Source organism: Sphingobium sp. TomTYG65 (assembly GCF_055395525.1).
Map to the genome: position 1 here is coordinate 1 of NZ_AP027331.1, position 111,377 is coordinate 111,377.

Here is a 111,377-nt window from a genome sequence, read left to right on the forward strand (position 1 = left end):
ATGAGTGCGCCTGAGCCGTTCGACTATGCTCATGATGGCTTGAAACTCTCAGGCCGCATCGCGCGCCCGGAAGGCTCCGGCCCTCATCCCGCCATCCTCGTCATGCATTCTGCGCTCGGTCCCGACCAGCAGACGGCAGATCGGGCGCAGGACTTGGCGAAACTCGGCTATGTCGCGCTGGCGACGGACCTTTACGGGCTCGGGCCCGCAGGTCCGGACCTCGACTATATGCCGCTATTCCAGCAGTATCAGGAACAACCCGATCTGCTGCGCGGTCGTATCCTCGCGGGATATGAAGCCCTTCGCGCACTCCCCGAAGTGGATGCAGGACGTATCGCCGCGATCGGCTATTGCTTCGGCGGCCAATGCGTATTGGAACTGGCGCGCAGCGGAGCCGATGTGCGATCCGTCGTCAGCTTCCACGGTCTCCTGCGCACCGCCCGGCCAGCCCAACCCGGCACGGTCAAGGCGCACATGCTGGTCCTCACCGGCGCGAAGGACCCCTTCGTCCCCGAAGAAGATGTGCGCCGCTTCCAGGAAGAAATGACAGCGGCGCAAGCGGACTGGCAACTCACCGTCTATGGCGATGGCTACCACTCCTTCACCGCCCCGGAAGCCGCTAAGTTGAATTACGAAGGCATCCGCTACGACCCGCTGCTCGACCGCCTCTCCTGGGCGCAGGCCACCGCGTTTCTCGACACGACGCTCGGCAGCCCCTCTACCTAGTCAAGGCGAACTGGACCGACACCGTTGCGCCCAGCGTCAATTCACCCGGCGCGACGGGGCTAGGCGGCGGGGGTGGAGCAGGTGGCGCACCAGCCATGCGTCCCGTGACGAAGATCGGCTGCGGATAATAGCCGCCGCCCTCGCTGATCGAAATGATACGAGAGATCCGCAGCCCAGCCGCACGCGCATAAAGTTCGGCCCGTGACCGCGCTTCCTTCACCGCTTCGACCCGCGCTTCGTCCAGCGCCGCCTTGGGCTCATCCAGTGTGAAGGACGGCCCATCCACCTGATTGGCCCCCGCGGACACCAGCGTGTCTATGATTCGGCCCATCTCGCCCAGCTTGCGCACCCGGACCTGCACATTGTTCCGCGCCTCATAGCCGATGATCCGCGGCGGCTGCGGCTGAGTAGGTGCGACATAGGGCTCGCGCGTCATGCGGGCGCGCATCTGCGCTTCCTGCTCTGGATTGGAATATTGCGGTTGCAGCGACAGCGCCGATGTCTGGATGTCGCGGTCGGCAATGCCAGCGCGCTTCAAAGCTTTCACCACCTCATCCATCCGCGTCGCATTGGCGGCCAGCGCCTCGCCGCCATTCTTCCCCTGCGTCACGACGCCTGCCGAAAAGACGGCAAGGTCGGGCACCCTGCGGCTCTGGCCCTCTCCGCTGACGACCAGCAATGTCTCCTCGGCTGTCAGCACAGGACTTGCGGCAGGCAGCTGTGCCTCAACCGCCGGAGCCAGGCCTGCTGCAAGGGCCAAAAAGGCTAAGCTTTTCATCCGCATTCCCTCCATCATTGCCGAAGCGGAACGTCTATCTCGGCATCGGGTTGCAAAATGCCCCGCCATGACAGCAACTCCACGGCGCGGCCTGCGTTGAGCAGCGCGGAGGCCTTATGAAGATGAATCGACAATCCCCGGCGGGCTGGTTAACCATCTTTGCCCGGCTGGGCTTCGCGGCACGCGGTCTCGTCTATCTGCTGATCGGCGTCTTCGCCATCGACGCCGCGCTGAATGGCGGACGGCCCAGCGACAATCAGGGCGTGATGGGAACGGTGGCCGATGCGCCCGGTGGTCGCTGGCTGCTGCTGCTGTGTGCGCTCGGCTTTGCAGGTTACGCTTTCTGGCGGCTGACCGAAGCGGCGCTCGACCCCGAACGTCGCGGGCAGAGCATGAAGGGTAAGTTCGAACGCGCGGGCTATGCAGTGAGCGGCATCATCCATATCGGCCTTGCCGCCGCTGCTGTCCGGCTCGCCACGCGGCAGGCCCCGTCGCCCAATGGCGCTCCGGGCGATGAAGCCATGCAGGATTGGTCGGCCTGGCTGATGGAACAGCCTGCAGGTCCCGTCCTTCTGGGACTCGCCGCCCTGCTGCTCTTCGCCACAGCGGCGGCGCAGGCGATCAAGGCCTATAAGGCGCGCTTCGACGAGCTTGCGGGCGATGTTCCTGCCCCCGACAAGGTTCGCCTGCTCGGCCGCGTCGGCTATGCGGCGCGCGCGCTCGTGTTCGCGCTGATGGGCTGGTTCCTGCTGAACGTGGTCCTCCACCATAATCCGGAAGAGGCGGGCGGCCTGGGCGCGGCCTTGCGGCACTTGCGGGCGCAGGATCATGGGCCGTTGCTGCTACTCGTGGTCGCCATCGGACTGGCGCTCTTCGGGCTCTTCAGCCTTGTGGAGGCGCGCTATCGCCATCTTCATGTGATTACGCCAAGGATGGGCCGCTAATTTCCGCTACGAACGCGGGCTACGGACTTGGCGAGCCAAAGCGCGGCCAGCCATCCCGCGACCGCGCAGCCGCCGAACCAGATCAGCCACATCGCCGCATCCCCGGTCAGCGCGATGAGCAATCCCGGCAGCACCACGCCCAGCACATAAAGATAGCGCTTGGCCCGCCCATGGCCGCCAGTCAATCCCGCCGCCCGCCTCCGCTTGGGATCGCCAAGAGCGAGCAGAAGGATGAAGGCGACAGAAGCTGTCATGGCCACAAAGGTTATGGTCATCACTCGGCCGCCTGAAGCACTGCCGACCGACGACGCACGCCCGCCCATTGCGAAGCAAGGCGGGCAATCACCCACGCGCCCGCAAGCAGCAGGATGCAATCGACCGCCGCGATGATCGGCTGCCCCGCACGGATCGCCTCGCCCCAGCCCGCACCGCCCATGAACAGGCGGAGCAGCGGCAGGCCAAGCAGCAGCAAACTGATTGCGCCCTCCAGCACGGGTCCGAACTTCTCGCGATCCCGTATCAGGAATCCGCCCAGGATCACCGCCGCCGATGCGATCAGGAACCCGGCGGGCGTCCAGAACAGGGCGTGCCCCGACGATGTGGTCAGGAAAAATGCCGCCGCGGTGGACAGCAGCGCGAATGGCAAGCCAAGGCCGACGATCGTCACCAGGCGATCAAGCCACCCCAGCGACCGCGCCTCGGACGCTCGTTTCGCCACCCAGAGGCGCAGGCCGGTCAATGTCACATAGCACATGGCAAAGCCCAGCCCGAACCAGACCGCCTTCGACAGCAGGCCCGCGAAATTGCCGAAGTGCAGCGGCGACATGATCGCGGCAAGCGTCCCGCCCGCCGATGGCTCGGCGCCGATTAGCGGCTTTACCTGTTCGAAGCGCCCATCGGCACCCGCGTAAAGCAGGCTGATGGGCATGACGCCGCCTTCTTCTGGCGGGTGGAAGGTCGTGACCTTGGCGTCGGCTCGTCCGAAATTTTCTACCGTGACGAATGTCGGGATCTCGCCCGTCCGCCGAATCGCATCGCTTGTGATCCGATCCAGCCCGCTGGTCGCCACAGGCCGAGGGTCCGGCTTCCCCGGATTGCCGAAGACGCTATCGTTCAGCGCCTCCACATCCCCGCCAAAAGCCGCCATGGCGACGATCGGCACGCCGACCGTTCCGAAAAAGGAAAAGAAGCTGCCGGTGAAGGCGAGGATGAAGGCGAAGGGCAGGCTCCATGTCCCCGCGACGCTGTGCCGGTCGCGATTGAACAGCACCGGATTGGCCTTACGCCTCAGCGTGAAGATGTCCTTGAAAAGATGCCGGTGGATCATCACGCCGGAAATGGCCGCGACCAGCATGGCAAGACCCAATATGCCGGTCAGCAGCAGGCCCCAGGGGTTGGGAATATGCAGCCGCACATGCGTATCGACCAGGAAATGGCTCAGCGCATCGTCATTGCGCGGGCCGAACACTTCTTCGCCAGTTCCCACCTTCCGCTCGACTATGCGGCCGTCGCGATCGACCTGATAATAGATGCCGCGGCTGACGAATGTGCCGTCGGGATCGGTTTCATGGCGGTGGAAAAAAGCGCCCAATTGATGGTCGCCGACTTCGAACAGATCGACGCCTTCATGATATTTGGGCGGCGTTTGCTGACCCAGACTTTCCACCGTCTGTCCGATTGGCCGTTCGAAGGCTGAACTGGTCGATACATGACCGGCCGACCAGATGCCGATTTCTTCCGCGAACACCGCCGCCGTGCCGGTCAGGATCACGGCATAAAGGACCAGCCCGAGCAGGATGCCGGACCAGCCATGGACCGCCACCATCAGCTTCGTTTCATTTTTCGGAAGGTGGATCATCGGCCTGCCACCCCCGCTGCTGCCGAACGACCGAGAAATTTATGGGCAAGCAGCCCGCCATGGCTGACCAGCAGCAGCGCCGCGACGAGCGCAACCCGGCCGATGCTGCGGTCGAGGCAGGCATGGAAGAAGAGTACCGCCCAGATCAGCGGTGCCAGCACCAGCGGCATAACCAGATTGTCGATCCCGGCTCGTCCCCCCGGCAGCCATAGCGCCATGCCAGCCATAATGACCACCGTCACCACGATGGCCCCCGGCCCGGCAAGCAGGATGCGGACCCAGCGGCGGCCGCCCGCGGTGATGGCTTTGCTGATCATCAGCCTTTCATAGCCTGACGATCAGATGATGCAAGTCATTAGCATTAACGAGCCATCTCTATGAGTCTCCGCCCTTTCCCTTCGGCGAACCTTCCTGATATGCGGCTGTAAACCACCCGCGAAAGGAAGACCCGCGCCCATGAAGATGCACCAGCTGCGCGCCTTAGCGGAGGTCGTGAAGGCCGGCAGCATCCAGCGGGCCGCGCGAGCGATGAACCTGTCGCAACCGGCGCTTAGCAAGTCGATCCGCGAACTGGAGCGCCAACTTGGCGTCCCCTTGCTGGTGCGCGGCGCGACCGGGGCGACGCTGACCCCATTCGGCGCGATCCTTTCGAAACGCTATGAAGTCATGCAGAAGGAGCTGGACAAGGCCCGCGAGGAGATCGACTGGCTAAAAGGCACGCTCGGCGGGCGGCTGCTCGTCGGCATTTCGCCGCCCGCCGCCGGTGCAGGCATCGCAACCCTGTTCGGTAGCTTCCGCCAGCGCCAGCCTGCCGTCGAACTGGAGCTGCTGGAATTGCGGCCTGCTCAAATCTTCGACGCGGTGCGCAGTGGCGTCATCGACCTGGGCATCGTCCATCATTATGGCGAAACCGACCTCGCCGGGCTGCAATACGTCACCTTGAAAAGCTATCAGACAGTCCTCGCGGTCGGCGGACAGGACAGGGCGCTTCCCCAGACCATCGAAGAATTGTGGGAGAGGGAATGGATCACCAGCGACCTTGCCGACCATGCCGACGGTTATATCTCGGTCCTGTCCGCGCGCCTTGGCATAGACCCGCCGAGCCGCCTGTTCCGCTGCACCTCGATCGCGATCCTTTTCGAATTGTCGGAGCAGCCGCAGCTGGTCAGCCACTGGGCCGACGACATCAACCCCTATCTCGACATGAAATTCGCGTCCGGCGCCCTGACCAGGCTGGACCTCGGCATCGACCTTCCCGCAATGGACATTGCGCTGGTCTATAAGGATGACGAGCTTCTGTCCCCCGGCGGAACGCTGCTGACGAAGATCGTGCGCTCGGCGTTCAACCTCTAAAAGTCCGCGCCGATCACGCGATAGAGCGCGATCCGGTTCTGCAGCAGTTCAAGGTCGGTCGCGATCGCGCTGCGCCGCGCCGCATAGAGCGATCGCTGGTTCACCAGCGTCGTGAGGAACGGGTCGATCCCCGCGCGATAGCGCTGTTCCGACAGCGCATAGGCTTGCTCATTGGACAGGACCAAGGCCCGCTGCGCCTGCTGCTGGTCGCCGATCGTGCCTGCGCGCGCCAGCGCGTCCGCCACCTCGCGAAACGCGCTCTGGATCGCGCCTTCATAGGCGGCAAGAGCGGCGTCGCGCTGCGCCTTGCTATATTCGATATTGCCGCGCATCCCGCCACCGAAGATCGGCAGGCTGGCAGAGGGCGCAGCCGTCCAGGTGAAAGCGCCACCGCTGAACAGAGACGACAGCGCCGAACTCGCCACTCCGATTGCCGTTGTCAGGCTGATCCTGGGGAACATGGCCGCGCGCGCCGCGCCGATATCGGCGTTCGCCGCCTGCAACTGATGCTCCGCCTGCAGCACATCGGGCCGCTGCAGCAGCACTTCGGACGACAGGCCAGCGGGCACTTGCGCGGTCGATCCCACCAGAGCCTGCAAGGAAACCGGCAGCAGCGCCTCCTCCACAGGAGCCCCCGCAAGCAGGTCGATGGCATTGCGGTCCTGCGCCACCTGCGTGACCGTCGCCGCCACATCGGACCGGGCCTGTTCGACGATGGTCTCCGCCTGATGCACGTCCAGCTTGCCCGACAGACCAACGCCGTTCAGCGACCGGGTCAGCTTCAACGTCCGCTCCGCACTGGCCAGCGTGTCGCGCGACACGGCAAGCAATTGCTGATCGGCCGCCAGCGTCGCATAGGCGCTCGTCGTTTCCGCTACCAAGGCGATGCGGGCCGCACGCGCCCCTTCCTGCGTCGCCAGATAGGATTGCAGCGCCGCTTCGGACAGATTGCGCAATCGCCCGAACAGGTCGATCTCAAATGCGCTGAATCCCACATCCGCGCTGTAGCTGTCCTGCCGCTGGTCATTGCGGCGGCTGAATGTCGCCCCCGCATCCGCAGTCACGGTGGGCAACTGCGCGGCCCGCTGAACACGATATTGCGCCCGCGCGGCGAGCACATTGGCGAGCGTAACGCGCAGATCGCGATTATTCGCCAGTGCCTGCTCGATCACAGTGCGCAGCCGCTCGTCCCCGATCAGTGCGTTCCACGGCAACCCCGCCTTCTGCGCCGCATCCGCCGCCGGATAGGCCGCACCGCTCGGCCAGGCAGGAGGCACTGGCGCTGCCGGCCGCTCATATGCCGGGGCAAGGTTGCAAGCAGCCAGCGCGACCGTGCAGCTCAAGACGGCAAGCCGCTTCATGCCGTCACCTCCGTTGCGGCCGCGGGCGGCGGACTGCCCTTGCGCGTGAAGAAGCGCATGATGGTGAAGAAGAACAGCGGGACGTAGAAAATCGCCAGCAGCGTGCCCGTCAACATACCGCCCGCGACCGCCGTGCCGATGGCGATGCGACTCTGCGCGCCCGCGCCATGCGCCAGGGCCAGCGGCATGACGCCCGCGATAAACGCCAGCGACGTCATGATGATCGGCCTGAACCGCAGCTTCGCCGCTTCGATCGCCGCGCTCATCGCATCCTTGCCTTCGCGATAGGCAAGCTCGGCGAATTCGACGATCAGGATCGCATTCTTCGCCGCCAGCCCCATGGTGGTCAGCAAACCAACCTGGAAGAAGATATTATTCTCCAGCCCCCGCGCCCACACGGCGACAACTGCGCCCACCAGACCCAGAGGAATGACGAACAGCACCGCCAACGGCACCGACCAGCTTTCATACAGCGCCGCGAGGCATAGAAAGACGACTAGAACCGACAGCGAATAGAGCAGGGGCGCCTGCCCGCCGGAAAGCTGCTCCTGATAGGAAAGGCCGCTCCAGCTATAGCTGGTCCCCGCCGGCAGCTGCTTTTGCAGGCGCACCATCTCATTCATCGCCTCGCCCGAACTGGCGCCCGGCGCGGCCTGCCCCTGAATTTCATAGGATGACTGGCCATTGAAGCGCGACACGGTGGTCGGCCCCATTTCCCAATGAGTGGTCGCAAAGGCGGAGAAGGGCACCATCTCCCCGGTCGCGGCGGACCGTACCTGCCAGTTCTGAATGTCCGTCGGCAGCGCGCGATAGGGCGCATCGGCCTGCATATAAACGCGCTTCACCCGGCCACGATCGACGAAATCGTTGATATAGGTGCTGCCCCAGGCGGAACTCAGCACATCGTCCACATCGCTCTGCGTCAGGCCCAGCACGGCCAGCTTCTCGCTGTCGATATCGACCTTCAGCTGCGGCGTATCCTCCAGCGTTGCGGCGCGGACGCCTGCCAGCAATGGGCTCTGCCCCGCCGCCGCCAGCAACTGATTACGCAGCGCCAGGAAACGGTCCCGGCTGAGCCCGCCGCTGTTGAGCAGTTCGAAGGTGAAGCCGTTCGACTGCCCAAGGCCGCGAATGGATGGAGGCGTCATCGCCAATATCTTCGCGTCGCGAATGGCGGCAAGCTGCTTGGTGGCGCGCATCGCGATCTCGCTCGCGCTGTTCGCCTTGCCCTTGCGGTCCTCCCATGGGGCCAGGTTGATGAAACCCTGCGCCGTATTCTCACCCTGCCCTGCGAAGCTGAAACCCTGTGCGATGAAGATGTTGCCGACATTATCGGCTTCGTCATTCAGGAAATAGTTGCGCACGCTTTCGATGGCCTGCGTCGTGCGGGAGGATTTGGCGCCCGCCGGCAGCGTCATCTGCACCATCACCTGCCCCTGATCCTCGACCGGCAGGAAGCTGGTGGGCAGCCGGACGAAGAGCAGGGCAAGAATAGCCAGGATCAACACATAGACGCCCCAGAAAAGCGCACGGCGGTGCATCACCTGCTCCAACCGCCGCATATAGCCGCCGGTCACGCGCTCGAACCAGCGGTTGAAGCGGCCCGGCCAACCCTGCTGCCTCCGCTCCTCGCTCGTTGGCTTCAACAGCGTGGCGCATAGTGCTGGCGACAGGATCAGCGCGACGACCACGGACAGCAGCATGGACGACACGATGGTGATCGAAAACTGGCGGTAGATGACGCCTGTCGATCCGCCGAAAAAGGCCATGGGCAGCAGGACTGCCGACAGGACCAGGGCGATGCCCACCAGCGCGCCGCCGATTTCCTCCATCGATTTGATGGTCGCCGTACGCGCGTCCAGCCCTTCCTCATGCATCAATCGCTCGACATTTTCGACGACCACGATCGCGTCATCGACCAGCAGGCCGATGGACAGCACCATGCCGAACAGGGTGAGCGTGTTGATGGAATAGCCAAACAGCGCCAGCACGCCGAACGTGCCGAGCAGAACGACCGGCACGGCCACTGCGGGGATCAGCGTCGCGCGCCAGCTTTGCAGGAACACGAACATCACCACGACGACCAGCCCGACCGCTTCGATCAGCGTCTGGACCACTTCTTCGACCGACAGGCGGATAAAGGGCGTCGTGTCGCGCGGAAAGGCGACGCTGTAACCGTGCGGCAGGTTGGCCGACAGCTCCGCCACCTTCGCCTTCACCAGTTCGGCAGTCTTCAGCGCGTCCGCGCCCGGCGCGAGCTGCAGCGCGACGCCCGACCCCGGATGACCGTTGAGCGCGGCGGAGGAGGCGTAGCTTTCATTGCCCAGCTCCACCCGCGCCACGTCGGACAGATGGACGACCGACCCGTCACTCTGCGTCTTGACGATGATGTTGCGGAACTGCTCCGGCGTCTGCAGGCGCGCGCGCGCCCGCACCGTCGCATTCAGCTGTTGCCCAGCGGGCGCCGGATCAGCGCCGATCTGACCTGCCGACACCTCGACATTCTGCGCCCGGATCGCGTTTTCGACATCCGATGGCATCAACTTGACGGTGGCAAGCTTGTAGGGATCGAGCCAGATCCGCATCGCATATTGCGACCCGAAAATCTGGACCGCGCCCACGCCCTCGATGCGGGAGATCGGGTCCTGGAAATTGTTCACCAGATAGTCGGAAATATCGGTCTGCGTCGAACGGTCGGTGCGGTCATACAGGGCGACCAGCATCAGGAAGTCGGTCTGGGACTTGGTGACGGTAAGGCCCTGCTGCTGCACCGCATTGGGCAGGCGGCTGAGAGCCTGCTGCACCTTGTTCTGCACCTGCACCTGTGCGGTGTCGGGATCGGTGCCCTTCTTGAAAGTAACGGTGATCCGCGCCTGCCCATTGGCGGTCGAGGTCGATGAAAAATACATCAGCCCGTCGATGCCGGTCAGTTGCTGTTCGACCACCTGCGTGACGCTGGTTTCGACCGTGTCGGCGGATGCGCCGGGATAGTTGGCGTTGATGTTGACCGAAGGCGGCGCAATGTCGGGATATTGCGCGATCGGCAGCGACAGCATCGCCCCCAGGCCCGCAAGCATGATGCCGATTGCGATGACCCAGGCGAAGATGGGCCGTTCGATGAAATAGCGGCTCAGCATCGGCGGGTCCTACTTGCCCCGGCCGATGGGCGCCGGGCGCACCGTGTCGCCGGGCTGGACCTTGTCGGTCCCTTCGACGATCAGCCTGTCACCGGCTTTCAGGCCCGCCGTGACAAGCCATTTGTCGCCGATCGCCTGCGCGGCGGTGACGGTGCGCTGCTCGACCTTGTTCCCCTTGGTGACGACCAGCGCCGTCGCATTGCCCTTGGGATCGCGGCTGATGCCTTGCTGTGGGGCGAGAATGCCGCCCGGCACCACGGATTGCGGCGCGACGACGCGCACGAACATGCCGGGCAGCAGCAGGCTGTCCGGATTGGGGAATCGGGCGCGCAGCGTGATCGTGCCGCTATTGGGATCGACGATCGGCTCGGCAAACTCGACCCGGCCCTCCAGCGGATAATCGCTGCCATCGTCCAGCTTCAGCCGGATGACCGCGCTTGCCGGAAGCGCCTTGCCTGCCGCAAGGGCGCGGCGCAGCGCCAGAAGCTGCGCGCTGGACTGGGTGATATCGACGAAGATCGGATCAAGCTGCTGGATGGTGGCGAGCGGGGTCGCCTGGCTGGCCGTCACCAGTGCGCCAGGCGTCACCATCGATCGCCCGATACGGCCGCTGATCGGGGCACGCACCTCGGTAAAGCGCAGGTTTATGCCTGCGGTCTGGAGCGATGCGCGGGCCTGCTGCACGGCGGCCCCGGCCTGCCGCGCCGCCGCGACAACATCGTCACGGTCCTGCGCGCTTACAGCCTCCGTCTGCCCCAGCGCCTGGTAGCGACGCGCCTTGGCCTGCGCGGCGACAGCCGTCGCCTGCGCGTTGGCGAGCGCCGCCTGCGCTTCATCGCGGGATGCGCGGTAGAGCGACGGATCGATCTGGTACAGCGGCTGACCCGCCCGGACATAGGATCCTTCGGTAAACAGCCGCTTTTGGATGACGCCCGCCACCTGAGGGCGGACCTCCGACATCATGGTCGATGCGGTCCGGCCGGGCAATTCCGTCGAGACCGTCACATCCTGTGGCTGCAGCGTCACGACGCCGACCTCCACCACCTTCTTCTCCGGCGGCTTCTTCTGCCCGCAGCCCGTGGCAAGCAGGCACAGCGCAACGGCTGCTGTCGCATAGCGGGAAAGGGAATAGGTGGCGGCAGGGCGCGGCAGCATGGCGGCAGGCATTCCAAACATGTTCAGCGGTGCAGAAAACTTCACCCGGCGCAGGGGGAGGGGGGAGCGCCGGGTGAAGGACGGACCCGCAGCACTGACGCTTGTCAGGCAGGCAGGAACCGACCATTCCTATTTGTCCCGTCGCCTCTATCTTCATAGAGGCAAGATGTCCCATTGTGCATCGCAACATGTCCAATTGTATCTGAACGTATCAACCTGCCGCTCCCCGCAGACATCTCAATCCTCCCAGGTTATTTTAATTCGATGTTTCCTTCATTAAATCACCGCACTCCCCGCCTGATCGTCGTCGATGACGACCCCGACATTCGGGATCTGATCGTCGGGCAACTTCTCCAGGATCATTATGAAGTCCTGTCAGCAGGCAGCGTATCCGAACTGAAGGCAGCGCTCGCCGCCCAGCCCGCCGATCTCATCGTGCTGGACCTCAACCTCCCTGATGGCGACGGCCTAGCCCTTTGCCGCGAACTGCGCAGCCAGGGAAACGACGTCCGCATCATCATGGTTTCGGCCCGGGGAAGCGCCATCGATCGGGTACTCGGATTGGAGCTGGGAGCGGACGATTATCTGACTAAACCCTTCGAACCGCGCGAGCTTCTGGTACGAATCCGCAACCTGCTCCGCCGAACGCAGTCGGACAGCAGCGATCGCCAGCGCGACAAAGGCGCGCGCCTCGCCCGCTTCGGACCGTGGCGGCTAGATCTGTTCCAGCGCAGGTTGATCGCGGAGGATGATCGTCTGGTGATGCTCTCTTCCGCCGAATTCCGCCTGCTCTCCCGCTTCATCGAAGAACCCAATGTCGTCCTGTCGCGCGAACATCTGGTGCCGGAACGGCGAGCGACAGCAGCCTTCGATCGATCCATCGATCTCCAGGTCAGCCGCTTGCGGCAAAAGCTCGCAAGCGCGCCGGGTGGCGAAGAGCTGATCCTCACGGTGCGCGGCGAAGGCTATGTGCTCGCGACCCCGGTATCTTACGAATGATCGGATCGATATCGTCCCGCGCGCGAACCTTCTTCCGGTCGCTGGCCGGACAGATATTCCTGCTGCTCACCATCGGCATGTCTCTGGCCGCGATGATCGCGTTGGTGGTTGCCGAACAAAGCCGCAGCCGGGATTTCCAGCGCTGGCGCATCCAGCGCGTCGTCGCGAGTGCGGAAGATATTGCGCATCGCCTGCAACGTGATCCGCAGCGGGTAGAGGCGATGCTCGCGGCGCAGCAGATCATGGGGGCGGCGCTCGCACCCGAAGGCATCGCCGTGGCCGAGCCGGACGCGGCTCTGGCCAGGGCGCTGCGGGCGCGTTTCGGTCCGGCCTCCAATCCCGAAGCCAGCCAGGTTCCGGCGGGCTTTTGCTTCCCCGCAATACATTATGATCCCTCTGAGCGTGCCGCTGGCGTGATCGACGCCCCCCGTCCGGATTGCTGGATCGTGCGCTTTACCGACAGCACCGGAGCCCGCCGATCGATGGCGCTCAATCTGCCGCGTCTTGCGCGGCCGCCCAGTATGGTGGCAAATCCGCTCTACATGCTGCTGATCGTGATCGCTTCCGCTGGTCTGGCGATCATCGTGGCCCGAATAGTGGCGGAGCCGCTGCGCCGCCTGGAGCATGCGGCAGAGGCCTTTTCCGTATCGCTCGATGCCGAGGAGATACCCGAAAGCGGACCCGAAGAGGTGAGGGCTGCACTATCGACCTTCAATCTGATGCAAAGGCGGGTGCGTGCGGGCTTCGCGGAGCGGACGCAGTTGCTGGCCGCCATCAGCCACGATCTGCAGACGCCCCTTACCCGCCTGCGCCTGCGTCTTGAACTGGTCGAGAATGAGGAACTGCGCGCTCGCCTGCTGCAGGATCATCAGGCGATGCAAACGCTGGTGCGCGAGGGGCTGGACCTCGCGGCCAGCACCGAAGCGCAGGAGGAATGGTCGGTGATCGACATAGACTCCTTGCTGGAAAGTCTGGTCGAGGACGCACAGGATCTGGGGGCGCCACTGCGCTTCACCGGAGGCTGTGGAGGTACGGTGCGGGTCAAGCCGAATGCGCTCAGCCGCTGCATCAGCAACCTCGTCAGCAACGCGATCAAATATGGTGGAAGCGCAGAAATCGGATGTTCGCGGCAAGGCGCGCGTGTCTTGGTCCATGTCCGCGACCGCGGACCGGGAATCCCGCCCGATCAGCTCGACCAGATGTTCGAGCCCTTCACGCGGGGCGCTGCTGGTCAGCCGGGCGGGCGGCCCGGGACCGGCATCGGCCTGACCATCGCCCGCTCGCTGGCGCTCACCTTTGAAGGATCGGTGCGCCTCGTCAACGCGGAGGACGGCGGGCTGATCGCGATCATAGAAATGAAGGGCTGATCTCTACCCGGTGTGTCGCGAGGCAGTCGGCCTCAGCAGGGTTGTGCGTCACATAGACGATCGGGAGTTGAAGCTCGTCGCGGATACGCAGGATGACATCCATGATCTCGCTGCGCCGCGCAGGGTCGATGGAGGCGAGCGGTTCGTCCATCAGCAGCGCTCGCGCACCTGACAGTAGCGCGCGGCCGATCGCCACCCGCTGGACTTCTCCACCCGACAGGCTGCGGGGCCAGCGGCTGAGCAGATGCTCGATGCCAAGAAACGCGACCACTTCCTCCAGTGACATCCACCGATTTTCTGGCCGGGCGAGCCTATGCCCGTAAAGCAGGTTGGCTCGTACGCGGAGATGGGGGAAGAGGCGGCCATCCTGAAACACATAGCCCAGGCGGCGGCGATGTGCGGGTCGGTCGATCGCATGGGCGGCATCAAACAGCATGTCGCCGCCAATGCTTACATGGCCCTCGTCCGGCCGCAGCAGCCCGGCCATCATGTTCAGAACCGATGTCTTGCCCGCTCCCGAAGGTCCCGACAGCAAGGTAAGTCCGGCGGGCGCAATGAAGCGCGCATCAATGAGGTGGCGACCCAGTCTTCTCCGCACCGCGACATCAAAGGACATGACCGCTCCGTTCCGAACGCAGGCGGCGGCTCAGCGCTTCTGAAAGCAGGAGCGCGCCGAGCGACAGGGCGATGGAGATCAGCGCCAGACGCCAAACGGCTGCATCCGCGCCCGGCACCTGCAACGCGCTATAGATTGCAATCGATAGGGTGCGGGTTTCGCCGGGTATGTTGGAGACGAAGGTGATAGTCGCCCCGAACTCTCCGATCGATCGGGCGAAGCCAAGGATGAAGGCCGTCGCGACGCCCGGCAGCGACAACGGTAGCAGGATGGTCCAGAAACAATAAGCCGGACTAGCGCCCAAAGTGCGGGCTGCGTCCTCGATTCGACGATCAACGGCCTCTATCGACAATCGTATCGCCCGAACCATTAGGGGAAGCGCCATGATCCCCGCCGCGATGGCAGCGCCGGTCCATCGGAACATGACAGTTATGCCCAGCCACCGCTCCATGAGGCTGCCGACCGGGCCAGCATGACCCAAGGCGATCAGCAACAGCCATCCTATGACTACGGGCGGGAGCACCAACGGCAGATGCACGGCCGCGTCGAGCAGCAGCTTGCCGGGAAAACGCCCGCGCGCCAGCGCCCATGCCAACGCTAACGCTAAGGGGAGCGTCATGACGACAGCGGCCAGGCTCACCTTCAGCGACAGACGCACAATTTCCCATTCGTCGGCGCTGAGCAGCATGGCCCTTACCGCGTTCCGAAGCCGTAGCGGCGGAAGATCGCCTTGCCTTCAGGGGAGAGCAGAAAATGGCGAAAGCCCGCCGCCTCCCGGTGCGTAGAGCGCGTCAGCAGCGCCAGCGGGTATGTGATCGGCGCATGGCTGGCGGCGGGGAAGACGCCCACGATCCGGACCGCTTTGGTTACGCGCGCGTCGGTTTCATAAACTATGCCGAAAGGCGCCTGCCGCCTTTCTACCATGGCGAGGGCGGCGCGGACATTTTCCGCCGCTGCGATCCGGTCCGACAGCGCCGGCCATATGCCCAGAGCGGTGAGCGCAGCCTTCCCATATTTGCCTGCCGGAACGCTCGCGGGATCGGCCATCGCCAGCCGCCCGTTGCCAAGAGCGCGGACAAGCGGAAAGCCACGGCGGATTGCCATCCTGCTTTTCTGGTCCGCTGGCGCGACCAGGACTAGCCGATTGGTGAGAAAAGCGACCCGCGAGCCGCGCTTTATCAGCCCTTTCGCCGCGATGGCGTCCATCCATGGCTCATCCGCCGAAAGGAACAGGTCCGCTGGCGCGCCCGCTTCGATCTGTCGGGCGAGGGCAGAAGAAGCTGCGAAGGATAGAAGGGGGCGATCGTGACCCTGCGCTGTCCAAGCGTCTGCGGCGGCGGATAAAGATTCTTGAAGGCTGGCGGCCGCCAGCACCAAAGGTCCCCGGTCGCGCGCTGCCGCGGGCTGAATTACGACAGCCGCCAGAAGCAGGATCAGCAGGGGAAGGAAGCGGCGCATGGATCGTCCAGCTGATGAGATATATTCGCTCCTATACAGCGCTTCCGCTCCAACGCGACGGGTAAATTCCCGATGGCCTCTCGAATTTCATCGAGCCGACGGAATGGAAAGTCTCTGACGCTGCTCGTTCAGGGCATCGCTGTTGAGCGGTGGCAGATCCCTGGCGGCCTTGCCTTTGCGGAGGCGCTTGCGGTCTTTCTCGTCCGGATTGGCAAGGCGGACCCGCACAGCAGCTTGCCCTTGGCGATCGACTCCTAGCAACTTCGCGGCTCCACGCGACAGGTCGATCACGCGGCCACGCGCGAAGGGGCCGCGGTCATTGACCCGAACCAATATCGTACGGCCGCTCGTCAGTTCTGACACCTCCACATAGGAAGGGAGCGGCAAAGTAGGGTGAGCCGCGCTAATCCCATTCGGGCGGAATTTCTCGCCCCGCGCCGTGCGGTTTCCGGACTCATGTCCATACCAGCTTGCATAGCCGACTTCATCATAACCGGGCTGTTGCGCGGGTACATATGTGACGCCCCGGACGGTGTAAGGGCGGCCGATGCGTACCGGAGTATCCGAAACAGACTGGTAGGAAGCGCAACCCGCAGCGAACAACGAAAGAAGCGGGAGAAGGCGGTTGAGCGCTGACATGGCTGTCCCATAACGCGACAGTCAAGTCCGGTACAATCCGCTTTCGCCACACAGTCTTAACTCCCGATTTCAAAGCGGTAGTGACGTCGCCGTGTCAACTCTACCAAAGTCGATGTCGCTACTGCTCCTAATGGTCATGGGGCAGCATTAAGTGCAATGGCGAGCGGAGCGGGGCGCGGTAAGATAGTCCTCAGCCGCTGGCGCCCGGGGAACCGGCGGTGTCGCAGGGTTTCCCCCAGATCCCTGTGAGACCGGGCCCGGCTGCCCCGACCATCATAAGTCGAAGGCATACAGCCGGGCCCAACTGTCCTAATGTTTCCAGGAAGGCGCTGACGGCTATTCCATCAGCTTTTGGGAGGCGGGTTCTTTTGCCGCTCCGCTTCATCGATCGCCTTTATCAGATCATCAAAGGCCCCATCGCGGGGGACGGGAAAGAGCCGTGAGAAATTCTCGCCGAGCCGCCGAACATCGTCCTGCGTCAGCAGTCCGATTGCGACAATATGGTCACGGGTGTCCATTCAAGACCCCTCCTGACTGGCGATAACGACGCAAAAGGCATCTGGTGCCAATCTGTTGTCGCGGAATAGCAATAATCTGCCTCAACCTGCGGCAAATCCGGCTCATCACGAGGCGCGCCACTTGGCGAGGGCGGCTTCATACTTCCGGCGCTCGCGTTCGATGCGCGCTTCTAGTCGTTGGATAGCTTTCTCCTGCTTCTGACGCATTGAGTGGATTTCTGTCTCAAGGCGCGCCAGCTGTTCTTCGAGCACCTCCATCGCGGACTGCGCGGCGCCCTGTTCCTGGGCAAGAGCCTCTTCCGCTTCGTCCAGCGCCTTGCGGCTGGGCCTTGGGCGAGGCGCCCGCTGTTTCGCGCGTGTTTCGGGCTCAGCCTTTTTCAATCCTGATTTTAACGCTTTTGGCTGCGCCTTGGCGAGGGAGGCGAAATGTTCGGCGGCGCTGGCTCGTGGGCGCTTGATGACTTTGCCGGGCTGGGCGAGCGGCTCCTTTGTGAGGTGAGGATCGGTGACCTGTTCGGCAGCACCGCGCGCAAAGAGATTGGCGTCTGCGCCCCACGCCTCCAGCGCAGCCTTCTGGCTCGGCGCGGCGACGTAGGCGTCGTGAAAGCCGATGGGGGTGCGAAAGACTTTTAGCGCGCGAGCCATGACGGGTGAACGCTTCGGCGCGTCCCTGGATGCTTGCCACCGAACTTCTCGCTCATGTTAGCGCCAAGGCGGGAAACGGGCTGATCCCGAGGCGTTGGAGCAGCGTCAACAAAAGGAGCAACCCGTGCAGGAAGACAGGAAGAGCGGCCAATCGTCCGACGAACCAGCGGAAGGCCGGAACGACATTCCCCCGCCAGAACAGGGGTCCCCGCAGAGCGAGCCGGATCAGCAGAGCGGCGAGGCGGAACGGAAGATCGAGAGGGGCGAGGTCAAGGATGCCAATCCTCTTGCCCCGCCGATAAATACGCAGGCAGGCAGTTGATCGCGAAACAATGAGCATGTCCCGCCGAAGCGGTCAGTCCTCGCTTGCTGCTTCCTCCGGCCAATAAAGCCGCATCGGATTGTCGATCAGCAATTTCCTTTGCAGATCGGCGGTCGGGGCGATGCGCGGGATCATGTCCACAAGGGCGCCGTCGTCCGGGATGGCCTTTTCCATATTGGGATGTGGCCAGTCAGTGCCCCAGAGTATGCGATCGGGATAGTCGGCAACTATCGGCGCGACGGCCGCGGCGAAATTGTCCCATGGCGGACCTTGCGGATCGAGCCGGTCGGGGCATGTGACCTTCGTCCAGATGTCGTCACGGCTGTCGAGCAGCGAACGGAAGGCGCGCATGTCCTCGCCGTCCGGTCCTTGGCTTACGTTGGGGCGGCCCATATGATCTATGACGATCAGGGTGGGGATCGCATCCAGAAAGGGACGCATCTCTTCTAAAATATCGGCTTCAAAATAGACGACCACGTGCCAGCCCAGAGGCTGGATGCGGCGCGCAACGTCCAGGAACTTGTCCTTCGGCGCGTCATCGACGAGGCGCTTGAGGAAGTTGAAGCGCACGCCGCGAATGCCGCCTTCGTGCAGCTTTTCAAGGTCAGCGTCGCTGATGGCTGGATCGACTACGGCGACGCCGCGCGCCTTGCCGTTCGACTTTGCAATAGCGTTCAGCGTGGCGGCGTTATCGGTGCCGTGGCAACTCGCCTGGACGATGACGTTGCGGGACAGCCCGAGGCGATCGCGCAGGGCGAAGAGCATGTCAGGGCCGGCGTCTTCGGGAAGATATTTGGCCTTTGGGCTGAACGGGAACTGCGCCATCGGGCCGAAGACATGGCAATGGGCATCGACAGCGCCAGGCGGCGGCGTGAAGCGGGGGACGGACGGGCTGCCGTGCCAGGAGACGATACGATCCGTCATACAAAGACTTCCCCATCCATCAATTTGCGGGCGGTCCGAAGCATCGCGGCGCTGGTGACGTTGCCTTGATCGTCCAGTTCCATGACGCAGGTGGTTTCGCCGGTAGGATGTTCGACCGAAAGCGTCTTCCGGCATCCTTTCGGGATGGCGGCTATCTCGGTTGCGGGGGAGCCTTCGATCAGGCAGGCGGTGGCGACGCTGACCGCGCCCAGCACGCCGATGGACGCGTGGGCCCTGTGGGGGATGAAGCTGCGCACCGTAACCGCGCCGCCGTTGCGGGGCGCGGCGACGAGCATCATCTTGGGCACGGATTTTTCCCGGACGTCGCCCAGGTTCATTCGTTCGCCGACAGCAAGGCGGATCTTTTCGATGCGGGCTTTCAAGGCGGCGTCATTGTCGAGCGTGTCGCGATCTTCATAGCCGGTTACCCCCAAGTCCGCCGCCTTCATGACGACGCAGGGCATACCATTGTCGATCAGGGTGACGCGAACCCCTTCCACTTCATCGGCGGCGTTGCCTGTGGGGAGGAGCGCGCCGCAGGAGGAGCCGGCGGTGTCGCGGAACTCCAGCGGGATCGGGGCGGCGGTGCCGGGGACACCGTCAATCCTTGCTTCGCCATCATAACGGACCTGTCCGCCTGGGGTCTGGACCGTGGCGATTGCGATCTGGCCGGTATTTTCCATGTAGATGGCGACACGGGTTTCGCCGTCGCTGGCGGAGACCAAGCCGCGCTCTATGGCGAAGGGGCCGACGCCGGCGAGGATGTTGCCGCAATTCTGGGCGTCGGTGACGATGGCTTGATCGACGAAGACCTGGAGGAAGAGGTAATCGACGTCGACGCCTTCGCGGGTGGACTTCTTCACGACTGCGACCTTGCTGGTCAGGGGATCGGCGCCGCCCATGCCGTCGATCTGGCGCGGGTCGGGTGAGCCCATGACGCGCAGCAGGAAGGCATCGCGGGCGGCTGGATCGGCGGGGAGGTCTTGGGCCAGGAAATAGCCGCCTTTCGATGTGCCGCCGCGCATCCACATGACCTTGGCTGAGCGTTGGGACTCAGACATATTTGAGGCCCGTCTCTTCGAGGTGGGGGCGCATATTGTAGATGTCGAGGCCGAGTTCCCCGGCGGCGAGGCGGACGCGCTTGGCTTCTTCGGCGGCTTCGCGCGCCTGGGCTTTTTCCAGGACGGCGGCGGCGTTGGCGCGGGGGACGATGCAGACGCCGTCGTCGTCGGCGATGACGATGTCACCCGGATTGACCAGGGCATTGGCGCAGACGACGGGGACGTTGACGCTGCCGAGCGTTGCCTTGATCGTGCCCTGGGCGTGGACGGCTTTGGACCAGACGGGGAAGTTCATCTGGGTGAGGTCGCGGATGTCGCGGACGCCTGCGTCGATGACGAGGCCGCGGCAGCCGCGTGCCTGGGCGGAGGTGGCGAGGAGGTCGCCAAAATAGCCGTCGGTGCAGGGACTGGTGGGAGCGAGGAGGAGGATGTCGCCTTCGCGAAGCTGCTCGATCGCGACATGGACCATCCAGTTGTCGCCGGGAGGGGCGGAGATGGTGACGGCGCTGCCGGCGATGCGGGCGCCCGAATAGATGGGGCGCATATAGGGAGCGAGAAGGCCGGTTCGGCCTTGGGCTTCGTGGACGGTGGCGACGCCGCAATGGGCGAGGCCATCGATGACGGAAAGGTCCGCTCTGTCGATGTTTTGGACGACTATGCCGGACATGATTTTCTTTCCTCTCCTGCAAAACCAAGAAGGAATTGGCGAAAAGAACGGAATTCCTCAAATTCGGACTGTGCGCTTCCTATTAGATTTTGCTAAGTCTTGTCCATGAGTCCTGACCAGTTCAATATCCGGCACCTGGCTGCCGTAGCCGCCGTGGTGGAGCAGGGGAGCGTCAGCCTGGCCGCGCGGGCGGTGAATTTGACGCAGCCTGCGGTGACGCAGGGGATCGCGAAGCTGGAGGCGCAGTTGGGCCTTACCCTGTTCGAGCGGCAGCCGGGCGGCATGGCTCCCACGGAGGCGGGGCGGCGTCTTGCGCCGCGGGTCGAGGCGGCGCTGCGGCTGATCGGGAGCAGCCGGGTGACGGCGGCGCAGATACGGGCGTTTGTCGCGCTGGCGCGGGCGGGGAGCTATGCGGCTGCGGCGGCGGATGCAGGCGTGACGGAACCATCGCTGCACCGGGCGGTGGGCGATCTGGGGCTGGCGATGGGATATAGGCTGGCCGACCGGAGAGGACGCGGACTGGTGCTGACGCGGCAGGGTGCGCTGCTGGCGCGGCGGCTGCGGCTGGCGCTGGCGGAGCTGCGGTCGGGGCTGGACGAACTGGCGGACCTGAAGGGGCAGGAGAGCGGGCGGATCGTGGTGGGCGCGATGCCGCTGTCGCGCGCGCGGCTGCTTCCGCGCGCCATCAGCGCATTTCGCAAGGATTTCCCGGCAGTGCATATCAGCGTGCATGAAGGGTCGCACGCCGAACTGGTCGGGCCGCTGCGCGATGGCGAGGTGGACATGATGATCGGGGCGTTGCGTGATCCGTCAATCGGTCAGGATCTGGAGCAGAGGCCGCTGTTCGAGGACCGGCCGACGATCCTGGCGCGGGCAGGGCACCCGCTGGCGCAGGGATGGGACGCGGATGCGCTGCGCCGCTATCCGTGGATATTGCCGCCCGAAGGCGCGCCGCTGCGCCAACTGTGGCAGCATATGTTCGAAGCGCTGGGCGGGGACCTGCCGGCGGTGCCGATCGAGTGCGGTTCGGTGATGACGATCCGGGAATTGCTGGTGAGCGGCGATTATCTCACGATGCTGTCGACCGATCAGCTGGCTTTGGAGCTGGATGCCGGGCTGGTGACGGACATCGGCCCAGCCCCGGGCGCGATCAGCCGGACGATCGGCCTTACTACCCGGGCCGATTGGCGGCCGACCCGATTGCAACAACGCTTCATGGCGGCGGTGGAAGCTGAGGGCGCCAATATCAATTCGTAATTTCTTATAGGGAGGCCATGGATTCGATTGGCCGGGGCGAAGCTGTTGGGTCATGGCTGTGCCCATGGAGCAGGAAATCGGTCTGATCGGATTTGGCGAGGCGGGTACGACCTTTGCGATCGCGGGCGAGTGGCGCGCGCGGGCGCATGTGTTCGACTGCAAGACCCAAGATATAGCCGCTACGGACACCATGACGTCGGCCTATGCCGAAGCGCATGTGCTGGGCGCGCGCTTTCTGGAGGATGCGCTTTCGGGGGTGGGGTTGGTCATATCGCTGGTGACGGCCGATCAGGCGCTGGCCGTTGCGGAAGATGCGGCCGAGTGCATCGCGCCCGGGGCCATTTATTGCGACATGAACAGCGTGGCGCCGCAGACGAAGCAGGCCGCGGCGCAGGCGATCGAGGCGGCGGGCGGCCATTATGTCGATGTTGCCGTCATGGCTCCGGTTCAACCGGCGCGCCTTTCGGTGCCGCTTCTGTTGAGCGGCGCGCAGGCGGAAGAGGCGGCGGCGCGGCTTGGGGAGTTGGGCTTTTCAAATGTTCGGATCGTAGGCGCGGCGGTGGGTCGCGCTTCCTCGATCAAGATGATCCGGTCGGTGATGGTGAAGGGGATTGAGGCGCTGACGGCTGAATGCGTGCTGGCGGCGGAAGCGGCGGGCGTGCGCCAAGAGGTGCTGGCGTCGCTGGATGCGAGCGAGAAGGCGGGGCCTTGGGAAAAACGAGCGGATTATAATCTGGGCCGGATGCTGGTGCATGGACTGCGCCGCGCGGCGGAGATGGAAGAGGTGGTGAAGACGCTGGAGGGGCTGGGCACCGGCGCTGTGATGACGCGCGGGACGGTGGAGCGGCAGCGGGCGATTGGTGGTCTGGGAGTGACGGCGGCGCCGGAGGGGCTTGAGGCGAAGCTTGGGGTCGTGCGCTCCATCGTCATCCCAGCGGAAGCTGGGATCTCTTCGGGCGAAGTTGTTGCTTAGCCGATCGAGATGCCAGCTTCCGCTGGCATGACGGGGTTCGTGTGGTTGGGCTTCGATCGGGATTGGGGCGGCGAGAAGGAGTGGGCTTCGACAAGCTCGGTCCGAACGGAGGAAAGGGTGTCGGGACGGTTTTGAGTGATGTGCTTCTGCGAAGGCAGGAGTCTAGGCCCGCCATTTGAACTGGGCTCTCACGAGCCACTCGTCTCGTTCGAGTGCCTTCGCAGGAGCATGATGAGGGTTGGCTGGCCATGCGTGGCGGCGCCTGAGATCCCAGCCTTCGCTGGGATGACGGGATGAGGATGAGCGGTGTGAGAAGGACGAGGATGGGAACGCAATGAGCCTGATTATCGACTGCCATGGCCATTATACGGTGCTTCCCAAGGGGCATGACGCCTGGCGGGAGGAGCAGAAGGCGGCGTTCAAGGCGGGGACGACTGCGCCGCCCTATCCCGACATCAGCGACGATGAGATCCGCGATACGATCGAGTCCAATCAGCTGCGCCTCATCAAGGAGCGGGGGGCGGACCTGACGATCTTTTCGCCCCGCGCTTCGGCCATGGCTCCGCATGTGGGGGATGCCGAGGTCGCCAAGGAATGGGCGATGCGCTGCAACGACCTGATCGCGCGGGTCGTGGCGATGTTCCCCGATACATTCGTGGGCGTCTGCATGCTGCCGCAGTCGCCCAAGGCCGATATGGCGAACAGCATCGCCGAACTGGAACGCTGCGTGGGCATGGGTTTCATCGGCTGCAATCTCAATCCCGATCCAGGCGGCGGGCATTTCCAGCATCCGCCGCTGACGGACCGTTACTGGTATCCTTTTTACGAGAAGATGGTCGAACTGGACGTTCCGGCGATGATCCATGTGTCGGGCAGCTGCAACCCGGCCATGCACGCGACCGGCGGCTATTATATCGCGGCGGACACGATCGCCTTCATGCAGTTGCTGGAAGGCGATCTGTTCAAGGATTTCCCGACGCTGCGCTTCATCATTCCGCATGGCGGGGGCGCGGTGCCCTATCATTGGGGGCGCTATCGCGGGCTGGCGGACATGCTGAAAAAGCCGAGCCTCGACACGCATCTGATGAACAACATCTTCTTCGACACATGTGTCTATCATCAGCCGGGTATCGACCTGCTGGCCGATGTGATCGACAACAAGAATATATTGTTCGGGTCGGAAATGGTCGGCGCGGTGCGCGGGATCGATCCGACGACCGGCCATTATTTCGACGACACCAAACGCTATGTCGATGCGCTCGACATCAGCGAGGCCGAGCGGCACGCGATTTTCGAAGGCAATGCGCGGCGCGTCTTTCCTCGGTTGGACGCGCAGTTGAAGGCGCGCGGCTTGTGATTACCAACCGGGTCCCGACACCTCTCCTGTGGGGGCCGGCTCCATCTCCCGTCCTTTTGTTGGAAGGAAAGGGCGGGAGATGGACTTTTTGGAGCCTGGGGCGATGAGCTGGATCGAAAATGCCTGGTATGTCGCCGCATGGGACGGCGAGGTGGGCCGCGAGCCATTGGCGCGGACCATCTGCGGCACGCCGGTGATGCTCTATCGCAAGCTGGACGGCACGCCGGTCGCGATGCGGGATGCCTGTCCGCACCGCATGCTGCCGCTGTCGATGGGCATCAAGGAAGGGGACAGCATCCGCTGCCGCTATCATGGCCTGAAGCTGGACGCGGATGGCTGCGCGGAAGAAATGCCTCTGCGCACCGATCCGGTGAACAAGGGCGTATGCGCGGAAACCTTCGCCGTGGTGGAGCGGCATCGCTTCGTCTGGCTGTGGGTCGGGGACAAGGCGAAGGCCGACCCTGACCTGATCCCCGATTTCTGGCCATGCAGCGCACCAGGATGGGTGTTCGACGGCGGCTATGATCCCGTCGCCTGCGATTACCGGCTGATGATCGACAACCTCATGGACCTGACGCACGAAACCTATGTGCATTCGGGCTCCATCGGCCAGATCGAGCTGATGGAAGCGCCGATCGAAACGCGGGTGGAGGGCGACAGCGTGTTCGTCAGCCGGTGGATGCCGGGCGTGGAGCCGCCGCCATTCTGGCGACTGGCGCTGGGTCGGGATTGCAAGGTCGATCGCTGGCAGGTGTGCCAGTTCGTCGCGCCTTCAAACGTGATGATCGACGTGGGGGTGGCTCCGGTCGAGATGGGGCTGACGCTGGCGGATCATGATGCCGGGACGCGCGGCTTCGTGATCGATGCGATTACCCCTGAAAGCGAAACGAGCATGCATTATTTCTGGGGGATGGCGCGCAATTTCCTGACCGACGATCCCGGCTTTACGGTGCGCTTCAAGACGCAGCAGGGCGGCGTGTTTGCGCAGGACCTGGAAGTGCTGGAGGCGCAGCAGCGCTCTATCGCGGCCAATCCGGGCATGAAGCTGCGCGGATATAATATCGACGAAGGCGGCGTGCGCACACGGCGCGTGATCGACCGGCTTCGTAAGGAACAGGAGGCGGTGGCCGCATGAGCAGGGACATCCACGAATATCTGGCCGAGTTCGACGATATCCCCGGCACGCGCGTCTATACCGCCAAGCGGGCGCGGCAGGGATATTGGATGAACCAGTTTGCGATGAGCCTGATGAAGGCGGACAATCGCGAGCGGTGGAAGGCGGATGAGCGCGCCTATATCGACGAATGGCCGATGAGCGAGGAGCAGAAAGCCGCTATCCTCGCGCGTGACTATAATCGCTGTCTGGACCTGGGCGGGAATATCTATTTCCTGGCGAAGGTCTTTTCGACCGATGGGCTCAGCTTCCTGCAGGCGGTGAGCACGATGTCGGGCATGAGCCCGGAGGAATATCAGGCGATGATGGTCGCCGGGGGACGCTCGCCTGAAGGCGTCCGTTCGATCAGGGAGAAGCGTTGATGGCCCGCATTACCGCTGGCGTTGCGACCAGCCATGTGCCCGCGATCGGCGCGGCGATGGACAATGGGAAGGTGGGCGAGCCTTATTGGCAGCCGCTTTTCGCGGGATATGACTGGTCGCGGCAGTGGATCGCGCGGGAAAAGCCCGATGTGGTGGTGCTGGTCTATAATGACCATGCGTCCGCGTTCGACATGAAGATCATTCCGACTTTCGCGATTGGTTGCGGTGAGCGCTACAAGCCTGCGGATGAAGGATGGGGGCCGCGGCCGGTGCCGGAGGTGGAGGGGCATGCGGACCTTGCCTGGCACATCGCGCAGAGCCTGATCCTGGACGAGTTCGACATGACCATCATTAACGAGATGGATGTCGACCATGGGCTGACCGTGCCTTTGAGCCTGATGTTCGGGCAGCCGGACGCCTGGCCGGTGAAGGTCATTCCGCTGGCGGTGAATGTCGTCACCTATCCGCCGCCTACCGGCAACCGCTGCTGGCGGCTGGGCGAGGCGATCGCGCGGGCGGTGGAGAGCTTTCCCGAAGACCTGAACGTGCAGATATGGGGCACGGGCGGCATGAGCCACCAGTTGCAGGGGCCGCGCGCGGGGCTGATAAATGCGGAGTGGGACAACCGCTTCCTCGATTTGATGAGCGCCGAGGATGATGGAGCGCTGCGGGCTATTCCGCATATCGAGTATCTGCGGGAAACGGGCTCTGAAGGTATTGAGATGGTGATGTGGCTGGTGATGCGCGGGGCGTTGGGGCGCAACGTGAAGGCGCTGCACCGGCATTATCATGTGCCTGCGAGTAATACGGCTGTCGGGCATTTGGTGCTGGAGCCGCTGGACTGAACGAATATGGCCCCTCCCTTTCAAGGGAGGGGTTGGGGTGGGTACGATTGCGCCAGCAATCGCTCTGCTCCGTCGATAGGGCGGAGGCTCGCTTCGCTCGCACCCACCCCTTCCCCCTCCCTTGAAAGGGAGGGGCTTATAAGTGGAGTTTTCTCATGCGTATTGCTCTCGCCGGTGCCGGTGCCTTTGGTGAAAAGCATCTGGATGGCCTCAAGAATATCGATGGCGTGACCGTCACCTCGCTGGTCGGGCGGCGGTTGGAGGCGACGCAGGCGATCGCCGACAAATATGGCATTGGCCATGCGACGACCGAGCTGGCCGACACGCTGGCGCGGAATGATGTGGACGCGGTGATCCTGTGCACGCCGACGCAGATGCATGCGGCGCAGGCCATTGCCTGCATGGAGGCGGGAAAGCATGTGCAGGTGGAGATCCCGCTGGCGGACAGCTGGGCCGATGCTCAGGCGGTTTTGCGCAAGCAGGAGGAGACGGGGCTGACCTGCATGGTCGGGCATACGCGGCGGTTCAATCCGAGCCACCAGTTCGTGCACAACCGCATCAAGGCGGGCGAGTTCAATATCCAGCAGATGGACGTGCAGACCTATTTCTTCCGCCGCCAGAACATCAATGCGAAGGGCGAGCCGCGCAGCTGGACCGACCATCTGCTGTGGCACCATGCTGCGCATACGGTGGACCTGTTCGCCTATCAGGCGGGACGCATTGTGGACGCGCATGCGATGCAGGGGCCGATCCATGCCGAGTTGGGCATCGCGATGGACATGTCGATCCAGTTGAAGAGCGAGACGGGGGCGATCTGCACACTGTCGCTCTCCTTCAACAATGACGGGCCGCTGGGGACCTTCTTCCGCTATATCGGCGACACGGGAACCTATATCGCCCGCTATGACGATCTGGTGAATGGCAAGGAAGAGCCGATCGATGTGTCCAAGGTGGCGGTGTCGATGAACGGCATCGAACTGCAGGACCGGGAATTTGTGAGCGCGATCCGTGAGGGGCGGGAGCCTAATTCGAGCGTGGCGCAGGTGTTTGATTGCTATCGGGTGTTGGGGGAGTTGGAGAAGCAGTTGGGGTGAGCGCGCGCCCTTCGACAAGCTCAGGGCGAACGGAGGGTGGGCTTGAAGGGTCAGCTGCTAAGCAAGGGATGTCTCATGCGGAGGTCGTCCATCAGGCTTTCGATGACGGAAATCTCCTGCGCCGAGCCCGTCGGCGTGATCGACCAGTTGCAGTGCGGGTGGGTGTCGCGGCTGTAGAGGCGGACGCGGCCGATCACCTTGCGCCAGTGGTGCTTGCTGCGGCCATGATCGCGGACGAGGCGGGCGACGAGCAGGTCGGTGATCTTGTCAGACGTCATCTTCGCTCTTCTCTCCGCCGATCCACCGGCCGGGCAGTTCCAGATAGGCTTCCAGTTCGCGCCAGTGGCGGTCCCAGCCGGGGCCACGGCGATCTTCCGGTACATACGCTTCGACCATGCGGCGGGCGCGGGTGATGACATTGTCGGGCCGCTCCCTTAGCCGGTCGAGAATGTGGCGGATGTCCTCGCTCATGGGGTGCTGATAGCCCGGCCCTTGGCGGCGCGCCAGTCGCGCGGGGATTGGCCGGTGTGGCGGGCAAAGAAGCGGGAGAAATAGGCAGGGTCTTCGAAACCGATCGCATAGGCGACTTCGGCCACGGACAGGTTGGAGTAGAGGAGCAGGCGGCGCGCTTCGAGCAAGGCGCGTTCGTCGAGCATGGCGGCGGGGGACAGGCTGGCGATGCGGGCGCAGGCGTGACGGAGCGCGGTCTCGCTGACGCCGAGCGCGCGGGCGTGGACGGCGACGGGCTCCCGATGACGGAAGCGCTGCTCGATCCGCTCGCGGAGGCGAGCGACGAGGCGAGCGGGGCGGCCGCCATGGCTGGCGCTGCCGTCGGACAGGGCGGCATGGCGCAGCGCCTGGACCATGAGCCAGAGGATATGCGCCTCCACCGCTGCGCGCTGGCCGGGACCGGACCAGGCGAGTTCCTGCGCCAGTGTGCCGATGCGGGATTCCACTTCGTCCGCACGGGATAGAGCGATGGCGCGGGGCGCGCGGAAGAGCGGCTGGAGGTCAGGGTCGCGCTCCAGCAGATGATGGAGATAGCTGTCTGCGATGGTGGTGACCCATCCGCGAGAGTCGCGGTGCCAGGCAAAGCCGTGAATGATACCGGCCGGGACCAGCAGAAGGCAGGGCGCTTGAAACACCACGCTGTCGCCATCGGCGCGCATCGATCCGCCGCCCTCCGCGATCAGAATGATATGGTTGAGATCGCGATGGACATGCGGCTGGATCGTCCACTCGCTGGGCCGGGAGCGATCGTCCAGACTTTCGACATGCACAAAGCCTTCGGAAACGCCGCGCTGGGGCTCTCCATAGAGATAGAAGGTGGGGACGGGTGCGGTCATGGCTGCTGAATCGTCCAAATCATAGGACAGTTCGGCCATGTCCGGCAAGGGCGGCGAGGCGCAAGATGCGCGGCGTAAAAGCCGGAGAGGACATTGATGAAAACGCAAGTCGCCATTGTCGGCGCGGGGCCTGCCGGGCTGCTGCTCGGCCATCTGTTGCGCGCAGAGGGGCTGGAGGTGGTGGTGGTCGAGCGCGCGTCCGCCGGTTATGTGCTGGGCCGCATCCGCGCAGGCGTGCTGGAGCGGACCATGACGGATTTGATGGACCGGCTGGGCCTGGGCGAGCGGATGCACCGCGAGGGGTTGCCGCATGATGGATTTCACCTGGCCGATGGCGAGCGGCTGATCCGTATCGACATCGCGGCGCTCACCGGGCGGCAGGTGATGGTCTATGGTCAGACAGAACTGACCCGCGACCTGATGGACGCTGCGCCGGAACGCGGCTTGCAAATCATTTATGAGGCGAGCGATGTGGCGCTGCACGAACTGGAGAGCGATGCGCCTTACCTCACCTACAGCAAGGACGGGCGGCAGGAGCGGATCGACGCGGAGTTCATCTGCGGCTGCGATGGTTTTCATGGCCCTTCGCGCCAAGCCATTCCGGCGAGCGTCGCGACGGCTTACGAGAAAATCTATCCTTTCGGCTGGCTGGGCATTTTGGCCGATGTGCCGCCCTGCGACCATGAGCTGATCTACGCCAACCATGAGCGCGGTTTTGCGCTGGCGTCGATGCGGTCGGAGACGCGCAGCCGCTATTATATCCAGGTGCCACTGGACGAGCGGGTGGAAGATTGGCCGGACGAGCGGCTGTGGGACGAACTGGCGGTGCGGCTGGGCCCGGAGGCAGGCGCGCGGGTCGTGCGGGGACCGGCGCTGGAGAAGTCGATCGCGCCGCTGCGTTCCTTCGTGTTCGAACCGATGCGTCATGGACGGTTGATGCTGGCGGGCGATAGCGCGCATATCGTGCCGCCCACAGGGGCGAAAGGGCTCAATCTTGCGGCGTCGGATATATTCTATCTGTCGGAGGCCTTGATCGGCTGGTTCGCGGGGCGCGATGGCGACGCGATCGCGGGCTATTCTGAGCGGGCGCTGGCCCGGATATGGAAGGCGGAACGCTTTTCCTGGCAGCTGACGCGGCTGATGCACCGCTTTCCGGATAATGATGCGTTCGACCGGCGGATGCAGCTGGCGGACCTGGATTATATCGCATCGTCAGTGGCGGCGCAGACGACGATCGCGGAAAATTATGTGGGGCTGCCCCTTTAGGGGCGGCGTCACAGCTCGTTGGATGAAGGGACGACGATGGTTCGCGCCTTGCGTTCCCGCCAGATGACGTAGCAGCCGCCCGAACCGATCAGGAGCGCGCCCACAACGCCGTTCCAGGTCGGAAGGGCGTCGAACAGGAAGAAGCCCCACATCATGGCCCATATCATCTGCAGATAATCAAATGGGGCAAGGGCCGACACCGGCGCAAAGCGGACGGCGGCCGTCATCATGATCTGCGCGATGCCGCCCAGCATCCCGCCCAGTGTCAGCGCGAGCCATATATTGGCCGCGTGGGCATGGAACAGGAAGGGCATGGGGATCGCGGTCGCGATCACGCAAGCGATGTTGAACCAGAAGACGGTCGCCGTCGCATTTTCCGTCTGCCCGATCTGGCGCAGCGTCATGGTCACCCCGCCCGCGCCCAGAGCCGCCGCGAGCGCGACGGCGACGCCAAGCGCGGGAAGGCCCGAGCCGCCGGGACGAATGACGACCAGCACGCCCAGCAGCCCCACGGCGATCGCGCCCCAGCGGTGCCAGAGAACCCGTTCCTTGAGGACGAGGGCAGACAATATGGTGGCGAAGAGCGGCGCGGAGAAGCTGATCACCGTGGCTTCGGCCAGCGGCAACATCGACAGGGCGACGAAGGTGCAGAACATGACGCTGAGCCCGAGGGCGCTTCTGGTCGCATGGGCGCCAGGGCGTTTCGTTCGGACAGCGGCGAGCCCTCCGTTCAGCGCCACCCACAGGATGATCGTGGGGAGCGAGAAGAAATTGCGGTAGAAGAGGATTTCAGCGGGACCGACGCCATGAAGTGTCGCATATTTGAGCGCCGCCATCATAGCGGCGAAACAGGAGACGCCCCCGATACGCAGGGCTATGCCCCGGCCGCGATGTTCCACCGGAGTGCCAGCGGCCTTGGGCTGCGCGCCCAGAGCGCTTGTTCCGCTTTTCATTGTGACCCGTCTTCCTTAGCGCGGCGGGCGTTAACCCCCCGAGAAACATTTCGCCCCTGCACGATAAAATCTTTGGGTGGAAGCCATTCCTTGGTTTAGCCGCATGCGTGTAAGGGCGGTTTGGCGTCACGGGCAGTTTCCAGCTTCTCACCTGCGTGTCGGACGACTAGGTGGTGCGCGTTGAACGTGCGATTGCAAGGAGCCTTCATGACTGATCTTTTCGCACCGTTGCAGCTGGCGCGCGGCCCGGAATTGAAAAACCGCATGATGTTGGCGCCCATGACGAACCAGCAAAGTCATGCCGATGGCCGCCTGTCGGACGAGGAATATGAATGGCTGACCCGGCGGGCGACCGGCGGTTTTGGTCTGGTGATGACAGCGGCATCGCATGTGCAGCCGGTTGGCCAAGGCTTTCCGGGACAGCTGGGCATATTTGGCGATGAGCATCTGGAAGGGCTGAGCCGCCTCGCCGCGGGCATCGCGGAGCGTGGGGCGGTTTCAGCGGTCCAGCTTCATCATGCAGGCTATCGTGCGCCCAAGGAGCTGGTCGGTACGCTGGTTTGCCCGTCCGATAATGAGGAAACGGGCGCGCGCGGCCTGACACTGGCCGAAGTGGAACGGCTGCGGGACGATTTCGTCGCGGCGGCGAAGCGTGCCGAGAAGGCTGGCTTCGACGGGGTCGAGGTGCATGGCGCGCACGGATATGTGCTTGCCGAATTCCTGTCGCCGGAAGTCAACCGTCGTACGGATCGCTATGGCGGTTCCCCGGAAAATCGCGCCCGGCTGCTGTTCGAGGTGATCGCAGGCATCCGCGCCGAGTGCAGGTCCGACTTTCAGGTCGGCCTTCGCCTGTCGCCGGAGCGCTATGCCCAGCAGTTGGACGAAGTGGTCGATGTCGCGGCGCGGGCGATGCGAGAGGGCGAGATCGACTATCTCGACCTGTCGCTTTGGGACGTCACCAAGGAGCCGGAGGATGAACGGTTCAAGGGACGCTCGCTGATGAGCTACTTCACCGAGCTACCGCGCGGCAATGTCCGCCTGGGCGCGGCGGGCAAGGTCATGAGCGGACCGAGAGCGGCGGAAGTGTTGCAGGCCGGTTGCGATTTCGTTTCGATCGGGCGCGCGGCCATCTTGCGCCATGACTTTCCCGAGCGCGTTCGCCGCGACCCGTCCTATGAGTCGCCTGCACTGCCCGTCAGCGTCGAGCATTTGCTGGACGAAGGTCTGGCGCCGCCCTTCATCGCCTATATGAATAGCTGGCCAGGCTTTGTGGCGGGCGAGGAGAAGTAGGTCGCTCCAAGTAAAAGGTCATGCCGAGCCAAGTTCAGCATGACCTTTTCGGGCCTCAGCGATCCGATCCGTAGATCAGATCAGTTGTCGCAATATTCCCAGCGGCCCGCGTTGCAAGCGGCGACGGCGCGACGCCATGCAGCCATACGGCGCGAATAGTCGGCGCGGGCGTCGGCATATTCGCCGTCATTGCCGCTCTGCGCCCGGCGATAATTTTGCATGATCCTGGCGTCGCGATCACGCACATAGGCCAGCTGCTGCTGGTTCATCCGCTTGATGATCGCACGGTCGCGCGCGCGCGCCGCTGCGCTCCGCATCGTCGGATCGTGCGGATCGTCGGCCAGCGCCACCGAGGGCGCGAGCGCCGCACATGCCGCCGCGATGCAAATGGATACACTGAACTTCATCGGTTCCGCCCCCCTAATCCCTTTATCCAGCTATTCGCGGGCCATGTCGGGAAGGTCAATCGATTTGCGACGAGCGGCGAAAGGACGCCCGGTTATGGACAATCGGGAGGACGCCTGATCTAAACGGCGCGGATGAAGACAGTTGTTGATAGCGGCCATGCGCTGGGCGCGGGCCTTGCACTCATTCGATCCGAATTTCAGGTGCCCGCCGCGTTTTCGCCCGAGATTGTGCAAGCCGCGGAAGCGGCGGCCGCGCGTGTTCCGACAGAGCATGTCGACCGCACCGACCTGCCGTTCGTGACGCTGGACCCGGCGTCATCGACCGACCTCGATCAGGCATTGTGGATCGAACAGAGCGGCGGCGATCTGCTGCTCTATTATGCCATCGCCGATGTGGGTTGGTTCGTCGATGATGGCGGCGTGATTGACGCCGAGGCATGGCGGCGCGGTGAGACATTGTACCTGCCCGATGGCAAGGCGAGCCTCTACCCGCCTGTGCTGAGCGAGCGAGCCGCCAGCCTGCTGCCGCAAGGGCCGCGACCGGCGATCCTGCTTCTGGTGCGCATCGATGCCGATGGCGGCGTTCGTTTGGACGGGGTGGAGCGCGCATTGATCCGCAGCCGGGCCAAGCTCGCCTATGACAGCGTCGAGGCGGCAGACCTGCCGGAAGAATTTGGTGAACTCGCGCGGCGTATCCAATATGCGGAGGCGCAGAGGGGATCGGCGCGTGTCGATCCGCCGGAGCAGGAGGTTTCCACCCGTCCAGGGGGCGGGTTCGAACTGGCGTTCCGGCCGCGTCTGGAATCGGAAGCGAGCAACGCCAGCCTGTCTCTGGCGGCCAATCTGGCGGTCGCTGATGCTCTGCAATCGCATGCGACGGGGCTGTTCCGCGTCATGGCGGAGCCGGACGAGAAGGCGGTGGCGCGGCTGAGGCTGAGCGCGCAGGCGCTGAAGGTGGACTGGCCGGAATCCATGGCGCTCAAGGATTTCGAGCGGACCTTGTCGCCGCACGATCCGCAGCAGGCTGCGCTGATGATGGCGATCCGCCGCGCGGGGCCGGGGGCGTCCTATGCGCCCTATCGTGCGGGCGTGACGCCGTGGCATGCCGCGATGGCCGCCACCTATGCTCATGCGACCGCGCCGCTGCGGCGGCTGGCGGATCGCTATGTCCTTCGCGCCGTGCTGGAAGTGGCCAATGGCCGCGCCGTGCCACCAGTCGTCGGCGAGGCGTTCGAGAAGTTGCCCGCCGTGATGGCGCGAGCCGCCGCACTGGCGGGGAAGATCGAGCGTGCCGTCGTCGATTTGGCCGAGACGCTGTTGCTGAGCGGGAAGGAAGCGGAGCGGTTTGCCGCAGTGGTAACCGATGTGGACGAGCGCGGGGCCAAGGTGCAGTTGTGCGATTGGCCGGTAGCTGCGCGGCTGGCCGTTCCGGGACTGAGCCCCGGCCAAAGCGTCAGGCTGCAACTTGGCAATGTCGATACGGTCCGGCGGTCGCTTTCCTTTTCGTTGGCGTGAGCTGCTTCATTCCCGCCTTGGCGGTGGTGGCATGCTGATCTAGGCAGACGTCACAGGAGAGATCATGACAGAAAATCAGAATGGTGAGCGCACGGCCGGTGATTTTGCCACGGCGCAGGACATATTGCGCAACGTCGATCTGACGGGTCGCACTGCTATCGTCACAGGGGCGTCTTCGGGCGTAGGTACGGCAATCGCGTCGGCGCTCGCGGGCGCGGGGGCGGACGTCACGCTGGCGGTCCGTGACATTGCGGCGGGCGAGCGGGTGGCGGATGAGATCGCAGCAGCGGGGGCTGTCGTGCGCCCGAAGGCGGCAGCTATCGACCTGCTCTCCCTGGCGTCGGTTCGCGCCTTCGCCGCAGGGTGGGGGGACCGGCCCTTGGATCTGCTGATCAACAATGCGGGGCTGATGGGGCCGCCGCTTACCCGAACGGAAGATGGCTTCGAAAGCCAGATGGCCGTCAATTATTTCGCGCCATTTCTGCTGTCCGAATTGCTGCTGCCGAACCTGAAGATGCGTAGGGGGCGGGTTGTGATTGTCTCTTCGGGCTCTCACCAATTTTCGGAACTGCGGCTGGATGATCTGAATTACGAGCGGCGCGAGTACGAGAAGTTCGAGGCATATGGACATGCCAAGCTGTGTGCAAACCTGCTGGCGGTCGAATATAGCCGCCGTCATGCCGACAGCGGCGTGACCATGAACGCGGTCACGCCCGGCGGCGTCGCGACCAATCTCGGCCGCCATGTGACTTTTGAAGATGCGGTGCGTTTGGGCTGGGTGAATGAAGACGGCAGCTTGCCCCATGGTCGCATGAAGACGCTGGAGGAGGGCGCTGCTTCGCCTGTCTGGACGGCTGTCGCGCCTGAGCTTGAGGGGAAGGGTGGGCTTTATATCGAGGACTGCGCCATCGCGGCTGTGTGGTCGCCTGCTCTGCCGCCGGGTTGGGGCGTGGCGGCCGCTTCACTGGACGCAGATGCGGCGCGCCGCCTCTGGGACGTGGCTGAACCGCTTATCCGTTAGATCGGCCTTTTCGTGCTGGACCGGGACAAGAGAGGATTTGCGACCCAAAGAAACTCGCCCGATCCAGCGCCGTCTTGTTAACCATGGCGCCGGGACAGCGCTAACCGATCGTCTTCGTCACTCTGATCGATTTCTTTGGCTGTTGGTCAACTCCGCCTCAATCCTCCTGCACTGCCGGAGTGGTTGCTGGTGTCCTGAGCATCTGCTTGGCGCGTGCGCGCTGTTCGGCGGCGAAGCTGCGGCCCGCGTCGCTGGGCAGGACAACAGGAACCGTCAGGCAGAGGCTTTGGGTGGGCAGGACGTCGCGCCATTGCTGGATCAGCCGTTTATAGGCTTTGCCGACCGGACGGATGTTGCGGTCGAGATCATAAAGGCCGAGCGGATTGACGTTGCCGCGCTTCTCCCGCAACGCGCTGTCCCAATCCACCTGATCCGTTAGCGAATACCAGGTGAAGCCGACGATCGGCACGCCGTCATTGCGGACGCGCAGGACATTGGCCCATTGCTTCCACAGCCAATCGACCGCTTCGGTGCCGAGCGGACCTTGCGACAGATTGGTTTCGGTGTGCATCACCGGCAGATAGTAGCGTTGATGATATTGGCGGGTTATCTCGCTATAGCCGAAGATCTCGCCAGATGCGCGCGTTGTTCCGTCAACGGAGACCCGATGTTCGTTGGTGACATAATAGTCATTGCCCATGATGCAATGTTGCTTCAATCGGTTGTCGAGGAAGAAGTGATATTCCTCGCGCGTCATGCCATGATCCATGAGATATTCGTACATCTCTGAATCCAGACGCCGGCCATAATTGAGGTCGAGCGACAGAAAACGCTGCGAGTTCATGATCTCCGCAGGGCGGATAGCAGAAGGCGCTTCGGCATGGAAATATTCGGACGATTCGCTCTGGATGAAGATAGCGTCGGGGCGCACCTCCAATATCTCGTGCATTGCCATCACATTGGCGCGGACGATATGCTTGAGCGCGGTGACGAAGGCGCGGTCGTTGCTGAGCTGTTCGTTCCACCAGCCATAGCGTGCGGAAAAAGTGGCGCAGATATACATCTCGTTGACGGGGGTGTAGAGCTGGACCCAGGGGAAGCGTTCGGCGAAGGCGCGGGCGTAGATACAGAATTGTTGAGGAAAGTCAGGATTCTGGAAATTGCCGATCCAGTCGGGAACGCCGAAATGGCATAGATCGACAATGGGGACTATGTTCATCCGCTCTAGTTCGGAAAAGCTCTGGTCGGCGAAGTCCCAGTCATATTGGCCGGGTCCAAACCAGGTGCGGTGAATGGGCGGACCGTAGCGCAGATAGGCTATGCCCATTTCCTGCACGAGGGCGAAGTCTTCACGCCAGCGATCATAATGACCGCAGCTTTCCATTTCATCGACACGCGTGCGGCCGTTGTCGATGGTCGGCACGCTGTTTTCGACGCCGGTGGCGAACATGAAGGTGGTGATGCGCTTTCTCCCGGCCAAGGACTTTCCCTGAACGCGGCGAAGCTGCTGGGTATCCGCATGCCCGCATTATCTGCGGGCATACGCTCCTTCAGAGGGCTGGCGCGGGCAATGGAGTTTGCGAGGGGCCGTTCTTTGCCGGGAAGATCTGGCTCGACGGCGTATAGCTGCCATCGCGCAGGGCAATGATGTAGCGGGCTGCAGCCGAGACGTTGGGATCATTGTTCGCCGCCGCTGCCTGGATTTGCGGCAGGACGGCGTCCGCGGCATCGCCGATATAGGTGAGTGCATCGAGCGCCTGGATCTGCAGCGGCCGGACGGACGGCTGCTGGCCCATTATCTTGCCAAGTTCAGCCGCAGCGGTCTTCTCGCCCAGCTTGATCAACGCCTCAGAGGCGACGATGCGTACATGGGGGGATGCGTCGGATGCGGCTGCTGCGAGCAGGTCCGCTCTAGCGGGTGCGCTTGCGCTGCCGAGGAAGCGCAGGCCCATCGCTCCCCAATAACGGATTACGGCGTTGCGGTCCTTCAGCGCCGATCGAAGCGCGGGCACGTTGCGGGCGTCGGCGCTCGCGGCCAGCGCCGCGAGGCCCATTACCCGGGCAAGCGGATAGGCGCGAGGGTTGCGGCTTTCATGATAGCCTTCCTCAGGCGCGCCTTCGGGGATGAAGCCATTGTCCACCACCTCCAGCATGTGCGCGTTGAGCGCGCGCCGCAATTTGCGCAGGCGTGCCGCATGGGCGGGATCACCGATCAGGTCATGTACCTCGTCAGGGTCCTCCTGAAGGTCGAACAGCTGTTCATAGGGGCGCAGTTGGAAAAAGGCGTCCTGCTGGGCGTTCAGCTTTCCGGCGAGATGCTGCCGCTCCCATTCCTGATAGCTTTTCATTTGCCAGGCATAAGCCTGGTGACCCGATGCGGGTCGGTCGCGCAGATAGTTGCGGGTCAGGCGGTATCTGCCGTCGCAGACGGTGCGGCAGAAGTCGTAGCGCTCGTCCATGCGATCCCGCGCGCCGAAGGCGTAGCGCTCCGCTTTGCCCGCATGCGGCCCCATCAGCGCACGCCCTGCCATATAGGCGGGCTTGGTGCGGCCCATCAGGGACAAGACGGTCGGTACGAGATCGATATAGCTGACCGGCCCGTCGATGACGCTCCCCGGAGCGGCGGGAGCCAGATGCCGCCACTTGGGCGGGATATAGACGATCAGGGGCGTGCGATAGCCGCTGTCGTAGGAGAAATGCTTGCTGCGCGGCAGGGCGCCGCCATTGTCCGCGAAATAGAAGATGATGGTGTCGTCCGCGACGCCGCGCTCCTCCAGCTGTTTCAGCCGGTCGCCGACATGCGCGTCCATCTTTTCCATGAGATTATAATAGCTGGCGATGTCCTGCCGAACCTCCGGAGCGTCGGGCAGGAAGCGCGGCACCCTGACCTCGGCAGGGCGGACTGCCCCTGTGGTCGGAAAGAACAGCTGCGATTCATGGGTGGTGAAGTCGGTATAGACCGACATGAAGGGCGCGCCGTCGGGGCGGTTATACCATTGCGCCTTGGCGCTGGATTCATCCCAGATCTTCCGGGGGTCGATGTCGCAATTATAATCGGTCTTGAAATTGTTGGTGCAGTAATAGCCCGCCTCCCGCAGGATTTCCGGTAACGTCCGGATGTCGCTGGGGAGATGCGCGTTTGCCCGCATATGGTGCGCCGGACCGCAGGATTCGGCTTGGACGCCGGTGAGCAGCGTGAAACGCGACGTGGCGCAGACCGGGCCATTGGAGAAGGCGTTGCGGTACATGACGCCCTTTCGGGCGAGCGCGTCGATATTGGGCGTGCGCGCGAGGCGGTCGCCATAGGCGCCGATATAGGGGTTATTGTCCTCGCTTATCAGCCAAAGGATGTTCGGGCGTGCCCGCGACGCTCCGTCCGGCAGCTTCCGCGCATGGGCAGCGCTGCCCACCGCGAGGGCCACGCCCGCCAGCATGTCACGCCTTGAAATCGCCATCCTCATTCCCTTTGTCACCGCTGACATAGCCTGATCAATAAGGGGTGAGGGCAAGGCTGTCCATGCCCGTCGCGAGTTGGGCAGCGTGCGGGATATCCTCGGCTCTACGACATGCGCAAAGACATCCGCGAAAGCTATAGCGCTGCGCAAGGCGATCCCAAAGTCGTGAAGAGGCTGCGGAAGATGGTGTCCGACGCCAGGACGAGCTTTGCCAATACGGGCAAGGCGAGCGTCCTGGTTCCAGGACCGGTACAGGATTGATCCCGCAGCCGGTTTGAAGAAGTGCATGGTTGCGCGAGTGTTCTGTTATGTGGCTGGTGGAGCTATCACATGGCTCAAGGCGATAAGCGGAGCAGGATCATCATGAACGGGCCGGGGCAGGAAGAATCATTTCCGGACATTCGTGATGGCATTCGCCGCCTCTGCGCGCAGTTTCCCGGCTCCTACTGGCAGCAACAGGACCTGGAACGCCGCTATCCGGCCGAATTCGTGTCTGCGCTGGCGCGGGAAGGGTGGCTTTCGATCCTGATCCCTGAAGAATTTGGCGGCTCGGGCCTGGGGCTGTCCGCAGCGATTGCGGTGCTGGAGGAGGTGCATCGATCCGGCTGCAACGGCGGCGCGGCGCATGCGCAGATGTACACGATGGGCACGCTCCTGCGTCACGGATCGGAAGAGCAGAAGGGGCGCTATCTGCCGAAGATCGCGTCAGGGGATCTGCGCCTTCAGGCTTTCGGCGTGACGGAGCCGACGAGCGGCACCGACACGACCCGCATCCGTACCTTCGCGCGGCGGGACGGCGATGATTATGTGGTGAACGGACAGAAGATCTGGATCAGCCGGGCGGAGCATTCGGACCTGATGGTCCTTCTGGTCCGCACGACGCCGCGGGAGGAATGCGTCAAGCCGACGGATGGCATGAGCGTGCTGCTGGTCGACATGCGCGATGCGGTGGGGAAGGGCCTTTCCATCCAGCCGATCCGCACCATGTTGAACCATGCGACCACCGAACTCTTCTTTGATGACCTGCGCGTGCCTGCGGAAAATCTGATCGGTGAGGAAGGGAAGGGGTTCCGCTATATCCTGTCCGGCATGAACGCCGAACGCATCCTCATCGCGTCCGAATGTATTGGCGACGCGCGCTTCTTCATCGATCGGGCAAGCGCCTATGCGAAGGAGCGCTCGGTGTTCGGACGGCCGATCGGGCAGAACCAGGGCGTGCAATTTCCCATCGCGCGCGCCTATGTGCAGACGACGGCCGCTGCGGCCATCGTGCAAAAGGCGGCGGCGCTGTTCGACGCTGGGGTGCAGTCCGGCACTGAGGCCAATATGGCGAAGATGCTGGCGTCCGAAGCGTCATGGGCCGCTGCCGACATGTGTATGCAGACGCATGGCGGTTTCGGCTTTGCTGAAGAATATGACATCGAACGCAAGTTTCGCGAGACGCGGCTCTATCAAGTCGCGCCCATTTCGACCAACCTGATCCTCAGCCATGTGGCGACCCATGTGCTGGGGCTGCCGAAAAGCTTCTGAGGTTCGGCGCCTTATCCTCTGCAAAATACAACATAAAGGAGATGCCTGCTGTTCATCTATCCCCGGATCACAGATGAGGAAAATGAGGGTTAACTGGCTGTTAGTTAACGTGCGTGTGTCGGATCAATCCATCTATCTGTTATCTACTGAGCCGGGGGGTAATCTCAACTTTGCTCCAGACGGGAATGCCCAGTATGAACAGTGAAGCCCCTCTTGACCGTGCGGCCGGCCGGGAACGCCGTTTGCTCAGAGCCTATATGCAGCACCCTCGGGCAGGCCTCATCGACATCATGATTCGAAATGTCTCCGACCGCGGCATCGGTGGCAAATGTGTCCATGACATCGAGCCGGGCGAAATCGTCAGTATAATTTTCCCGGATCGCGCACCCATGGACGGAATGATAGTTTGGCGCATGGGCGATGGATTTGGAATGCGCCTGACTGCATCGATCGATCCGAAGGCCATCATGCACCAGCACTCGGCAACTGCGTCGAGGCTGGATTATCAAGTCCCGAAATTGTTTCGCCCGCCCTTGGAATGTCGACGGCCGGGGCTCAGGACTTGAGCCGTCGCACTTCAAAACGGGTCTGAGCGGCAGGCCGAGCCCTCAGACCGGCAAGCGGCTCCTGGCTTTGCTCCGAATGCGGCATGACTTGCGCGGTCGAGCGACGGCGGCGCGGCGCCTGAATAAGCCGCAAGGGCGACCTGCATATGACCAGTGGGATAATCCACAATTTCAGGTGCAGCCGGGAGCGACGCGGGCCATTGTGCAGTTCCCCTGAACCCGACGGCCCCGCCTCTGTCCCTTGAGAGGCGGGGCTCCGATGGCCCGCTGGGAAGCGCTGGAACTGGAAGCGGTGCTAGCTCAGGCGTTTGGGGAGGCATCAATCCCGAAATGGTGGCCCGAGACGCTAACTCAACCGCAGGAGAGGGGCACGGCATACCGGCGATCCGACGCGCGCGCTGGTGAGACGGGTCGAGATAGCTGCCGATTATCCGAGCGCAACGAGAGATCTGAGCAGCGAAATCATGTCCTGGGTTGCGAACGGGTTGATCTTCCCATCTGCTCTCACCAGCGGAGCCAATTGGGGTTCCACCAGCGCAGCAGGGCCTACATAGGCCATCGACCAATCAGAGAAGCGCCTGGAGGTGAGAGCTTCTACCTCGAGCACCCTTACATTCTGATGGCGGCTGTCCCTTTTGATGCTCGCCATCAATTCGTTCAAGGCTGCAGGAGAACCCTCCAGCACCTGCACGAAATTGCTGTGGGTGAACATCAGCGCGCCGGTTACCTCGAGGTCGCCATTCCTGCTTCGAGCGACGTCGATGATAGCCTCGACCTCACCCGCCTCGGTTGAGGCAGAAAGCGTGCTATCGCTCACATATATGAGAGATTGTAACGGCATATTTTTGTCGTATGCTCCCTTTGGCAAATCGCGTCCATGCGCCTCGGCTGGCTCATCGACGAAGATAGCTTAATCTACATTAGTGCGTGTTGTTGCTCTTCTTCTCTATGACGTTGAGGTGACTGTTGATGGTCGACTATAAAATAGGACAAGTCGTTGGGCGCTGAAAACCACCCACTGAGGAAACTAGCAGCAAAGCTCAGCGAGAGAGCGGAATTGTCGGATGACGACCGGCAAGCCATTGGCGCGCTTCCCTATACGATAAGGACAATGACGGCAGGCCAGCACATCATACGTGCCGGCCAAATCCCCACATTTTGCACGATCCTGCTGAGCGGCTTTGCGCAGCGGTACAGGCTGGTGAACGATGGCGGGCGTCAGATCGTCGGCTTTCATATGGAAGGCGATTTTGTCGATCTTCATTTTTCCATGCTGCATGCTGCCGATCAAAGCGTTCAACTGGTCACGCCTGCAAAGCTTGCCGATATCCCGGTGGGAGCGGTTCTAAAGCTGACACGTTCCCGACCCGCCGTCGCTGAGGCCATCTGGATGGACTCACTCGCGGACGCGTCGGTTTTTCAGGAATGGGTTGTCAGAATAGGCCGCCGCGATGCGCGGGCACGACTTGCTCACCTGCTGTGTGAAATCGGGATGAAGCAGGAACATGCCGGCATAGGAAGCCGATCCGAAGTCCATCTTCCGCTCACGCAGGAGCAGATTGCGGATGCGCTGGGGCTAACGCCTGTTCACATCAACCGGACGTTCAAATCCCTCGAGGGTGACGGCCTCATACAGCGGGGCCGGCAATCTGTGATGATTCCCGACTGGAACCGCCTGGCAGAAGCAGGCGGTTTCTCGTCTTCTTACCTTCACCTAGCAGGGTGATGAAGGGGCGTCTCCGCCTGATCATCCGGGGGCTCAAGCATCCCACGACACAGGAGTCATGAGTGAAAAAATATGTCCTTTCAGGCGAAGGCGCCATCAGGATCAGGGATCAGCACCCGATTGGAATGTCTCTGATCGAAGGGGAGTTGGCTGATCCGGGCGCAGGCCAAGTTCGAGTTGCGATCAAGAGCAACTCGTTGAACTTCGTCGACACGCTGAACCTCTGGGGAAATTTCCCGGTAGAAGGCCGCGTTCCGCTCATGGATGGCGCCGGGGTGGTGCTCTCCGTCGGTGAGGGAGTCATGCGCTTCAAGGCAGGCGATCGGGTGGTCGCCAATCCGCACGCCAATTGGATCGCCGGCGCGCCCGCTCCGGGAGCAACCGGGCTGGTCCTCGGCATTGTGGCCGATGGGATGCTGGCACAGGAAGTCATTGTGCCCGAAGAGTGGTTGGTGGCCGTGCCTGCAGCGATCAGCTTTGAAGCTGCTGCGAGCCTACCCTGCGCCGGTCTCAGCGCATGGAACAGCCTCATGGGAGGTCCTGGCAAATATAATGTCATTCCCGGCAGCACCGTGTTGACCCAAGGGACTGGCGGCGTGGCCCTGTTCGCACTGCAGTTTGCCAAGGCGATGGGTTGTCGGGTGATCGCGACAACGTCTTCGGCGGCGAAGGAGGAGAAGCTCAGGAGCATGGGGGCGGACGCCGTCATCAACTATGTCGAGACACCAGAATGGGGCGGCAAGGTGCTTGAGTTGACGAATGGCGTTGGCGTCGATCTGGTGGTCGAGGTTGGTGGCCCTAATACCCTGCCGCAGTCGTTGGTTGCGGCCAAGGTTGGCGGACGCGTCGCCATGGTCGGCATCGTAGGTGGCATGGGATCGATCGATTACGCGCATATGCTGCCCATCAATCACAAGGTCCTGACGCTATTTGCCAACGGCATGGGCAGCCGCCGCGATCTGGAGGAGATGCTGCAATTCGTCGCCGCCAACGGCATCGATCCCGTTATCGATTCCGTTTTCCCGTTCGAAGAGGCCGCTGCTGCTTACCGCCATTTCGAAGATCGCAAACATGTGGGCAAGGTCCTAATCTCGCACATGCAATAAGTCCTGGAGCGGCGATGGCTGGCCATTTTCAACCCCATTGCTCGAAACGCGGTCGTTGGAGTGGCGCATTCTCGATGCAGGCTTTTGCTGAGAGCGCCGCTCTTACACCGGTTGGTCAGTGCATCACCGCAACGCCCGGTTGCGCAACTAGGGTGTGGAAGCCGCAGGATTTCGGCACCAACGCGTGTGTAGCCATTCAGTTGTGACATTCCGTCTCCCAATTTCAGGCGACCCACTCTACATCTCTTAAATGCCACAGATCCTCATTGATGCTGATGCTTGTCCCGTGAAGGATGAGACTTATAAGGTCGCATGGCGCCATGAAGTGCCAGTCGTCGTCGTCAGCAACAGCCCCATTCGGGTGCCGGCGCATCCGCTCATCTCACGCGTCGTGGTGAGTGATGGCTTCGACGCGGCGGATGATTGGATTGTCGACCATGTGGAGGCAAGATCCGTCGTCATAACGTCCGACATTTTGCTGGCTGACCGATGCCTGAAATCCGGATGTGGAGCGGTGATCGCGCCTACGGGGAAGCCTTTTACCACCGCGTCCATTGGTAACGCCGTTGCAGTACGGGCCATTATGGCGGATCTGCGAGCAGGCGCCAGTGCTGATGGCATCGGTGGACCAGCGCCATTTGCGAAGGCGGATCGTTCACGCTTTCTATCCGTGCTTGATGAGATTCTCGTGCGGCTTCGACGGTGAGCAATCGACGCCGATGCATTAGCAGGTGGCCGCAATTATGTGGCTTGCCCGCCTCGACATGGCGCCTGATGCTGCCCGCAAATGCGGAGAGTCTGGCAACGCCTTCGATCGTAACAATCGGCCGTTATGGTCTCAAAAGCGAAACGTCATGTATCCGGCGGCATAGACGAGATCGCGGCCCGGCTTGAACCTTTCCGACACGTCGCCGTAGATCGTGTAGAAGCCCAGCGTCGTGAAGGGATTGAGGGCATATTGCCCGGCGGCGGTCACGCGTTTGCCGAAGAAACGGCTGTCGGTTTCGTCGCCGCGCCGCAAGACCTGACCACCCAGTGAATAGACACCATCGTGAATGGAGGTCCGCCACAGCCCCGCCGCCGAAAAGTCGAGCTTCAGCCGTGCGGACGGCTGGAGCGACAGCATCGGCTGGATGATGGTCAGGTTATGCGGGCCAAGGTCGCCATTATAGGTCAGCGGCTTTGGGAAGAGCGGTGCATAGGTGCCGATCTTTCCGTCATTCGAATTCTTGTCGCCCGATCCGACATCGACCCGCAGTGCGAGTTTGGGCTTCCATCCCCCCTGCCAGCCATGCGCCAGCGTGCCGGTGACATAATAAGCGTCAATGTCGAGATCGCCGAATGAGCCCCATTGGCGGATCGTTTCCACATCGATGCTCCAGGCGTCGCGCTTGCCCGCATAGCGCAGCGACAGGGTGCGGCGCCGGTCGCGCGCGGCCGGTTCGCTGTCGAAGGCCAGGGTAACACGATCGGATGACACGAACAGGGCTTCGGCGCGCCCGGTGCGTGTATCGCCGCCGAAACTGCGCCCGGCATGAAAGCCTGTCAGGTCATAATTATGGTTCGTTTCGTCGTCGAATGTCCCCAGCTTTTCCAGCACGGCATGACCGGTCAGGAAACCGCCGTCCCATTTGCCCAATGTTCCCATCACGCGCAGCAGGTCGAGCGAACGCCGCGTGTTGGCGCCTTCGCGCATGTCGAAGATGGTCTGGTTGCCGATGCCGATTTCCTGACGCCCCAGCCGGGCGGTGATCCGTGCTGGGCCGACGGGCACATGCGCTTCGATGAAGGCCTGGTTGAAGTCGAGGCGGCCTTCCTCGATCGGGGCGACGACTGAATCCAGTCCAGTGCTCGTCGCATGTTCGAGGTCGACGAAAGCTCGAAACAAGCCTTCGACCTGGAGGTCGCCCCAGAGGCGGGTGCGCTGTTGAAAATTGCCGTCATTATCCTGTGGACCGCGTCCCCACCGTTCGCCCAGCCGCAGTTCGGGACGCAGGCGCAGTTCGCCGCCGAGCGTCGCATAGGTCTTGCCGACGATCGGCAGATATTTGAGGCGCGTCCACAGATTGGCATCGCGTATATCGCGGAAGCCCGAATAATCCTCGTCATGGTTGATTGGGCGAAAGGCGGGCTTGGGCGGCTTGAGCCGATCCTTGGTCTGCGAGGCCGGCAGTTCCGCCGGCCTTTGCGCTTCTTCGGCTTGCGGGTCTTTGGTCTCAGTCGGGGCGGTGCTCGCCGGCAGCGTCGCGGCAGGCGCGGCCTGCAGGGCGGCGGCGGACAGGGCGTGCGCCATGATGGTGAACATAGATACTCTCCCGGAATGTCGATTATTTTTGAAGGGCGGTCAGGCGGCGGCCGTTTGCGCAGGTCGCGCCACGACCGACTGGAGCAGGTGAACCGCGAGGCCGAAGATCAGGCCCCAGAAGGCGGAGCCGAGGCCCGCCAACGTCATGCCCGATGCACTTACCGCGAAGGTGACGAGCGCTCCGTCGCGCCCTTGTTCGGCGCGTAGCGCCGTGCTGAGAGAGCCGGAGACCACCGGGAACAGGGCGAGGCCCGCGAGCGCCGCGATCAGCGGCTTGGGCAAGGTCGCGAACAGCGCCAGCACGGTGGCGGCGAAAGCCCCGAAGACGAGATAGGTCACGCCGCCCGAGATACCGGCCACATAGCGGCGCGCCGGGTCGGGGTGAGCATCGGGGCCAAGGCAGATGGCAGCGGTAAAGGCGGCGAGGTTGAGGCCGTGGCAGCCGAAGGGCGCAAGCACGATCGAAGCCAGCGCGCTGGCCGAGACGATCGGCCTGGCGGCAGGTTTCTCATAACCCGCAGCGCGCAGAACGGCGATGCCGGGCAGGAATTGTCCGGTGAGAGCGACAACAGCCAGCGGCAGCGCGATGCTGGCCATCGCTGCCCAGTCGAAGCGCGGCGTCGTCCATACCGGCATGGTGATATGTGGCACGCCGATATTGCCGGACAGGCCGCCGTTCATAGCCGTCAAGGCCAGACCCGTCATCAGCACGGCCACGACCGCATAGCGGGGCGCGAGGATGCGCCCGGCGAAGAAGGCGGCGATCATCGCGATTACCGTAACGGGAGCCGACGGGACGCTGCCGATCATGTCGATGACGAACCGGAACAATATGCCAGCCAGCATCGCGGCGGTGATTGCAGCGGGTAACAGCCGCATCAGCCGATCGAACGCGCCGGACAGTCCCACCAGCAGCACCGCGAGATTGGCGACGATATAGGCGCCGATGGCTGTGGCGAAATCGGTCTGCGGCAGCATCGTCACCAGCAGCGCGGATCCGGGCGCTGACCAGGCGATCACGATCGGTACTCGCCAGCGCCAGCTCAGCACGATGCCAAGGATGCCGCTGCCGATCGAGATGGCCCATATCCAGGACGCCACAAGAGCAGGCTCCAGCCCTTGTGCAGCCTGAAATATGATCACCAGCGGACCCGCGAAGGATATGGTGGTGGCGATGATCCCGGCAATGATAGCCGGGATCGAGGATGTCTGCCGAACGGTCATGATAGTCCTGGTCACGCCGCTAGGGCGTAATTGTCCTGAGCGATCTGCTGGCGGCGGCTCACCATGTAGATGGCGGTGGCCACTACCGAAATGAGGCCGGGAATGGCGAAGGCGACGAAGTTGAGCGCCATCGGTAATTGCGCGGCGAGCAGCAGCCCGCCCAGCATCGGCCCAACGATCGCGCCGACCCTGCCCATGCCCGACGCCCAACCAAGGCCGGTCGAGCGAACCGAAAGGCTGTAGAATTCAGCGACGCTGGCATAGAGCAGGATCTGCGTGCCCGTGGTGCCGGCCCCGGCGATGAAGATCAGCAGATAGAGGATCGGCATCGGGCCGTTGAGGCCGAGCAGGGTGATGCACGCCGCGCCCAGCAGGAAGTAGGCCATCACCACGCGCGGCAGTCCGAACCGGTCGGCCAGGCGTCCGCCCGCAATTGCCCCGAACATGCCCCCGAAGTTGAGCGCCAGCAGGAAGGACAGGCTTGAGCCAAGGCTATAGCCCGCGCTGCGCATCAACTGTGGCAGCCAAGAACCGAGCGCATAGACCATCAGCAGGCAGCAGAAGAAGCAGAGCCACATGGACAGGGTGCCGACAGCCCGATTGTGTCGGAACAGTTCGGCGACAGACGCGCGATCGCTGCTCGCCTCCTGATAGACGAGCCGCCCGTCCGCGATGGGTTGCGTCGACAGGCGTTGCAGGATGGCGCGGGCCTGTGCTTGTTCGCCCTTGCGGATCAGGAAGCCAGCGGATTCCGGTAGGCCACGAAGAACCAGCGGCAGCAGCAGGAGCGGAACGGCGGCAGCGAAGAACATCGCCTGCCAACCGAACAGTGGCAGCAACCAGATTCCAAGGCCGGCTGCCGCCATGCCACCCACCGCATAGCCGCTGAACATCAGGGCGACGAGGGTGCTGCGCATCCGCTTAGGCGCATATTCATTGGTGAGTGCAACGGCGTTGGGCATCAGGCCGCCGCAGCCGAGCCCAGCCAGGAAGCGGAGCGCGCCGAACATGGTGGGCGTCGTCGCGAAGCCGTTCACAAAGGTGGCGGCGCTGAACAGGGCAAAGCAGATGGTGATGCAGGTTTTCCGGCCAATCCGGTCGCCCAGTGGGCCGAAGAACAACGCACCCGACATCATGCCGAACAAGGCCCAACTCGCCAGCGAACCGGCCTGTGGCGCGGTAAGTTGCCATTGGTCCATCAACTGTGGAAGAACGACGCCGTAAATAAAGACATCGTAACCATCGACTATCAGCAGGATGGCGCAGGCTATTATGATCTTGAGATGAAGATTTCCGAATCTGGATTCGTCGATGTGACGAATTATATCGATATCCTGCATATCGATTCCTCTCCCTTATTTGATGGGTATGATTCCCGGATAAGTGAGAGATTTGCAGGATCGAGCCAAATACCGTTTAAGTCCCGATCAAATACGCAATGGGTATGAACGGCTCTGGCAGACAGTCATAATTCCTCATACAGCGCCGCCGGAACCTCATAGCCCCAGTCGGCATATTGGCGGGCAATCACGGCCGCCATCAGCGCCAGTTCCGGCGAGCGGTCGCCTGGCCTGTGGCTCATGATGATGGGGGATGTCGCCGGCTCCACCAGTTCGCGGAAGGCGACATCATGGCTGCGCGCGCGATGCACCGACTCCGGCACGATCGCCATGCCTTCCTCCGCCGCGACCAAGCCGATCGCGATCTGGAGTTCGCGGGCCTCATGGACGATGCGCGGTTCGATTGCATGGTCGCGAAACAGGGATATCACCTGGTCTGCATAGCTGGGGCGGGGCGCGCGCGGATAGATGATCTGCGGTTCGTCGGCCAGGTCGCGCAGCGAAATGGGACCTTCGCCATGCGCCAGAGGATGGTCAAGCGGAAAGGCGGCAACCAGTTTCTCGTTGCGCAGGATGATGCGCCGGACGGCGGGATCCTCGAACCGGATGCGGCCAAAGCCCACGTCGATGCGGCCGTCCTTGAGCGCAGCGATCTGTTCGAGCGTCGGACTTTCGACCATGACCAGTTCGACATTCTCCGCGGCCTTGCGAAATTCTCGGATCAGTTCGGGCAGGCGCGCGTAGATGGTGGAGGCGACGAAGCCGATGACCAGCCGTCGCCGCCGACTGGTGGCCGCCGACTTCACCATCGCCTCGACATCCTCCATGCGGGACAACAGTTGCAGTGCCTGCTCGTGGAGCAGTCGTCCAACGTCGGTCAGCCGCAGCGGCCGGCTTGCGCGATCCAGCAGCGGTGCGCCGACATGGGCCTCCAACTGCTGAATGGCGCGGGACAAGGGCGGTTGGGCGATATGCAGCCGTTCGGCGGCGCGGTTGAAATTGCCTTCCTCCGCCACCGCCACGAAATAGCGCAGAAGGCGCAGGTCGATCATCTATCATACCTCCAAAGTATGGAGCCTTGACCACATTGATCTTTGATCGATCCACTGCCGAGGCATATCTGTCTCGCGAAAACTAGGGATTTAGGAGAGTCGCTGCAATGGCTGTATTGAGCCGAGCCGATACCTTCATCGTCGATGTGCCGACAATTCGCCCGCATGTTCTGGCTATGGCCACCATGCACGCCCAGTCGATGGTCATCGTGCGCCTGGTCGATGCCGACGGCGTGGAGGGCATTGGCGAGGGTACAACGATCGGCGGCCTCAGCTATGGCGAGGAAAGCCCGGAGAGCATCAAGTCGGCGATCGACACCTACATTGTTCCCGTGCTGGAAACCTGCGACCTGACGCAGGTCGGCGCGAGTATGGCGAAGGTCGCCCGCTGCGTGCGCGGTAACCATTTCGCCAAATGTGCGGTCGAAACCGCGTTGCTCGACATGGCGGGAAAGCGGCTGGGCATAGCGGTGTCCGAACTGATCGGCGGGGGGCGCGTGCGTGACAGCCTGCCGGTTGCCTGGACGCTGGCAAGCGGTGATACCGCGCGCGACATAGCCGAAGGCGAGGAAATGCTCGATCGCCGCCGCCACCGCATCTTCAAGCTGAAGATCGGCAAGCGCGAAGTGCAGGATGACGTCGCCCATGTCGGCGCGATCTGCAAAGCGCTGGGCGACCGCGCCAGCGTTCGCGTCGACGTCAACCAGAACTGGTCGGAGGCGCAGGCCAAGACCGGCATGGCGATGCTGCATGAAGTCGGTTGCGACCTGGTCGAACAACCGATCGCTGGCGACGCAATCGCCGCCATGGCGCGTCTTTCGAAGAGCCAGCAGGTGCCGTTGATGGCCGATGAGGCGCTGAACGGTCCGCGCAGTGCGATGCGGATCGCCTCTGCCCATGCGGCGAGCGTCTTCGCGCTCAAGATCGCGCAGTCGGGAGGGCTGTTCGCCACCGCGCAAGTGGCCGCCATCGGCTCAGCCGCCGGGATCGGCCTCTATGGCGGCACGATGCTGGAGGGCGGGGTCGGCACGGCCGCATCGGCTCATGTCTTTGCTACGCTGCCGGAACTGGCCTGGGGCACGGAATTGTTCGGCCCTCTGCTCCAGACCGAGGAAATATTGAGCGAACCCCTTGGATATGGCGACTTTTCGCTCGCCGTGCCGACCGGGCCGGGCCTCGGCATCGCCTTTGACGAGGACAAACTGGCCTTCTTCCGGCGCGATCGCACGTCGCCGGTCCTTCACCCCGTTGCCGCAGGAGCCTGAATCCATGCTGTTCATGGTCGAAATGGACGTCAACATTCCGCTGGGTTTCGATCCCGATCAGGCGGCGCGGATCAAGGCCGAGGAAAAGGAATATTTCCAGAAGCTTCAAACCGCCGGTATCTGGCGCCATATCTGGCGTAAGGTCGGCCTCTATTCGAACGTCTCGATCTTTGACGTCGAGAGCAATGCGGCCCTGCATGACACGCTGATGGCGCTGCCGCTTTACCCCTTCATGACCATGAAGGTGACGCCGCTGTGCCGCCATCCCTCATCCGTTCACGACGACGATCGCTGATCGGACGACCACAGGTTTAGGAGAGAAAATATGGACACCAGCTTCGTACAACGACCGGAAATTCAGCAGTTGCTCGACCGTGCTGCCGGTGTGAATGAAAGCGGCGGCAATCCGCGGCTCAAGGCGATCATGCGCGACCTCACCGAAAGCGTGATGAACCTGATCGTCAAGCACGACATTTCCGAAAGCGAATTCTGGCTGGCGATGAAATTTCTGTCGGACAGCGCGGGCGAGATCGGGCTGATCGTGCCCGGCACTGGGCTTGAGCATTTCATGGACCTCTACATGGACGCCAAGGATGCCGAGGCGGGTCTGAGCGGCGGTACGCCCCGCACCATCGAAGGGCCGCTCTATGTCGCCGGCGCGCCGCTGGTGGAAGGCGACGTCAATCTGAGTGTCGATCCCGATGAAGGCACCCAGACTCTCTATATGAGCGGCGCCGTCACCGGCCCCGACGGCGAAGCGGTGCAGAATGCGATCGTCCATGTGTGGCACGCCAACAGCAAGGGCTGGTATTCGCATTTCGACCCGACCGGTGAACAAACACCGTTCAACAACCGCCGTCGCATCAAGCTGGGCAAGGATGGCCGCTACGCCTTCCATTCCAAGCAGCCGAGCGGCTATTCGGTGCCGCCTGGTGGTGCGACAGACCAGCTGATGCAGGCGTTGGGACGCCACGGCAATCGTCCGGCCCATGTCCATTTCTTCATCGAGGCGCCGGGCTATCGCACGCTGACAACGCAGATCAATTTCGGCGACGATCCGTTCGCGGCGGACGATTTCGCCTTCGGCACGCGTCAGGGCCTGCTGCCGGTGCCCAGTCGCCAGGGCGACACCGCCTACATCGCCTTTGACTTCCAGCTTCAGCGCGCGGTCAGCCAGAGCGACGAGGGCTTCTCATCCCGCACTCGCGCCAAAGCGGTCGCCGAACCCGAAACCGAGGTCGCCTGACGTTCAGGCACAGGAGACAGGATTATGTACGAGCACCTGATGCAGCGCGTCGCGACCGCCGTGGTCGACGATCCGGAATCGGGGATTTTCCGTTGCCGCCGCGACGTCTTCACCGACCCCGCGCTGTTTGATCTGGAGATGAAATATATCTTCGAGAGCAACTGGGTCTATCTGGCGCATGAGAGCCAGGTAGAGAAGAAGAACGATTATTTCACCACCTGGATCGGCCATACGCCGGTGATCCTGACGCGGGCGAAGGATGGCGGCCTCAACTGCGTCGTCAACGCCTGCGCCCATCGCGGTGCGAAGCTGTGCCGCCGCAAGCGGGGCAATCAGCCGCTGTTCGTCTGCCCGTTCCACGGCTGGAGCTTCAAGACGGACGGAAAGCTGCTGCGCGCCAAGGACGCCAGCACGGGCGCCTATCCCGACAGTTTCGATCATGAAGGATCGCACGACCTGACAAAGGTCCGCGTTGAGAGCTATCGCGGTTTCATCTTCGGTTCGCTCAATCATGACGTCCTGCCACTGGAAGATCATCTGGGCGAAACCAAGGTCATCATCGACCAGATGGTGGACCAGGCGCCCGAAGGATTGGAGGTGCTGACCGGCAATTCGACCTACACCTTCCACGGCAACTGGAAGATGCAGATGGAAAATGGCTGCGATGGCTATCATGTCAGTTCGGTCCATGAGAATTACCAATCGACCATGGGCCGCCGCGCCGAAGGCGGCACCAAGGCGGTCGACGCCAATGGCTGGTCGAAGGCGCCGGCGAGTGGCGTCTATGGCTTTGAACATGGCCACATCCTGCTGTGGACCCAAGTGCTGAACCCGGAGGTTCGGCCGGTCTGGAATTACAAGGACCAGCTGGTCGAGCGGCTGGGCGAGGACAAGGCGAAGTTCATCCTCGAACAGACCCGCAATCTGGCGCTCTATCCGAACGTGTTCCTGATGGATCAGTTCTCGACCCAGATCCGTGTGGTGCGACCGATCGATGTCCACACCACCGAAGTCACCATCTATTGCTATGCACCCAAGGGCGAGAGCGCCGAAGACCGCGCCCACCGCATCCGCCAATATGAGGACTTCTTCAACGTCACCGGCATGGGCACGCCCGACGATCTGGAGGAATTCCGCAGCTGCCAGTCGGCCTATGAGGGCGCGGGCGGATTGTGGAACGACCTTAGCCGCGGCGCGACCCGCTGGATCGCCGGGCCGGACAGCAATGCGGCAGCGATGGGCATGAAGCCCCTGCTGTCGAGCGGGCGCAGCGAGGACGAAGGGCTGTTCGTGCGCCAGCACGAGTTTTGGGCGAAGATCATGCTCGACGGCATGGCCAAGGATGCCGGCGCGGCTCCGATGATGGAGGCGGCGGAATGACATTGGTCCTCGACACCCCGGGCTCGACGCTGTCCTATCAGGACATTTGCGCCTTCCTCTATCGCGAGGCACGACTGCTTGATGATCGCGCGTTTGACGAATGGCTGGACTGCTATTCGGAGCAGTGCGAATATTGGATGCCAGCCTGGACCGATGATGATGCGCTGACCACCGATCCGCACATCGAAATCTCGCTGATCTATTATGGCAGTCGCAAGGGGTTGGAAGATCGCGTCTATCGGCTGAATACCGAACGGTCGTCTGCCAGCACGCCGGAAGCGCGCACATCGCACTTCATCGCCAATGTGGAGATTATCGAGACGCGCAGTGACGCGATCGACCTGCGCTATAACTGGCATACGATGAGTCATCGGTACCAGAAGACCCAACAGTTTTTCGGGACCACGTTCGTGACTTTGGACGTCAGCGACAAGTCGCCAAAGATCCTGAAGAAGAAGATCGTCCTGAAGGACGACTATATTCATCAGGTCATTGACGTCTATCATCTCTGAAGGGACTGGGTCATGATTTTCCAGGGACGCTTCGCGGGCAAGGTGATGGTCGTGACGGGCGCGGCGCAGGGCATCGGTGCGGGAGTAGCGACCCGCGCGGCGGCCGAGGGAGCCCGCCTTGTCCTCGTCGATCGCGCCGAGTTCGTGACCGAAGTGGAACAGGCGATCGTCGCGTCGGGTGGCAAGGCCGTTTCCGTGACCTGCGACCTTGAAAATTATGACGGCGCGGCGCAGGCCATGACAGCTGCGGTTGAGGCGTTCGGGCGTATCGACATCCTCGTCAACAATGTCGGCGGCGCGATCCGCATGCGGCCCTATGCGCAGTTCGAACCGGCGCAGATCGACGCGGAAATCCGCCGATCGCTGATGCCGACGCTCTATTGCTGCCATGCTGTTCTGCCGGTGATGCTGGATCAGGGCGCGGGGACGATCGTCAATGTCTCGTCCAACGCGACGCGTGGCATTCGTCGTGTGCCCTATTCGGCGGCGAAGGGCGGCATCAACGGTCTCACCCAGGCGCTGGCGATGGAATATGCGGAAAGCGGCATCCGCGTCGTCGCGACTGCTCCGGGCGGTACGAGCGCGCCCCCGCGCCGCGTGCCACGCAATGCGGAAGGCGACAATCATCAGGAGCAGGCATGGATGGCCGAAGCGGTGGCGCAGGTGAAGGCGTCGGCCTTCATGAAGCGCTACGGCACGCTGGAAGAGCAGATCGCACCGATCCTTTTCCTTGCATCCGATGAGGCCAGTTACGTGACTGGATCGGTCCTGCCCGTTGCGGGCGGCGATATCGGTTGAAGGAGTAAATGATGCAGAAGATTTACGACAGCCCTCGGGTCGCACTGGAAGGCTTGTTGTTCGACGGCATGACAATCATGTCGGGCGGGTTCGGGCTCTCGGGCAATCCCGAGAGTCTGGTCCCGGAAATTCGTGCGAGCGGGGTCAAGGATCTTACCGTCATCTCCAACAATGCGGGCGCAGACGGCTTTGGGCTGTGGATGCTGCTGGAAAGCCGACAGGTCCGGAAGATGATTTCTTCCTATGTCGGCGAGAACAAGCTGTTCGAAAGCCAGTATCTTTCAGGCGAGCTGGAGCTGGAACTGAACCCGCAAGGGACGCTGGCCGAACGGATCAGGGCAGGGGGCGCGGGCATCCCGGCCTTTTACACGAAGACGGGCGTGGGGACGGTCGTCGCCGAGGGCAAGCCGGTCGAGACGTTCGACGGCGACGAGTATGTGCGCGAGACTTGGCTGCGCGCGGACCTGTCCATCATCAAGGCCTGGCGCGCCGATCCGGCAGGCAACCTCATGTTCCGCAAGACCGCGCGCAACTTCAACCCGAACATGGCGACGGCAGGCAAGGTGACGGTGGTCGAGGTCGAGGAAATCGTGCCCGAGGGGAGCTTCGATCCCGACTGCATCCATACCCCCGGCATCTATGTCGACCGCGTCGTGCTCAGCACCATCAACGAGAAGCGGATCGAGAAGCTTACGGTGCGCGAAAAGGAGATCGCATAATGCCTTGGACCCGCGACGAAATGGCGGCGCGCGCCGCGCGGGAGCTGCGCGACGGCTATTATGTGAACCTGGGCATCGGCATTCCGACGCTAGTGGCGAACCATGTGCCGGACGGCGTCCAGGTCACGCTGCAGAGTGAGAATGGCATGCTCGGCATCGGGCCGTTCCCTTTCGAGGGTGAGGCAGATCCAGACCTGATCAATGCGGGCAAGCAGACGATCACCGCGCTGCCGACCAGCAGCTTCTTTTCCTCCGCCGACAGTTTCGCGATGATCCGGGGCGGCCATATCGACATGGCCGTGCTGGGCGCAATGGAGGTGGCCGCCAATGGCGACCTCGCCAACTGGACCATTCCCGGCAAGATGGTGAAGGGCATGGGCGGGGCCATGGACCTGGTCGCGGGCGTCAAGCGCGTGGTCGTGGTGATGGATCATGTGTCGAAGAACGGCACCCCCAAGATCCTTGACGCATGCACGCTGCCGCTGACTGGCAAGGGGGTGGTCGACCTTATCATCACTGACCTTGCCGTGATCGCTGTGGATCGTGCCAGGGCCGGCTTGACCCTGGTGGAACTGGCCCCCGGCGTAAGCGAAGCCGAAGTCATCGCGAAGACGGGCGCACCGCTCGCGATCCTCGAAGCTGCCTGAACAGGATAGATACCGTGCCCAAGCTGATCGTCGTCAACCGTGCGGGTGATGAAACGAGCATCGATGCCCGTGAGGGCGCGTCGGTGATGGAAGCCATTCGCGATAATGGCTTCGACGAACTTCTCGCCCTGTGCGGCGGCTGCTGTTCCTGCGCCACCTGTCATGTCTTCGTCGATGAAGAATGGACCGGGGCGGTCGGCAGTGCCAGCGGGGACGAGGACGACCTGCTCGATTCCTCCGACCATCGCGAGGACCGTTCGCGCCTGTCCTGCCAGATCATGATGACTGCCGCGCTCGACGGCCTGCGCGTCGCCATCGCGCCGGAGGATTGAGCATGGCTTTCACCCAGCGTCCCGGCGCCGATCTCTACTGGAAGAGGGATGGGCGGGATGATGCACCCGCGCTGGTGCTGCTGAACAGTATCGGCACCGATATGGATTTGTGGGACGGCATGCTGCCCCATCTGCGGGACCGTTTCGCACTGTTGCGGATCGACACGCGCGGCCATGGCGCGTCCATCGCGGAGCCGGGGGACTATAAGCTGGCCATGCTGGCGGACGATGTGCTGGCGGTCGCCGATGCTGCGGGCTTCGGTCGTTTTTCGGTCGCTGGCGTCTCGCTCGGCGGCATGATCGGGATGGAACTCGCGTTGCGAGCGCCGGGTCGCGTCGAGAAGCTGCTGCCGATCTGCACCTCCGCGACGATGGACAGCGCGGCCTGGAGTGACCGGGTTGCCAAGGTCCGGGGGGAGGGGATGACCGCCATCGCCGATCTGGCCATGGGCCGTTTCCTGTCCGATGCCGTCGAACCGGCCATCTATGAAGCCGTGCGACGCCAATTGCTGGCGATGGACGCGGAAGGCTATGCCGGCTGCGGAGCGGCGATCCGCGACATGGACCTGGCCGACCGGATCGGCGACATCTCTCGCCCGACGCTGGTTATCACCGGCACTCGCGACACCTCGACCCCGCTCGAAGGGCATGGCGAGCATTTGCTGGCACGCATCCCCGGCGCGTCACATGCGGCGCTGGAGGCGGCGCATCTTGCCCCGCTTGAGGCACCCAAAGCACTGGCGGCCGTCATCACCTCTTTTCTGGAAAGCTGAGACATATGGCAGAAGCCTTCATCTGCGATGCCGTCCGCTCGCCTATCGGCAAGCTGAACGGATCGCTTGCGACCGTGCGCGCCGACGACCTTGCCGCGCTGCCGATCAAGGCGTTGATGGAGCGCAATGCGGGTGTCGACTGGTCGGCGCTCGACGATGTGATCCTGGGTTGCGCCAATCAGGCGGGCGAGGATAATCGAAACGTGGCGCGCATGGCGGTGCTGCTCGCCGGGATGCCGGAGGGGGTGCCGGGCGTCACCGTCAATCGCCTGTGCTCTTCTGGCCTCAATGCTTTGGGCATGGCAGCGCAGGCGATCCGTAGCGGCGACGCCGATTTCCTGATCGCCGGTGGCGTCGAAAGCATGACCCGCGCGCCCTATGTGATGGGCAAGGCGGGTAGCGCCTTCGGTCGCGATCAGAAGATCGAGGATACGACGCTCGGCTGGCGGTTCGTGAACCCGGCAATGAAGGCCGCCTATGGCGTCGATACCATGCCCCAGACCGGCGAGAATGTCGCCGAGCAGTGGGGCGTCAGCCGCGAGGAACAGGATCGGTTTGCGCTGGCCAGTCAGGAAAAGGCAGCGCGTGCACAGGCGAATGGCCGGTTCGCTGCCGAGATCGTGTCGGTGTCCATCCCGCAGCCCAAGGGCGAGGCGATCCTCTTCGATGCCGACGAGCACCTGCGAGCCACCAGCCTGGAAGCGCTGGCGAAGCTCAAGCCGGTGGTGAAGGCTGACGGCACGGTGACCGCAGGCAATGCGTCGGGGCTCAACGACGGTGCGGCCGCCATGCTGGTCGCTTCCGAGGCAGCGGCTGCAACGCAGGGGCTGACGCCACGCGCCCGCGTGATCGGTATGGCTGCGGCCGGCATCGCACCCCGGATCATGGGCGCGGGCCCTATCGAGGCGGCGCGCAAGCTGTTGGGACGCAATGGCGTCACGGTCGATCAGCTCGACGTGATCGAACTCAACGAGGCCTTCGCCAGCCAGGCGATTGCCACGCTGCGCGATCTGGACGTCGATCCGTTCGACCCCCGCGTCAATCCCAATGGCGGGGCGATCGCGCTCGGCCACCCGCTCGGCATGTCCGGCGCGCGCATCGCGCTGTCAGCGGTCGAAGAATTGCAGCGTACCCGCGGGCGCTATGCGCTGGCCTTCATGTGCATCGGCGTGGGGCAGGGGCTGGCAGTGCTGTTGGAGCGGGTGTGACGTCATGGCTAACGCCGACGACGTCGTCGTCGGCCCGGACTATCTAAGCGGCGGAAAAAAGCTTGGATTCAGCATTCAGGCCGATCTACCAACTGGAACTTGGCAAGCACATCGCGCAATTTGGATCCGGAGAAAGGCTTGTTGAGAATGGCCGCTCTTCCGTCTGCTTCGATTTTGAGCAGTTGATCGGCTTCCACATATCCGCTGGCGACGATCGCAGCCGCATAGGGATGGGACTCTCGCAAAGCGTCCAACAAGTTGAGGCCGCTCCCATCGGGTAATTCCAGATCGATGATGGCCGCGGAAATCGGCTGCCCTACATTAGCGATGCGCTCCATTGCTGCTTTGGCCGTGGCAATGTCTTCAACGACGCAACCCAGAGCGCGCAGATTTTCCACCAACGTCTGCCGTACGGCCGGATCATCCTCGACCAGCAGGATAGTGGGCGAGATCGTGGCGGACAGGGACGCAATCGCCTCCATCAGCTGGGTTCGGGAATAGGGCTTGGAAAGCAGATGCAGGCCCCGCGCGAGACGGCCATCCTCGATGAGCGCGTCTCCGGCATAGGCGGTCGTAAGGAGCGTGTTCATTGCAGGCCGTATTTCCCGCGCCCGGTCTGCCAGACGTCGTCCGTCATACCCGTCCGGCAAACTGACGTCCGTGAACATCAGCATCAAAGGCTGACTGGATTCGAGTATTTTCAGTGCTTCCGGCGCTGTCTTCGCCTCTATCACATGATAGCCCATTTCCTCCAGAGAACTGCGTGCCCATTCGCGCAGGTCCTGCTCATCCTCCACAAGCAATATCGTTCGGCAGGCCGGGCTGGTGACCTGATCGGCAATATCCTCACCCTCCTCCAACGCTCCATGATGTCGAGGAAGGTACAGGCGGATTGTCGTGCCGCGGCCTACTTCGCTTATCAGCCGCACATGACCCAGCGATTGCTTCACAAAGCCATAGACCTGGCTCAGGCCAAGCCCCGTGCCTTTGCCCACGCCCTTGGTCGTAAAGAAGGGGTCAAAGACCTGCTGCGCAACCTCGGCAGACATGCCGTCGCCAGTGTCCGAGACCGACAGGCAGACGAACTCTCCCTCGGCGACGTCAATCAGGTCGTGTTCTGTGCAATTGTGCGCCCGAATGGAGAGCGTTCCGACGGCGCTCATAGCGTCCTTGGCATTTACCGCGAGATTGATCAGCGCTGCTTCAAGTTGAGACGGATCGACCATTATGGGCCAGGTTTCGGGTGCAACATCGACTGAAATGGTGATCGAGGCGCCCAGGGTGCGGGTGAGCAGGTCGTCCATGCCATTCAGCAGGTTGCCGAGGTCCAAGTGTCTTGGTGTGAGCGGCTGGCGTCGGGAATAGGCGAGCAGTTGCTGGGTGAGCTCCGCAGCCCGCATAGCCCCGCTCGTGGCATTGGCGACCGCGCGCGTCAGGCGTGGATCATCAAGATCGCCAGGCAACCGGCGCTGGACCGTATCGAGGTTGCCGAGGACGATCGTCAGCAGGTTGTTGAAATCATGCGCGACGCCGGCAGTCAGGCGTCCTATCGCCTCCATTTTCTGGGCATGCCGGAGTTGCTCTTCCAGCTCGCGGCGCTCCGAAATGTCCCGCAGGCTTGCCAGCAGCGCCGGTTGGCCCTCCCAGGTCGTATCGACCACCCGCATTTCGACTTCCAGTACCGAGCCATCAGTCCTTATCAGGTCGATGCTGGTCGTCTCTCCGGCGACGACAGGCATGCCGAGCTGATGCCCGAGCAGGCTGTGCGCATCACGCCCAAAAAGGCTTATGGCCGCTGCATTGGCAAACCGAACAAGCCCGCCGCTATCGATTACCAGGATTCCGTCGGCGTTCCTGTCGACCAAGGACCGAAGTTCGGCATAGTCGAAGTCGCCGTCGGACCGGGAGGAGTTTAGCCGCATGTTTCGATCAAGCTCCGGACCAGTCAATATTTGCCCACTTGCACCGCTCAAAATGGTTCTGCGCCGGTGAACACATTTGGCGCGTCTCCCATCGCGTCACCCAGATGCATCCCCGACCCATCAATATCAAACCGACGAATATCCTTTGAATGTTCGCTACCGCGCATCTTCAGCACCATCATGCCGCGGTGCATCCTCTGGCGTTCCTGTATGTAGCGCAGGAGGATGATGGAGTCCGTCAGCGTAGAGATGTGCTGTTCGCTGGCGCTTTCGCCGCCCACGAGCGACTTGCTTGTCGCTGTGCAGAGACCGGCGATCTCATTCTTCTTGATGAAGGATGTGAGACTTATGAGGAATTCGCGAAATCCGGTTTCCGGCGCCACGCGCTCCAGGGCCGAAAGGCTGTCGATCGCTATGCGGTCTGGTCGAAATTCCTCCACCAGGCTTCGGATCGTCAGCAGATGATCGGGCAGTCCTTGCGCCTCCGGGTACAGGCAGACGACTTTCAGCCGGCCGTCCTCCTCCATCTTCCGCAAATCGACGCCCCAGCCAAGCGCGTTCCGAAACAATTGTCCGCGGCTTTCCTCATAGCCAAGGAGCAGCGCTTTCTCGCCGGCGGCGACGCCCCCGGCGAGGAAATTCGTGACGAGCAGCGTCTTGCCCGTTCCTGTCGCTCCGCTCACCAGGGTAACGCTGTCGCGGAAGAGGCCGCCGCCGCACATATCATCAATGGCGGCATTGCCGCTGGTGACCCGAGTGTTGCTCGACTGCTGTTCAAGTCTGAGTGACGTCAGGGGGACCGCCACCATCCCACGATCGGCGACGAGGGTGAAGGGCGCTTCACCCTCGACATGGCGGCCGCCACGCATCTTGAGTACCTCTATCGTCCGCCGGCGCTTCTCGCGCTCCAGCACGTTCCTGAGGATGATTACGTTGTCGGCGACAAATTCTTCCATGCGATGCCGCGTGATTTCGCCATATTCGCTGTTGCGCTCGGCGGTCATCAGCACCGTCAGACCAGCCTGCTTCAAGGCAGACGCAATTCGGAATATCTCCCGCCTGAGCGACATCGGGTCGACGATGAAATGGTCGAACAGTTGCGCGACCGAGTCCAGCACTACCCGCTTTGCGCGCACGGCCCCTGCGGCATGCAGAATGCGAGCGAGAAGCGCGGAGAGATTGAACTCTCCCATCACAAGCTCCTCGCGATCACCCGGACTGGCATCGACAAAGGCCAACTTGCCTCCCTCGCACCAGCGCTCCAACTCCCAGCCAAATCCGTTCATATTCGCCTGAATATCGGCTGGGGCCTCCTCAAACGTCACGAAAACGCCCGGTTCGTCACAGGTCATGATGCCGTGCGCGAGAAATTGCGTGGCGAAAACCGTCTTGCCGCTTCCGGGCGTGCCGCTGACCACCGTGGTCCGGTGCCGCGGCAGCCCTCCCATCACCAGTTCATCGAAGGCCTCTATGCCGGTCTTCACGCGTTCGAGTGCAGGATCCTTGGCTATGTCGCTGACGCTAGTCACTGCGAAGATCCCTCTATGCCCAGAAATTGGATCACGCGATCAATGTCACCCAAATCCCCTACGACCCGTCTAGGGGGCGAAAGCGTATCATCGGACAGTGTAGGCGTGGCCAAAATGCCTGCCGCTTCGGCAAAGGCCGGCTGTGCAAGCACGTCGACCTCCTCAATGTCGATGCCGGACATGGCACTTTGCAGAGCGCGACAATGCGTCCTTGCCCGGAATGTGGCAGGCGTTTCTCCAGCTATGTAGAGATTAAGCTTGCGCCTGGTGGCTGAAGTGAGGCTGACCACAACAGTCATCGCCGCTCGCCCAGCCTGGCTGGGACGGCTATTCGGACAAGTTCACCCATATGCGTGAGCATTTCGTTCGCCTGATACAGGTGATCGCGGCGAACCCGAAAAGAGCTGCCGGCCAAAACATCACTCGAGCACGGAGCGCGATTCGAGCTGCTTCTGTTAAGAAGTAGACACAAGGTAGTTTTATGTCTGTCCACTAGTGAACATATCCCAAAAAAGAGCGTTCAAGCGAGAGACCAGGGAGATGGCCACATGAACGAACTAGGCGGCATGACACAGAAACTGACCGCGGATTGCCTGAACAACAACCTGTTGCGGGCGATGCGGCCAGCCGACTTCGGGTTGCTGGAGCCGCTGATGACCGAATGGCATGGCGAGCGGGGCGCCACCCTCTACGAGCCGGGGGATCATGTCGGCCATGTCTATTTTCCCTGCGGGCCCAGCCTCATTTCTTATCTGGTGGTGCTGGAGGATGGCCGCGCCATCGAGACTGCGCTGGTAGGGCGGGAGGGCGCGATCGGGGGGATCGTAAGCCAAGGCCGACTGCCTGCCTATGCTCGCGCCGAGGTGCAGTTTCCTGGCCAGTTCCTGAGGATACCATCGGCAGAGTTGGAGGAAGCCAAGCTCAAATCCATCACGCTACGCTTCCTGTTTGCTCGCTACGCTGACTGCCTCATGGCGAACATATTTCAGACGGTGGCATGCAATGCGGCCCATTCCATTGAGCAACGGACAGCCAAATGGCTCATCGCCGCCATGGAGCGAACGGGGGATCATACGGTGCCTCTGACGCAGGAGCAGCTTTCCGCGATGATGGGCGTCGGACGCAGCTATGTGAGCCGCATCATTCAAACGCTCAAGGGACAGGGCCTGCTGGCGACCCGTCGCGGCAGCATCGTCGTCGCTGACCTAGCGGGCCTGCAGGCCCTGCAATGTAGCTGCAACACGGCCGTACGCCGACATTTCGACGAGGTGCTGAGCGGTGTCTACCCGACTGAGGAGGAAAATTCTGCGTGAGGGTCGCTTTCGACCGCGTCAGATATCGTTCTGACAACAAATTTCAGTAGGTCACACCAACGGCGAAAATTAGCTACATGTTCTTCATTGTTGACTTAGATTTACCGGATGGGATTTCTCACCTTCAGCATCAACGTCACCCTGGATGGTTGCATCGACCATCAGGAAGGTATCGCCGACGATGAGACGCATGCGTTCTTTACTCGCCTGATGGACGAGAGCGGAGCGATGCTATGGGGTCGCATCACATACGAGATGATGCAGAGCTATTGGCCGGCAGTCGCTTGCGGCGACCAGAGCGCGCCGCCAGCGGTACGCGAATGGGCGGTCAAGCTGGAGGCCAAGCCGAAATATGTAGTTTCGTCGACACGCGATGCCTTCCCGTGGACCAATAGCCGGCACCTCGCGGGCGACCTGCGCACGGCGGTCCAGAGGCTCAAGGACGCGACGCCGGCCGGCATATTACTTGGTAGTGGCACACTTGCGGCCGAGTTGGACCGGCTGGATCTGATCGACGAGTATCAGTTCCTTGTCCATCCGAGGATCGCTGGACATGGCCCGACCCTCTATCAGAGCGGGCTGCCCAGCACACGACGGCTCGAGTTGATCTCGGCCAAGCCGCTCAGAAATGGCGCGGTCGCCATGCACTATCGACGCGCGGGCTGAGCGGCAGAGGCTCCTTCGCGCCGCAGCGGCATCATCTGTTAACCTGTTTCGGAAGCTCCCAGCCATTGCAGTGCCGGCTCTTCCTCATCGAAAAACTGAGTTGATGCGGGCAGCATCAGCCTTCTCATCTGCAACTCGAGCAGAGCGGATCCGGGAAGGAGAATGCCATATTCTTTGATTTGAGCGGCGTAGCTCACCATGATCCGTGCGAAGCTGTCCATCACGAGCTGCGACTGCACAACGCACGCCCTCATGTCCAATAGCACCTTCGTAATCGCGGAGGCTCCTGCAGGATTAGCAGCGCGCTTGTGCAGGGCCTGGAGATAGCATTCAACTGTCTCCTCGGTCCAAAAGCCGCGAAAGACAATGCGTACAGTTGCTGGGTTTGCGCCGGCGATAAACTCAAAGGGGTCTTCGGATGGCGAACGCTGATTGTCGTCGTTGCTTGTGGTGCGCATTGCTGGTCCATTCCGATCGACTGTGATGAGCTCTCGCAGATAGCTTTGCTTCATTGAAGCGGCGGCCCGATAGCAATTCGAAATCCAAAGATATATGACGATCCCCGTTCAAATCGGACGGTTCTTGACCATGACAGCTCGGATTATCAGCAGGAAAGCGGCGAAGCGGATAAGGTAAACCAAGCTCCTTTGCTCATCGGGTATCCCGCCCAGCGCCAAGACGATCTGGCCAATTCCGAGAAGGAAAAACGAGATTGCGAAGGCAACGAACAAGGGATCTCTGCTTTCCCTCCAGAAGCGCAAGAAGAATAGCGAGATAAGGAAAAAGCCGAACGAAACAGCTCCAGAGAGGAAGGCCGTCAAGGTCATATATCCTCCTCGCTTTCCCAAATGAATCCGAAGAGGAGCACGCCGACGGCGCAAAGCGAGAGTAGCAAGCGTACAAGCTGCAGGTCTGCGGATGGGATAAGTGCCAGGTCGATCACGAGGAACAGGTTATTGAGGGCCAGCAGAGTGAAGCATGCGGCACTCCAGAAGAGCAGCCGCGCACCACTCCTCGCGTAGCTGCGCCAAAGCAGGAAAGCGCAAGCCGAACTTGTGGCAAAGCATAGCGCGTACACGATCGCCGGGAAAATAGCTCCGGTCATTCTTCCCTCCGCAGCCGAAATGCGTTGGCGAAGAGACTGGCAGACGAGGTTGGCGCCACGATCATTCTCCGGACGGCATCGGGACGCTGGACGTACAGTGCTTCTGCTGCTGCAGCTAGTCGTTCTGTAGCCTCATTAGCAGGCTGGTACCGGACGCATTCGGCTGAATCAACCACCACCAAGCCGGCCGTGAAAAGCAGATCCACGCTCTGTTGGACGACAAGGTCACTGCTGCGCATGGCTGCAACAAGTTCAGCTTGGCTCCATGAGCGGTCAGGCGCTCTCCGCAGAACGCACATCAGTTCGAGGGACCAGACGGACCGAAAGGCTGAACGGATGAAGGCCGAGGTTTCTTGCCGGCTAGGCATGCCTTTTGCCGTCTCCCACTGCTATGATCCCTCCCCCCGGAACGTGCCCGGCTTCTAGCTGCTCTAACCTGTGTTGCAATTGAATTTTCGGGGTTTTTGTCCCCTTCTCGTAACGGTTCGTCGCTGCTATCAGAAACGCAGGTCGGGGGGCCCATTCATATCTCCACACCAGTTGGAGAGAGCCAGGAGAGCTTGGTGAACGCAGAATCGCCCCGCGGTGCCCTTGATCGCCGTGAAATCGTTGCCGCCCTGCGGAGCCTGCGCCGGGGTGATTTTTCGGTTCGCTTGCCCGAAGATGTCCAGGGCCCGGATCGGGAACTCGCCGCGCTCTTCAATGAGGTCGTTACGCTTGAGGAAGAAATAACCAACGAGTTCGATCGCTTGTCGCGGGTGGTGGGCAAGGAGGGCAAGATCACGCAGCGTGGTCATGTTCGTGGAGCGACCGGCGGTTGGGAAGCAAAGCTGCTGGCAGTCAATGAACTCATCGAGGACATGGTTCAGCCCACTGCAGAGGTGGCGCGTGTTATTGGCGCTGTGGCCAAGGGTGACCTATCGCAGTCAATGACGGTCGAGATCGACGGCCGCCCGCTTCGCGGTGAGTTTCTGCGCATCGGCAAGGTCGTGAACACCATGGTGGAACAGCTCGCCTCCTTCGCGTCGGAGGTGACGCGCGTGGCGCGCGAGGTCGGTACGGAGGGTAAGCTCGGCGGGCAGGCGACGGTCAAGGGCGTCGCGGGCACCTGGAAGGACCTCACCGACAATGTGAACGCCATGGCCACCAACCTGACGGGGCAGGTGCGCAATATCGCCGAAGTGACCACCGCGGTGGCGTCGGGCGACTTGTCCAAAAAAATCACGGTCGAGGTGAAGGGCGAAATCCTGGAGCTGAAGAACACCATCAACGTCATGGTCGACCAGCTGAACTCCTTCGCATCGGAAGTGACCCGCGTGGCGCGCGAGGTGGGCACGGAGGGCAAGCTTGGCGGCCAGGCCCGAGTGGAGGGCGTGGCGGGCACCTGGAAGGACCTGACGGACAATGTGAACCTGATGGCCGACAATTTGACTGGCCAGGTCCGCAATATCGCCGAGGTGACCACGGCGGTGGCTTCGGGTGACTTGTCCAAGAAGATCACGGTGGACGTGAAGGGCGAAATTTTGGAGCTGAAGAACACCATTAACGTCATGGTGGACCAGCTGAATGGCTTTGCGTCGGAAGTGACCCGCGTGGCGCGTGAGGTGGGTACCGAAGGCAAGTTGGGCGGCCAGGCGCAGGTGCCCGGCGTCGCGGGCACATGGAAAGATCTCACTGACAATGTGAATCTGATGGCGGACAATCTCACCGGTCAGGTGCGTAACATTGCGGAGGTGACCACGGCGGTGGCTTCGGGCGATTTGTCCAAGAAGATCACCGTGGACGTGAAGGGCGAAATCCTGGAGCTGAAGAATACCATCAACGTCATGGTGGATCAGCTCAATGGCTTTGCGTCGGAAGTGACGCGTGTGGCGCGCGAGGTGGGCACGGAAGGAAAGCTTGGCGGTCAGGCGCAGGTGCCTGGCGTCGCGGGCACATGGAAAGATCTCACCGACAACGTCAACCTGATGGCGGCCAATCTCACCGGGCAGGTGCGCAACATCGCCGATGTGACGACCGCCGTTGCGAAGGGCGACCTTTCGAAGAAGATCACGGTGGAGGTGAAGGGCGAAATCCTGGAGTTGAAGAACACCATCAACACCATGGTGGACCAGCTGAACGGCTTTGCATCGGAAGTGACCCGCGTGGCGCGCGAAGTGGGTTCGGACGGCAAGCTCGGCGGCCAGGCGCAGGTTGAGGGCGTTGCAGGCACGTGGAAGGACTTGACGGACAACGTCAACCTCATGGCGGGCAATCTGACCGGGCAGGTGCGCAACATCGCCGAAGTGACGACCGCTGTGGCGAAGGGCGACCTTTCCAAGAAGATCACGGTGGACGTGAAAGGTGAGATTCTGGAGCTGAAGAACACCATCAACGTCATGGTGGACCAGCTGAACGGCTTTGCGTCCGAAGTGACCCGCGTGGCGCGCGAGGTAGGGTCCGAGGGCAAGCTGGGTGGTCAGGCGCAGGTGCCCGGCGTGGGCGGGACCTGGAAGGATCTCACCGATAACGTGAACGCAATGGCGGCCAATCTTACCGGTCAGGTCCGTAACATTGCCGAAGTGACTACCGCTGTGGCCCTAGGCGATCTGTCCAAAAAGATCACGGTGGACGTTAAGGGCGAAATCCTGGAGCTGAAGAACACCATCAACACCATGGTCGATCAGCTCAACTCCTTCGCTTCGGAAGTGACGCGTGTGGCGCGTGAGGTGGGCACTGAAGGCAAGCTGGGCGGGCAGGCCCAGGTGCGCGGTGTCGCCGGCACATGGGCGGACCTGACCGATAACGTCAACCTGATGGCGGCCAATCTCACCGGTCAGGTCCGTAATATCGCAGATGTGACCACGGCCGTGGCGCGCGGCGATTTGTCCAAGAAAATCACCGTGGACGTGAAGGGCGAAATCCTGGAGCTCAAAAACACCATCAACGTCATGGTGGACCAGCTGAACGGGTTTGCTTCCGAAGTGACGCGTGTGGCGCGCGAGGTGGGCACGGAAGGAAAGCTTGGCGGTCAGGCGCAGGTGCCGGGGGTGGGCGGCACCTGGAAGGACCTGACCGACAACGTCAACCTGATGGCTACCAACCTCACCAACCAGGTGCGCGGCATCGCCGACGTTGTGACTGCGGTCGCCCAGGGCAATTTGAAGCGGAAGCTGACGGTCGATGCCAAGGGCGAGATCGCAGCGCTGGCCGAAACGATCAACTTCATGATCGAAACGCTCGCTACCTTTGCGGACCAGGTGACCAACATGGCGCGCGAAGTGGGCATCGAGGGCAAGCTGGGCGGCCAGGCGCGTGTGCCGGGCGCCGCAGGTCTGTGGCGCGACCTGACCGATAACGTGAACCAGCTTGCCGCCAACCTCACCAATCAGGTGCGCTCGATCGCGGACGTGGCGACTGCCGTCACCAAGGGCGATCTCACCCGATCGATCGCTGTGGAGGCGTCGGGCGAGATGGCGGCGCTCAAAGACAACATCAATGAGATGATCCGCAACCTTAAGGACCAGACTCTCAAAAATGCCGAGCAGGATTGGCTCAAGACGAACCTTGCCCGCTTCAGCCGCATGCTGCAGGGCGAGCGAGATTTGACGACGGTTTCCAACCTCATCATGTCCGAACTCGCACCGCTGGTGAATGCCCAGTACGGGGTCTTCTATGTGAGTACGCGCGAAGGCGACGAGACGGTTCTTGAACTCGCCTCAAGCTATGGTGCGGAGAGCAAGGGCGAACTGAAATCCAAGTTCATGCTACGCGAGGGGCTGGTGGGCCAAGCGGCGGCGGACAAGCGCCCAATTTTGCTGGAAAATGTTCCATCCGATTTCCTGCGCATCGGTTCAGGCCTGGGCCACGCAGCACCGGCGAACATCGCGATCCTCCCTGCACTGTTTGAGGATGAGGTGAAAGCCGTGATCGAGCTGGCCTCTTTCGCGGAGTTCAACGAGACTCATCAGAGCTTCCTTGATCAGCTCATGGAATCTGTGGGTATCGTGCTCAATACGATCGCCGCGACCATGCGAACGGAAGGTCTGCTGAAGCAATCGCAGCTGTTGACGCAGGAACTGCAGGCCCGTCAGACAGAACTGACCACCAAGCAGGAAGAGCTACACAATACGAACGAGGAGCTTCAGGAAAAAGCCCAGCTTCTGGAAAATGAAAAGAAGCAGGTGGAAGGGAAGAATCTCGAAATCGAAATGGCCCGAAGGGCTTTGGAAGAGAAGGCCGAGCAGCTGGCGCTCACTTCCAAATACAAGTCCGAATTCCTGGCCAACATGTCGCACGAGCTGCGTACGCCGCTGAACTCTCTCCTGATTCTCTCGAAGCTGTTGTCGGACAATCCTCAGGGGAATCTGAACGAAAAGCAGGTCGAGTTCGCCCGTACCATCAACTCTGCCGGGTCTGACCTGCTGAACCTCATTAATGACATTCTCGATCTCTCAAAGATCGAGTCCGGTACAGTGTCGATCGAAGTGGGCGAGATGCCCATGCAGACGCTCCGCCAACATATGGAGCGAACCTTCCGTCAGCTTGCCGCGGACAAGAAGCTGGACTTCAACGTGGAATTCGCCTCCGATCTGCCAGCGACCATCCGTACGGACGAGAAGCGGCTTCAGCAGATCGTACTCAACCTGCTCTCCAACGCGTTCAAATTTACCTCCGTCGGCAACGTCACCCTAGCGGTCCGCGCCGCCACCAAGGGGTGGAGTTCCAACCATCCGGTGTTGCGAGGGGTCGACAAGGCGATTGAAATTGCCGTCACCGATACGGGTATCGGCATTCCGGAAGACAAGCAGAAACTGATCTTCGAAGCCTTCCAGCAGGCAGATGGCACTACCAGCCGCAAATATGGCGGTACGGGTCTCGGACTTTCCATCAGCCGCGAAATTGCGCGTCTTTTGGGAGGCGAACTGCAAGTCCGGTCAACACCGGGCGAAGGATCAACCTTCACTTTGTTCCTTCCGTTCGAGGCAATTGCCCCTGCGGATTCGCCGCAGCAAGCAACGCAGCCGCGCTATGACAATAGCGGGGCAATGGTGCCGACCGCGCTCCCAGGCCCATTCGAACTGGCCGACGATCGCGATCACCTGAATGGCGAGCCCTTTGTGCTCATTGTAGAGGACGACGCCACCTTTGCGTCCATCCTGCTCGACATTGCCAGATCGGCGGGATTGAAGGGGGTGGTGTCCGCGGCGGGTGCCGGTACGCTTGCGATGGTGCGCAAACTTCAGCCCAGCGCCATAACCCTAGACCTTGGATTGTCTGATATTGACGGCTTCGTGCTGCTCGACCTCCTCAAACATGATCCTGAAACGATGCATGTGCCGGTGCATGTGATTTCGGGCGCCGACAAAGTGGCGCGCGCCCTCGACCTTGGCGCGTCCGGGGTCACGGAGAAGCCTGCAGAAAGGGCTCAGCTGGCGAAAGTGTTCAAGAAGCTGGCCGCTGCGATGAAGAGCGCCCCCGTAACCGTCGCACTGGATGCGCAAGCGAGGTTTGAACAGCATCAACTGGCGCGGGCAGTGCCGGAGCTTAAGGGCGCGAAGGTGTTGATCGTCGATGACGACATCCGCAACATCTATTCGCTCACGAGCGTGCTGGAGAGCTATGGTGTGGAGGTTGTGCATGCCGAACGCGGCAAAGACGGCATCCTGATCCTGGAGCAGACGCCCGGCATAGATATTGCCCTCATCGACATCATGATGCCTGAGATGGACGGCTATGAAACGATGCAGCAGATCAGGAAGCGCGCGGAACTTGCTGCGCTGCCATTGATCGCGGTGACGGCCAAGGCGATGAAGGGGGACCGGCAGAAATGCCTGGACGCCGGCGCCTCGGATTATATCGCGAAGCCCGTCGATATAGATTTGCTGCTAGCGCTGCTCAGAGTGTGGATATCGCGAGCTCGTGAGGAAGATAATGTCATGCCGCTGGTGACGGTGGAGCGCAACTGAAGTGACGATTACTTCTACACAGGCAAGCTCCAGCCTCCCTCCCGCCACCGCGGGACCAAGCGATACGGGGCAGGAGCCGACGTCCGAGCTGGCGCGCGTGCTAGTCGTGGACGACGATGAGCGGAATCTGCTTGCGATCACGCATGTGCTGGAGGATCTGGCCGAGGTCGTGGTCGCAAAATCCGGCGAAGAAGCTTTGCGTCACCTCTTGAAAGCCGACTTCGCCGTCATCCTCCTCGACGTTTTCATGCCGGGCATGGATGGCTATGAGACCGCGCAGATGATCCGGTCGCGAGAGCAGACAAAGCGGGTGCCGATTGTCTTTTTGTCGGCCGTGAACAAGGAGAATGAACACCTTTTGCGCGGCTACACGCTTGGCGCAGTTGATTATGTGTTCAAGCCGGTCGAACCCGTTGTGCTGCGCTCGAAGGTCGCCGTCTTCGTTGATCTGTTCACCATGAACAAGGAAATGCAGCGCAAGGCCCGTAAGGAACAGGCTCTCCTAGACGCTGCTTTGCAGGCGAATGTGGAGCGGCTGCGGGCCGAAAAGGAACTGCGACTGGTCGAACAGCGGCAGGCGGCTATCCTCCAATCGCTGCCGATCATCCTCTATCTGGAGGAGCTCAATATCAATCCTCGCATGCCCAAGTTCGTCGGCGGCAATTTCACCGCTTTGACGGGCTTCAGCTTTGAGGAAATTCAGCATTCGCCGTCTCTTTGGGTTGACCGGCTCCACCCGGAAGATCGCGAGCGCGTTCTGGAAGCTGTTGCACAGCGCCCCACCGGGCGATCCATGTCGGTGGAATATCGGTGGCAGTGTGCTGACGGGCAGTACAGGCACTTTATCGATCAGGCAGTGCTGCTTCGTGATCCGTTAGGTAATCCCGTCGAATATGCCGGCACGCTTTTTGATGTCACTGAGCGGAAGGACTTGGAGGTTCAACTCAACCAAGTCCGTAAGATGGACGCTATAGGGCAACTCACCGGCGGCATTGCGCACGACTTCAACAATCTTCTGGCGGCGGTGCTTGGCGGTCTGGGAATGATCGAGAGGCGGGTGCCGCTCGACGATAAGCAAAAGAACATCATCGACATGATGCGTCACGCGGCCGAACAGGGCGCGGAGTTGGTGAAGCATCTGCTCGCCTTTGCTCGTCGCCAGAAGCTGGCGCCAGGGGTGATTGACGTCAATCAGCTTGCCACATCGGTGACACGCCTGCTGGATCATACTTTGGGTGGTCTGGTCGAACTCAAATGGGACGTGCAGGACGGCACCTCTGATGTTTTCGCCGATACTGCGCAGCTTGAACTCGCGCTGATGAATCTGATCATCAACGCCCGTGACGCGATGCCGGAGGGCGGCATTATAACGGTTGGTGCCCGGAACGCGGAAGTGATCGATGGGGCAGTGAGCGACCTCGCGCCCGGAAAGTACGTCGCCTTCGCCGTCAGCGACACTGGCTGCGGAATTGCGCCACATTTGCTGGATCAGGTGATGGAGCCATTCTTCACTACGAAGGCCGTGGGAAAAGGTACCGGGTTGGGGCTCAGCATGGTTTATGGCTTCGCCCAACAGTCCGGCGGTACCGTTCGGGTGAACAGTCAGCTGGGTGCAGGCACCTGTGTTGAGATCTGGTTGCCGGAGGCGCAGCGGGAGCGAGCGCCAGATACGAATTCGCCGCCTGACCATGCTCTGAGCAACCCCGGGAAGGCCTTGAACATCCTGCTGGTCGATGATCATGACGCCGTGCGCGCGACAACGGCGTCGCTCCTTGAGGATATGGGCCATAGGGTAACCGATGTGGCGGACGGATTGTCCGCCTTGGACATGATCCGCAGCGATGCAGGGCGGTTTGATATACTTGTCACCGATTACGCGATGCCAAAGATCTCCGGCACGCAGTTGGTGAAGCAGGTAAGGAGCATTCTTCCGGAATTTGCCGCGATCATTATCACCGGCTATGCAGATGCACGAGAGTTGCTTCGTGATGACCTGAAGGTCGATATTTTAGAAAAGCCGTTCACGCCCGAGAAACTTCATGTGGCCTTGTGTGGCTGTTATGCGAAAGAAGATGTGAAATCTGCTGAAGAGCCGCGGTAATTGATGGAGCTATTGGGACTTGGTTCTGGCTTTCTCAAGCGTGTCGCTCGGCTGATTTGCTGACAGGGAGAATTTACGAAGCGGGATGTGTTAGGTCGCCATTCTGGTTTGCCAGAACCTCAGCTTGACGTCGGATCATATCGGAAACCGCCTTGACGCGTGCCAATTTGACGAGGTCGCTATGGGTGACAAGCCAGAAACTTCTCACTATCTCAATTTCGCTTGGGAGTATCTTCACTAACCGATCTTCTTGGCTAATCATGAAATCGGGCAGCACTCCGATACCTGCGCCGTCGGCAACAAGGCGTCGTTGAATGCCGATGCTGCTCGACCGCAGAGATGCTTCAAGGCCGGTTTGAACCTCGTCAAGATAGTCCAGTTCTGGCGAAAAGAGAAATTCCGGAACATAGCCGATAAGGGCATGCCTGCTCAGTTCCGAACGTGTACGGGGTGAACCGCATCTCTCCAGATAGGCCGGCGCTGCATAAAGATGGAGGCGATAGTCAGCCAGGCGCTGAACGTGCAGATCGCCGCGAGCCGGGCGGGCCAGCATCACCGCCATATCTGCTTCACGCTTGGACGGGTTGAGAAAGCCCGACGCTGTTATGACATCGAGCCTGATGCCTGGATGCTCCGCATGAAAGGCGGGCAAGGCCGGCGCTAATATCCATGTACCAAAGCCCTCCGCAACGGACAGGCGAACATAGCCATGAAGACTGTGCCGTTCACCTTTTACATCGGCGAGAGCGGCAAGCGCCGCGCCTTCAGCGCTCTCCGCATGGGCGAGGAGGGCGAGACCGCGCTGGGTCAGAATGCGGTCTGCCCCAACCTGCTCGAACAATTGGGCATCCAACGCCACAGCCAGACGGCTCAAGCGGCGGGTGATCGTCGTCGCATCGATTCCCAGAGCGCGCGCGGCAGGGGCGATCCGCTTCATCCGCGCGACGGCCAGGAATATACGAAGATCATCCCAGTCGAACATCAAGGACCTCTGCAAAAATGCAGAGTGTATCTGCATAAATGAGGTGTTGAATGCAATATCACCTTTGACCATTGTGTGCGCAAATTACCGCGGAGAGGTTCTGATGCGCGAGATTACTCACAAGCTGGCGTTTGCCCATGACGGCGCTGCGCAGCGCTATGGCGATGTGTTCGATCCTAATAATGGCGGCGTTCAGGCGCGTGTCACGCTTGGCGACGCCACATTGCTGGATGCTGCTGTCGAAGCGGCGAAGAAAGCGCAGCCCGCTTGGGCGGCGGTCAATCCGCAACGCCGCGCACGCGTCATGTTCAACTTCAAGACGCTGGTCGAGAAGAATATGGACGAGTTGGCGCACCTGCTCAGTTCCGAACATGGGAAAGTGATCGCCGACGCGAAGGGCGACATTCAGCGCGGCCTTGAAGTCATCGAGTTCTGTTGCGGAATTCCGCATGTCCTGAAGGGCGAGTTCACCAACAGCGCAGGCCCGGGTATTGATGTTTATTCCATGCGGCAGCCGCTGGGGATCGGCGCAGGCATTACGCCGTTCAACTTCCCCGGTATGATCCCACTGTGGATGTCGGGCGTGGCGATCGCCACTGGCAATGCGTTTATCCTGAAGCCCTCCGAGCGTGACCCATCGGTGCCTGTGCGTCTGGCCGAGTTGTTCCTGGAGGCAGGATTGCCCGAAGGCATATTGCAGGTGGTGCACGGCGATAAGGAAATGGTGGACGCGATCCTCGACCACCCCGATATCGCAGCGGTCAGCTTCGTCGGCTCGTCCGACATCGCGCACTATGTTTACAAGCGCGGCGTTGAGGCTGGAAAGCGCGTCCAGGCCATGGGCGGGGCCAAGAACCACGGCATCGTCATGCCTGATGCCGACCTTGATCAGGTCGTCAACGACCTTTCGGGCGCGGCGTTCGGATCGGCGGGTGAGCGGTGCATGGCGCTGCCGGTTGTTGTGCCTGTCGGCGAAAAGACCGCCGTCGCGCTGCGCGAGAAGCTGATCCCGGCGATCGAGGCGTTGCGCGTAGGCGTTTCGACGGATCCCGATGCTCATTATGGTCCTGTCGTCACCGCCGCTCACAAGGCGAAGATCGAGAGCTACATCCAGATGGGCGTCGATGAAGGCGCGGAACTGGTAATCGATGGTCGCGGCTTCAAGCTTCAGGGGCATGAAGAGGGCTTCTTCGTCGGCCCGACGCTGTTCGATCATGTGAAGCCCACGATGCGTTCCTATCAGGAAGAGATTTTTGGCCCTGTGCTGCAGATGGTGCGGGCAGAGAGCTTCGAGGAGGCGCTCGCTCTTCCGAGCCAGCACCAATATGGTAATGGCGTTGCGATCTTCACCCGCAACGGACATGCCGCGCGCGAATTCGCTGCCCGCGTCAATGTGGGCATGGTCGGCATCAATGTGCCGATCCCGGTGCCGGTCGCTTATCACACGTTCGGAGGTTGGAAGCGCTCCGCCTTCGGCGACACCAACCAGCATGGCATGGAAGGCGTCAAATTCTGGACCAAGGTCAAGACCGTGACGCAGCGTTGGCCCGATGGTGGGGCAAGCGGCGACAGCGCCTTCGTCATCCCCACCATGGGATAATAGCCTCGGGACGCGCACTCCGGCTTGTTGGAGTGCGCGGCCTTGATCCAGACGAGATGCAATGACCCAGTTCGACCTTACTGACGATCAGCGCGCCATTCAGGAGATGGCGCGACGTTTCACCGCCGATGCGATCACCCCGCACGCTGCGGAGTGGGATGAAAAACATATCTTCCCGCGCGACACGATCCGCGCGGCGGCAGAGCTGGGCTTCGGCGGCATCTATGTGTCGGAGGAATCGGGCGGCATCGGTTTGGGACGACTGGAAGCGGCGCTGATCATGGAGGCGATGGCCTATGGCTGTCCCTCGACCAGCGCCTTCATATCCATCCACAACATGGCCGCCTGGATGATCGACCGCTTCGGCAGCCAGGCGCTCAAGGACAAATATCTCCCCTCCATGGTGCCGATGGACCGGATGGGCAGCTATTGCCTCACCGAAGCGGGCGCAGGCTCCGACGCCGCCGCGCTCAAGACGCGCGCGGTGAAGGACGGCGATCATTATGTGGTGACCGGCTCCAAGCAGTTCATATCGGGCGGCGGCGAAAACGACATCTATGTCGTCATGGTCCGCACCGGCGAAGAAGGTCCCAAGGGCATCAGCTGCCTCGTCATCGAAAAGGACATGCCCGGCGTCAGCTTCGGCGCGCAGGAACGCAAGCTCGGCTGGCATTCCCAGCCAACCGCCCAGGTCAATTTCGATGCCGTGCGCGTGCCCATGGAAAACCTCGTCGGCGCGGAGGGGGAGGGCTTCCGCATCGCGATGATGGGCCTCGACGGCGGCCGCCTCAACATCGGCGCCTGCTCGCTGGGCGGCGCGCAGCGCTGCATCGACGAAGCGGTCACCTACACCAAGGACCGCCAGCAATTTGGCCAGCCCATCGCCGATTTCCAGAACACGCAATTCACGCTCGCCGACATGGAAACGGAACTTCAGGCCGCGCGCGCGCTGCTTTACATGGCCGCGGTCAAGGTCACGGAAAATGCGCCGGACAAGACCCGCTTTGCCGCCATGGCCAAACGGATCGCGACCGATACCGGCTCGTCCGTCGCCGACCGCGCGCTCCAGCTGCACGGCGGCTATGGCTATCTCATGGACTATCCGATCGAACGCTTCTGGCGCGACCTGCGCGTCCATTCGATCCTGGAGGGCACCAACCAGGTGATGCGCATGATCGTCGCGCGGGACATGCTGCGGAATTGATGCAGAGCCGCGGTCATTCCGCAGCCTCCTCCTGCTCACGGAGTAGTGATGACAGACGACGTTCTCCTTTCCCTTGAAAATGGTGTTGGCCGTATTCGGCTCAATCGGCCCAAGGCCATCCACGCCCTCACGCCGGAAATGTGCAGCGCGATCAATGACTCGCTCCTCGCGTGGGAGGAAGACGACAGGGTTGCTGCCGTGATGATTGACCATGCCGAGGGCAGGGGTTTTTGCGCTGGCGGCGATATCGCGTTGCTAGCGAATAGCGCCAAGGCCGATTGCACGGAAGCCGAGCATTTTTTCCGGCAAGAATATCGGATGAACCATCTGCTGTTCATTTATGAAAAGCCGATCGTGGCGTTCATCGATGGGATCGTCATGGGCGGCGGCGTCGGCATTTCGCTGCCCGCACGCTATCGTGTCGCGACCGAGCGGACCACTTTCGCGATGCCGGAAACGGGTATCGGCTTGTTTCCCGATGTCGGAGGCGGCTGGTTCCTGCCGCGCTTGCCGGGTCGCGCCGGCACATGGCTGGCAACAACAGGGGCGCGGATTAGGGGAGCCGACGCTGCTGCCTTGGGGCTTGCGACCCATTATATGGCATCGGAAAAGCTGGAGGCCGTAAAGGCGCGGATCATCGCCGATCCCACCCGATTGGCAGACATTCTAGGCGAGGCCGCAGATCCGGTCCCGGCGTCACAGTGGGAAGCCGATCGATCCTGCATCGACCGGCTCTTTGCTTCGGATCGTCTGGAAGAAATATTGGCTGCGCTGAAGGCGGATGATTCTGATTTCGCACAGGCGCAGTTGGCAAGCCTTGCAACAAAGTCTCCCCAGACCGTGAAGGTGGCTCTGCGTCAGCTGAAGGAGGGCGGGGCGTTTACCGACTTTGCTGACAACATGCGTAACGAATTTCGCATCGCTTGCCATGTTATCCGGCGGCCCGATTTTGTCGAAGGCGTTCGGGCGGTCATTTTCGACAAGGACAATACCCCTAAGTGGGACCCGGCGACGCCCCAAGAAGTGACCGACGAGCTGATCGATAGCCTTTTCGCGCCATTGCCGCCGGAGAAGGAATGGACGCCGCTACCGCAGAAGGGAGTCTGAAGACATGGACTATGAAACGATCCTGGTGGAGCAGCGGGAAGCCGTCACGCTGATCACCATCAACCGGCCCCAGGCGCTGAACGCGCTCAATACACAGGTTCTGAAGAATCTGTCCGCGGCGTTTGCTTTCTATGATGCGGACCCTTCTCAGCGTTGCGCGATCCTGACGGGTAGCGGGGAAAAGGCGTTCGCCGCCGGAGCGGACATAAAGGAAATGGCGGACAAGCCCGCAGCGGACTTCTTCCTGGAGGATTTTTTCGCAGGTTGGCAGTCCGATGTGGTCGCCACGCGCAAGCCCTGGATTGCAGCTGTGAACGGCTTTGCTCTGGGCGGCGGATGCGAGTTGGCCATGATGGCGGACTTCATCATAGCATCGGAAAATGCCAAGTTCGGGCAGCCCGAAATCAAACTTGGCGTAGCTCCTGGCATGGGCGGGTCGCAGCGGCTCACGCGTGCTATCGGCAAAGCCAAGGCAATGGAGATGTGCCTAACCGGTCGCATGATGGATGCGCAGGAGGCCGAGCGTTCGAGCCTTGTGGCGCGTGTCGTGCCTGCGGCGGATTTGCTCGCAGAAGCGCTAAAAACTGCGGCCCTGATCGCGGCGATGGCGCCGATGGCAGTGATGGTGAACAAGGAGATGGTCAATCTCGCCTTCGAGACAGGCCTTGCGCAAGGTCTCCTGACAGAGCGTCGACTGTTCCAGATCCTGACCGCTACTGAAGACAAGAAGGAAGGCATGGCAGCGTTCGTCGAGAAGCGCCAGGCCGAATGGAAAGGCCGCTGAGCGGCGGCTCAGTTCCAGAGAACGGGATAAAGGAGCAGGTAATGAGCATGACCATCGCTTTCATTGGGTTGGGGAATATGGGCGGGGGCATGGCTGCCAATCTGCTGAAGAATGGATATTCCGTTCGCGCTTTCGATCTGTCCAAGGATGCGCTGGACAAGGCCGTCGCTGTCGGTGCTGTCGCTTGTTCAAGTGCCGGGGAAGCGGTCGAGGGCGCAGATGCCGTGGTAACGATGTTGCCCGCCGGCAAGCATGTTGAGGGGGTCTATAACGAAGCGGTCTTCGCTGCGGCGGCGCCTGGCGTCCTGTTCCTGGACTGCTCGACCATCGATGTCGCTACTGCCCGACGGGTCATCGATGCTGCAACGGCCAAAGGTTTCGAAATGGTCGATGCTCCTGTTTCAGGGGGTATTGCGGCAGCGGCGGGCGGCACGCTCACCTTCATGGTGGGCGGTGCCGATCAGGCGTTTGAACGAGCGAAGCCGATACTTTCGGCCATGGGTAAAGCGGTGATCCATGCCGGCGCCGCTGGTAATGGTCAGGCCGCCAAAATTTGCAACAACATGCTGCTTGGCGCGACGATGGTGGCCACCTGCGAGACATTTGCGATGGCGCAGAAGCTTGGCCTCGACCCCCAAACCTTCTACGACATTTCCAGCGTGTCGTCTGGCCAGAGCTGGTCAATGACGAGCTATTGTCCACTCCCAGGCGTAGGCCCGCAAAGCCCTGCGGATAATGATTATCAGGGCGGTTTCGCTGTGGGTTTGATGCTGAAGGACTTGAAACTCGCTACCGAAGCTGCTGCGTTGGTCGGTGCCAGCGTTCCTATGGGCAACACTGCCGAAAGCCTTTACCAGCTCCTCGCTAACCGAGGCGAAGGTAATCGTGACTTTTCTTCAATTGTTGAGTTTCTAAGCTGAGAATAGGCCACTTCTCGCGAAGTGCTGACTTAACGATGATGTCGTCCAGCTTATAGGTCAGGACGCATCCAAGCTTCGTCGAGCAATGGCGGCGAGGCGCGGAAAATTTTCCGCGCGCTCGCGGGCATGGGCGCTCGACGCAGTGCCGCGTAGCACGCGGCCCTTGATGCCGTGGAAGATCGCGGCCAGGCGGAAGAAGTTGAAGGCCAGGTAGAAGGGCCAGTTGTCGATCCCGGTGCGGCCCGTCCTGGCGCAATAGGCCGCGACATAGTCCTGTTCGGACGGGATGTTGAGCGCGGCGAGGTCCGCCCCCGCGAGACCGGCGACAATGTTGGGCGGCATCCGGTACATCATCGCATGATAGGCAAAATCCGCCAGCGGATGGCCTAGCGTCGATAGCTCCCAGTCCAGCACCGCCAGCACGCGTGGTTCTGTTGGGTGGAAGATCATATTGTCGCAGCGGAAATCGCCATGGACGATCGCGCTTTCATCGCCCGGCGGAATATTGGCGGGTAGCCGTTCGACGAGCCAGTCCATATCCGGGTCGCGCCCGGCCAGATCATCGTCCTGATATTGGCGGGACCACCGACTGATCTGCCGCGCGAAATAATTGCCGGGCCTGCCATAGTCGGACAGGCCCACCGCCGCCACATCGACGCTATGCAGATGGGCGATAGTGGCGTTCATCGCATCGAAATAAGCGGGGCGTTGATCCTGGTTTATCTCCGGCAAAGTCGCGTCCCAAAAGATGCGGCCCTCCACCAGTTCCATGACATAGAAAGGCGTGCCGATCAGCGCGCCATCCTCGCATAGTCCAAAGATGTGCGGCACCGGAAAATCGGCGCGTTCCAGCGCTGAGAGGACCTGCACCTCGCGTTCTATCGCATGGGCGCCCTTCAGCAGCACGCCCGGCGGCTTGCGGCGCAGAACATAGGAACGGTCGGGGGTCGACAGGCGATAGGTCGGATTGGACTGGCCGCCCTTGAACTGTTCGACCGTCAGCGGCCCGGCAAAGTCGGGCACATGGGTCCGCATCCAGCCCGCCAGCGCCGCTTCGTCAAAAGCATAGCCTTCGCGGACGGCGGAAGTGCCCGAATTGGCGTCCTGCGCCGTGCTCATTTCGGCGCCATGCGGATCGCTCCGTCCAGACGGATGAGTTCGCCGTTCAGCATCGGGTTGGTGACGATGCTTTCGACCAGCGCGGCATATTCCTCCGGCTTGCCCAGGCGGTTGGGAAAGGGCACCTGCTGTCCCAGCGAATCTTGCGCCTCCTGCGGCAGCCCGTCCAGCATCGGGGTCCAGAAGATGCCGGGCGCAATAGTCATGACGCGAATGCCATAGCGGGCAAATTCGCGCGCTACGGGTAGGGCGACGCCTGCAATGCCGGCCTTGGACGCCGCATAGGCGGCCTGCCCGATCTGCCCTTCGAACGCCGCCACGCTGGCGGTGTTGATGATGACACCGCGTTCCTCGCCCACCGGCTCGGCCAGATGCAGGCGGGCGGCGAATTTGGACAGCATGTTGAAGCTGCCGATCAGGTTGATGTTGATGATCTTCGCGAAATCGGCAAGCGGCATGGCCCTGCCGTCTCGGCCGATGACCTTGGCAGGCGGGGCTATCCCGGCGCAGTTCACGAGGATGCGCGCCGTGCCATGGGCCGCCTCCGCCCGATCCAGCGCGGCTTCGACCTGTTCTTCGCTGGTGACGTCGATGCGGACGAACAGGCCGTTCAGCTTTGCCGCCTGCGCTTCGCCCTGATCGCTGTTTAGGTCGAGGATCGTTACCTTCGCGCCGCGCGCCGCCAGCCGCTCGGCGGTCGCTCCGCCGAGGCCCGACGCGCCGCCGGTAACGATCGCTGCCAAACCTTCGATATTCATGGTCTCTCCGTAAAAAATATTGGGGATCAGGCCCCGGCCGCCTTGAGGAAATCGCGCTTGATCTTCTTGGCCAGGCTCCATTTGTGCACCTCGGTCGGGCCGTCATAGATGCGGAAGGCCCGAACCTCCCGGAAGATCTGCTCGACGATGGTGTCGCCCGATACGCCGGTGCCGCCCATCACCTGGACGCACTTGTCGGCGACCCGCATCAACGCTTCGCTGACGGCGACCTTCGCCATGGAGCTTTCCGCCGTGCCCAGCGATCCGGTATCCAACACGCTGGCGCACCAGTCGATCATCAGTTCAGCCTGCTTCAGGTCGATCATGTTTTCCGCCAGCATGAAGCCGACGCCCTCATGATCCACCAGCGGCTTGCCGAAGGCTTGGCGCTCGCAGGCATAGGCGCTGGCGATTTCCTGCGACCGGATCGCCCCACCGAGCCAGCGCATGCAGTGCGAAAGACGGGCAGGCGACAGACGTATCTGCGCATATTGGAAGCCTTCGCCGCTCGCCCCCAGCATCTGGCTTGCGGGCACGCGCAAATTGTCGATGGTGACGACCGAATGGCCGCCGGGCATGGAACTGTCGATCGTCTCCAGCACCCGTTCGATGCGGATGGCGGGGTCGGGCAGGTCGACCAGAAACATGCAGGTGCCATCCTGGGATTTCGCCATGACGATGCCGACTTTTGCACCCTGCGCGCCGGTAATGAAGGCTTTGCGCCCGTTGATGACCCAATGGTCGCCGTCCTGATGGCAGAGGGTCTGCATCATAGAGGGGTCGGACCCGGCGCCGCCGTCGGTCGCCGGTTCGGTCATGAAGAAGGCCGACCGCGCCTCGCCCCGCACCAGCGGATCGAGGAAGCGCGCCTTCTGTTCGGGCGTGCCGACCTTGCCCAGCAGATACATATTGCCCTCATCAGGGGCCATGGTGTTGCAGGCGAGCGGTCCCAGCGGCGATAGGCCCGACCGGATAAGCACCAGCGCCGTCTCGCGCTGGTTCAAATGGCTACCGTCAGGCAGGATGTGCGGGGTCAGTACGCCTGCTTCGCGTGCCTTGGCACGCATCTCCATCACCAGCTCTTCGCTCGGGCCATGGCCATGCACCTCGATCCGGGCGTCCTTCTCATAGGGGATGACGACGTCCCGCACGAACGTCTCGACCCGGTCGGCGATTGCTCGGGCCTTATCCATGCCGATGCCGCTCATGCCAGCTCCAGATCCGCGAGGGTGGAAATATCGTCCTTCAGCCGCACGATGGTCTTGCCCCTGGTCTGGCCCGCCATCAGCCGGATGAAGGCGTCCGGTGCGTTTTCAATGCCGGTGGCGACATTTTCGGTGGCCTTGAGCTGACCCGACTTCACCCAGCCCGCCAGCGCCGCCTCCGCTTCCTCCAGCATGTCGAGATGCTCATAGGCAAGGAAGCCGCGCATGGTGACGCGGTGAACCAATATCTGCCACAGATTGCGGAAGGCATAGACGTCCTTACCCTGATTATAGTCGGCGACCATGCCGCACACGACGATGCGGCCGAAGTCGGCCATAAGCGGCATCATCGTGTCGAGGACCAGACCGCCGACATTATCGAAATAGACGTCTGCGCCCTTGCCCAAACAGGCCTCGCGGATCGCGGCGGACAGGTCGGGCGCGGTCTTGTAGTCGACGGCAGCGTCCATGCCGAGCAAGCCCGTGACTTCGGCCACCTTGTCCGTGCTGGCTATGCCCACTGCGCGGCAGCCGCGCAGCTTCGCGATCTGGCCCGCGACACTGCCCACGGCCCCCGCCGCCGCGCTGACGACGACGGTGTCGCCGGGCTTCATCTCGCCAATGCGTTCGAGGCCTACATAAGCGGTGATACCTGACCAGCCGAGCGCGCCCATATAAGCGGTCAGCGGCACGCTGGCGTCGATATGGACGTTTTCCATGGCGAAATTATCGGCGGGAATGACGCTATGCTCCTCCCAACCGATAAAGCCGCGGGCATAATCGCCGGGCTTGAAACTGGGATTGCGGGACTCGATCACCCGGCCCAGCACCATGGTCGGGATCAGCCCGCCCAGCGGCACGGCGGGCAGATAGCTGTCCTCCTTCTCGTCCAGCATCCCGCGCACTGCGGGGTCGATGGCGAAGACCAGATTTTCGGTCAGCACCTCGCCTTCCTTCAGCGGCGCGATATCCTGTTCGATCAAAGAGAAATTGTCCGGCACCGGCACGCCGGTGGGGCGTGACGCAAGCACGATGCGACGGTTCTTCATGGGGTAGGCCCTTTAGCTATATTAGAGGACGGGCGGCTCGGAACTGGCTTCTCCAGAAACCAGGTGGTTCACATATTTGTGGAAAAACTGATTGCCGCGCTCATTGCGGCCGAAGATGACCGACTTGATCGCGCCTGAGGCGAGGCCCTTCTGAACCTGAAGCCCGACGCCATAATCCTCCCGGTCCACGACATCGCGCAGCCAGTCCATCATGCCCTCGATCGCGGCGGCGTCGGCCTCGTCACGCGGGGGATCGCGGCGGATGAACAGCAGGTTGGTGGTATTCTGATGCGGCGTTGGGCCGGGGATCAGCTGAGCGACCTGAGTGATTTCCGGCGCGAAGAAGATAGAGACGTTGGGGAAGATGGTGCGGACGAAATCATAGCCCGTATTTTCAATCTGACCCCAACTGTCGCGGGGTGCGGCTGTCAGCTTCTCCTTGATCGTCACCTGCGGATAGCCGACGCGCATATGCGGCCCGAAGGCCGTAAAATGCATGATGTTGCTGAAGCTGCGCGGATGGATGGTTTCGGGATGGGCGGCGGCGAAATGATAGCCCTCCAGATAGCCGTCATAGGCGATCTTCCAGTTGGGACCATAGATGCGGCGCGACCCGCAAAAATGCCATTTCTCCAGGTTGTGGGCGGCCAGATCCTCCATCATGCCGCCCAGATGCGTTTCGATGTCGATCTGCGCGCCCGGCGTGAGGCAGACCCAGACAATCCCCGCCGCTTCGACGCAGGGGAGGGCGGTCAAACCGCGTTCCTCCTTGCAGATCGGGCCGAACTTTCCGGGGTCCGCGACGCCGATCAGTTTGCCGTCATTGGCATAGGTCCAGGCATGATAGGGGCAGGAAAAGCGCTTTTTGTTCCCGTAGCCTTCGGGCTGGAGGATCATGCCGCGATGGGCGCAGACGTTCATCATCGCCGCCACCCCGCCATCGCTCCTGCGGGTGACGAGGATGGGCTTGCCCATCAGGTCCATCGCCTTGAAGTCGCCGGGCTGCGGAATTTCCGCCGACAGCGCGGCAAGCAAGGGCAGCTTCAGGAAAATCGTTTCCATTTCCCGATCGAAATAGCCGGTGTCGGTATAGGCGGAGGCGGGCACTTCCATGGTCGATTCGGCACTGTCGGTCGTGCCGGTCTCGACATATTCCAGCATTTTCGCCGCTTCTGCCCCAAGCGTCTCATGATAGCCCATGCGCAAACCTCTGCCTTTTGTCTTTGTGCATGCAGGCTATCGGGAAGCGGGGCCGCACGGAAACTGTCCATCGTCATAGGTCGGGCGATTTTCTGTGAATTTGGCTAGTTGCCCGGCCCCGTCCTCCTCTTCAGCCTGCCATATCGAACAGGTCGCCGGAGGCTGCGCCATACGCTACCATCTGCGGCAAAACAGACGATTAGGAGCAAGTGATGGCCGAGAGTGATCCGCGCATAAAGGGCGAGCCGCTGCCCCGTTGTCCGGGAACGTCGGTGCGCGATCTCATGGCGGCGGACAGCAATCCGGTGCCCGAATTTCTCTATCGCGACGAATATGAAAATCTAGGGTCGGAGCCGATTCCGGCATCGCGTTACACTGACCCCGCCTTTTTCGAACTGGAAAAGGAGAAGATGTGGCCGCGCACCTGGCAGTTCGCCGCTCGCGAGGAGGAAATGCCCGAACCCGGCGATCATGTCGTCTATGACAATGCCGGCAGATCCTTCCTGCTGGTGCGGCAGGATGACGGGTCGATCAAGGGTTTCTACAATGTCTGTCTGCATCGCGGGCGGCAATTGAAGGCGGAAGCGGGCTGGTCGTCCACGCTGCAATGCCCGTTTCATGGTTTCACCTGGAACAATGACGGCAGCATGAAGACCATTCCCTGCCGCTGGGACTTTTCTCATCTTAGAGAGGAGGAGATGGCCCTGCCGGAAGTGTCGGTAGGGCGTTGGGGCGGTTATATCTTCCTGCGGGAAGCGCAGGACGGGCCAACCCTCGAAGAATTCCTCGCGCCCATGCCAGAGCATTTCAAGCGCTGGAAACATGAAGAATGCGCCACCGCAATCTGGGTCGGCAAGGTGTGCAACGCGAACTGGAAGGTGGTGATGGAAGCTTTCATGGAAAGCTGGCACACGGTCGTCACTCACCCACAGTTGCTGCCGTTCACCGGCGACGCCAATTCCATGTATAATATCTATGGCGACTATGTGAACCTGACGGTGACGCCCTTCGGCACCATGTCGCCGCATATCGACCCGCAGGGCAAGTCGCAGCAATGGATCGTCGACGAATTCGTCAAATATAATGGTCGTTCTTCCGACAATTATGAAGGCGAGGAGGCGCCGGAGGGTGGCTATAATGTCCGCGTGCCCGACGGCAAGACGGCGCGGGAGGCACTGGGTGAAAGTCTGCGCGCCACCACGACCAAGATGTTCGGCCATGACGTCAGCTTCGCCTCCGACGCCGAGATGATGGATGCGATCCTCTACAATGTCTTTCCCAATTGGTCGCCCTGGGGTGGGTTTCAGCCCAATATCGTCTATCGCTGGCGGCCGTGGGGTGATGTCGACCATTGCCTGATGGAAGTTCGGATCATCACCCGTGTGCCGCCGGGTCAGGAACCGCCACGCGCCCCCAAGATGCATTTCCTGAGCGTTGACCAGAAATGGACCGAGGCCCCGGAACTGGGCATTTTGGGTGAGGTATTCGAACAGGATATGGCCAATCTGCCTTTCGTCCAGCGTGGTCTGAAGTCGAGCAAGAACGGCAAGGTCGAACTGGCCAATTATCAGGAAATCCAGATCCGCCAGTTCCAGAATACACTGATGAAATACGTGAATGGCGAGCTTTGAGGGGGAGGGTGGGGCGGAGCGTCAGGTTCCGCCCCATTTCCGGCTTACTGCTCCCGCCCTGAAATTCCGGACGCCCAGTCGCGGGTTTGGCTGAAGTCCTTCCCCTTGCGCCCGGAAAGGTGGATCATCGTCTGCTCGTGCAAAATGGCGTCGGTTGCAGGGTCCTGCCGCGCCCAGTCGATCAGTTCCCGGCGGCGCTGGATCGCCCATTTCCCGTCCTTTAGCGTATAATCGTCGATGTAGCGGCCAGCCATCAGTAGATCACCAGCTTCGCCCAGTTCGCTCCCGTCTTCGACGCGGTGCCAGGCGAAGAAGTAGACTTCACCGTTCGCCGTCCCTGCGTCTATATCGATGGTGAGATCGACCTGCCCGACAAGATGCTGACTGGCCTTCATCTGGGACAACAGCCCTTGCGCAAAGTCGGTATAGGCCTGCGGCCCGCCGCGCAGCAGGCCGCAATCGACATCGGCATCGGCATGGAAGGCGGAAAGCTGAAGCGCGGGGTCCAGCCGGTCCTGGCCGCGCATATAGGCATGAATTACCTTGAGAATTTCTCGGCGAGCGACGAGGTCGCGCACCTCCCGTTCGATGTCCATGGCTTCCTTCTCCCAAGAATAGCATCCTATCTTTCTTTTTGCCGGCTTCCCTGACCTTCGGCACACTATGAGAAGTTCCAGAAATAGCATCCGTGCCGCTGCAAGACTGGTGGACCTCCATCTTTTGACAGGGTGACGCTGATCCACTTTAAAGGCATAAATTGCAGACGCGGACAGAAATAGCTGGCGCGAATATAAGAGCAACTATGGCCAAGCGGCCATTTTCGGGTGAGGATAACATGCAGAACAATGCCGTTAAGCGCGAATTGCTGCGAAGCGCTGCCATCCTTGTCGGCATCCTGGCTACCGCTCCGGCGCTGGCGCAGGAAACTGCGCCGCAGGAACCTCAGGCGGCCGCGGGCGGGATTCAGGACATCGTCGTCACCGCGCGTAAAAGAGCCGAGAGCGTGCAGGACGTCCCCGTCGCCGTCACCGCCATCTCGTCTGAGATGGTGCAGCGTCAGGACCTGACCTCCATCGAGAAGATTGCGGCGCGCACCCCGAACCTGAACGTCGGCCGCGCCTCCAACGGATCGGGCGCGCAGCTGACCTTGCGTGGAATAGGTTCCTCCTCGACCTCGATCGGTATCGAACAGTCGGTCGCGGTGGTCGTGGACGGCGTCTATTATGGTCAGGGCCGCATCATCAATGAAGGCTTTTTCGACCTTGGCCGTGTGGAAATCTTGAAGGGTCCGCAGGCGCTGTTCTTCGGCAAGAATGCGACCGCGGGCGTGATTTCGCTGACCAGTGCCGATCCGACCGACACGGTCGAGTTCAAGGCGCGCGCCGGCTATGAGTTCAAAGCCGAGCAGGCCCAGGTCGAATTGGTAGGTTCCGGCCCGTTGACCGACAATCTGGGTATTCGTGTCGCGGTTCGCGCTTCGAAGATGTGGGGCGGCTATTATCGCAACATCGCCAATCCGGTGACCTATACGACTTTCGACGTCGTCGACAATTCGCTGGAGGGCCATAATGCGACGCCTGCGTCCCGCAAAGCGCCGGGCGAAAAGGAATTGCTGGGCCGTGTCACGCTGAAGTGGGAACCGACTGACCGGCTGACCGCGACCTTCAAGGCATCGGGCGCCTATAACAAGGTCAACAACAGCAGTTGGAACTATGTCGCCTATAGCTGTCCTTCCGGATTCAGCCAGCTGAACGGCTATGCGTGCGAAAAGGATTTCGTTACCCATCAAAATAATATTCCGACCGATATTGCCGCCAATTTTCCCTTTTCGAAGTCGGACGGGCAGCTTTACAACCGTTATAAGAGCTATGCTCTGACCGCGAACATTGCCTATGAGCTGGATGACGTGACGCTGACGTCCGTTACCAACTATAACTGGAACAATAACCGCTGGGCTTGCGCCTGCGATTTCCAGTCGAGCGCCGCGGGAACCTGGGCCACGGAAAATTCCACCTATCACGCCTTTTCGTCCGAACTGCGGGCGCTCACCACTTTTGACGGGCCGATCAACCTGATGGTCGGCGGCCTCTACCAGAAGACAAAGCGCGACTTCGACCAGTTCATCATGTTCGCCAATGTCGAGGATAGCAGCCAGTCCGCCGCTAACCGCTATCTGGCAACGACGAAGACGAGCTACACCGATGGCGAAACCAAGGCCGTCTTCGGTCAAGTGACGTGGAAGGTAATCCCGACTGTCGAACTGGCGGGCGGCGTGCGCTACACTCATGAAACCAAGGACAGCTTCTTCACTCAGCCATATAACAATGTGCTGGTGCAGGGGATTTTCCGCGATCAGAACGATCCCGATGGTCTGGGCGAAATCTTCGCCAGCCAGAGCTTCAACAACTGGTCGCCAGAAGCGTCTATCACTTGGAAACCGACGCAGGACATATTGGTCTACGGCGCCTACAAGACCGCCTATAAGTCGGGTGGTTTCTCCAACGGCGGCATCAATTCGAAGTTCTCGGCCGATCCGCTGAGCGATCTGACCTTTGATCCGGAGCGGGCGCGAGGCTTTGAAGGCGGCATCAAGACGACACTCGCCGACCGCCAGTTGCGCCTGAACCTTGGCGTCTATCGCTATGATTACAAGGATTTGCAGGTCGACTTCTTCAACTCGCCAATCTTCGCTTTCCAGACGCTCACCGCTGATGCACGGACCAAGGGCGTGGAACTGGAGTTCGAATTTGCGCCCCGGGCCGTCGAGGGGCTGAACATCCATGGATCCATCAACTATAACAAGGCGAGCTATACCAATTTCCCGCAGGCGCCCTGCTATGCGGGCCAGAGCCAGGCGGAGGGCTGCAACATCGTTCTGCCAGGCGGCGGCGTGCGCCAGAACCTGAACGGCAAGACGCTGTCCGTTGCGCCCAAATGGACCGGCACGCTGGGCGCTTCCTATGACCATGCCATTGGCAATGGCCTGATGTTCGGCGTCAATGCGGACGTCCGGTACAGCTCCTCCTATCTGGCGTCGGGCTTCGGCAATCCGGACTCGCGGCAAAGCAAATATGCGACGTTGGATGCAGGCATTCGGGTTGGCGCCGAGGATGAACGCTGGCAGGTCGCGGTGATCGGCAAGAACCTCACCAACCGCTTCTATGTGACCGGCGTGGTCGATGGACCGTCAACCGGCGGCGCATCGGGTGGCGTGACCCCGGCTCATGCCGACCAGCTCGGCTTTGGCACCCTGCCGCGGACGGTCATGGTCCAGCTCTCGACCAAATTCTGACGGGGGCGCAGAATGGGAGGATGCCCATGGCGGGCTTCCTCCCCCCTTTTTTCATCGTCGGCCCTCAAGATAATCGTTCAGCACCTCATGGAAGCGCCGGACCCGCGTTTCCTGCCCAGCCAGATAGGCGTCGGTGAACCCCATGGATCGCAGGCCCTGCTGCTGCGTCACCGCCAGTGACAGGTCCTGGCTGAGAAAATCGCCCTGTGCGATGGTCGCCTGATAGTCGCTGAAATCGCCCTCCTCGAATGAGGCCTCTTCATAGGGGCGCATGCCGTAGAGTGTGGCCACCGCGTCCGCGCCCTCGATCTTCGGAACGATGTACCAATAGTCGAAAGTTGACCAGTTGGGGTCTTCGGCATCCGGTTCGGTGCGGAAGAAATGCAGCCCCTCCGGCGTTCCCGTCAACGTGACATTAGGGAAAAGCGTATGGTGGAACTGATCGGTCAGTTCCCAGTCCGTCATTGCCGCGAAATGCGCATGGCCGCGCGCCGGCCCCAGTCGCCGCCGCGCCTCCTGCAACGCCTCCCGCGCTGACTGGGCGCGGCCTTCATAAGCGGCGGGGTCTATCTCCCATTCCTTCAGTATCTCAGCCCAGAGCGGTTTTACCTGCTGGGCGTCGGGATAGCGGCTCGATGGCTGAAATTTCTCGATCATCCGGTTGTGACCTGCCGGATACATTTCGAACACGGTGGTCGCATAATGATCGTCGATGATCGGCATGAATTGCGGGTGTACCGCAGGGATATGATAGGCTTCGTTGAAATTGTCCGATGCGAATTTCCAGTTGGTGTTGACGCGCAGCCGCCGCCAAACCACCCGAGTCCAGTTGTCGAGATCGCGATTAGCGAGCAGGTCGGGAACGGGCGCCAGATAATCACGTAGCGTTGGGGCGTTGCGATCGAAGCTGAACCAGATGAAGCCGCCCCATGTCTCGCATGGCAGTTCGGACAGGCGCAGCTTGCCGCAAGGATTGCCTTGCGGAAAATCCTCTGGGTCCTGCACATGCTGAAGGGCGCCGTCTATGCCCCATTTCCAGCCGTGATAGGTGCAGGCGAAGCTGCCCGCGACCCCGCCTTCGCTGACCGTTACCAGCCGGTTGCCGCGATGCTGACAGACGTTGAAGAAGGCGCGGATCGACCCATCCTCCTGTTTCACCATCATCACCGATTCATGGGCGAAATTATGAACGATGAAGTCGCCCGCATCCTCCAGCTGCGCGGTGCGGCCGCCCACATGCCAGATGCGCTTCCACATATGCTCCCATTCACGGGCCGCAAAGTCGCGGCTGTAATAGCGCTCGCCGGTAATCGCGTCGCCGCGGGCTGCAGGTTTTTCGGCCAGGGGGGATGTGGGATAGGAGGCCTCAGGCGGCATCGCTCGTCTCCCGGCCATGGATTTCGCCCAGAGATCCCGGCATTGGCAGCAGCGGCTCCTCGTAGAAGCGGGCGATCTTCCACCCTTCCGGCGTGCGCACGCAGTCGAGATAGTAATCGACATGAACGGTGACGCTGTTGCCATCCTTTGCGATACCCATGCCGGTCACATAGGCGCGGGTCGAGGCAGTGTCGCCGTCGAGCCGCTGCACCGTGAAATTGGCGCTGTAATGGGCGTGATGCGCCATGTCAGCAAAGACGCGGGTGAAGAAGGCGCGGATGCCCTCATGCCCTTTCGTCCTGAGCAGGCCGATCGCGCTCAGATCATAATCGGCGTCAGGGGTGAAGAGGCTGACGAGGCCCTCGACATCCTCGAGCCGGTCGACCGCATAGCAATAAGCGGTAAGCAGATCCTGTAGGGCAAAGCGGTCGTGCAATGCCCGAATATCCGGGTTCATGGCGTCTCTCCTGTCTGTGCCGGGCTGGATGCCGACTCATACTGCTAAAAAACAATCACAGTTGCTTGTATTAAATTTCCCCGCTGTTCGCCATGCTGTGCTTTTTGCTAGGGGAGCAGACATGGCTGACAAGGAAACCGCCCCGGAAAGCTGGCAAAGCCGCAAGAGCGCCCTGATGCGCGAGCGCATATTGGAGGCCGCCGTCGACTGGCTGGTCGAGCGGGGCTATGCGGGCTTTTCCGTGCTGGCGCTGGCAGAGCAGGCTGGGGTGTCCCGCGGTGCGCTACAGCATCATTTCCCGACCAAAAGCGATCTGGTGTCGGCCGTCATCGACCATGTGGTTGACCGGCGCATCGCTCGATTCCTCACCGACTTCCGGGCAAGTGCGACGATCGTCGACGATCAGCCGCAACAGGCGACGGCGATGTATTGGGACAGCGTGCAGAGCCGGGACTATGCCGCCTATCTTGAACTGTTGGTGGCGGCGCGGACGGACGCGGAACTGCGCGACTGCTTCGTGCCGGGCGCGGTGCGTTATGACCGGGTATGGACGCAGGAGGTCGCCGGTTCTTTCCCGCAATGGGAGGGGAATGAGGATAGGCTGCAAGTGGCGAGCGATTTTGTTGCCGCGACGCATCTGGGGCTGCTGCTCATGTCCACCATGCCGGGCCAGCGGCGCGACAATGTGCTGGCGCTGGTGGAGAAGATCGTCATCGACCTCTACCACCAGCGTGGGACGGGAAGCTGACGCGCCTTCAGCGCATCGTCTCTCCATTATCGATGACGATATTGGTGCCGGTGATGTGGCGCCCGTCCTGACAGGCGAGATACAGGACCATGTTCGCAATATCGATCGGCTGGCCCATGCCGTGGGCGGCGCTCTGCTTCAGTCCAGCGGAATCGGCAGGCAGTTCGGCCAGCGCCTGCGCGGTCATGGGTGTTACGATGCTGCCCGGCGCGATCGAATTGACCCGGATGTTATAGCCCTGCTCCTGACAATGCACCGCGATGCTTCGGGTCATGGCGATGATGCCGCCCTTTGCCCCCGCATAGGCGGGAATGACGCTCATTCCCTTCATGCCCCCGATCGAGGCCATGTTGATGATCGATCCGGAGCCGTCGCGGCTCATGCGCGGGATTGCCGCCTTGCAACCAAGGAAAGTGCCGTCCAGCATGACGTCGATCTGGATCTTGTAATCGGCGTAGCTCAGATCCTCGACCGTGGCGAAGCGGACCAGACCGGCATTGTTGACCAATATGTCGAGCCGACCGAACCGTTCCATGGTGGTGCCGACCACCCTGTCCCACTCCACCTCGCTGCGCACATCATGGTGGAGGTAAAGGCTGCCGGGCAATTCCGCTGCCAGCGCTTCGCCCGGCGCGTCCTGAATGTCGGTGATGACGACCTTCGCGCCCTCCGCCGCCAGCAGCCGCGCGTCGGCCGCGCCCAGACCAGAGGCGCCCCCGGTGATGATGGCAACCTTGCCGTCCAGCTTTCCCATGACTTTCCTCTCCTGATTATAACGACGACCAATGGGCGTAGACCGGATCGTCCTGCCCGAAAGCGCCGCGCGTCTTCAGCGGTTCATACATGCCGTCGAGCGCCATGCTGACCGGATGGGCGGTGTTCCAGTCGGCGACGAAGGTGCGGCTGGCGATCTTCCAGGTGCCGCCGCGCCGCTCATAGCGATCGAGATAGCGCCCTCCGGTCATCACATCCTGCCCGCCGGCCGACAGATGGGCGAGGACATAATGTTCACCCACGCCATGGTCGCCCTTCACCTCGATCCATTCATTGGCGACCGAATGGAAGCAATAATCCAGATTGGCGCGGCAATAGTCGGTGACCTCGTTCGCAAAGTCGGCGGCTGATCCGTTGACGACGCCGGAGACGACGTTGCTGTCCTCCCAGAAGATCGATGCCAGCAAGTCCGCATCGGCGCGGTCGACGCCCCGGCAATAGGTCATGACGAGATCATGGATGGCAAGGCGCGAAACGGCCTGGTCCAGCGCGGCGGCATCGGGCGTCATGGGCGTGGCTCCTTGGGCGGCGAGGGAAGCGGCATGGTGACAAGCGAGCAGGGCAAGGGCGGTGTCGGCCGATCCCTTCGCGCCGCTGGGGACGAAAGGGTCGGGCGTCAGCGGAAGCGAAGCAGGCAGGGAGGCGTCGGCACGGTTGACGTTGCCGTCCATGACATAATCGCGATGGGTGATCCGCCATTCACCCCCGCGCCGCTCCAGCCGGTCGAGATAGCGGCCGAAAATCAGCCGCTGCATGCCCGTCTCCTGCGCATAAGCGATGACATAGGCTTCGCTCACGGCCCGCTCGCCCTCTAGGCGGAGCATCGGCGGGGCGGTGCGGTGCAGGGTCGGTGGAGCGGCTGTCATCGCATCGGCCAGCGTCGTGGCGAGCGCCGAGGCATCGCCGCGGAAAAAGCCATAATCGACCGTCGCGCCGGGATGATAGGCGCTCGCGATCAGCGCGGCATGGGCGCGGTCCACGCCGCGGCTGTGCCGGGCAAGCGCGTTGCCGATCTGGTCATGGGCAATCAGCAGCTCTGCGGCCATAGGCGAATTCGCGGGCATGGGGGCAGCATAGCCGCTGACCCCCGCTCGCGCTCCTTATCAGAAATTGTAGGTGACGGATGCGCCATATTGCCGCGGCGGGGCATAGCCGACGAGCGCGGCATAGCCCGGCGAGTCATAGGAGGTGGAGATATAGCGCTTGTCGAACAGGTTCTTGCCCCAGAGGCCGATCTGGAACCGGTCACCCGGCGCATACCATGTCAATAGCGCGTCAACATAATGGGTCGGCTGGATTTCCGAACGTGGGGTGTTGAGAATCGCGGTATAATATTTCTTCGACGTATATTGATAGCTGAGGTCGGCGACGATCTTCGATCCGCCCGGCAGGTTCAGCGTGTAATTGGCGCCCGCCGTCGCGGCCCATTTGGGCGCATTTTGCAGCGCGGCACCCTTCAGATCGTAGATGGTCGTGCTGACCGGATCGAAATAGAGGAACTCCTTATATTTCGTGTCGAGATAGCCGAGCGATCCACGCAGCGTCAGGCCATCGACCGGGACAGCCTGCACTTCCAGCTCGAAGCCCTTGATTTCGGCCTTCGCGGCATTGAGGATGCGGTTGCCCTGCACGTTGGTCGCGCTGTCGAAATAAATCTGCGCCACCTGCATGTCGCGATAATTGGTGTAGAAGGCGGCCAGGTTCACGCGCAGCCGCCGGTCCAGCAGGTCGGCCTTGATCCCCGCTTCGAACGTGTCGACCTTTTCCGGCCCATAGGGGGTGTCGCCGTCCTGCACCACGCCGATGCGGCCGGTGAATCCGCCCGACTTGAAGCCGCGCGCCCAGCTGGCATAGACCATCTGGTTCGGGCCGATTTCATAATCCGCGCCCAGTTTCCAGCCGACATTGTTCCAGCTCTTGCGGCCGCCGGTGTCAATCTGGTGTGGCACGTTGTTGAGGTCGCCAATGCCCGGCGCAACCGCGAAATCGTCGGAGGTGAGCGGCGGCAGGTTCATCGCATAATCCAGCGTCGAGCGCGCCCTGATCCGGTCATGGGTGACGCGGATGCCGCCTTGCAGCTTCAGCCGGTCTGTGACCTGGAAATAGCTCTGGAGGAAGGCGGAAACGGATTCGGTGCCCTGATCCTGCGTGTTATACTGGGCGAGGCCGGGCGCGGCGAAGTCCAGATGATACATTTGATAATGGTCGTAATGGGTCTTGAGGTAGAAGACGCCCGCGACGCCGGTAATTGCATCATTGAGCTTGAAGGAGGAGCGCAGTTCTTGGCTGAACTGCCAACCTTCGGTTCGACGGCGGGTGGCATTGTTGGTCTTGGGCGATCCGTCCTGATCGGTATATTCGAATAGATTGAACTTCTTGTAGCCGGTGATGCTGGTGATGTCGCCCAGCGCTGTATCGCCGATTTCGGTCGTCAATATACCGAAATAGGTGTTCATGTTGGAAGTATCAGGCACTTCATTATTGCCCGAATAATATTTGCCCGGTGCCTTGCAGCGGCTGCCGGCTGGCAGGCATGGGCTTGGATACATGGGAAGGACGCTGCCATTATAGTTGACGCCCGGCGCAACATAGTTGGCCTCGCCCGGCAGAGCACCGTTGACGACGACGGGCGCGCCGTTGCGGGCGGCGACATATTCGCCCTGAAGCGTCATCTTCACGTTGGACGCCGGCGTGAAGAGCAACTGGCCGCGCACCGCATCGATATTCTTCGATCCCATGTCCGATCCATCATAGACGTTGGTGACCCAGCCCTTGCGCTGCGTGTGGATGCCCGCAATCTTGAGGGAGAGCGTATCTGCGACGATGGGCGCCTCGATTGCGCCGGAAATGTCGAAACGGTCCCAATTGCCGTACATGGCCTTGAGATAGCCGCCAAACTCGCCAGTAGGCTGCTTCGTTACGACATTGACGACACCGCCAGTGGTGTTCGCGCCGAACAGGGTGCCCTGCGGACCGCGCAATATTTCCACGCGCCCCACATCATACATGTCGAGCAGTGCGCCCATGCTGAAGAATTGCGGTACGCCATCGACCACGATCGACACGGTATTGCCCGCATAGGGATCGGGTTCGATCACGCCGATGCCGCGAATAGTGAAAACCGCGTTGTTGGGGGTGTTGGCGAAATTGTCGATCTGCACATTGGGGACCGATCCCTGCAATGCCTGAAGCGTCGTCACCTGCATGTTGGCGAGCTGCTCACCTGCCACGGCCGAGACGGAAATCGGCACATTCTGCATGTTTTCGGCCCGCTTCTGTGCGGTGACGACGATGTCTGCGATCCCGCCAATGGGTTGCGGCTCGCCCTGAGCAAAGGCGTTCGCAGGCAGCATGCCTAACGCGGACACGCCGGCCAACAGATATGCAAATCGCTTCATCTTTTCCTCCCCGGATGATCAGCCATGCCGGACGGGGAGCGCTCCTGATCACGCCTTCTGATCCCAAAACCAGCAATAGTGCCTGTTTATCGCAGCGGGCGCCTTTCCCAACTCTTGTTTGTCACAGGTAGGCTGGCACGGGCGATCGCCACGGGCACGATGAGCCTGCCCAGGGGGCCGATCTATAAGGGAACGCCTGTCTGTGAAGGGATATGGAGCAGGGGTGCTGTTAGCGCCGTTCGGTGTCGCCTAAGGGTCAGATCAGCTTGAGGATCATCTTACCCTCGTTCGTGCCTTCAAACAGCCGCAGAAAGGCATGCAGGGCATTATCGATTCCCTCCTCGACATGCTCTTCATATCTCAGCTTCCCTTGCGCCGCGAGACTGGCCATGGCGCGGACGCCTTCGGGGAAACGATGCACATATTGGCTGACGAGATAGCCGCGCATCGTCGCCGTCTTGACGATCAACTGCCAGAGATGGCGGGCGCCGACCGGTTCCCGATTATATTCCGAGATAAGGCCGCACAGCAGGACCTGCGCGCCGTCCGCCAGATTGAGAAGTGCGGCGTCGAGGCAAACGCCCCCCACATTTTCATAAACGAAGTTCACGCCGCGAGGGCAGGCGGCGGCGATGTCGGCGGCAAGGGTCGCCACGTCCTTACCCCGATAATCTATGGCGGCGTCAAAGCCGTAGCGGTCAGTCAATTTGGCGCATTTGGCGGGGCTGCCCGCAATGCCGACGACGCGAGTGCCACGCATCTTGGCCAACTGGCCCACCAGCGACCCCACGGCCCCGGCGGCGCCACTGACCAGCAGCGTGTCGTCCGGGCCGGGCCGCAGGATATCCTCTACGCCGAACCAGGCGGTCAACCCGACCGCACCCGCTACCGACAGATAGGCGGTAGGAGAGGAAACCGCGCTCACATCGATGGCATGAGTGAAGCCGTCCGCTCGCCCGACCGAATGAGTCTCGATCTTGTTGAGCCCCATCACCCAGTCACCCGTCTGAAACGCGTCGCACCGGCTTTCCTGCACCACGCCCACGGTGGAGGCGCGCACCGCGTCGCCGATCGGCACCGGCGGCATATAATTGCCCCCGGCGTCGAGCCACCCACGAATGGCTGGATCGATCGAGGCATAATGGTTGCGGATCAGGAACTCGCCCTCGCCAATGGCCGGAATCGGCTCATCGGTCAGCCGGAAATCGGAGGGGCGGGGCAGGCCCTGCGGCCGCGCGGCCAGGATGAAGCGGCGGTTGACGCTCATGTCAGTCGTGGATCCCGCAAACGTCATTCAGCTTCTCATGGAAGAACTGGACCCGTTTTTCCTGATTGGCGAGGATGCCTCCGCGAAAGCCGCGCGAATGCAGCCCCTGCTGTTGCCCGATGGCGACCGACAAGTCCTGGTCGGCCACATCGCCCAGCGTCTTTTCGCCAAAGACGATATGTTCGCGGTCCATCGGTTCGAAGGCAGTGGGACCGTTGGGGCCGATGACGACATCGCTGTCGCCGATCGGGTGCGCGACAAACCAATGGTCGAACAGGCAGCGTTCCGGGTCGGTGGGATGCGGTTCGGAGCGGAGTACCTGCACCCCGTCGGGCCACATCGTAAAGGTGATGTTAGGCCAGAGGGTGAAGTGGAAATAATCGACGATTTCCTCGTCACCCATCGCCGGATAATGGACATAGCCCTTGGCAGCGCCCAGTGTGCGCTTCTGCCGGATGATAGCGTCGCGGGCATCCATGGCGCTCTCGCCATAATCGGCGGGGTTAAGTTCCCAATATTCCAGCGCCTGCGCCAGCGGAATGTCGAGCTTGTTGCGCGTGTCGTAGCGGGCCGAGGGCTGCAATCCCTTCATCCGCATCATGTTGTGACCGGTTTCCGCATAGATGTGGAAAACGCAGTCGGTATGATCGTCGTTGATGACCGTTGAAATCTGCGGATGCAGCGTCGGCAGATGATAGCTTTCGTTGAAATTGTCGCGGATGATCTTCCAGTTGCAGGGCACGTCCGACACCACGGCATAAACGCGCGTCATCTTATCCATCTGCCACTGTTCCAGATGGCTGGCGACCTTCTCGCCCAACCATTCGCGCAGCGGCGCTGCATCCTTGTCCATGTTGAACCAGACGAAGCCGCCCCACACCTCGCAAGCGATTTCGGTCAGGCGATGCTTGCCGCAAGGGGAGCCGCCCGCGAAGTCCTCCGGGTCTTGCACATGGGCAAGCATGCCGTCAGGATTGTAGCGCCAGCCATGGTAGCCGCACACAAGTTGGGGGGCTCCGCCAATTTCCGTCCAGGCGAGGCGATAGCCGCGATGAAGGCAGGCATTGTAGAAGGCCCGGACGGAGCCATCCTCCTGTTTCAGCATCACGACCGACTCGCGGCCGAGATTGTGGGTCAGGAAATCGCCTGTATCGATCAGGTCCGCCGCCATGCCGCCGATGTGCCAGACCTTGGTCCAGACCTTGTCCCATTCCGCGTCGGCCCAGCGCTTTGCGTAGTAACGCTCGCCGGTGATTGGATCCCCACGCACCGGCGCGTCATAGTCCGCAACCTGGCGGTCCATCAGTTGTTCACCCGTCATAGCCCTCTCCGGCTGATTTTTGCTTGAACGATCGACCAAATTTTGCGCTATGCTCTGGAAGAGTCAATATCTGCGTCAGGGCGGAATGCCTGGCGGGCGCTAATCTACTAAAAGTGATAGGTTCCTAGACGAATGGCACAGGTGAAGGTCGATCGGCGTCGAGCCCCGGAAACGGCGGCCCGGATATTGGATTCCGCGGAAATGCTGTTTTCCTGGCGTGGCTTCTACGGCGTTAGCTTGCGGGAGATCGCGGCCGATGCAGGCGTGCAACTGGCTCTGTCCCACTATCATTTCGGGTCGAAGGAGAGCCTGTTCGGTGCGGTGATCGAAAGGCGGGCGGAGGAACATGCCAGCAGCATAGAGGCCGCGCTGGAGGCGGCCTTGCAGGTTGAGGGCAGCCGCCGGGTTCGCAGGGAGGCCGTCATCCGTGCGCTCATCAGCCCCATCGCGGAACGCTCCATGCGCGGCGGGCCGGGCTGGAAAAACTATATCCGTCTGCTCGCTTTCGTCGCCAATCATCCTCAGGAGGAGGAATATGTCTCGCCCTTTCGCCAGCATTATGACCGGCTGATTTCATCCTTCGTCGAAGCCCTGGTGGCCATTCACCCGGAGATGGCGCCGCTCGACGTGCAATGGGGCTTTTTCTTCTATCAGGCGGCGACAACGCACATATTGGTGGAAAGCGGAATGCTCGACCGACAATCGGGCGGGCTGCTCAGATCCGGCGATCTGGACACGATGATCGATCGGATGGTGCCCTTCTTCAGCGCGGGCTTTCTGGGGTTGGGCGCGAAGGACTGAGGCACCCTCATAGAAAGTCGAGTTGGCGAAACCGGAGCCGCCGTTAATCTCCTCCGCACGACACAAGCGTCAAGGAGTGGATATGGGCCGTCTGGAAGGAAAGGTCGCCGTCATATTGGGCGCGTCCAATGCCGAGAGCATGGGGGCGGCCACTGCGCGGCGCTTTGCGCAGGAGGGGGCTAGGCTGGTTCTGGCCGCCCGACGTAAAGAGGCGGTGGAAGCCGTGGCGCGGGATGTGGGAGCCGTTGCGGTCGCCTGCGACATCACCGTCGAGGATGATCTGGCGGCGCTAGCGAAAGCGGCGATCGATCATTTCGGACGGCTGGATATTGCGGTCAACTATGCGGGCGTCGAATCCGGCGGCCCGTTGATCGAAACCAGCGCCGAGACTTTCCGTCAGGCGGCGGACGTGCATTTCGTGGGCACTGCCCTATTCATCAAGCAGATGGCGCTCGCGATGGCGGAGGGCGGTTCCATCATCACGGCTTCCTCGCTCACGGTGCTGGTGCAGGCGCCGGGCCTGTCCGCCTATGCGGGATCGAAGGGAGGCGCCGATGCCCTCGTTCGTGTCGCCGCCAATGAGCTGGGTGAGCGCAATATTCGGGTCAACGCCATCGCGCCGGGCTTCACGAAGAGCGCGATGACGGCAGGCTATTTTGCGGTGGAGGCGGTAACGCGCGCATTCCTGAAGGAAATACCACTTGGCCGCTTCGCCACGGTCGAGGATGTCGCCAATAGCGCGCTCTGGCTGGCGAGCGACGAGGCGCTCGTCACCGGGCAGGTGATCGATGTAACCGCTGGGCAGTCGCTGCGCCGTACACCCCGCCCGGACGAATTCGTCTGATGGGGCGACTGGCAGGCAAGCGGGCACTCGTCGTCGGTGCCGCGGGGCGAGGCAATATGGGGCAGGCAATTGCTCGCCGTTTCGCCGCAGAGGGCGCACAAGTAGCGGTTGCCGGGCGGCATCGCGATGTGTTGGAGGAATTGGCCGGCGAGATTGGCGGCGTGGCCGTGGATTGCGACTTCGCCGAGGGCGAGTCTATCCGGGCGATGGTCGACATGGCGGCTGAAGGGCTGGGCGGGATCGACATTGCCGTCAACGCGACCGGCTGGGGGTTGCTCAAACCGTTTCTGGAGACGAGCGAGGAGGAACTGGACCGGATGTATGCGCTGCAATTGCGCGGGCCGTTCCAGTTTTTTCAGGCGCTGATCCCCGTCATGTCGGAACGGGGTGGGGCGATCATCCAGATCAGCTCCGCCACCGCCACCATCCTGTTCCACGATCATGACGCCTATATGGCGACCAAGGCGGGGACCGATCATCTGGTGCGCAGCGTCGCCAACCAGTTCGGCGAGCGCGGCATCCGCGTCAACAGCATTTCTCCGGGCGTCACGGAGACACCGATGACGGCCGATGCGCAGGCTGTGCCGGGCCTGATGGACGCTTTCATCAAGGGCTATCCGCTGGGCCGCTATGGCACGGCAGAGGATATTGCAGCAGGTTGCGTCTGGCTGGCCAGTGACGAATGTTTCATGACCGGCCAGAATTTGCAGGTGAATGGCGGGCTGACCTTGCGGTCCAATCCTTCACCCGCCGATATTGCGGCGTCGGTCGCGGCGGCGGCGGGCTGAGGCTATGGCGCGCCATCCGATCGCCATGGCGTCGGGCATCATGCCGGAAGCGACTCCCGTGCAGCTGGTCGAATGTGCGGCTTGGGCGGGTTTCGACTATGGCGGCATGTGGGTCGAACCGGCCGACTGGACGCCTGGCACCACCCGATCGGTGCGGCGGGCACTGACGGCGACCGGCCTGCCGCTGCTGGATGTGGAGGTCGTGTGGATCAAGCCGGGACCGCCCGATCCCGACCACCGGCGGATCGTCGATATCGGCATGGAATTGGGCGCGCATAATGTGCTCTGCGTCAGCAGCGATCCCGATCCGGGCGCTACTCGCGACAAGCTCGCCGCGCTGATGGACCACGCGCGGGGCGACATCCGGATCAATCTGGAGTTTGGCTTGTTCACCGAGGTTAAAACGATCCAACAGGCGTGCGCCATTTTGGGCGAGATCGGATCACCGGCCGGGGGGCTGCTCATAGACGCGCTGCATTGGACCCGGTCGGGCGGGACGTTGGCCGATGTGCAGGCGGTGCCGGTCGAGTGGCTCAGCTATTGCCAGCTCTGCGACGCGCCGATGCCGGGGGCCGATCCGACCGATCCGGATGCCATTCTGATCGAGGCTATCGACGGGCGCGTTCCGCTGGGGCAGGGGCAGCTTTCGATGGGGGGATTGCTGGACGCGATGCCTGATGGATCGCCGGTCGCGGTCGAGGAACGCTCGCGGCTCTTGCGGGAAACTTTTCCTGATCTGAAGTCACGCGCTGCCCAATTGTTGCGCACCAGCCGCGAATGGATGGCCGGGCACTCTGGATGACCTTTGCCACCCGTTCATTTTGGGCGTAGTCGAGAAACGAGCGCAGCGCGCTTATCGACTACGCCTGAAGCGGATGACATTGGCGATCAGCCGACCAGCAAGGCCGGCTCCTCGATCAGACCCTTCAGCGTCCGCATGAAGTCTGCCCCGACCGCGCCGTCGATGGCGCGATGATCGCAGGACAGCGACATCTCCACAATCGTCGCGAAGGCCAGCGCATTGCCGATCTCGATTGGTTGACGCGTGCCTGCGCCAATCGCCAGGATCGCACCCTGCGGCGGGTTGATGATCGCGTCGAACTGGTCGATTCCGAACATGCCCAGGTTGCTGACCGAGAAGCTGCCGCCCTGAAACTCCTCCGGCTGAAGCTTGCCGGTGCGCGCCTTTTCCGCGAGCGTTTTCACCTCGCGTGATATCGCCGCGACCGACAATGTGTCCGCGCCCTTCACGATTGGCGTGATCAACCCCTTGTCCGTCGCGACCGCCACGGCAATGTCGGCGCTACCGAAGCGATGGATTTCGTCGCCGTGGACCTGCACATTGACGTCCGGATGCCGGACCAACGCCAGCGCGCAGGCGCGGACGATATAGTCGTTGATGCTGGGTGCTTCGCCCGTCGCCGCCTTGGCCTGCGCGCGCAAGCCAAGGATCGCGTCGATCCGTACTTTCGATCGCAGATAGAAATGCGGGATGGTCGATTTGCTGTGAGACAGCGCCTTGGCGATGGCCTTGCGCATGGGTGACATCTTGATGACTTCCGCCGCGCCGGGAGCGGGGCGAGCGAATGCTGGTGGCGCTCCGGCTGGAGCGTCGGCCGGTTTAACTTTGGCCAGCACATCGGCCTTGCAGATGCGGCCCCTGGGACCGGTGCCCGCCATGCCGCCAAGATCCACGCCATGCTGGACGGCGAGCCGCCGCGCCAGCGGGCTGGCGAAGACCCCGTTCAGGCTGTTGCCGATGGGCGTCAGGTCGACCGGCGCGCCGCCGCCGACGCTGACCGGGGGCAGGCTGGCCTGCTGCACGTCCTGGAAGGTGATGCGGCCATTAGGCCCCGACCCGACAATGCCGGAAATCTCGACGCCCTGCTCCTCCGCAAAGGCGCGGGCGGCGGGGCTGATGTTCGCATCGGCGGCGATCGTGGTCGCTCTTTTCACCGGAGCTGCTGTCTCGACTTTGACCGGCGGAGGCGGTGGAGGCGGCGCGGCTCCCGCCTTGGAGGCTACCTTCGTTTCGGCCGGCTTGAACCCGGCGACAAAGGCGTCCACTTCCTCGGCGCTCGGGCTGTCGCCCGGCCCGGCCAGCACGGCGATCAACTCGCCGACCTGATAGGTGCCGCCCTTTTCCGCGAGCAGGCGCGGAAACATGCCGTCGGCCTCGGCCTCGACCTCATTGGTGATCTTGTCGGTCTCGATTAGCGCGAGCAGATCGCCCTTCTTGAACGGCGCCCCTTCGGCGACCATCCATTCGGCGACCACGCCCTCGGTCATTTCTATGCCCCATTTGGGCATGGCGAATGCGCGCAGATTGGCCATGATTGCTTACCCCCGCCGGTACGACATAAGCTTCACCGCCGCCGCCACGATCTTGTCGGGCGAGGGCAGATAGGCGGATTCAAGTTCGCGGGCGAAGGGCACCGGGCTGTGCGGCGCCGTCACCATCTCGATCGGGCTTTTGAGCGAGGCAAAGGCTTTTTGCGCGACCAGCGCGGACAGATCGGTGGCGAGCGAGCAGCGCGGCGGCGCTTCATCGACGATCAGCAGGCGCCCGGTGCGCTCCACGCTGTCGAGGATCGCTTCCTCGTCGAGCGGGCTGGTGGTGCGCAGGTCGAGCAGATCGCAGCCGATGCCATCCTGCGCCAGATCGGCGGCCGCCTTTTCGGCAAAGCCTACCATCATGCCGGTGGCGAGGATGGTGAGGTCGTCGCCCTGTGTCACCTGCCGGGCATGGCCGAAGGGGATGACATAATCCTCTTCCGGCACCTCGCCCTTCACGCCGTAAAGCGCCTTGTGCTCAAGGAAGATCACCGGATCGTCGTCGCGGATCGCCTGCGTCAGCAGCCCCTTGGCATCGGCGGGCGTGGTCGGCATCACGACCTTCAGGCCCGGCATGGCTGTCACGATCTGGTGGATCGCCTGGCTATGCTGGGGCGCGGCGTTGAATCCCGCGCCATATGGCATGCGGATGGTGATGGGGCAGCGCGACTTGCCGCCGAACATGTAGCGGAACTTGGCGACCTGATTCCAGATCTGATCCATGCAGACGCCGATGAAGTCGGCGAACATGATTTCGGCGATGGCGCGCTTGCCGGTCAACGCCGCGCCCGCCGCCGCGCCGATGATGGCGCTTTCCGAAATCGGCGTGTCGATGACGCGATCGCCGCCATATTTCGCCCAGAGGCCCCCGGACGTGCCCCAGATGCCGCCGATCGCTTCGGGACCGCCGGCGGACCCGTTGCCGCCGACAATATCCTCTCCCAGCATGATCAGGCTGTCGTCGCGCGCCATTTCCGCGTCGATCGTGTCGCGAATGACGTCTCGGATCATTTTCATGGCCATGATTGTCGATCCCCCTGGCGTCAGTAGTTGATGTAGACGTCTTGAACGACGTCGGCGGCGGTCGGCCGGGCTGCGCTCTTGGCCTCCGCCACGGCGCGGTCGATAAGGTCGGTGACCTCGGCGTCCACCTTGTCCAGTTCCGCGCCGTCGAGCAGCTTCGCTTCCGTCACCTTGCCGCGGAAGGTCTTGAGGCAGTCGCGTTCCTCGCGGATGCGGTCCAGCTCGCCGGGGCCGCGATAGCGCTGCGGATCGCCTTCGAAATGACCGTAGAAACGCTCGCAGTCGAGTTCGATGGAAGCCGGGCCATTGCCCGCCTTGCAATAATCGATCAGCTCGCGCATCGCCTCATAGACCGAGAAGAAGTCGATGCCGTTCGCCTTGATCGCCTTCATGCCGAAGGCGGCGGAACGGGCGGTCATGCTCTCCGCGCCGACGGCATAGGCCTCGCCGGTATGTTCGGAATAATGGTTGTTCTCGAACACGAAGATAACGGGCAGCTTCAGCACCACCGCCATGTTCATCGCCTCGAAGGTCGTGCCCTGATTGCACGCGCCGTCGCCCGAAAAGGCGATGGAGACGGTGCCGTTGCTCTTGGCCGTGATCCCCGCGCCGACGGCGATGGGCGCGCCCGCGCCGACGATGCCGTTCGCGCCCAGCATGCCCACCCCCACATCGGCAATGTGCATGGAGCCGCCCTTGCCCTTGCACAGCCCATCGCGTGATCCGTAAATTTCCTTCATCATGGCGATCACGTCGCATCCCTTGGCGATGCAATGGCCGTGGCCGCGATGGGTGGAGATGATGTAATCGGTCGGCCCCAGATGTTCGCACACCCCCACGGCGCAGGCTTCCTGCCCCGCATAGAGATGGGTGAAACCCGCAATCTCGCCCAGCGCGATCTCGTCGTGCAGGCGTTCCTCGAACATACGGATGGTCTTCATCTGGCGATAAGCCCGGATCAGCGCTTCGCGGCTGAGTTGCATGTCTCTCTCCGTACTTTCCTGTTTTATGGGGGTCAGAGACCCAATACCGTCTTGGCGATGATGGTGCGCTGGACTTCGTTCGTACCCCCGAAGATGGTCCAGGCGAGACTGTTAAGATAGCGGGGCGCTGCCAGCTGCGCGGCCTTGCCGTGGATCGGCGCGGGCGCGGCCTCGCCATAAAGCGGGCGCCGCGGCTCCAGCTCCAGTCCGGCATAGCCGTAGAGCCGCACCGCCATGCCGTCGACCTGCTGGCGCAGGGTGGAAGCGATCATCTTCGACAGCGAGGTTTGCGGGCCGGGCGGCAGCCCCTTGGCGATTTCCGCCAGCACGCGCAGCTCGGTCATCTCCAGCGCCTGCGCGGTCAGCTCGATCCGGGCGAGGTCGGCCATGAATGCGCCGTCGTCCGCCATGGTGCCGCCCCTGCCATCCGGCTCCAGCGCGGCATTGCGGCGCAACTTCTGGATGTCGGACAGCAGCTTGGGCGCATGGCAGGCGCCGCCGCGCTCATTTTCGAGCAGGAATTTGGCGATGGTCCAGCCCATGCCTTCTTCCCCCACCAGATTTTCGACGGGGGTCACCACCTCGTCGAGAAACACTTCATTGACCTCATGGTCGCCGGCAAGTCCCCTGATCGGCCGCACTTCGACGCCGGGCTGGTCCATGTCCACGAGGAGAAAGCTGATGCCGCGCTGCGCCTTGGCCTCCGGATCGGTGCGCACCAGACAGAAGATCTTGTTCGCATGATGGGCGTGGGTCGTCCACAGCTTGCGGCCGTTGATGACATAATGGTCGCCGCGCCGTTCCGCGCGCGTCCGCAGGCTGGCGAGGTCGGACCCGGAGCCGGGTTCCGAAAAGCCCTGACACCAATAGTCGCTGCCGTCGAGAATCCGGGGCAATATGCGAGCCTTCTGCTCCGCCGTGCCGAAGCGGCAGATGACGGGGCCGAGCAGCTTGAGACTCAGCACCGGCAGGCTGGGCGCATCGGCCAGCGCACATTCCTTCTCGAAAATATAGCGCTGCACCGGCGTCCATCCCGTGCCGCCGCAGTCGACCGGCCAATTATAGGCGAGCCATCCCTTTTCATGCAGGATGCGCTGCCATTCCTGGCCGATATCGGGTTCGACGAAGACGCCGGGCGTCGCCGCCATGCCTTCGCGTAGGTGCCGGGGCAGATGCGTATCGAGAAAATCCCGGACGCTCCGGCGGAAGGCTTCATCCTCGGGGGTGAAATGCAGGTCCATCTCTCTTATCGTTCCAAAATGGTGACGCCCGAAATGCCCGGCGCTCCATAGACATGGGTATAGGCCGTGCGGGGATTGCCGGGCACCTGGCGCCCACCGCCCGCGCCGCGAAGCTGCACGACATTTTCATAGACCTGCCGCAACCCGGACGCGCCGATCGGCTCTCCGCAGGCAAGGCAGCCGCCATCGGTGTTGACCGGCAGCCGCCCGCTGATCCGGCTCCACCCCTCGGCCAGCCATTCCTCCTGCTCGCCATCCTTGCAGAAGCCGTTCTCGGCCATGTGCATGATCTCGGCGCCCGACTCCGTGTCCTGGATCTGGGCGACGTCGATATCATCCGGCCCGATGCCGGCCATGGCAAAGGCCGCGGCGGAGGCGAGCAGGGTCGGCGCCCCGCCGCGCTCGATCGAAAGGCTGGGGGAGAAGACCTCGAACGACCCCGGCGGCCGGGTGCGCGTCACCGCCGCCTTGATGCGGATATTCGCCCGGCCCAGTTCGCGCGCCTTCTTCTCGCTGGCGAGGATGAGGGCGACGCCGCCCTCCGCGGGCGAACAGAACATATATTTGGTGAGCGGATCGGAGATCATCGTGCTGGTCAGGATCGTGTCCAGATCGACCGGCGACCGGCGCCACGCGTGGGGCGCGTGGACGCCATTGTCGAACGCCTTCTGCGCGACCCGGCCCAGCGCCTCATGGCTGATGCCATAATGCGCCATATAGCGTTGCAGCTTCATGGCGAAAAACTGCGTCGTCACCATCATGCCCACCGCGCCATACCAGTCGGGCAGGCTGTATTCGGCGGGCATGGCGTTGAAGGCGCCGCGCGGATGCTTGTCGAAACCGAAGGCGACGCCGAGATCATACTGGCCCGACGCCACGCCCTGCCACGTCCCGATCAGCGACGATCCACCAGTGGCGCATCCATTGCGGACATTGATGATCGGAATGCCGGTCAGGCCCATTTCATTGACGATTGTGTCGGCATTGCCGCTGCTGTCGGAGCCGCCGAAGCCGAACTGCATGTCGGTCCAGCCAAGGCCCGCATCCTCCAGCGCCTTGCCGATCGCATAGGCGCCCTGTTGCAGTCCGGAAAGGCCATCGGTGCGGCCGAAGGGATGGATGCCGATGCCGACGATGAAGACGTCCGCCATGGCTCAGCCCTCATTGACCGGGGCGAAGGCGAAAGTGCGGATCGTGCGACCCTGCGCATCTTCGTTCAGCGGAATGAGGACGGTTTCCATTTCCATGCCGATCCTCAGATCCTCGAACGCGACATCGGTGAAGGGCGCCTCCACGATCACCGCGCCGGGCAACTCGACATAGCCGAGCGCAAAGGGGGTGAAATCCTCCGGTCCTGCATAGGGCGGGGTCTTGGGTCGGTAGCGCTGAACCGTCCAGGACCATAGCGTGCCCCGGCGCGGCAGGAGGACTGGTTCATAATCGCCGGTGCCGGTCGGGCACGGGAAGACGATGTGTCCTGTCGTCTTGTGCCGCCCGCCCACCAGCGCCGGGTGCGGCTCTGCAACGAACAGTCCTTCCGCAATGTCGATGACCTCACCCATGAACGGCCTTTCCTTTGTCTGACCTGACTATGGAAAGAGTGGCGAGCCGTGGCTTCTGTAAGAAAGAATAGGTTGGGAAAAGTCGCAGCCCCGCAGAAGCCGTGGACGCAATAAAAAACCCCCGCCCATCGCAGGGCGGAGGCGAAAGATGCCACAATGGGACCGCTTTACGCGTGCTGGTGCTGGGAGGAGGGAACTGCCGCCACGCTGCCCAGATAGCCGAGTTGCGTCGCCTTGAAGACGGTCTGACTGCGGTTGACCGCCTCTAGCTTGATGGCGGCATTGTGAATGTGGAACCGCACCGTTGCGCAACTGCGGCTGAGGATCATTGCGATCTCGACATCGGTCTTGCCCAGTGCTGCCCAGCGCAAGCATTCGACCTCCCGCTTCGAGAGGCGGCAGTTGCGCGGAATCCAGGGCCGCTGGCTAGTGACGCGGGAATAGCCGTTGATGAAGCGGCGGCTCTGATATTCCAATATATCGGCATAAAGGTCGAACTCAGCCGACAGATCGCTGCGCCCAGAATCAATCGGCGAGAAGCTGACGACGCCGATCTGACCGAAGGGCAGATGGACGGGAATGACGATAACCGAGTCTGCATTCACTTCATCGCAGAAATGCGACATGTCGATCTGGTCGAGCAGGGGGTTGGGCGCGCGGGTGTGAATACCCTCCGCATTGGCCCAGAAGGGTTCGCTTTCATAACGGCAGGCGAAGGTGAGCGGGGAACTGAGCGCGAGCAGCGGCTTTTTCCACCACTGGTCCTTCGATCCTGGCCAGCCGAAGATGGAAGACGCCAGCGCGTTCCCATCGGCATCGGTCATCGGCGTTTTCGAAGCGATGTTGGCGCAGGCTGCGACACGGAAATTGCTAAGCTCCTTAGCAAGATCGCGTATGGCTTCAGCCGCGGGTCGAACATCGTCGATCGACGCGATGAAGATGGTGCCCTGCCTGCGGGACCGCAAATCGACCGGGCTTACGCTCTGTTGGTCGATATGATCCATGCAGGCGACGAATGAGTCGTCTGATCTCTCCATGGAAGGAAGGCTACGCTTGGCGAGATACTTAGACAAGCGTTCAAAACCTATGAGTAGTGATAGGTCTCGGAACCCTGTCGCCTACCCGGTTTTGGGGGACGAACTAGTGGAAAGGGCAGTCGGCTGGAACGCCATTATCATGCTTTAACATGATCGGCACGTCGGCATGCGGCGTGAACCGGATTATGGAGAGTAGGGGACGTCAGCGTGAACTTCGATCTTAACGAAGAGCAGCGGCTGCTGCGCGATCTGGTCGAAAGGTTCGTCGCGGATCATTATGATCCGATCCGCCGCCTTTCCTATATTGCCGAACCATGGGGCTTTTCGCGGCAGGGATGGCGGATATTGGCGGAAGCCGGCTTGTTGGCGCTGCCCTTTTCGGAAGAGCATGGCGGTCTGGGCGGCGGAGCGGTCGAGTTGATCACCGTGGCGGAGGCGCTGGGCAAGGGCGTTGCGACCGAGCCGGTGTTGCCGGTCATCCTGACCGCCGCTGCCCTGATCGAGCGGGGCGCGACGGAGGCGGTGAAGGCCGAACTGCTGCCGCGCATCATCGCTGGCGAAAGCCTGCCCGCACTGGCGCATCTGGAGCGGGGGGCGCGCTTTCTGGCGACCAAGCCGCAGACGCGGGCGTCGGGCAGCGATGGGCAGGTTCGCATCGATGGTGCCAAGAGCTGCGTGATGGGCGGCGGCTATGCGGACCTGTTGCTGGTGACCGCCTGCGACGAGGACGGGGCGCCCGGCATCTATCTGATCGATGCGGACGCGCAGGGCGTGACCCGGACCGACTACCGGCTGGTCGACGGGTCGATCGCCAGCGACATCCAGTTCAGCGATGCGCCCGCGGCGCTGCTGCCGAAGGGGCAGGACGCGCTGGAGGGGGTGCTGGATCAGGCGCGGCTTGCCATCATCGCCGAACTGATCGGGCTGATGGGCCATATGTTTGACGCTACCGTCGATTATGTGAAGACGCGCCAACAGTTCGGCCAGCCGATCGGCCGCTTCCAGGCGGTGCAGCATCGTCTGGCCGACGGCTATGCGATGGTCGAACTCAGCCGATCGCAACTCTATCGCGCCGCAGCCCAGAATCCGGGCACAAAGGAGGCGCATGCCGCGATCATCGGGGCCAAGGCCTATATCAGCGGTTGCGCCATGAAGATCGCGGAAGAGGCGGTGCAACTGCATGGCGGCATCGGCACGACCGAGGAACTGATGGTGGGGCAGGCGTTCAAGCGGACGATGCTGCTGGCGGCGCTGCTGGGCGATGCTGACTGGGACCTGCGCCATTATGTGCAGCTGACGGCGGCGGCCTGACGGTCATGTTCACGCGGGTCACCCTGCTGAAGCGAAGGCCCGGCCTGACGGTCGAGGCCTTTCGCGACTATTATGAACGCCATCACCGGCGGATCGGGGAGCGG

107 protein-coding genes (1 of these 107 running past the window's edge) are annotated in these 111,377 nt (G+C 62.1%); 52 read left to right on the forward strand and 55 right to left on the reverse strand.

The window, feature by feature from the left end; translation table 11 throughout:
- On the forward strand, positions 1–726 hold the full coding sequence (locus ACZ5Y5_RS13885) for a dienelactone hydrolase family protein (protein ID WP_464811091.1): 726 nt from the start codon (positions 1–3) through the stop codon (positions 724–726).
- Here the strand turns inward: ACZ5Y5_RS13885 and ACZ5Y5_RS13890 are convergent.
- Entirely contained in the window at positions 719–1,504 is a 786-nt protein-coding gene (locus ACZ5Y5_RS13890; RefSeq protein ID WP_464811092.1) for an SIMPL domain-containing protein, read from the reverse strand. The two genes, ACZ5Y5_RS13885 and ACZ5Y5_RS13890, sit on opposite strands and share 8 nt — an antisense overlap.
- Positions 1,505–1,626: 122 nt before the next feature.
- Between ACZ5Y5_RS13890 and ACZ5Y5_RS13895 the strand changes: the two genes are divergently transcribed.
- On the forward strand, positions 1,627–2,448 hold the full coding sequence (locus tag ACZ5Y5_RS13895) for a DUF1206 domain-containing protein (RefSeq protein ID WP_464811093.1): 822 nt from the start codon (positions 1,627–1,629) through the stop codon (positions 2,446–2,448).
- On the opposite strand, the gene ACZ5Y5_RS13900 is transcribed toward ACZ5Y5_RS13895, so the two are convergent.
- Genes ACZ5Y5_RS13900 through ACZ5Y5_RS13910 form a run of 3 tightly spaced genes read right to left on the reverse strand, consistent with a single transcriptional unit; the run spans position 2,445 to position 4,623 of the window.
- Positions 2,445–2,723 carry a hypothetical protein gene (locus ACZ5Y5_RS13900; protein WP_464811094.1) on the reverse strand — a complete coding sequence of 93 codons (279 nt, stop codon included), beginning with the start codon at positions 2,721–2,723 and terminating at the stop codon, positions 2,445–2,447. The genes ACZ5Y5_RS13895 and ACZ5Y5_RS13900 overlap by 4 nt on opposite strands.
- On the reverse strand, positions 2,723–4,306 hold the full coding sequence (locus ACZ5Y5_RS13905; protein ID WP_464811095.1) for a PepSY domain-containing protein: 1,584 nt from the start codon (positions 4,304–4,306) through the stop codon (positions 2,723–2,725). The genes ACZ5Y5_RS13900 and ACZ5Y5_RS13905 overlap by 1 nt, the downstream gene beginning before the upstream one ends.
- Positions 4,303–4,623, reverse strand: a complete 321-nt coding sequence (locus ACZ5Y5_RS13910; RefSeq protein ID WP_464811096.1) for a hypothetical protein — start codon at positions 4,621–4,623, stop codon at positions 4,303–4,305. Before ACZ5Y5_RS13910 ends, ACZ5Y5_RS13905 begins: the two co-directional genes overlap by 4 nt.
- Positions 4,624–4,762: 139 nt before the next feature.
- On the opposite strand from ACZ5Y5_RS13910, the gene ACZ5Y5_RS13915 reads away from it, so the two are divergent.
- Entirely contained in the window at positions 4,763–5,659 is an 897-nt protein-coding gene (locus tag ACZ5Y5_RS13915; protein WP_464811097.1) for a LysR family transcriptional regulator, read from the forward strand.
- Here ACZ5Y5_RS13915 and ACZ5Y5_RS13920 read toward each other — a convergent pair.
- Genes ACZ5Y5_RS13920 through ACZ5Y5_RS13930 form a run of 3 tightly spaced genes read right to left on the reverse strand, consistent with a single transcriptional unit; the run spans position 5,656 to position 11,312 of the window.
- Positions 5,656–7,020 (reverse strand): efflux transporter outer membrane subunit, encoded by a 1,365-nt coding sequence (locus ACZ5Y5_RS13920; protein ID WP_464811098.1) that lies wholly within the window; start codon positions 7,018–7,020, stop codon positions 5,656–5,658. The genes ACZ5Y5_RS13915 and ACZ5Y5_RS13920 overlap by 4 nt on opposite strands.
- Positions 7,017–10,157 carry an efflux RND transporter permease subunit gene (locus ACZ5Y5_RS13925; RefSeq protein ID WP_464811099.1) on the reverse strand — a complete coding sequence of 1,047 codons (3,141 nt, stop codon included), beginning with the start codon at positions 10,155–10,157 and terminating at the stop codon, positions 7,017–7,019. The genes ACZ5Y5_RS13920 and ACZ5Y5_RS13925 overlap by 4 nt, the downstream gene beginning before the upstream one ends.
- A 9-nt stretch (positions 10,158–10,166) precedes the next feature.
- Complete coding sequence (locus ACZ5Y5_RS13930; protein WP_464811100.1) at positions 10,167–11,312, reverse strand: efflux RND transporter periplasmic adaptor subunit; 1,146 nt, start codon at positions 11,310–11,312, stop codon at positions 10,167–10,169.
- 264 nt (positions 11,313–11,576) lie between these two features.
- Between ACZ5Y5_RS13930 and ACZ5Y5_RS13935 the strand changes: the two genes are divergently transcribed.
- Together ACZ5Y5_RS13935 and ACZ5Y5_RS13940 are read left to right on the forward strand one after the other, a co-directional pair.
- On the forward strand, positions 11,577–12,311 hold the full coding sequence (locus tag ACZ5Y5_RS13935; RefSeq protein WP_464811101.1) for a response regulator: 735 nt from the start codon (positions 11,577–11,579) through the stop codon (positions 12,309–12,311).
- Positions 12,308–13,678: an ATP-binding protein gene (locus ACZ5Y5_RS13940; protein WP_464811102.1), complete on the forward strand. Its 1,371-nt coding sequence runs from the start codon at positions 12,308–12,310 to the stop codon at positions 13,676–13,678. Before ACZ5Y5_RS13935 ends, ACZ5Y5_RS13940 begins: the two co-directional genes overlap by 4 nt.
- Here ACZ5Y5_RS13940 and ACZ5Y5_RS13945 read toward each other — a convergent pair.
- From ACZ5Y5_RS13945 to ACZ5Y5_RS13970, 6 genes are all read right to left on the reverse strand, one after another.
- Entirely contained in the window at positions 13,659–14,294 is a 636-nt protein-coding gene (locus ACZ5Y5_RS13945; protein WP_464811103.1) for an ATP-binding cassette domain-containing protein, read from the reverse strand. The genes ACZ5Y5_RS13940 and ACZ5Y5_RS13945 overlap by 20 nt on opposite strands.
- Entirely contained in the window at positions 14,284–14,982 is a 699-nt protein-coding gene (gene modB, locus ACZ5Y5_RS13950; RefSeq protein WP_464811104.1) for a molybdate ABC transporter permease subunit, read from the reverse strand. Before modB ends, ACZ5Y5_RS13945 begins: the two co-directional genes overlap by 11 nt.
- 5 nt (positions 14,983–14,987) lie before the next feature.
- Positions 14,988–15,752, reverse strand: coding sequence for a molybdate ABC transporter substrate-binding protein (gene modA, locus ACZ5Y5_RS13955; RefSeq protein WP_464811105.1), 765 nt, complete (start codon positions 15,750–15,752; stop codon positions 14,988–14,990).
- A gap of 87 nt (positions 15,753–15,839) precedes the next feature.
- Positions 15,840–16,391 carry a septal ring lytic transglycosylase RlpA family protein gene (locus ACZ5Y5_RS13960; protein ID WP_464811106.1) on the reverse strand — a complete coding sequence of 184 codons (552 nt, stop codon included), beginning with the start codon at positions 16,389–16,391 and terminating at the stop codon, positions 15,840–15,842.
- Between the two features lie 344 nt (positions 16,392–16,735).
- Positions 16,736–16,909, reverse strand: coding sequence for a hypothetical protein (locus ACZ5Y5_RS13965; protein ID WP_464811107.1), 174 nt, complete (start codon positions 16,907–16,909; stop codon positions 16,736–16,738).
- Positions 16,910–17,014: 105 nt separating this feature from the next.
- Positions 17,015–17,554 (reverse strand): hypothetical protein, encoded by a 540-nt coding sequence (locus ACZ5Y5_RS13970; RefSeq protein WP_464811108.1) that lies wholly within the window; start codon positions 17,552–17,554, stop codon positions 17,015–17,017.
- A gap of 124 nt (positions 17,555–17,678) precedes the next feature.
- Between ACZ5Y5_RS13970 and ACZ5Y5_RS13975 the strand changes: the two genes are divergently transcribed.
- Positions 17,679–17,876 carry a hypothetical protein gene (locus tag ACZ5Y5_RS13975; protein ID WP_464811109.1) on the forward strand — a complete coding sequence of 66 codons (198 nt, stop codon included), beginning with the start codon at positions 17,679–17,681 and terminating at the stop codon, positions 17,874–17,876.
- A 33-nt stretch (positions 17,877–17,909) separates the two neighbouring features.
- On the opposite strand, the gene ACZ5Y5_RS13980 is transcribed toward ACZ5Y5_RS13975, so the two are convergent.
- Genes ACZ5Y5_RS13980 through ligK form a run of 3 tightly spaced genes read right to left on the reverse strand, consistent with a single transcriptional unit; the run spans position 17,910 to position 20,528 of the window.
- Positions 17,910–18,800, reverse strand: coding sequence for an amidohydrolase family protein (locus tag ACZ5Y5_RS13980; RefSeq protein ID WP_464811110.1), 891 nt, complete (start codon positions 18,798–18,800; stop codon positions 17,910–17,912).
- Positions 18,797–19,861: a 4-oxalomesaconate tautomerase gene (locus tag ACZ5Y5_RS13985; RefSeq protein WP_464811111.1), complete on the reverse strand. Its 1,065-nt coding sequence runs from the start codon at positions 19,859–19,861 to the stop codon at positions 18,797–18,799. Before ACZ5Y5_RS13985 ends, ACZ5Y5_RS13980 begins: the two co-directional genes overlap by 4 nt.
- On the reverse strand, positions 19,854–20,528 hold the full coding sequence (gene ligK, locus ACZ5Y5_RS13990) for a 4-carboxy-4-hydroxy-2-oxoadipate aldolase/oxaloacetate decarboxylase (protein WP_464811112.1): 675 nt from the start codon (positions 20,526–20,528) through the stop codon (positions 19,854–19,856). The genes ACZ5Y5_RS13985 and ligK overlap by 8 nt, the downstream gene beginning before the upstream one ends.
- Positions 20,529–20,633: 105 nt before the next feature.
- On the opposite strand from ligK, the gene ACZ5Y5_RS13995 reads away from it, so the two are divergent.
- The 7 genes from ACZ5Y5_RS13995 to ACZ5Y5_RS14025 all read left to right on the forward strand — a co-directional run bounded on the left by ACZ5Y5_RS13995 (position 20,634) and on the right by ACZ5Y5_RS14025 (position 27,590).
- Positions 20,634–21,785, forward strand: a complete 1,152-nt coding sequence (locus ACZ5Y5_RS13995) for a LysR substrate-binding domain-containing protein (RefSeq protein ID WP_464811113.1) — start codon at positions 20,634–20,636, stop codon at positions 21,783–21,785.
- Between the two features lie 64 nt (positions 21,786–21,849).
- Positions 21,850–22,758: an NAD(P)-dependent oxidoreductase gene (locus ACZ5Y5_RS14000; protein WP_464811615.1), complete on the forward strand. Its 909-nt coding sequence runs from the start codon at positions 21,850–21,852 to the stop codon at positions 22,756–22,758.
- Between the two features lie 334 nt (positions 22,759–23,092).
- The gene (locus tag ACZ5Y5_RS14005; protein ID WP_464811114.1) at positions 23,093–24,115 is read left to right on the forward strand and encodes an amidohydrolase family protein; all 1,023 of its coding nucleotides are present in this window, start codon (positions 23,093–23,095) and stop codon (positions 24,113–24,115) included.
- Between the two features lie 79 nt (positions 24,116–24,194).
- Entirely contained in the window at positions 24,195–25,250 is a 1,056-nt protein-coding gene (locus ACZ5Y5_RS14010) for a Rieske 2Fe-2S domain-containing protein (protein ID WP_464811115.1), read from the forward strand.
- Positions 25,247–25,651 carry a protocatechuate 4,5-dioxygenase subunit alpha gene (gene ligA, locus ACZ5Y5_RS14015; protein WP_464811116.1) on the forward strand — a complete coding sequence of 135 codons (405 nt, stop codon included), beginning with the start codon at positions 25,247–25,249 and terminating at the stop codon, positions 25,649–25,651. Before ACZ5Y5_RS14010 ends, ligA begins: the two co-directional genes overlap by 4 nt.
- Positions 25,651–26,496 carry a class III extradiol dioxygenase subunit beta gene (locus ACZ5Y5_RS14020; protein WP_464811117.1) on the forward strand — a complete coding sequence of 282 codons (846 nt, stop codon included), beginning with the start codon at positions 25,651–25,653 and terminating at the stop codon, positions 26,494–26,496. The genes ligA and ACZ5Y5_RS14020 overlap by 1 nt, the downstream gene beginning before the upstream one ends.
- Positions 26,497–26,651: 155 nt before the next feature.
- The gene (locus ACZ5Y5_RS14025; protein WP_464811118.1) at positions 26,652–27,590 is read left to right on the forward strand and encodes a Gfo/Idh/MocA family oxidoreductase; all 939 of its coding nucleotides are present in this window, start codon (positions 26,652–26,654) and stop codon (positions 27,588–27,590) included.
- 50 nt (positions 27,591–27,640) lie between these two features.
- Here ACZ5Y5_RS14025 and ACZ5Y5_RS14030 read toward each other — a convergent pair whose 3' ends face one another.
- Genes ACZ5Y5_RS14030 through ACZ5Y5_RS14040 form a run of 3 tightly spaced genes read right to left on the reverse strand, consistent with a single transcriptional unit; the run spans position 27,641 to position 28,936 of the window.
- On the reverse strand, positions 27,641–27,868 hold the full coding sequence (locus tag ACZ5Y5_RS14030) for a hypothetical protein (protein WP_464811119.1): 228 nt from the start codon (positions 27,866–27,868) through the stop codon (positions 27,641–27,643).
- Positions 27,858–28,061 (reverse strand): hypothetical protein, encoded by a 204-nt coding sequence (locus ACZ5Y5_RS14035; RefSeq protein WP_464811120.1) that lies wholly within the window; start codon positions 28,059–28,061, stop codon positions 27,858–27,860. Before ACZ5Y5_RS14035 ends, ACZ5Y5_RS14030 begins: the two co-directional genes overlap by 11 nt.
- On the reverse strand, positions 28,058–28,936 hold the full coding sequence (locus tag ACZ5Y5_RS14040) for a helix-turn-helix domain-containing protein (protein WP_464811121.1): 879 nt from the start codon (positions 28,934–28,936) through the stop codon (positions 28,058–28,060). The genes ACZ5Y5_RS14035 and ACZ5Y5_RS14040 overlap by 4 nt, the downstream gene beginning before the upstream one ends.
- A 96-nt stretch (positions 28,937–29,032) precedes the next feature.
- Between ACZ5Y5_RS14040 and pobA the strand changes: the two genes are divergently transcribed.
- The gene (gene pobA / locus ACZ5Y5_RS14045; protein ID WP_464811122.1) at positions 29,033–30,202 is read left to right on the forward strand and encodes a 4-hydroxybenzoate 3-monooxygenase; all 1,170 of its coding nucleotides are present in this window, start codon (positions 29,033–29,035) and stop codon (positions 30,200–30,202) included.
- 8 nt (positions 30,203–30,210) lie between these two features.
- Here the strand turns inward: pobA and ACZ5Y5_RS14050 are convergent, their stop codons facing one another.
- On the reverse strand, positions 30,211–31,155 hold the full coding sequence (locus ACZ5Y5_RS14050) for a DMT family transporter (RefSeq protein ID WP_464811123.1): 945 nt from the start codon (positions 31,153–31,155) through the stop codon (positions 30,211–30,213).
- Between the two features lie 207 nt (positions 31,156–31,362).
- Here ACZ5Y5_RS14050 and ACZ5Y5_RS14055 point away from each other — a divergent pair, with 207 nt between their 5' ends.
- Positions 31,363–32,445: an NADH:flavin oxidoreductase gene (locus ACZ5Y5_RS14055; RefSeq protein WP_464811124.1), complete on the forward strand. Its 1,083-nt coding sequence runs from the start codon at positions 31,363–31,365 to the stop codon at positions 32,443–32,445.
- A gap of 80 nt (positions 32,446–32,525) precedes the next feature.
- Here the strand turns inward: ACZ5Y5_RS14055 and ACZ5Y5_RS14060 are convergent, their stop codons facing one another.
- Complete coding sequence (locus ACZ5Y5_RS14060) at positions 32,526–32,852, reverse strand: hypothetical protein (protein WP_464811125.1); 327 nt, start codon at positions 32,850–32,852, stop codon at positions 32,526–32,528.
- A 132-nt stretch (positions 32,853–32,984) separates the two neighbouring features.
- On the opposite strand from ACZ5Y5_RS14060, the gene ACZ5Y5_RS14065 reads away from it, so the two are divergent.
- Entirely contained in the window at positions 32,985–34,367 is a 1,383-nt protein-coding gene (locus ACZ5Y5_RS14065; protein WP_464811126.1) for an RNB domain-containing ribonuclease, read from the forward strand.
- A gap of 64 nt (positions 34,368–34,431) precedes the next feature.
- Positions 34,432–35,388 carry an SDR family NAD(P)-dependent oxidoreductase gene (locus tag ACZ5Y5_RS14070; protein ID WP_464811127.1) on the forward strand — a complete coding sequence of 319 codons (957 nt, stop codon included), beginning with the start codon at positions 34,432–34,434 and terminating at the stop codon, positions 35,386–35,388.
- A gap of 157 nt (positions 35,389–35,545) precedes the next feature.
- On the opposite strand, the gene ACZ5Y5_RS14075 is transcribed toward ACZ5Y5_RS14070, so the two are convergent.
- Positions 35,546–36,838, reverse strand: a complete 1,293-nt coding sequence (locus ACZ5Y5_RS14075) for a family 1 glycosylhydrolase (RefSeq protein ID WP_464811616.1) — start codon at positions 36,836–36,838, stop codon at positions 35,546–35,548.
- 100 nt (positions 36,839–36,938) lie between these two features.
- A complete protein-coding gene (locus ACZ5Y5_RS14080) occupies positions 36,939–38,843 on the reverse strand; it encodes a sulfatase-like hydrolase/transferase (protein WP_464811128.1) in 1,905 nt (634 codons plus the stop codon).
- A 111-nt stretch (positions 38,844–38,954) separates the two neighbouring features.
- Between ACZ5Y5_RS14080 and ACZ5Y5_RS14085 the strand changes: the two genes are divergently transcribed.
- From ACZ5Y5_RS14085 to ACZ5Y5_RS14095, 3 genes are all read left to right on the forward strand, one after another.
- Complete coding sequence (locus ACZ5Y5_RS14085; protein WP_464811129.1) at positions 38,955–39,104, forward strand: hypothetical protein; 150 nt, start codon at positions 38,955–38,957, stop codon at positions 39,102–39,104.
- Positions 39,105–39,206: 102 nt separating this feature from the next.
- Complete coding sequence (locus ACZ5Y5_RS14090; RefSeq protein WP_464811617.1) at positions 39,207–40,373, forward strand: acyl-CoA dehydrogenase family protein; 1,167 nt, start codon at positions 39,207–39,209, stop codon at positions 40,371–40,373.
- Positions 40,374–40,567: 194 nt separating this feature from the next.
- Entirely contained in the window at positions 40,568–40,939 is a 372-nt protein-coding gene (locus ACZ5Y5_RS14095; protein WP_464811130.1) for a hypothetical protein, read from the forward strand.
- A 427-nt stretch (positions 40,940–41,366) separates the two neighbouring features.
- Here ACZ5Y5_RS14095 and ACZ5Y5_RS14100 read toward each other — a convergent pair whose 3' ends face one another.
- Positions 41,367–41,780: a BLUF domain-containing protein gene (locus tag ACZ5Y5_RS14100; RefSeq protein ID WP_464811618.1), complete on the reverse strand. Its 414-nt coding sequence runs from the start codon at positions 41,778–41,780 to the stop codon at positions 41,367–41,369.
- Positions 41,781–41,936: 156 nt separating this feature from the next.
- Between ACZ5Y5_RS14100 and ACZ5Y5_RS14105 the strand changes: the two genes are divergently transcribed.
- From ACZ5Y5_RS14105 to ACZ5Y5_RS14115, 3 genes are all read left to right on the forward strand, one after another.
- Positions 41,937–42,665, forward strand: a complete 729-nt coding sequence (locus tag ACZ5Y5_RS14105; RefSeq protein ID WP_464811131.1) for a Crp/Fnr family transcriptional regulator — start codon at positions 41,937–41,939, stop codon at positions 42,663–42,665.
- 62 nt (positions 42,666–42,727) lie between these two features.
- Positions 42,728–43,771: a zinc-dependent alcohol dehydrogenase family protein gene (locus tag ACZ5Y5_RS14110; protein WP_464811132.1), complete on the forward strand. Its 1,044-nt coding sequence runs from the start codon at positions 42,728–42,730 to the stop codon at positions 43,769–43,771.
- A gap of 250 nt (positions 43,772–44,021) precedes the next feature.
- Positions 44,022–44,477 (forward strand): YaiI/YqxD family protein, encoded by a 456-nt coding sequence (locus tag ACZ5Y5_RS14115; protein ID WP_464811133.1) that lies wholly within the window; start codon positions 44,022–44,024, stop codon positions 44,475–44,477.
- Positions 44,478–44,609: 132 nt separating this feature from the next.
- Here ACZ5Y5_RS14115 and ACZ5Y5_RS14120 read toward each other — a convergent pair whose 3' ends face one another.
- From ACZ5Y5_RS14120 to ACZ5Y5_RS14135, 4 genes are all read right to left on the reverse strand, one after another.
- Positions 44,610–46,076 carry an alginate export family protein gene (locus ACZ5Y5_RS14120; protein WP_464811134.1) on the reverse strand — a complete coding sequence of 489 codons (1,467 nt, stop codon included), beginning with the start codon at positions 46,074–46,076 and terminating at the stop codon, positions 44,610–44,612.
- A 39-nt stretch (positions 46,077–46,115) separates the two neighbouring features.
- Positions 46,116–47,300, reverse strand: coding sequence for a benzoate/H(+) symporter BenE family transporter (locus ACZ5Y5_RS14125; RefSeq protein WP_464811619.1), 1,185 nt, complete (start codon positions 47,298–47,300; stop codon positions 46,116–46,118).
- A gap of 11 nt (positions 47,301–47,311) precedes the next feature.
- On the reverse strand, positions 47,312–48,640 hold the full coding sequence (locus ACZ5Y5_RS14130) for an MFS transporter (protein WP_464811135.1): 1,329 nt from the start codon (positions 48,638–48,640) through the stop codon (positions 47,312–47,314).
- A 125-nt stretch (positions 48,641–48,765) separates the two neighbouring features.
- Positions 48,766–49,689 (reverse strand): LysR substrate-binding domain-containing protein, encoded by a 924-nt coding sequence (locus ACZ5Y5_RS14135; RefSeq protein WP_464811620.1) that lies wholly within the window; start codon positions 49,687–49,689, stop codon positions 48,766–48,768.
- A gap of 110 nt (positions 49,690–49,799) precedes the next feature.
- On the opposite strand from ACZ5Y5_RS14135, the gene ACZ5Y5_RS14140 reads away from it, so the two are divergent.
- From ACZ5Y5_RS14140 to pcaF, 11 genes are read left to right on the forward strand one after another with little or no spacing between them, the layout of a single operon-like run.
- On the forward strand, positions 49,800–50,957 hold the full coding sequence (locus tag ACZ5Y5_RS14140) for a muconate/chloromuconate family cycloisomerase (protein WP_464811136.1): 1,158 nt from the start codon (positions 49,800–49,802) through the stop codon (positions 50,955–50,957).
- Positions 50,958–50,961: 4 nt separating this feature from the next.
- Positions 50,962–51,252, forward strand: a complete 291-nt coding sequence (gene catC, locus ACZ5Y5_RS14145; protein WP_464811137.1) for a muconolactone Delta-isomerase — start codon at positions 50,962–50,964, stop codon at positions 51,250–51,252.
- Positions 51,253–51,282: 30 nt separating this feature from the next.
- On the forward strand, positions 51,283–52,203 hold the full coding sequence (locus tag ACZ5Y5_RS14150; protein WP_464811138.1) for a dioxygenase family protein: 921 nt from the start codon (positions 51,283–51,285) through the stop codon (positions 52,201–52,203).
- Between the two features lie 24 nt (positions 52,204–52,227).
- Positions 52,228–53,583 (forward strand): SRPBCC family protein, encoded by a 1,356-nt coding sequence (locus ACZ5Y5_RS14155; RefSeq protein ID WP_464811139.1) that lies wholly within the window; start codon positions 52,228–52,230, stop codon positions 53,581–53,583.
- Positions 53,580–54,095, forward strand: a complete 516-nt coding sequence (gene benB, locus ACZ5Y5_RS14160; protein WP_464811140.1) for a benzoate 1,2-dioxygenase small subunit — start codon at positions 53,580–53,582, stop codon at positions 54,093–54,095. Before ACZ5Y5_RS14155 ends, benB begins: the two co-directional genes overlap by 4 nt.
- A gap of 12 nt (positions 54,096–54,107) precedes the next feature.
- A complete protein-coding gene (gene benD / locus ACZ5Y5_RS14165; protein ID WP_464811141.1) occupies positions 54,108–54,893 on the forward strand; it encodes a benzoate diol dehydrogenase BenD in 786 nt (261 codons plus the stop codon).
- An 11-nt stretch (positions 54,894–54,904) separates the two neighbouring features.
- On the forward strand, positions 54,905–55,612 hold the full coding sequence (locus tag ACZ5Y5_RS14170) for a CoA transferase subunit A (protein ID WP_464811142.1): 708 nt from the start codon (positions 54,905–54,907) through the stop codon (positions 55,610–55,612).
- Entirely contained in the window at positions 55,612–56,259 is a 648-nt protein-coding gene (locus tag ACZ5Y5_RS14175; RefSeq protein WP_464811143.1) for a 3-oxoacid CoA-transferase subunit B, read from the forward strand. Before ACZ5Y5_RS14170 ends, ACZ5Y5_RS14175 begins: the two co-directional genes overlap by 1 nt.
- Before the next feature lie 14 nt (positions 56,260–56,273).
- A complete protein-coding gene (locus ACZ5Y5_RS14180) occupies positions 56,274–56,591 on the forward strand; it encodes a 2Fe-2S iron-sulfur cluster-binding protein (RefSeq protein ID WP_464811144.1) in 318 nt (105 codons plus the stop codon).
- Positions 56,592–56,593: 2 nt separating this feature from the next.
- Entirely contained in the window at positions 56,594–57,364 is a 771-nt protein-coding gene (locus tag ACZ5Y5_RS14185) for an alpha/beta fold hydrolase (RefSeq protein WP_464811145.1), read from the forward strand.
- Positions 57,365–57,369: 5 nt separating this feature from the next.
- Positions 57,370–58,572, forward strand: a complete 1,203-nt coding sequence (pcaF, locus tag ACZ5Y5_RS14190; protein ID WP_464811146.1) for a 3-oxoadipyl-CoA thiolase — start codon at positions 57,370–57,372, stop codon at positions 58,570–58,572.
- A gap of 68 nt (positions 58,573–58,640) precedes the next feature.
- Here the strand turns inward: pcaF and ACZ5Y5_RS14195 are convergent, their stop codons facing one another.
- Genes ACZ5Y5_RS14195 through ACZ5Y5_RS14205 form a run of 3 tightly spaced genes read right to left on the reverse strand, consistent with a single transcriptional unit; the run spans position 58,641 to position 62,322 of the window.
- A complete protein-coding gene (locus tag ACZ5Y5_RS14195) occupies positions 58,641–60,494 on the reverse strand; it encodes a response regulator (protein ID WP_464811147.1) in 1,854 nt (617 codons plus the stop codon).
- Between the two features lie 47 nt (positions 60,495–60,541).
- Entirely contained in the window at positions 60,542–62,023 is a 1,482-nt protein-coding gene (gene kaiC, locus ACZ5Y5_RS14200; RefSeq protein WP_464811148.1) for a circadian clock protein KaiC, read from the reverse strand.
- Positions 62,020–62,322 carry a circadian clock KaiB family protein gene (locus ACZ5Y5_RS14205; RefSeq protein ID WP_464811149.1) on the reverse strand — a complete coding sequence of 101 codons (303 nt, stop codon included), beginning with the start codon at positions 62,320–62,322 and terminating at the stop codon, positions 62,020–62,022. The genes kaiC and ACZ5Y5_RS14205 overlap by 4 nt, the downstream gene beginning before the upstream one ends.
- Before the next feature lie 249 nt (positions 62,323–62,571).
- Between ACZ5Y5_RS14205 and ACZ5Y5_RS14210 the strand changes: the two genes are divergently transcribed.
- A complete protein-coding gene (locus ACZ5Y5_RS14210; RefSeq protein WP_464811150.1) occupies positions 62,572–63,336 on the forward strand; it encodes a Crp/Fnr family transcriptional regulator in 765 nt (254 codons plus the stop codon).
- 108 nt (positions 63,337–63,444) lie between these two features.
- Positions 63,445–64,002 carry a dihydrofolate reductase family protein gene (locus ACZ5Y5_RS14215; RefSeq protein ID WP_464811151.1) on the forward strand — a complete coding sequence of 186 codons (558 nt, stop codon included), beginning with the start codon at positions 63,445–63,447 and terminating at the stop codon, positions 64,000–64,002.
- Between the two features lie 38 nt (positions 64,003–64,040).
- On the opposite strand, the gene ACZ5Y5_RS14220 is transcribed toward ACZ5Y5_RS14215, so the two are convergent.
- Genes ACZ5Y5_RS14220 through ACZ5Y5_RS14230 form a run of 3 tightly spaced genes read right to left on the reverse strand, consistent with a single transcriptional unit; the run spans position 64,041 to position 65,107 of the window.
- Positions 64,041–64,514, reverse strand: coding sequence for a hypothetical protein (locus ACZ5Y5_RS14220; RefSeq protein ID WP_464811152.1), 474 nt, complete (start codon positions 64,512–64,514; stop codon positions 64,041–64,043).
- Positions 64,515–64,568: 54 nt separating this feature from the next.
- Entirely contained in the window at positions 64,569–64,829 is a 261-nt protein-coding gene (locus ACZ5Y5_RS14225; RefSeq protein ID WP_464811153.1) for a DUF5985 family protein, read from the reverse strand.
- Positions 64,826–65,107, reverse strand: a complete 282-nt coding sequence (locus ACZ5Y5_RS14230) for a DUF5985 family protein (RefSeq protein ID WP_464811154.1) — start codon at positions 65,105–65,107, stop codon at positions 64,826–64,828. Before ACZ5Y5_RS14230 ends, ACZ5Y5_RS14225 begins: the two co-directional genes overlap by 4 nt.
- 563 nt (positions 65,108–65,670) lie before the next feature.
- Here ACZ5Y5_RS14230 and ACZ5Y5_RS14235 point away from each other — a divergent pair.
- Both ACZ5Y5_RS14235 and ACZ5Y5_RS14240 read left to right on the forward strand, forming a co-directional pair.
- Entirely contained in the window at positions 65,671–71,055 is a 5,385-nt protein-coding gene (locus ACZ5Y5_RS14235) for a HAMP domain-containing protein (RefSeq protein WP_464811155.1), read from the forward strand.
- A gap of 106 nt (positions 71,056–71,161) precedes the next feature.
- Positions 71,162–73,156, forward strand: a complete 1,995-nt coding sequence (locus ACZ5Y5_RS14240; protein WP_464811156.1) for a response regulator — start codon at positions 71,162–71,164, stop codon at positions 73,154–73,156.
- A 73-nt stretch (positions 73,157–73,229) separates the two neighbouring features.
- On the opposite strand, the gene ACZ5Y5_RS14245 is transcribed toward ACZ5Y5_RS14240, so the two are convergent.
- Complete coding sequence (locus tag ACZ5Y5_RS14245) at positions 73,230–74,138, reverse strand: LysR family transcriptional regulator (protein ID WP_464811621.1); 909 nt, start codon at positions 74,136–74,138, stop codon at positions 73,230–73,232.
- A 103-nt stretch (positions 74,139–74,241) separates the two neighbouring features.
- Between ACZ5Y5_RS14245 and ACZ5Y5_RS14250 the strand changes: the two genes are divergently transcribed.
- The 5 genes from ACZ5Y5_RS14250 (at position 74,242) to mmsB (ending at position 79,753) form a co-directional block, all read left to right on the forward strand.
- A complete protein-coding gene (locus ACZ5Y5_RS14250) occupies positions 74,242–75,738 on the forward strand; it encodes a CoA-acylating methylmalonate-semialdehyde dehydrogenase (protein ID WP_464811157.1) in 1,497 nt (498 codons plus the stop codon).
- A 61-nt stretch (positions 75,739–75,799) separates the two neighbouring features.
- On the forward strand, positions 75,800–76,942 hold the full coding sequence (locus ACZ5Y5_RS14255; RefSeq protein WP_464811158.1) for an acyl-CoA dehydrogenase family protein: 1,143 nt from the start codon (positions 75,800–75,802) through the stop codon (positions 76,940–76,942).
- A gap of 48 nt (positions 76,943–76,990) precedes the next feature.
- Positions 76,991–78,049: an enoyl-CoA hydratase/isomerase family protein gene (locus ACZ5Y5_RS14260; RefSeq protein WP_464811159.1), complete on the forward strand. Its 1,059-nt coding sequence runs from the start codon at positions 76,991–76,993 to the stop codon at positions 78,047–78,049.
- 4 nt (positions 78,050–78,053) lie between these two features.
- Positions 78,054–78,833: an enoyl-CoA hydratase-related protein gene (locus ACZ5Y5_RS14265; RefSeq protein ID WP_464811160.1), complete on the forward strand. Its 780-nt coding sequence runs from the start codon at positions 78,054–78,056 to the stop codon at positions 78,831–78,833.
- A complete protein-coding gene (mmsB, locus tag ACZ5Y5_RS14270; RefSeq protein ID WP_464811161.1) occupies positions 78,818–79,753 on the forward strand; it encodes a 3-hydroxyisobutyrate dehydrogenase in 936 nt (311 codons plus the stop codon). Before ACZ5Y5_RS14265 ends, mmsB begins: the two co-directional genes overlap by 16 nt.
- A 57-nt stretch (positions 79,754–79,810) precedes the next feature.
- Here mmsB and ACZ5Y5_RS14275 read toward each other — a convergent pair whose 3' ends face one another.
- The 5 genes from ACZ5Y5_RS14275 to ACZ5Y5_RS14295 are packed head-to-tail and all read right to left on the reverse strand — an operon-like array spanning position 79,811 to position 85,084.
- Positions 79,811–80,872 (reverse strand): phosphotransferase, encoded by a 1,062-nt coding sequence (locus ACZ5Y5_RS14275; RefSeq protein ID WP_464811162.1) that lies wholly within the window; start codon positions 80,870–80,872, stop codon positions 79,811–79,813.
- Positions 80,869–81,630, reverse strand: coding sequence for an SDR family NAD(P)-dependent oxidoreductase (locus ACZ5Y5_RS14280; RefSeq protein WP_464811163.1), 762 nt, complete (start codon positions 81,628–81,630; stop codon positions 80,869–80,871). The genes ACZ5Y5_RS14275 and ACZ5Y5_RS14280 overlap by 4 nt, the downstream gene beginning before the upstream one ends.
- A 26-nt stretch (positions 81,631–81,656) precedes the next feature.
- Positions 81,657–82,838 (reverse strand): acyl-CoA dehydrogenase family protein, encoded by a 1,182-nt coding sequence (locus tag ACZ5Y5_RS14285; protein WP_464811164.1) that lies wholly within the window; start codon positions 82,836–82,838, stop codon positions 81,657–81,659.
- Positions 82,835–83,884, reverse strand: coding sequence for an NADP-dependent oxidoreductase (locus tag ACZ5Y5_RS14290; protein WP_464811165.1), 1,050 nt, complete (start codon positions 83,882–83,884; stop codon positions 82,835–82,837). The genes ACZ5Y5_RS14285 and ACZ5Y5_RS14290 overlap by 4 nt, the downstream gene beginning before the upstream one ends.
- A gap of 21 nt (positions 83,885–83,905) precedes the next feature.
- Positions 83,906–85,084: an aromatic ring-hydroxylating oxygenase subunit alpha gene (locus ACZ5Y5_RS14295; protein WP_464811166.1), complete on the reverse strand. Its 1,179-nt coding sequence runs from the start codon at positions 85,082–85,084 to the stop codon at positions 83,906–83,908.
- 212 nt (positions 85,085–85,296) lie between these two features.
- Here ACZ5Y5_RS14295 and ACZ5Y5_RS14300 point away from each other — a divergent pair, with 212 nt between their 5' ends.
- Complete coding sequence (locus tag ACZ5Y5_RS14300) at positions 85,297–86,715, forward strand: aromatic ring-hydroxylating oxygenase subunit alpha (RefSeq protein ID WP_464811167.1); 1,419 nt, start codon at positions 85,297–85,299, stop codon at positions 86,713–86,715.
- 44 nt (positions 86,716–86,759) lie between these two features.
- Here ACZ5Y5_RS14300 and ACZ5Y5_RS14305 read toward each other — a convergent pair whose 3' ends face one another.
- The gene (locus ACZ5Y5_RS14305; protein ID WP_464811168.1) at positions 86,760–87,311 is read right to left on the reverse strand and encodes a nuclear transport factor 2 family protein; all 552 of its coding nucleotides are present in this window, start codon (positions 87,309–87,311) and stop codon (positions 86,760–86,762) included.
- Between the two features lie 206 nt (positions 87,312–87,517).
- Here ACZ5Y5_RS14305 and ACZ5Y5_RS14310 point away from each other — a divergent pair, with 206 nt between their 5' ends.
- Positions 87,518–90,007 (forward strand): TonB-dependent receptor, encoded by a 2,490-nt coding sequence (locus ACZ5Y5_RS14310; protein ID WP_464811169.1) that lies wholly within the window; start codon positions 87,518–87,520, stop codon positions 90,005–90,007.
- 51 nt (positions 90,008–90,058) lie between these two features.
- Here ACZ5Y5_RS14310 and ACZ5Y5_RS14315 read toward each other — a convergent pair whose 3' ends face one another.
- Together ACZ5Y5_RS14315 and ACZ5Y5_RS14320 are read right to left on the reverse strand one after the other, a co-directional pair.
- Positions 90,059–91,384 (reverse strand): aromatic ring-hydroxylating oxygenase subunit alpha, encoded by a 1,326-nt coding sequence (locus tag ACZ5Y5_RS14315; RefSeq protein ID WP_464811170.1) that lies wholly within the window; start codon positions 91,382–91,384, stop codon positions 90,059–90,061.
- Positions 91,374–91,841 carry a nuclear transport factor 2 family protein gene (locus ACZ5Y5_RS14320; RefSeq protein ID WP_464811171.1) on the reverse strand — a complete coding sequence of 156 codons (468 nt, stop codon included), beginning with the start codon at positions 91,839–91,841 and terminating at the stop codon, positions 91,374–91,376. Before ACZ5Y5_RS14320 ends, ACZ5Y5_RS14315 begins: the two co-directional genes overlap by 11 nt.
- A 121-nt stretch (positions 91,842–91,962) precedes the next feature.
- Here ACZ5Y5_RS14320 and ACZ5Y5_RS14325 point away from each other — a divergent pair, with 121 nt between their 5' ends.
- Positions 91,963–92,589, forward strand: coding sequence for a TetR/AcrR family transcriptional regulator (locus tag ACZ5Y5_RS14325; RefSeq protein WP_464811172.1), 627 nt, complete (start codon positions 91,963–91,965; stop codon positions 92,587–92,589).
- Between the two features lie 7 nt (positions 92,590–92,596).
- Here ACZ5Y5_RS14325 and ACZ5Y5_RS14330 read toward each other — a convergent pair whose 3' ends face one another.
- From ACZ5Y5_RS14330 to ACZ5Y5_RS14350, 5 genes are all read right to left on the reverse strand, one after another.
- The gene (locus ACZ5Y5_RS14330; protein WP_464811173.1) at positions 92,597–93,343 is read right to left on the reverse strand and encodes an SDR family oxidoreductase; all 747 of its coding nucleotides are present in this window, start codon (positions 93,341–93,343) and stop codon (positions 92,597–92,599) included.
- A gap of 16 nt (positions 93,344–93,359) precedes the next feature.
- Positions 93,360–94,409, reverse strand: coding sequence for a nuclear transport factor 2 family protein (locus ACZ5Y5_RS14335; protein ID WP_464811174.1), 1,050 nt, complete (start codon positions 94,407–94,409; stop codon positions 93,360–93,362).
- Positions 94,410–94,466: 57 nt separating this feature from the next.
- Entirely contained in the window at positions 94,467–96,761 is a 2,295-nt protein-coding gene (locus tag ACZ5Y5_RS14340; RefSeq protein ID WP_464811175.1) for a TonB-dependent receptor, read from the reverse strand.
- Between the two features lie 256 nt (positions 96,762–97,017).
- A complete protein-coding gene (locus ACZ5Y5_RS14345; protein WP_464811622.1) occupies positions 97,018–98,028 on the reverse strand; it encodes an NADP-dependent oxidoreductase in 1,011 nt (336 codons plus the stop codon).
- Between the two features lies 1 nt (position 98,029).
- Positions 98,030–99,349 carry an aromatic ring-hydroxylating oxygenase subunit alpha gene (locus ACZ5Y5_RS14350; protein WP_464811176.1) on the reverse strand — a complete coding sequence of 440 codons (1,320 nt, stop codon included), beginning with the start codon at positions 99,347–99,349 and terminating at the stop codon, positions 98,030–98,032.
- Between the two features lie 132 nt (positions 99,350–99,481).
- Here ACZ5Y5_RS14350 and ACZ5Y5_RS14355 point away from each other — a divergent pair, with 132 nt between their 5' ends.
- The 4 genes from ACZ5Y5_RS14355 to ACZ5Y5_RS14370 all read left to right on the forward strand — a co-directional run bounded on the left by ACZ5Y5_RS14355 (position 99,482) and on the right by ACZ5Y5_RS14370 (position 102,584).
- The gene (locus ACZ5Y5_RS14355) at positions 99,482–100,150 is read left to right on the forward strand and encodes a TetR/AcrR family transcriptional regulator (protein ID WP_464811177.1); all 669 of its coding nucleotides are present in this window, start codon (positions 99,482–99,484) and stop codon (positions 100,148–100,150) included.
- A gap of 82 nt (positions 100,151–100,232) precedes the next feature.
- Entirely contained in the window at positions 100,233–100,994 is a 762-nt protein-coding gene (locus tag ACZ5Y5_RS14360; protein WP_464811178.1) for an SDR family NAD(P)-dependent oxidoreductase, read from the forward strand.
- Entirely contained in the window at positions 100,994–101,782 is a 789-nt protein-coding gene (locus tag ACZ5Y5_RS14365) for an SDR family NAD(P)-dependent oxidoreductase (RefSeq protein ID WP_464811179.1), read from the forward strand. Before ACZ5Y5_RS14360 ends, ACZ5Y5_RS14365 begins: the two co-directional genes overlap by 1 nt.
- A 4-nt stretch (positions 101,783–101,786) precedes the next feature.
- Positions 101,787–102,584, forward strand: a complete 798-nt coding sequence (locus tag ACZ5Y5_RS14370) for a sugar phosphate isomerase/epimerase family protein (RefSeq protein ID WP_464811180.1) — start codon at positions 101,787–101,789, stop codon at positions 102,582–102,584.
- An 86-nt stretch (positions 102,585–102,670) separates the two neighbouring features.
- Here ACZ5Y5_RS14370 and ACZ5Y5_RS14375 read toward each other — a convergent pair whose 3' ends face one another.
- The 7 genes from ACZ5Y5_RS14375 to ACZ5Y5_RS14405 all read right to left on the reverse strand — a co-directional run bounded on the left by ACZ5Y5_RS14375 (position 102,671) and on the right by ACZ5Y5_RS14405 (position 109,929).
- On the reverse strand, positions 102,671–104,116 hold the full coding sequence (locus ACZ5Y5_RS14375) for a 2-oxo acid dehydrogenase subunit E2 (RefSeq protein ID WP_464811181.1): 1,446 nt from the start codon (positions 104,114–104,116) through the stop codon (positions 102,671–102,673).
- Between the two features lie 6 nt (positions 104,117–104,122).
- On the reverse strand, positions 104,123–105,139 hold the full coding sequence (locus ACZ5Y5_RS14380; protein ID WP_464811182.1) for an alpha-ketoacid dehydrogenase subunit beta: 1,017 nt from the start codon (positions 105,137–105,139) through the stop codon (positions 104,123–104,125).
- A 20-nt stretch (positions 105,140–105,159) separates the two neighbouring features.
- The gene (locus ACZ5Y5_RS14385; protein ID WP_464811183.1) at positions 105,160–106,122 is read right to left on the reverse strand and encodes a thiamine pyrophosphate-dependent dehydrogenase E1 component subunit alpha; all 963 of its coding nucleotides are present in this window, start codon (positions 106,120–106,122) and stop codon (positions 105,160–105,162) included.
- Positions 106,123–106,154: 32 nt separating this feature from the next.
- Complete coding sequence (locus ACZ5Y5_RS14390; protein WP_464811184.1) at positions 106,155–107,363, reverse strand: acyl-CoA dehydrogenase family protein; 1,209 nt, start codon at positions 107,361–107,363, stop codon at positions 106,155–106,157.
- A 5-nt stretch (positions 107,364–107,368) separates the two neighbouring features.
- Positions 107,369–108,514, reverse strand: coding sequence for a thiolase family protein (locus ACZ5Y5_RS14395; RefSeq protein WP_464811185.1), 1,146 nt, complete (start codon positions 108,512–108,514; stop codon positions 107,369–107,371).
- Between the two features lie 3 nt (positions 108,515–108,517).
- Entirely contained in the window at positions 108,518–108,925 is a 408-nt protein-coding gene (locus tag ACZ5Y5_RS14400; RefSeq protein ID WP_464811186.1) for a Zn-ribbon domain-containing OB-fold protein, read from the reverse strand.
- A gap of 167 nt (positions 108,926–109,092) precedes the next feature.
- Positions 109,093–109,929 (reverse strand): helix-turn-helix transcriptional regulator, encoded by an 837-nt coding sequence (locus ACZ5Y5_RS14405; RefSeq protein WP_464811187.1) that lies wholly within the window; start codon positions 109,927–109,929, stop codon positions 109,093–109,095.
- A gap of 240 nt (positions 109,930–110,169) precedes the next feature.
- Here ACZ5Y5_RS14405 and ACZ5Y5_RS14410 point away from each other — a divergent pair, with 240 nt between their 5' ends.
- Both ACZ5Y5_RS14410 and ACZ5Y5_RS14415 read left to right on the forward strand, forming a co-directional pair.
- Positions 110,170–111,273, forward strand: coding sequence for an acyl-CoA dehydrogenase family protein (locus tag ACZ5Y5_RS14410; protein ID WP_464811188.1), 1,104 nt, complete (start codon positions 110,170–110,172; stop codon positions 111,271–111,273).
- Between the two features lie 5 nt (positions 111,274–111,278).
- Positions 111,279–111,377, forward strand: partial view of an EthD domain-containing protein gene (locus tag ACZ5Y5_RS14415; protein WP_464811189.1) — the beginning only. It continues 261 nt past the right edge of the window; 99 of the gene's 360 nt are visible here — the first part of the coding sequence; it begins with the start codon at positions 111,279–111,281; its stop codon lies off the right edge, out of view.

Excerpts from the sequence above, each read along its gene's own strand:
- ACZ5Y5_RS14175 (WP_464811143.1), top strand. The coding sequence starts at position 55,612 with ATGCCTTGGACCCGCGACGAAATGGCGGCGCGCGCCGCGCGGGAGCTG.
- ACZ5Y5_RS14070 (WP_464811127.1), top strand. The coding sequence starts at position 34,432 with ATGACAGAAAATCAGAATGGTGAGCGCACGGCCGGTGATTTTGCCACG.
- ACZ5Y5_RS14260 (WP_464811159.1), top strand. The coding sequence starts at position 76,991 with ATGACAGACGACGTTCTCCTTTCCCTTGAAAATGGTGTTGGCCGTATT.
- ACZ5Y5_RS14050 (WP_464811123.1), bottom strand. The coding sequence starts at position 31,155 with ATGAAAAGCGGAACAAGCGCTCTGGGCGCGCAGCCCAAGGCCGCTGGC.
- ACZ5Y5_RS13940 (WP_464811102.1), top strand. The coding sequence starts at position 12,308 with ATGATCGGATCGATATCGTCCCGCGCGCGAACCTTCTTCCGGTCGCTG.
- ACZ5Y5_RS14005 (WP_464811114.1), top strand. The coding sequence starts at position 23,093 with ATGAGCCTGATTATCGACTGCCATGGCCATTATACGGTGCTTCCCAAG.
- ACZ5Y5_RS14285 (WP_464811164.1), bottom strand. The coding sequence starts at position 82,838 with ATGAGCGGCATCGGCATGGATAAGGCCCGAGCAATCGCCGACCGGGTC.
- ACZ5Y5_RS14085 (WP_464811129.1), top strand. The coding sequence starts at position 38,955 with ATGCGCAAAGACATCCGCGAAAGCTATAGCGCTGCGCAAGGCGATCCC.
- ACZ5Y5_RS14380 (WP_464811182.1), bottom strand. The coding sequence starts at position 105,139 with ATGGCCATGAAAATGATCCGAGACGTCATTCGCGACACGATCGACGCG.
- ACZ5Y5_RS14395 (WP_464811185.1), bottom strand. The coding sequence starts at position 108,514 with ATGGCGGACGTCTTCATCGTCGGCATCGGCATCCATCCCTTCGGCCGC.
- ACZ5Y5_RS13905 (WP_464811095.1), bottom strand. The coding sequence starts at position 4,306 with ATGATCCACCTTCCGAAAAATGAAACGAAGCTGATGGTGGCGGTCCAT.
- ACZ5Y5_RS14140 (WP_464811136.1), top strand. The coding sequence starts at position 49,800 with ATGGCTGTATTGAGCCGAGCCGATACCTTCATCGTCGATGTGCCGACA.
- ACZ5Y5_RS14400 (WP_464811186.1), bottom strand. The coding sequence starts at position 108,925 with ATGGGTGAGGTCATCGACATTGCGGAAGGACTGTTCGTTGCAGAGCCG.
- ACZ5Y5_RS14390 (WP_464811184.1), bottom strand. The coding sequence starts at position 107,363 with ATGGACCTGCATTTCACCCCCGAGGATGAAGCCTTCCGCCGGAGCGTC.
- ACZ5Y5_RS14265 (WP_464811160.1), top strand. The coding sequence starts at position 78,054 with ATGGACTATGAAACGATCCTGGTGGAGCAGCGGGAAGCCGTCACGCTG.
- ACZ5Y5_RS14120 (WP_464811134.1), bottom strand. The coding sequence starts at position 46,076 with ATGTTCACCATCATGGCGCACGCCCTGTCCGCCGCCGCCCTGCAGGCC.
- ACZ5Y5_RS14035 (WP_464811120.1), bottom strand. The coding sequence starts at position 28,061 with ATGAGCGAGGACATCCGCCACATTCTCGACCGGCTAAGGGAGCGGCCC.
- ACZ5Y5_RS13925 (WP_464811099.1), bottom strand. The coding sequence starts at position 10,157 with ATGCTGAGCCGCTATTTCATCGAACGGCCCATCTTCGCCTGGGTCATC.
- ligK (WP_464811112.1), bottom strand. The coding sequence starts at position 20,528 with ATGTCCGGCATAGTCGTCCAAAACATCGACAGAGCGGACCTTTCCGTC.
- ACZ5Y5_RS14280 (WP_464811163.1), bottom strand. The coding sequence starts at position 81,630 with ATGAATATCGAAGGTTTGGCAGCGATCGTTACCGGCGGCGCGTCGGGC.
- ACZ5Y5_RS14375 (WP_464811181.1), bottom strand. The coding sequence starts at position 104,116 with ATGGCCAATCTGCGCGCATTCGCCATGCCCAAATGGGGCATAGAAATG.
- ACZ5Y5_RS14230 (WP_464811154.1), bottom strand. The coding sequence starts at position 65,107 with ATGACCGGAGCTATTTTCCCGGCGATCGTGTACGCGCTATGCTTTGCC.
- ACZ5Y5_RS13910 (WP_464811096.1), bottom strand. The coding sequence starts at position 4,623 with ATGATCAGCAAAGCCATCACCGCGGGCGGCCGCCGCTGGGTCCGCATC.
- modB (WP_464811104.1), bottom strand. The coding sequence starts at position 14,982 with ATGCTGCTCAGCGCCGACGAATGGGAAATTGTGCGTCTGTCGCTGAAG.
- ACZ5Y5_RS14065 (WP_464811126.1), top strand. The coding sequence starts at position 32,985 with ATGAAGACAGTTGTTGATAGCGGCCATGCGCTGGGCGCGGGCCTTGCA.
- ACZ5Y5_RS13920 (WP_464811098.1), bottom strand. The coding sequence starts at position 7,020 with ATGAAGCGGCTTGCCGTCTTGAGCTGCACGGTCGCGCTGGCTGCTTGC.
- ACZ5Y5_RS13980 (WP_464811110.1), bottom strand. The coding sequence starts at position 18,800 with ATGACGGATCGTATCGTCTCCTGGCACGGCAGCCCGTCCGTCCCCCGC.
- ACZ5Y5_RS13900 (WP_464811094.1), bottom strand. The coding sequence starts at position 2,723 with ATGACCATAACCTTTGTGGCCATGACAGCTTCTGTCGCCTTCATCCTT.
- ACZ5Y5_RS14355 (WP_464811177.1), top strand. The coding sequence starts at position 99,482 with ATGGCACAGGTGAAGGTCGATCGGCGTCGAGCCCCGGAAACGGCGGCC.
- ACZ5Y5_RS14115 (WP_464811133.1), top strand. The coding sequence starts at position 44,022 with ATGCCACAGATCCTCATTGATGCTGATGCTTGTCCCGTGAAGGATGAG.
- ACZ5Y5_RS14215 (WP_464811151.1), top strand. The coding sequence starts at position 63,445 with ATGGGATTTCTCACCTTCAGCATCAACGTCACCCTGGATGGTTGCATC.
- modA (WP_464811105.1), bottom strand. The coding sequence starts at position 15,752 with ATGCGCCGCTTCCTTCCCCTGCTGATCCTGCTTCTGGCGGCTGTCGTA.
- ACZ5Y5_RS13885 (WP_464811091.1), top strand. The coding sequence starts at position 1 with ATGAGTGCGCCTGAGCCGTTCGACTATGCTCATGATGGCTTGAAACTC.
- ACZ5Y5_RS14030 (WP_464811119.1), bottom strand. The coding sequence starts at position 27,868 with ATGACGTCTGACAAGATCACCGACCTGCTCGTCGCCCGCCTCGTCCGC.
- ACZ5Y5_RS14130 (WP_464811135.1), bottom strand. The coding sequence starts at position 48,640 with ATGCAGGATATCGATATAATTCGTCACATCGACGAATCCAGATTCGGA.
- ACZ5Y5_RS14320 (WP_464811171.1), bottom strand. The coding sequence starts at position 91,841 with ATGAACCCGGATATTCGGGCATTGCACGACCGCTTTGCCCTACAGGAT.
- ACZ5Y5_RS13960 (WP_464811106.1), bottom strand. The coding sequence starts at position 16,391 with ATGTCAGCGCTCAACCGCCTTCTCCCGCTTCTTTCGTTGTTCGCTGCG.
- ACZ5Y5_RS14250 (WP_464811157.1), top strand. The coding sequence starts at position 74,242 with ATGCGCGAGATTACTCACAAGCTGGCGTTTGCCCATGACGGCGCTGCG.
- ACZ5Y5_RS14125 (WP_464811619.1), bottom strand. The coding sequence starts at position 47,300 with ATGACCGTTCGGCAGACATCCTCGATCCCGGCTATCATTGCCGGGATC.
- ACZ5Y5_RS14325 (WP_464811172.1), top strand. The coding sequence starts at position 91,963 with ATGGCTGACAAGGAAACCGCCCCGGAAAGCTGGCAAAGCCGCAAGAGC.
- catC (WP_464811137.1), top strand. The coding sequence starts at position 50,962 with ATGCTGTTCATGGTCGAAATGGACGTCAACATTCCGCTGGGTTTCGAT.
- ACZ5Y5_RS14295 (WP_464811166.1), bottom strand. The coding sequence starts at position 85,084 with ATGGGCTATCATGAGACGCTTGGGGCAGAAGCGGCGAAAATGCTGGAA.
- ACZ5Y5_RS14080 (WP_464811128.1), bottom strand. The coding sequence starts at position 38,843 with ATGGCGATTTCAAGGCGTGACATGCTGGCGGGCGTGGCCCTCGCGGTG.
- ACZ5Y5_RS14315 (WP_464811170.1), bottom strand. The coding sequence starts at position 91,384 with ATGCCGCCTGAGGCCTCCTATCCCACATCCCCCCTGGCCGAAAAACCT.
- ACZ5Y5_RS14040 (WP_464811121.1), bottom strand. The coding sequence starts at position 28,936 with ATGACCGCACCCGTCCCCACCTTCTATCTCTATGGAGAGCCCCAGCGC.
- ACZ5Y5_RS14000 (WP_464811615.1), top strand. The coding sequence starts at position 21,850 with ATGGAGCAGGAAATCGGTCTGATCGGATTTGGCGAGGCGGGTACGACC.
- ACZ5Y5_RS14090 (WP_464811617.1), top strand. The coding sequence starts at position 39,207 with ATGAACGGGCCGGGGCAGGAAGAATCATTTCCGGACATTCGTGATGGC.
- benD (WP_464811141.1), top strand. The coding sequence starts at position 54,108 with ATGATTTTCCAGGGACGCTTCGCGGGCAAGGTGATGGTCGTGACGGGC.
- ACZ5Y5_RS13965 (WP_464811107.1), bottom strand. The coding sequence starts at position 16,909 with ATGGACACCCGTGACCATATTGTCGCAATCGGACTGCTGACGCAGGAC.
- ligA (WP_464811116.1), top strand. The coding sequence starts at position 25,247 with ATGAGCAGGGACATCCACGAATATCTGGCCGAGTTCGACGATATCCCC.
- ACZ5Y5_RS14010 (WP_464811115.1), top strand. The coding sequence starts at position 24,195 with ATGGACTTTTTGGAGCCTGGGGCGATGAGCTGGATCGAAAATGCCTGG.
- ACZ5Y5_RS14305 (WP_464811168.1), bottom strand. The coding sequence starts at position 87,311 with ATGGACATCGAACGGGAGGTGCGCGACCTCGTCGCTCGCCGAGAAATT.
- ACZ5Y5_RS13930 (WP_464811100.1), bottom strand. The coding sequence starts at position 11,312 with ATGCTGCCGCGCCCTGCCGCCACCTATTCCCTTTCCCGCTATGCGACA.
- ACZ5Y5_RS14330 (WP_464811173.1), bottom strand. The coding sequence starts at position 93,343 with ATGGGAAAGCTGGACGGCAAGGTTGCCATCATCACCGGGGGCGCCTCT.
- ACZ5Y5_RS14365 (WP_464811179.1), top strand. The coding sequence starts at position 100,994 with ATGGGGCGACTGGCAGGCAAGCGGGCACTCGTCGTCGGTGCCGCGGGG.
- ACZ5Y5_RS13945 (WP_464811103.1), bottom strand. The coding sequence starts at position 14,294 with ATGTCCTTTGATGTCGCGGTGCGGAGAAGACTGGGTCGCCACCTCATT.
- ACZ5Y5_RS14225 (WP_464811153.1), bottom strand. The coding sequence starts at position 64,829 with ATGACCTTGACGGCCTTCCTCTCTGGAGCTGTTTCGTTCGGCTTTTTC.
- ACZ5Y5_RS14150 (WP_464811138.1), top strand. The coding sequence starts at position 51,283 with ATGGACACCAGCTTCGTACAACGACCGGAAATTCAGCAGTTGCTCGAC.
- ACZ5Y5_RS13985 (WP_464811111.1), bottom strand. The coding sequence starts at position 19,861 with ATGTCTGAGTCCCAACGCTCAGCCAAGGTCATGTGGATGCGCGGCGGC.
- ACZ5Y5_RS14245 (WP_464811621.1), bottom strand. The coding sequence starts at position 74,138 with ATGTTCGACTGGGATGATCTTCGTATATTCCTGGCCGTCGCGCGGATG.
- ACZ5Y5_RS14025 (WP_464811118.1), top strand. The coding sequence starts at position 26,652 with ATGCGTATTGCTCTCGCCGGTGCCGGTGCCTTTGGTGAAAAGCATCTG.
- ACZ5Y5_RS14205 (WP_464811149.1), bottom strand. The coding sequence starts at position 62,322 with ATGACTGTTGTGGTCAGCCTCACTTCAGCCACCAGGCGCAAGCTTAAT.
- ACZ5Y5_RS14340 (WP_464811175.1), bottom strand. The coding sequence starts at position 96,761 with ATGAAGCGATTTGCATATCTGTTGGCCGGCGTGTCCGCGTTAGGCATG.
- pobA (WP_464811122.1), top strand. The coding sequence starts at position 29,033 with ATGAAAACGCAAGTCGCCATTGTCGGCGCGGGGCCTGCCGGGCTGCTG.
- ACZ5Y5_RS14255 (WP_464811158.1), top strand. The coding sequence starts at position 75,800 with ATGACCCAGTTCGACCTTACTGACGATCAGCGCGCCATTCAGGAGATG.
- ACZ5Y5_RS14350 (WP_464811176.1), bottom strand. The coding sequence starts at position 99,349 with ATGACGGGTGAACAACTGATGGACCGCCAGGTTGCGGACTATGACGCG.
- ACZ5Y5_RS13895 (WP_464811093.1), top strand. The coding sequence starts at position 1,627 with ATGAATCGACAATCCCCGGCGGGCTGGTTAACCATCTTTGCCCGGCTG.
- ACZ5Y5_RS14345 (WP_464811622.1), bottom strand. The coding sequence starts at position 98,028 with ATGAGCGTCAACCGCCGCTTCATCCTGGCCGCGCGGCCGCAGGGCCTG.
- ACZ5Y5_RS14020 (WP_464811117.1), top strand. The coding sequence starts at position 25,651 with ATGGCCCGCATTACCGCTGGCGTTGCGACCAGCCATGTGCCCGCGATC.
- ACZ5Y5_RS14290 (WP_464811165.1), bottom strand. The coding sequence starts at position 83,884 with ATGAAGAACCGTCGCATCGTGCTTGCGTCACGCCCCACCGGCGTGCCG.
- pcaF (WP_464811146.1), top strand. The coding sequence starts at position 57,370 with ATGGCAGAAGCCTTCATCTGCGATGCCGTCCGCTCGCCTATCGGCAAG.
- ACZ5Y5_RS14210 (WP_464811150.1), top strand. The coding sequence starts at position 62,572 with ATGAACGAACTAGGCGGCATGACACAGAAACTGACCGCGGATTGCCTG.
- ACZ5Y5_RS14370 (WP_464811180.1), top strand. The coding sequence starts at position 101,787 with ATGGCGCGCCATCCGATCGCCATGGCGTCGGGCATCATGCCGGAAGCG.
- ACZ5Y5_RS13915 (WP_464811097.1), top strand. The coding sequence starts at position 4,763 with ATGAAGATGCACCAGCTGCGCGCCTTAGCGGAGGTCGTGAAGGCCGGC.
- ACZ5Y5_RS14405 (WP_464811187.1), bottom strand. The coding sequence starts at position 109,929 with ATGGATCATATCGACCAACAGAGCGTAAGCCCGGTCGATTTGCGGTCC.
- ACZ5Y5_RS14275 (WP_464811162.1), bottom strand. The coding sequence starts at position 80,872 with ATGAGCACGGCGCAGGACGCCAATTCGGGCACTTCCGCCGTCCGCGAA.
- ACZ5Y5_RS14335 (WP_464811174.1), bottom strand. The coding sequence starts at position 94,409 with ATGGCCGCAGAGCTGCTGATTGCCCATGACCAGATCGGCAACGCGCTT.
- ACZ5Y5_RS14220 (WP_464811152.1), bottom strand. The coding sequence starts at position 64,514 with ATGAAGCAAAGCTATCTGCGAGAGCTCATCACAGTCGATCGGAATGGA.
- ACZ5Y5_RS14185 (WP_464811145.1), top strand. The coding sequence starts at position 56,594 with ATGGCTTTCACCCAGCGTCCCGGCGCCGATCTCTACTGGAAGAGGGAT.
- ACZ5Y5_RS14075 (WP_464811616.1), bottom strand. The coding sequence starts at position 36,838 with ATGTTCGCCACCGGCGTCGAAAACAGCGTGCCGACCATCGACAACGGC.
- ACZ5Y5_RS13890 (WP_464811092.1), bottom strand. The coding sequence starts at position 1,504 with ATGAAAAGCTTAGCCTTTTTGGCCCTTGCAGCAGGCCTGGCTCCGGCG.
- ACZ5Y5_RS14095 (WP_464811130.1), top strand. The coding sequence starts at position 40,568 with ATGAACAGTGAAGCCCCTCTTGACCGTGCGGCCGGCCGGGAACGCCGT.
- benB (WP_464811140.1), top strand. The coding sequence starts at position 53,580 with ATGACATTGGTCCTCGACACCCCGGGCTCGACGCTGTCCTATCAGGAC.
- ACZ5Y5_RS13935 (WP_464811101.1), top strand. The coding sequence starts at position 11,577 with ATGTTTCCTTCATTAAATCACCGCACTCCCCGCCTGATCGTCGTCGAT.
- ACZ5Y5_RS14360 (WP_464811178.1), top strand. The coding sequence starts at position 100,233 with ATGGGCCGTCTGGAAGGAAAGGTCGCCGTCATATTGGGCGCGTCCAAT.
- ACZ5Y5_RS14055 (WP_464811124.1), top strand. The coding sequence starts at position 31,363 with ATGACTGATCTTTTCGCACCGTTGCAGCTGGCGCGCGGCCCGGAATTG.
- ACZ5Y5_RS14385 (WP_464811183.1), bottom strand. The coding sequence starts at position 106,122 with ATGCAACTCAGCCGCGAAGCGCTGATCCGGGCTTATCGCCAGATGAAG.
- ACZ5Y5_RS14300 (WP_464811167.1), top strand. The coding sequence starts at position 85,297 with ATGGCCGAGAGTGATCCGCGCATAAAGGGCGAGCCGCTGCCCCGTTGT.
- mmsB (WP_464811161.1), top strand. The coding sequence starts at position 78,818 with ATGGAAAGGCCGCTGAGCGGCGGCTCAGTTCCAGAGAACGGGATAAAG.
- ACZ5Y5_RS14310 (WP_464811169.1), top strand. The coding sequence starts at position 87,518 with ATGGCCAAGCGGCCATTTTCGGGTGAGGATAACATGCAGAACAATGCC.
- ACZ5Y5_RS14155 (WP_464811139.1), top strand. The coding sequence starts at position 52,228 with ATGTACGAGCACCTGATGCAGCGCGTCGCGACCGCCGTGGTCGACGAT.
- ACZ5Y5_RS13970 (WP_464811108.1), bottom strand. The coding sequence starts at position 17,554 with ATGGCTCGCGCGCTAAAAGTCTTTCGCACCCCCATCGGCTTTCACGAC.
- ACZ5Y5_RS14170 (WP_464811142.1), top strand. The coding sequence starts at position 54,905 with ATGCAGAAGATTTACGACAGCCCTCGGGTCGCACTGGAAGGCTTGTTG.
- ACZ5Y5_RS13995 (WP_464811113.1), top strand. The coding sequence starts at position 20,634 with ATGAGTCCTGACCAGTTCAATATCCGGCACCTGGCTGCCGTAGCCGCC.
- ACZ5Y5_RS14100 (WP_464811618.1), bottom strand. The coding sequence starts at position 41,780 with ATGCCGTTACAATCTCTCATATATGTGAGCGATAGCACGCTTTCTGCC.
- ACZ5Y5_RS14060 (WP_464811125.1), bottom strand. The coding sequence starts at position 32,852 with ATGAAGTTCAGTGTATCCATTTGCATCGCGGCGGCATGTGCGGCGCTC.
- ACZ5Y5_RS14195 (WP_464811147.1), bottom strand. The coding sequence starts at position 60,494 with ATGCGGCTAAACTCCTCCCGGTCCGACGGCGACTTCGACTATGCCGAA.